This is a genomic window from Pseudomaricurvus alcaniphilus, assembly GCF_011440395.1.
Lineage (GTDB): Bacteria > Pseudomonadota > Gammaproteobacteria > Pseudomonadales > Cellvibrionaceae > Pseudomaricurvus > Pseudomaricurvus alcaniphilus.
Genome location: NZ_JAAOIX010000006.1, coordinates 115,343 through 230,685 on the forward strand (window position 1 = coordinate 115,343; position 115,343 = coordinate 230,685).

Genomic DNA, 115,343 nt, shown 5'->3' on the forward strand with positions numbered 1-115,343 from the left:
TGGTCATCAGGCTCCAGAACAGCAGGCCAACCAGGATCAGGTTGCGGCGGTGGGTGCGGTCTACCATGCGTCCCAGCGGGATGCCGGCCAGGGTGTAGACGATGGCGAAGGCGTAGCCTTGCAAGACGCTGAAGGCGGTGTCGGAAATGCCGAATTCCGCGCGAATCGGGCCCACCAGCAAGGTGGGAAGCTGGCGGTCCATTTGCGACAGTACGGTCACCAGAAAGAGGATGGCAATCACATACCAGGCGTAGGCCTCGCGCGGGTAGGAGTCTGTTGTTGGTGTTTTTATCGACATTAGTTGCACACTTTTAAAAAATATGTTTAATTTAGCGCATCTAATAACAGTTTCGGCACCCTGTCAACCGAATATGCGCTGGCGGCCGGATGTATGCACCGAGGGCCCCAGCCATGCCTGAGCAATCCAATCGCCAACGGGTGGCGCAATTTATTACCGCATTCGAGCGGGGCCAGGTGGAGCTGCAGCGCAGCCTGGTGCATCCCGAAGTGGTGTTTCACTCCCCGGAAAGTTTGCCCTACGGCGGCGAGTGGCACGGTCTTGACGGCTGGCAACGCATGAAACAGGCCATTGCTGTCGTCTGGTCCGAGTTGGACCTGAAGATCCGCCGGGTAGTGGGCGCAGAGGACGACGATTGTTTTGTCATCATCGCCGACCTCAAGGCGCGATCGCGGCAAACCGGGCAGGTATACGCGGCGGAAGTCATGGAGAAGTGGCTGTGGCGGGACGGTTTGTTGGTGCTGGTGCGGCCCTACTACTGGGACACGGCGCGGGTCAACCAGGTGATTGGCGCGGCTTAATCCGGCGGCAATAGGTTCGGCCGCTCTGAATCGGAATACAGAAACAGCTCCGCTTTGTTCACCCTTGAAGCAAGCCGGGCTCTATTAATTACATAACAATATTACATAACAATAACGCGAGGTTTTTATGACGAATACAACTGCGACCACTGATCGCCCCTATCCGGCTCGCCAGGGCCGATTGCCGCGGCAGCTCGAAGAAGTCACCGCCGAGTGGCTCACCACGTTGCTGGGCCATCGCTACCCGGGTATCCAGGTTGAGGGTTTCGAGGTGGTGGAACTGAAGAACAGCCACACCACCAAACTGCGGGTTGCCCTGGACTTGAACCCGGTCGGCGTCGACGCCGGCGTGCCCCGCCACGTGTGCTTGAAATCCAACTGGTCGGAAGGCTTTGAAAGCGGTGAGATCTGCGAGCTGGAGGCGCGCTTTTACTACCTGATGCGCAACGAAGTGGCGGCGCCCCTGCCAAAGGTATACTACGCCGACTGGGACGGCGATGGCGGCGGTCGCGGCATCGTTGTGATGGAAGACCTGGGCCTGGCGAGTGGCAAGTTTGGCAACAGCCAGGATCATCTCGGGGTAGATGGTGTGGCCGCGGGGCTGGAGTCCCTGGCGACGCTGCACGGAGCGCTGTGGAACAGCGAGCGGTTGGCAAAACAGGCCTGGCTGCACCGCTCCATGGACACGCCGGTGGATACCGATCAGCTACTGCGCATGTACAACTACCTGTCGTTGAATGCCAGTAAGAGTGAATACAAGGCCATTCTGCCGGACTGGATCTACGCCACCCCGGAAATCTTTGCCCACGCGTTTGATGAACTGGCGGCCCAGGAGCGCGAGCAGACTGGACCCCTGTGCCTGGTGCACGGTGATGCCCACCAGGGCAACAGTTTCCTGCGCAGCGACGGCGAGCGGGTCTGGCACGACTGGCAGCTGGTGCGCAAGGGGACCCCCTGGCGCGACCTCACCTACTTTATGCTCGGTGCGCTCACCATCAAAGAGCGCCGCTCAGCCGCGCCAGACTTGATCAAACACTACCGCGAAGCGCTGCAGGCGACCGGCGCCGAGGGCGTCCTCAGCCAGCAGCAGGCCTGGGAACAATTTCGCCGCTGGCCGGTGTACGGCATGCAAGCCTGGCTGGCCAACATGGATGTTTGGGGCCAGAGCGGGCTGGGTATGGTGGAGCGATTTTTCAGCGCCGCCGAAGATATGGAGACCATCGAGATTCTGACCAAAGGCAAAAAGCCCCGGCGAAAGGTGGTGTTGGGAGAGGGCGCGCGGCCGATTACCCAGGGTTTGACCTAGTTAGCTGAGGTTAAAATTAAACATATTATTAAAAAGTGTTAAATATAAGGCGGTCGGCTGGCTGTGGCGATAGTATCCGTCGCGCGACTTTAATACTTTTCATAACGATAAAAAGGAGTTGGCTATGGCACAGGAACAGGAAGATTTCATCCGTGAGTTCTGTGATTTATGGGGCGACGGTACTGCCGAGACCCGCCCGCAAGTAGAGCGGATCCTGGGCATGATGGCAGACGACGCGGAGTGGCAATTGTGGGTGCCCGGTGGGCCGGTCTTTAAAGGCAAGGCGGCGCTGCGCGAGGAGATCGAACGGCAGATGAGCTTTGCCAGTCACAACAAGCTCAACATCATCAATATCGTTTCCTCAGATCGAATCGTCATGACCGAGCGCTCGGATTACGCCGTGGTACGCGGTGTGCCCATGCCCCACTCCATGGTGGCGGTTTACGAACTGAATGAAGACGGTTTGATCAGCGCCTGGCGCGAGTACCTGGATACCGCCGACCTGGCGCAGAAGTCCGGGACCTCACCTCAGCAGCGTTTGGAAGAAGCAGGTCAGTAAGTCAGCGCTAAGCGCCGAGTAAAAAAATAGAAAAATTTGCAGCCACACGAAGCTGGAAGGCATGAGTTTGGTGCTTGACTCCGTGGCCGTCTCCAGCATGGATGCTGGAGTCGAGCCTAGTTGGGTGAGGCAAGCGTCTGCAAAGCATGCTTTGCGCGCAGCCGAACGCCCACAATCTGTGATTGTAGGCCGGCCCCGCTTGCGGGTATTTACGGCGTGCCGCGGTGTCGAGTACCAAATTCATGTCTCGGCAACTAGCCTGTCGCCATGCGGCCTTTGGCTTAAGATTTTTACAGTGCACGTATAGTTGTACGTGGGACAGTATCGATATAAACATAATTTACAGGTAATAACCGATGGGACGTTTGCAAGATAAAGTGGCCATTATTACCGGTGCCGGCAGTGGCATCGGCCGTGCTTCGGCGCTGCGGTTTGCACGGGAGGGCGCCAGGGTGGTAGTGGCCGACCTCAACGGCGAAGGCGCGGCTGCAGTAGTTGCAGAAATAGAGCAAGAGGGGGGCGTCGGGCTGGCATTGACGATTGATGTGGCCGTGGAAAGCCAGCTCAAAACCATGGTCGATACCGCCATCGACACCTATGGTGAACTGCATATCCTGTTCAATAACGCCTGCAATACCGACCCGGTAATGTCGAAAAAAGATTCTGATTTCTTCACCTTCGATGCCGAAGTTTTCCATCATCGCATGCAGACCAATGTGCTGGCCGGCGTCCTGGCGGCGCGCTTTGCCATGCCCCATATGCTGGAGCGCGGTTCCGGCTGCATCCTGTTTACCTCCTCCAGCAGTTCGCTCAAGGGCGAGGTGGCGCAGTTCAGTTACGGCGCCACCAAGGCGGCGGTGAACTGGTATGTGCAGACCCTGGCCGCCACCTTTGGCAAGCAGGGCATTCGCTGCAACGGCATAGTGCCGGGAGTGATTCGCACCGCCGGTATGGAGATGTGGGCCACCGACGCAATGAAAGACGCGTTTCTCGATATGCACCAGAGCCCGCGCCTGGGGTTGCCGGAAGATATCGCGGCCATGGCCACGTTCCTGGCCTCGGATGAAGCGGCGTTTACCAACGGTGCCCTCTACTACGTGGACGGCGGCATTAACTGCACCACACCTATGGTGCCGGCGGTAAGGAAATTCCTGCAATGAAGCCCATCAATTTAAACCAGCGACTCGCCGGCAAGGTCGCCATTATTACCGGCGGCGGAGGCGGTATTGGTTCCGCGGTGGCGCGTCGTATCGTGGCGGAAGGCGGTCGTGTCGCCATCGCCGATATCGTACTCGATAGCGCTACAGAGGTGGCCGCCGAGCTGGGTGACGCGGCCCTGGCGGTGCAGTTTGATGCCGGCGACCCGGCCTCTATTGAAGCGCTGATCGAGCGCACGGTAGAGCATTTTGGCGGGCTGGATATTTTGCACAACAACGCCGCCATCACCACCCCTGAAATCCAGAAATACGATACCACCGCAGTGGATATTCCGCTGGAGGTGTGGAAGCGCATTCTCGACGTCAATCTCACCGGCTACCTGGTCGGCTGCAAGTACGCCATTCCGCACATGATCGCCCGCGGCGGCGGCTCGATTATCAATACTGCGTCCAATTCCGGGATTGTCGGCGACCTGGGGCGCATTGGCTACGGCACCTCCAAGGCCGGGATTATTAACCTGAGCAAACACGTTGCCACCCAGTACGGTCGCCAGGGCATTCGCTGCAACGCCATCGCGCCGGGCATTGTGCTGACCGAGGCCACCAAAAAAAGTGTGCCGCACATCGCCGAGAGTTTTGGCAAACACCTGGCTCTCAATCGCATGGGCACCCCGGAGGATATCGCCGCATTGGTGGCTTACCTCAGCGCCGATGAGTCGTCTTACATAACCGGCCAGTGCATCTCCATCGAAGGCGGTTCACTGATCCATCAACCGCATTTTGCCGATTATATGGGTGACCAATAGGGCAGCCCGCAACCTGATCGCAAAATGATTCCAGAGCATGACTTAAAGAGAAACAGATTATGACTGACGTAGATTTTACCGCCTTGGGTATTGAGCCCGCAGAGTTTAAGCAAAAGTACGGGCCCTGGGCGCTGATTGCCGGCGCCTCCCACGGCCTGGGCGCGGTGTTTGCGCGCCAGTTGGCGTCACTGGGGCTGAATTGTGTGCTGTTGTCGCGCCGGCCACCGGTATTGGAGGAATTGCAGCGCGAGCTGGAGTCCGATTACGGCGTTGAAACCCTGGTGGTTGGTGTCGACTTGATGACTGAGGAGGCGGTAGCAACCATTATTGATAAAGTCGGGGAACGTGAAATCGGCTTGCTGGTGTTTAACGCCGGGGCGCCGCCATTTACGGAAAATTTCCTCAAGGCATCCGCCGATGAGTGGGCCGGTTTTGTGCGCATGAATACAGTGACGGTCTACCGCTGCTGCCATCACTTTGGTGGCCAGATGGTTGAGCGCGGTAAAGGCGGGGTGATCCTGGTGGGCTCTCACGCTGGCTTTGGTGGTACCCGCAAGTTGAGCCTGTACACCGGCACCAAAGGCTTTATCCTCAATCTGGGCGAGTCGCTGTGGGCCGAGTGGAAAGACCTGGGGGTGGATGTGCTGAACCTGGTGATCGCCTCCACCGATACACCCACCATGCGCGAGCACATGGCGGCGCACGGCATGGAAGTGCCTGAAGGGATGGCGACCCCGGAGGAGATCGTGCCGCTGGGTCTGGCCAAGCTGGGGGATGGCCCGACCCTGGTGCACCCGGATGATGTGGACGTGCCGGCGGGAGAGAAAACCCGCGGTGACCTGCGCCGCGATCACGTGCTGGAAAGTACGCGTATCTCTGCCCAGTTTATCGGCGACTGAATGTTGTTTGCTGGCTGCCGGCAACGGCAGCCTGATCTCCCCCGGCGGTAGGCGTACGGGTTAAATAAAGACGGTATCGCAATGGAAACTCTGACAAAAGATGTGCTGGTGGTGGGGGCCGGCGGCGCCGGTATGACCGCCGCTGCTGTCGCTGCCCGGCACGGCCTCGATGTCTTATTGGTTGAGAAAACCTCACACTTTGGTGGCACCACCGCCTGGTCAGGCGGGGGTATCTGGGTACCCTGCAATGCGCTGGAGCTGGCTGCGGGTCACGACGACAGCCTCGCCCAGGCCCGCGCCTATATCAAAGAGGTTATCGGCCCCACGCTGCGCGAGGACCTGCTCGACGCGTTTCTCGAGGCGGCACCGGCTATGGTGGATTTTTTGCAGCAAAAAACCGCGGTGCAATTTTCCCTGCATGAAGGTTTCCCCGATTGGTACCAGGAGGCGCCCGGCGCTACCACGTCCGGTCGCCTGTTGGCGCCAATGGAGTTCAACGGCCTCGAGCTGGGGGCGTATTTTCAGCGTCTGCGCGAGCCACTGTCGGAGTTCAACGCGCCAGCGGGCATGATGATCGGTTTTAACGATATGCCGCACATCGCCAACGTGAAAAAGTCGTGGCAATCCTTTCGCTATGTCGCCGGTCTGGTCGCCAGTTTCCTGTGGGACAAGCTGCGTTACCGGCGGGGTACCCGCCTGACCATGGGCAACGCGTTGGCGGCGCGTTTGCTGAAGTCGTGTGTCGATGCGGGGGTTGAGCTCTGGTCGTCCGCAGCACTGCAGGAACTGCAAACCGACGGCGGCCGGGTGGTTGGTGCCATAGTGAATAAGGATGGCCAGCAGGTGCAAGTCCGGGCCCGGCGGGGGGTGATCCTGGCCAGCGGTGGATTTTCCGCCAGCCTGGAGTTTCGACGCCAGTTTATACCCTATCCGGAGCAACACGTGTCACTGGTGTGCGAGGGCAACAACGGTGTGGCGATCAGCAATGCCCTGCAGTTAGGGGCGAGTTTTGATGGCGATAATATCAGCAATGCGGGCTGGATTGTTATCTCGGTGTTGCAGCAGGCGGATGGTAGTGTGCGCAAGTTTCCACACCTGTTTCTCGATCGGGGCAAGCCGGGTTGCATTGCGGTAAACCTGCAGGGCCAGCGCTTTGGCAATGAATCCACCACCAACCTGGTGGAGCCCATGCACGAGAGTGGCTCGGTGCCGGCCTACCTGCTGTGCGATCACCGCTTTATTAAAAAATACGGCCTCGGCCTGGTGCGCCCCGGGGGCATCGGCTTGAAGAAAATGCTGCAGGCGGGCTACGTGCTGAAAGGAGAGAGCCTGGCGGAATTGGCCGCAACCACCGGAATCGATGCCGCGAATCTGGAGGCGACGGTGGCGCGCTTTAATCAATACGCCGCAGCGGGGGAGGATAAGGACTTCGGTCGCGGCGGGAGCAAGGACGACTTCAATATGGGCGATATGAACCATAAGCCCAACCCCTGCCTTGGACCGATTCAGCAAGGTCCTTTTTACGCGGTGAAAATCTTTCCCGGTGATTCCACCACCACCGTGGGCCTGAAAGTCGATACCCAGGCCCGGGTGCTCAACCAGCAGGGCGAGCCAATACCGGGTTTGCAAGCGGTGGGCCTGGACATGAACTCCCTTTGGCGCGGCAAGGCGCCGTCCCACGGCGGTAACAATACCTTGAGCCTGACCTTCGGCTATATCGCGGCTACATCGCTGGTGAGCCAGCAATGAGTGTTTTTCCGGTAACTGTGTTCCAGGTAACGGTGAAAAGCTTACTACCCGGCAACGTTTTACCCGCTAAAAAGGTGTGCAGATCGCGTGAGTAAGACACAGATTAACCTGGCAGAATTCAAGCGTTCCTGGCGCATACTGTTGCTGTCGGTGCTGGGTATTGCCATCAGCATCAACGCGGTATTGCTGTATGGTTTTGGCACTTTGGTCGGGCCGTTTGAAGAAAGCTTCGGCTGGAGTCGCAGCGCCCAGCAGGCAGCTATTACCTTTCTCTACGGCGGGGCAGTTATCGGCTTGCAAGCGGTGGGGTGGCTCAATGTTCGCTTTGGCATCCAGCGCGTCACGGTCATTTCGCTATTGCTGATGGCCACAGGGTATTTGGCGTGTACCCAGTTTATAGGTGGCTCCATCTGGACCTTGTACCTGGCGTTTGCCCTGTTGCCGATTATTGGCATGGGGGCGCTGGCGGTCACCTGGACCCAGTTGATCAACTTGTGGTTTGTGGAAAACCGGGGTTTGGCGCTGGCGATCGGTCTGTCTGGCACCGGCATTACCGCGGCGGTAACGCCCAATATCATGGCCTGGAGTATTGAGACTTTTTCCTGGCAGGCACCGTTCGTGTTATTGGCCGGGGTGAACCTGTTACTGATCCCCCTGTCGCTGCTGTGGTTTCATTTGCCGCAGTCAAAGCCGCTCGTAAGTGGCAAGGCCCGGGGCGATAGCGAGCATCTCCTGCCCGTCGACGGAGTCAGTTTTCGAGAGGGTTTCACCGCCCCCAAATTCTGGATTTGCAACCTCGCACTGTGCCTGGTGGTGTCAGCGGTGGTGGGTCTCGTCACCAATACCATTCCGATTTTGCAGGACGCCGGCTTCGCCTCATCGGAAGCGGCGTTTATCTTCAGTTTCTTTGGCGTGTCCCTCATCGCCGGGCGCATGGTGGTGGGGTATTTGCTGGATCGACTCTGGCCCCCGGGTGTCGCCGCCTGCAGCCTGGTGTTACCGGCGTTGGGGTGCCTGGTCCTGCTGAGCGGGGCGGACAGCTTTGTGCTGCTGGCCATTGCGGTGGCGCTATTTGGTCTCGGCGCTGGCGCCGAATTCGATATCGCTGCATTCCTGATTGCTCGCTACTTCGGCCTGGCCGATTACGGCCGCCTGTTTGGCTTTCACCAGGGCCTGATCACTGTGGCGTCGAGTTTGGCGCCGCTGATGTTTGCCGTCATGTACAGCCAGTCGGGTGGCTATGACCTGATGTTGTTCTACTGCACGGCAGCCACGCTGCTGGGGCCGCTGCTCCTGCTGTGGCTGGGGCGCCCGCCGCAATTCGGCGCCAGACCCGCACTCGCCTGAGTTGTAGGGCGCCGGCAAGCAAAAAAGCCAGGATATAATGTCCTGGCTTTTTTTGCGCTGCGGTTACTTGGCTGTTACTTTTTGCCGTAGATCTCGGGGTAGACATCTTCCGGTTTGCCGACACTGGGGCCAATGATTGAGCCCACCATCTTGTGCCCCCAGGTACTCATTTTCTCCGGGTTGAGCTCAAACGGGTCGCCGTGCCAGGGTTCCAGCTCGTTGATGCATTCAAACGCAAAGCCGGACGGGTTGAAATGGTAAAACGACATGTGCGGGTCCTGGCTGTGCTGGCCCAGGGTCATTAGCAGATCCAGCTCTCGCTCCAGCACAATGTCATAGGTCTCGCCCACGTCACGCACACTGTTGACGAAGACGCCCACATGTTGCACGCCCATGCGCCCGGGCGCCAGGCCGTAGGCGATATCGTGGCTGGTCTGGTCGTTCAGCTTGGCGCGCAGGAACTCGGTTCTGCCTTTACCTGCGCCCCAGCCATACCACTGCATGCCCATCACTTCGATAAGGAAATGCTCCAGCTCAGGGGTAAACTCCGGCGTCATCAGGACGATGTGGCCGACGCCGCGCTCATCGCACTTGAAGCCGCCGTGGGGGCGACCGGGGGTAAAGGAGCGGGGCGTCCATTTCTGGGCGTAGAAGAGCTCGTGCTGGTAGCCGACCGGGTCGCGAAAGCGCACCAGTTCCTTGACCCCACGGGTTTCACACAGGGCGGCATCGCCCACAGTGTACGCCACCTCGTGCTTATCCAGTTGCTTGACTGCGTCAATAAAGTCGAGGCGATTGCGAGTTTCCCAGCCGATATAGGAGACGCGCTCGATAGTGCCGGGATGGAAGGCTATGCGATGGCGCCGGTCATCCATTTTGAAGTAAAGGGAGTCGGGATCCGATTGCGGCGATTTGGCAATCTGGAACCCCATAACTTCCGGGCCGTACTCTCGCCACTGGTCAAGCTTGGCGGTTTCGAACCCCAGGTAGCCGATACTGATGATATTCACGTTGTTCTCCAAATCGTTGTCGTTATCAATTGGATGGTGGTTGAGGATAATACGCCGATTGTTGCCCGGTTGAAGCAGGGCGCCTAAACCTTGAGAGTGCAGCGCCCGAATCAGGTTGCCAACAGACCACCGTCGATGACCAAATCGGTACCCGTTATGTAGGTGGCTTCACCAGAGGCGACAAAGGCGGCCAGCGCGGCTACTTCCTCCGACTCTCCCGGACGATCGAGCAGTACACCTTTGAGCAATTTGGCGCGGGTTTCCGGATTCTCCACAAACGCTGCAGTGCCCGGGGTTTTGATAAACCCGGGGCTGATACTGATGGCTCGAATGCCAACCGGGGCGCCCTCCACCGCCAATTGACGGGTGAATGACACCACCGCGCCCTTGGCCGCGGAGTGGGCGGCCTTGCCAGTCAGGGTCGAGCCACACCAGGCTGCGGTGGAGGCGATGTTGATGATGGTGCCTCCCTGCCGGGCCAGGTACTGCCAGGCGTAGCGAGTGGTGTAAAACACCAGGTCGAGTTCGTTGCGGATGACGTAGTGCCAGTCGTCGACGGAAAATTCGGCCATGGGGCCAAAGCGGGTTGCCGAGGCATTGTTGTAGAGAATATCGATGCGCTCAAACTGGCGCGCCGCATCTTCTACCCAGGCCCTGGCCTGGTCGACGTCACCGAGGTCGACCGACCCGTCGCCATGTAGTTGCAGGCCTTCAGCCTCCAGCAAGCGGCGGGTTTCGAGATGGCTGTCGGCGTGCAGGTCGCAGCCAACCACCGTGGCACCTTCGCGGGCAAAGCGCAGGGCCGCCGCGCGCCCCTGGCCGCCGCCGGTGCCGGTGATCAATGCGACCTTACCCTCGAGTCGCCTGTTGGTTGTCGACGTCATGGGCAGCGGCTCCCCGTTTTATTCGGATACAATTTTCAGCACCTGGGCCGGACAGCAGGCAGCGCCCTCGGTGGCGGACTCCAGCAATTCTTCCGGTACCGTATCGGTAGCCAGCTCGACAATACCGTCTTCGTTGAGGTGGTAGATTTCCGGGCAGATCTGGTTGCAGACACCATAGCCACAGCAGAGATCGATGTCGGCATAGACTTTGTGCGTCTTCGCAGTGTTGTTATCACTCATAGTTACGGCCTGTTTCGTTATACGCGTAAGCGTTGTGTTGATCGTTATTATTCCGTGCGGACAAGTAAATATTACACAGATATAGAAAAACTGTCCATATTGTAGTGACAGGGGAGGCGCCAGAGTAAATTGTCCTAAAGTTTGTAGTAATCTGTTTGATAACCTCTCTTGACGAAATAAAATATATTTAAATCAATAGGTTATACTGTCTTTAAGAGGCAGTATCTGATTTTTCATTGGTCCCTGGCGGGCTTGCTGGTGGCGTTTGCCGGCGCCGAGATGTTTTACCGAGGGACAAACTCTCTTGCGCGCGGCGCATTCTTGCTTAAAGCGCTATTTGTGAGCGAGTTATACGCGTGTAATAGGTCTACAACGGGCTCCAGGAGGCAGGTAACAGAATAAATATCAGTTTTAAGTTCAAAATAGTATTTACACATATTTTAAAAATGTGTCACTATTAAGTCTGATTGGGACGTAAGCCAAATTCTAAATGGCAGCTGTCAGCAGGTTAAAAGCCGTCAGCTACCGGCAACTGACTGTTATTGGCTGGTTGTGGAAAATAATCGTCTGGTCGAGATGCCTGTTTCAAGCTACGCTGACAGGTGTATGCAGTTCCAGACTGTTGTTAGCTGCAACAATTACGTTCCTTATAAAAACCCAATAATAAGCGGGAGAACGAGAGACTATGTTTAATTACAAATTTCATAACAACAAATCAAAACTGTTCTGCACCAACCTGTTAGCGCTCAGCGTTGCAGCGGTTGCTTCAGCCGGAGTCAGCGCAGAAGTTTCCAGTAAAAAGGGAATGCAAGTGCTGGAGGAAGTGATTGTAAACGCCCGGCGTAAGGAAGAGAGCCTGCAGTCTGTCCCGGTCAGTGTGACGGCACTGGACTCTGAAGCCCTACTCGAGGCCAGCATTACCTCCTCTACGGATTTGCAGCAGAATGTTCCGGGTATTTTTCTCGCCGGTAGTGGCGGTTATAACAACCCGGTCTATGTGATTCGCGGCCAGTCCAAAGGTCTGCTGGGAACATCTTCCCCGGCCGTGGTCAGCTATTTTGCCGAGGTGCCACAGCCGTCCTGGGGCAGCGCCGTGCCGCAGTTTGATATGGCCAATATTCAGGTGTTGAAAGGCCCCCAGGGCACATTGTTTGGCCGCAACACCACAGGTGGTGCGATTCTCTACTCGCCCCAGGAACCTCTGCACGAACTGAGCGGTTATGTCAGTGGCACCATGGGGGATGAAAATCATCGCCGTGGCCAGGGTGCGCTGAATATCCCGCTGGTGCAAGACAAGTTGGCCCTGCGAATTGCGGGCGATATCAATCAGCGTGATGGCTATACCAAAAATATTGGAGTCGGCGAAGACCTGGATGCTGTGGACACCAAGGCGATTCGCGTCTCGCTGTTGGCTGAATTTGACAGCTTCCGCAACCTGCTTACGGTTGACCGGTTCGACAGCGATAATGCCGGTTTTAATACGTCCCTGACTGCAGAGGGCTTTACCGCGCCTCTGTCAACGGTGGTGGGCGGCAATGGCACCTTGAACGCGTTTGGATTAACTGCGCAAATGCTGGAGCAGTATGCACTGGCGGAAGAGCGCGGTCCGTTTATCAATGAGCCGTCGTTTGCCAGCTACGAGACCAACGAGCGCCTGACGATTGTCAACCGCACCGACTTTGAAATTAACGACAACCTGCAGATTGTCAACATCTTTGGTTACCAGTCTACCGAATTGGCCTATGCACCCAATATCGATGGCATTCCAGCCTTGCAATTAAATAACGCATTTATCGATGCGGCCGTGTTCCGGGCGCCCGGTTCGGGGCTGACCAACTCCGCCGATATCACCATGGTCAAGGCAACCCTGGTGGATGAGTCGCGCCAGATCAGCAATGAGTTCCAATTGCGTGGCAGCGCCTTTGATGATCGACTGGATTGGCTGGTCGGCGCCTTCTGGGTGAAGATGGAGCCAGACGGTGCCGGTCAACAGAACGGTACCACTATTCTCACGGCAACCATTGATCATAATGTCCCGGCTCCGACACCCAATCCCCTGGTGGTTGGTTTTGGTCCATCCAACGGCCAGTACTTGTTCCTGACGGATGAATCCAAAGCCGTGTTTGCCCGCGGTGAGTACAATCTGACGGATGCCCTGTCGGTTGAGGTCGGCGTGCGTTATACCGAGGACGATTTTGAAGCTTGCGTCGGCACCGGCGCCAGTACCCTGCAGGGCGGTCAGCGGATGGTGACCATCTCGGAGTCCCAGTGCCGTGAGGGCGACCCGGCCAATGTGAAAAGCGCTGGTGTGGTAACGAAAAATTCTGATGAGATTACCTGGTCAGTGGGTTTGAACTGGCAGGCTACCGACGACGTGTTTGCCTATGCGGTTGCACGGCACGGCTACCGTGCGGGCGGTGGTAACGGCCCGGTTTTTTCCGGTACCCTGATGCCTTACCAGTCCTTTGAGCCCGAGACTGTGGACGACTTTGAACTGGGTATTCGCGCAGATTGGAATCTGGGTGGCATGGGTCTGCGTACCAATATCAGCTATTTCTCCGCGGACATCAGTGATGCCCAGGGTGATATCGGCGGCGGCGTACAGACCGGCAGTGCTTGTAATCCTGCTAACCCGGCGACCACCCCCGATGGCAACTGTGACCCGTCCGATGACCCTACCGGTGGTGCCCTGGTGCTGAATGTGGGTGATACCTCCGTGGAGGGTGTGGATATCGAGCTGGTGCTGGCGCCCATTGATAACCTCACCCTGGGTTTCAATGCCACCTTCCAGGATGCGGATGTCGACAGCTATATCGATCAGCCAAACCCGTTTATCAATGCCATAGTGCAGCGTGGCGGGGCCGACCCTTTCCTGTTTTTCGTGAATGACACTATCCAGGCCAATATTCGCTATGCACTGCCGTTGGGTGACGTCGCGGAAGAGTTGGTGCTGAACCTCAACTACTACGAAAGTGGTGATGCGGTAAAAGGCGATGTGAAGATTCCGGGTTACTCCCTGACCAACTTCCGTGCCGATCTGCGCAACGTGATGGATTCCAGCATTGACCTGTCCCTGTTCGTCAATAACGTCAACGACGAGGAGTATCCCATCGCCAGTGGCGCTTCAACTACAGCGTTGGGTGTGGGTGGTTTCATCTACGGCGCACCGCGACTCTGGGGAGTGGAAGCCCGTTACAGCTTCTAAATCTGTTGCAATTTAGTTGCTCGCGAAGCCGCCTTTGGGACCCCCATTGGCGGCTTTTATTTACATGGACGTAATGTATGTCGCGAGCGCATGGATGCGCAGGAGCGACGAAATAAATGGTAGCGATAGCTAACATTTTTTATTCGGAGAATTGTTGTGAACGAAATAAAAATAACCAGCCGGGACGAAGAGAAACTTAAGGCGCGGATCGAGGAGTTGGTCGGCGGTAAGGTGGTTGCCATGTCGCGCCAGCTGCGCTGGCGCCCATCCTGGTTTGTGGATGTGGACAAGGATGGCGAAATCGTCAAAATTTATGTGCGCGGGGATCGCAACAGCGATGTGGTGCCGTTCCCGGAGCTGAAGCGGGAGGCGGATGTGCTCAGGGTAATGGGCGAGCACGGCATTCCGGCGCCCCATATCTACGGTATGTGTGACGATCCGGTCGCCATCGTCATGGAGTGCTCACCCGGCACCCGCGACGTGGTGGAGGCGAAGGACGATGACGAGCGCCGCAGTATCGCGCGCCAATACATCGAATCGCTGGTGAAAATGCACCAGTTGCCACTGCAGCCGTTTGTTGACGTCGGCGTGCGCGAACCCAAAGGCGCCGAAGAGATTGCCCTGGCGGGATTGCACGCCTACTGGCCGCTGTACGAAAAGCACAAGGCGGCACCGGACCCGTTTGTGGAATTTGCCATTCGCTGGCTGCGCAGCAACTATCCGCGGCAGCGTGACAAGGCCAGCTTTATCGCCTTTGATGCCGGGCAGTTTATGTTCGAAAATGGCCAGATCACCTGTTTTTACGACTTCGAATTTTCCATGATCGGTGACCCCATGACCGACCTGGCCACCATGGCCATGCGCCATTCCTATGAGCCAATGGGGGAAGACATAGAGGCACTCTGCAAGTATTACGGCGAATTGAGCGGCACCCCGGTAGATCCGAAAGTGGTGCGCTATCATCACGCGCTGTTCTCGACGGTGGCCTGTATGCAGTTTATCGGCACCCTGGTCAATCCCAACCCCGGCGATCCCCACGACGTCTACCTGGAGTGGGCGCTGGCCCTGCGCCGGACCCTGCTCAACGCCCTGGCCGATGCCATGGGCGTGCAATTGCAGGCGCCCCAGCCGCTGCAGAGTGGTGTCGGTGCCAATCGCAACCTGTATGTGATGCTGGAGGATATGCTCGGCCGGATCGAGGCGGCTGACCCCATGGCCGACTCCATCAAAACCCAGGCCGGGCGGTTGCTGGAGTACGCCCGTGAAGTGGATGGCTTTGGCCTGGAGTTGTCGCAGTTGGCCTTGCAGGATGCAGAGCCTTTGGTGGGCAAGTGTGCGGATATGAACGATATGATGGCCAGGCTGGAGGCGTTTGTGCAAAGCGCGGGGCCAGAGCACAATGCCACCTTGTTGCAGATCTTTGCCAATCATATTGAGCGCCAGGTACTGGCTTATGGCAAAACATCCATCGGCCAGTCGGCTGCCCATATTCGGCTGGAATCCTTCGCCTGAGCGAGCACCCTGCGGTGTCTCCTGTTAAGCAGGCGAGCCGCAGGGTGATTTTCGTCTAACGGCTGTTGCTGCAATAGCGCTATTGGCACCGCCAGCCGCTGATCCACTCCGAACTATTCTTTTACCAGTAACACGCTGCCCGCCAGCGGACCGCCCCCGGCCGCCACCACTGCCACATCGTGGGCCCTGGTCTGGCGGGCGCCTGCCCGTTGCCACAGCTGGCTGCAGGCCTCGTGTACGTAGCCCAGCCCGTGGGTGCGGCCTCCCGATAACTGGCCGCCATTGGTGTTGATGGGCAGCTCGCCGTTGAGGGCAATACGCTGGCCGCCTTCGATAAAGCGTCCGCCTTCACCTTTGGGGCAGAGTCCCAGGGCTTCGAGCCAGAGCAGGGTGAGAATGGAGAAACCGTCGTAAAGTTGCGCCGAGCCCACGTCCGCCGGCTGGTAATCGGTGCGCGCCCACATCATGGCGGCGGCGTCCTGGGCGGCCATGCCGGTGAGGTCGATCTGGTCCCAGGACCAGGGCTGGTGCAGGGCCGAGCCTACCGCTTCAATGCGGATCGGGGTGTTTTTGCAGTCTTTTGCCGCGTCGCGGCGGGAGAGGATGATGGCGGTAGACGCGTCGCAGTGCACATCGCAGTCGAGCAGGCGCAGGGGGGTGGAAATATAGCGTGCCGCCATATAGTCGTCCATGCTCAGGGGTTTGCGAAACACGGCTTTCTCATTCAGCGCGGCGTTGGCGCGACAGGTCAGGGCGATCTGCGCCAGCTGCTCTTCGGTGGTGCCGAATTCGTAAAAGTGGCGCTGGGCGTACATGGCCATCAGGTTGATGCCGGAGAGCACATTGAACGGGGTGTACCACTGCCAGAAAAAGCTGGTATCCCGGCCCACGGTCTTGTTGGTCAGCGCGCTGGCGGTCTTGTCCACCAGGCGGCGACTGGACTCGGTAATGGTGCGAAACACCAAGACGTGGTTGCACAGGCCGGCGGCGATGGCCGCGGCGCCGTTGATGATGCCGGCAATGGGGCCCGGGCCCTCGTAGCCACCGCCAAACCAGTTTACTTTCAGGCCCATAGTGCCGATCAGGGCGTTGGGACCCACCGGCGAGAAAGCATCGCCATTGTTGTTGTCACCGGGCCAGCTGACGATACCGTCGATGTCGTCGCGATGGAGACCGGCGTCGGCAATGGCCTCGCGGCAGGCGTCCACGGTCAGTTGCATGGCCGACTTCGACGATGGCCGGCCGACTTCCGATTGACCGATACCGGTAATGGCGACTTCCTTCTCCCGCAATCTGTCAAAACTCATAGGTCCTCCTCGAACAGTGGCAACCAGACGTCTTCCTGCTGCAGGAAACTGACCTTGACCCGCATGCCGACATAGACCGCTGAAGGCGCGCAGTTGATGATGTTGGTGACAAAGCGCAGGCCGGCCTGCTCGTCCAGTTCCACCATGGCAACCACGAAGGGTACCTCGAGATCCGGCTGCCAGCGCTGGTGATTGATGGTGAAGGTGGCCACCTTGCCCTTGCCGCTGACCGGGCGCGGGGCGATGCGGTCACCGGTGCAGCGTGGGCAAATAGGGCCGGGAGGGTGAAAAAACCGGTCACAATCTTCACAGAAGTGGATCAGCAGCTGGCCCGAGGCGCCGCCTTGCCAGAAGGGGCTGGATTCGGCCGTCAAGGCAGGTAGTTTACGTTTCATACGGTTATGTCTTTTTTACTCGTCGTAAAGCCATTCTAGCATTGATTATAGTGTTGTTTGTAGACAGAAACGTAAAAAGTGTTTAGTATTTTTCACCATAAGCAGGGTTGTTCGGTTGCGCATAGCCGGTTGCCGTTGGTGGAATAGCCGGTTGCCGTAGGTGGAATAGCCGGTTGCCGTTGGTGGATTAGCGTCAGTGAACGCCAGCGTCATTGGCAGTTGTCCTAATCGACGCGGTGCGTCACAGTGGGCCAATATTTACTACGGCTCCTGTCTCCGTAAAGCGCGACCAGACCCAACAGTATAATTAAATCCGGGCTGCGGTTAATGCGCCCATCTGAGGGAAGTCAAGTGCGATTAGTTACCTACTCCAGTTCACCCGGCGTGCAGCGCTCTGGCGCATTTATCGAGAGTGATCAACGTATCGTCGACCTGGTGCAGGCCGCTGAGGCTGTACACGGCAGTGCACGGCCGGAGTACGCCTCGGTGTTGGCACTGGTGGAGGCTGGCGACAGCGCCCTGGCCGCAGCCGCAGAACTGGTGGCGCGGGCGCCCCGCAACGCGGTGATCGAGCGCCAGGAAGTGCAGCTGTTGGCGCCCATTCAGCCGCCACCGCAGATGCGCGACTGCTCCTGCTTCGAGCTGCACCTGGTGCAGTGCTATGAGGCGGCACGGCGCGCCAAGGCGGCGAAGGCGCCAACCCCCGAGGCCGCTTTAAAGGCGATGGACAGCACCGAGGACGACAAGATTCTGGCAACCTTTCGGCGCCAACCCATCTATTACAAGTGTAACCGCTTCAGCGTGATTGGCACCGATCAGGACGTGATCTGGCCCGCCTACAGCAAAGCGCTGGATTTCGAACTGGAGATGGCTTGCTATATCGGCAGGCGGGCGCTGGATGTACCGGTCGAAAGGGCTATGGATTACATAGTCGGCTTTACCATCTACAACGACATGAGCGCGCGCGATGCCCAGGGCTGGGAAATGCCCGGCAAACTGGGGCCAGCCAAAGGTAAGGATTTCGATACCGGCAATGTTATGGGGCCCTGCCTGGTGACACGGGATGAGATCGACGATATCTACGATCTCGACATGATTGCCCGGGTCAACGGTGAAGAGTGGGGCCGCGGCAACAGCCGCGAAATGATGTGGAAGTTTGAGGACGTCATCGCCCATATTTCTCGTTCGGAAACCCTGTACCCCGGCGAAGTGCTGGGCTCGGGCACGGTCGGCAACGGCTGCGGGCTGGAACAGCTGCGCTACCTGAAGCCGAATGACGTGGTGGAATTGGAAATTGAACAGCTTGGCGTGTTGCGAAGCAAGGTAGTAAAACCTTCACCGGGGCAATAATAAAAATATTACCCACAACGGGGTACCTGCGCAGTTCGTAAAGCAGGTGCCTGATCAGTGTTAAACAGGAGATAAAAATGTCAGCCAAAAAGGGTCCGGTACTCCGCGATGGCACCGCGGTCGCAGATCTCGTTGATCTGGATTTGCAGGAAGTTAAACTGCGTGCGTTATCCGATCAGGAAATCTATGAAATCGAGCAGAGAAAAATCTTCGGCAAGGTTTGGTTGCTGCTCGGTCATGAAACCGAAATTCCCAATGCCGGTGACTACGTGCAGCGCCATATGGGCGACGATTCGGTATTGGTGGCCCGTGCCCGCGACGGCCAGGTGCATGTATCGTTAAATGTGTGTCCGCACCGCGGCATGAAAATTACCACCCATGAGAGTGGCAATACCCAGATTCATACCTGTATCTATCACGGTTGGGCGTTCAAACCCGACGGCGAGTTCCTCGGCTCCCCAGTCGCCGACCAGTGCATGCACGGCAAAATGCTGAGCAAGCAGGAGCTCGGCCTGCAAAAGGCTCGCGTCACCCTTTATGGCGGTTTGATCTGGGCGACCTGGAATCACGACGGCCCTTCGTTTGAAGAGTTCCTCGGTGACACCAAGTGGTACTACGATATGCTCTATTGCCGCACCAACAAGGGCATGGAAGTGGCCGGGCCGCCGCAGCGCTTTATCGTGCGCGGCAACTGGAAGACCGCCGGTGAGCAGTCAGCCGCGGATGGCTTCCACACCCTGACCCTGCACCGCTGGCTGGGCGAGGTCGGCAACTATCAGTCCGACTCCGGTAAAAAGCAGGGCAGTGAGTTGACCGAAGAAATGTTTGGCGCCGAGGTGAGCTCGCCGCACGGTCACGCCCTGCGCTGTATTGACCTGGCCAGAAAGATTAAGAAACTGACCGGCAAGGATCCGTCCGAGCTGTCGGTGCAAGAAAAACTCAATGCCCTGCCGCCTCCCGGGATGACGCCGGATATGGTCGAGCAGTTGGCGCAGAACCTGTCGCCCGAACAAATGCAGGTGATGGCCTGGATGCCGCCGCAAGTGGGTGGCATGTTCCCGAATATTATTTTTGAGTTCCTCTATATCCCGCAGCCGGATGGCAATGTGGTGGGCTCCCTGTCCTTGCACACCTACGTGCCCAAGGGGCCGGACAAGCTGGAGTTCACCAACTGGATTTTTGTCGAGAAAGACACGCCGCCGGAACTGAGAGAGAAAATGATCCAGCAAAGCGTTCGTCTGCTGGGCACTTCGGGCATGGTGGAAGCCGACGACTCCGACACCTGGCCGCACATGACCCTGGCAGCGAAGGGGGCACAGGCACGCAACCGGACCATGAAATACCAGGCATTGTACGAGACCGGCGCTCCCGAAGGCTGGCCCGGGCCTGGCATCGTCAACGAAGGTTTTACCAAGGACGATACCCAGTGGCATTGGTGGAAGTACTGGTATGAACTGATGATGGCAGAAGACTGATTCAGCGGCAGCCGTACACACCCCATTGACGAACAAATTGAGGAGTCAGTCATGACTAATACAACCAATCCGACCGCGGAGCTGGGAAATTCCGTGGGTATCGGGTCTGAAATTTACAACCAGGTTTTGCAGCACTACTACAGCGAGGCGCTGCTGCTGGACCATATTCGCCTGAAGGAGTGGGGCGCCACCCTGGCGCAGGATCTGAAATACACCGTACCGGTGCGCCAGACTCGCACCGTGCAGGAAATCGAGGAGTCCTACATTCGTTCGGTGATGCATATGGACGATGACTATGGCTCTATCATGGGGCGGATTATGCGCCTCAGCGGCAAGAGTGCCTGGTCGGAAAACCCGCCCTCGCGGATCCGCCGTTTCGTCTCCAACGTGCAGGTGTTTGAGACGGATAAAGCAGATGAGTTCGCGTCGGTGAATTATTTGTTGATCACTCGCAACCGGTTTGACGACGATTTCTTTGACCTGATTCCGTGCCAGCGCAACGACGTGCTGCGCGTCGCCGGCGACGGTTTCCAGCTGGTGCGGCGGGAAGTGTTGATCGACCAGGCGTTGTTGGGTACACCCAACCTGTCCATATTCCTGTAGGGTCACCCGTCACCTGATCCAGCACTTTGATTATCCAGCGATAACCGGTTTGCCACGGCATCCGGTTATCCGCTGATAAAAGCGTACCAGCAAAGTGAAGTTGCCTTTTGCGGCAGTATTATACCCCGGTGCATTCTCCCTTGCGGCTCAGCAGCAATTTACTGTACCCATAACAGAACGCCAGGTTATGGATATGAACTAGCTGTCGCCAGCGAGCTCATCCAGCCAGTCGCGATCCGTGGCACACAGCTGCTGCTGGCGTGCACTGAAGTCGCGGGTCGAACCAATCACCCGTATTGCCTGCAGGGCGCGATCAGCCTGTTGCACGTAACAGTTGCCACTCGGTCGGGCGTGGGTTTGCGCATCGAGGTCGTGCAGTCGCCCCAGGGAAATCATCGCACAGCGGCGCAGCACCAGTGCCGCTTCGCGCTCATCCTGGTCAAGGTGCTCCGCTGCCCAGCGGGAAAAGCCGCGGCCGATGGCCTGGCCAGTAAAGGGTTGCGGCGCCTCGATGACGCTATCCCGGATGCGCCAGCGCATGACTGGCAAGCCGTCCCGGTCGAGACTCGCCTCGGTTTCGCCGTCGATGTGGCGGGGTACCTCGATGGCATAGCGCCGGCGGCGGATATTGCGGGCGGCGGCGGCTATGCCCAGGCCGGCTTCATCCAGCATATGGCTGCACTGCATGCGCTGGTTGGTGAATACCGTGACCGCGCTGTCATCGGGCGACAGGGGCATGCCCCGTAATTTTGCCAATTGGGCGGTAGCGTTGCCGCATAAATCGTAGGGTGTTCGTAGCGCGGTACCTTCGGCGCTGCTGACTTTGCCGGCGGCAAACGTGAGTTGCACTCTGAAGTGGTGATAGTCGTCTTCGAGGGCAACCCTGGCGGTGCCGCTGTCGCTGTTGCCCACCGTGCGGATTTCGATCACGCGGTGGAAACTGGGTCTGTGCATAACTTTTTATCCGCTCTCTCTGGTTATCCGCTCTCTCTGGAGCGGCTGGATTACCGTACTAAGTGATAGGCATGGGTTTTTGTTTACAGTATCATTAAATCTGTTCAATAAAAATAACTTACAGGAGTCGTTATGGGCCTGCTGGAAAATAAAGTCGCGCTGATTACCGGCGCAGGTGGTGGAATCGGGCGCGGGGTTGCACGTCGCTTCGCCCGTGAGGGCGCGGCCGTACTGGTTGCGGAGATCGACGCAGAGACCGGTCAGCAAGTGGCTGCGGAGCTGCAGGAGCTGGGCGGTAAAGGCTATTTTGTGCACACCGATGTACTGCAAAAGGAGAGTGTTGTCGCCGCCGTCGCCGCGGCGGTGCAGCAGTTCGGTGGCCTCGATATTTTGGTCAACAACGCCTTTGTGCCGTCAGCAAATGTTTTACTCGAAGACAAATCGGACGAGCTGCTGGAGCAGACTTTGACCTCCACCATCAAGGCCACCTGGTGGGCAATGCAGGCTTCGCTGCCGCATTTTCGCGCTCGCGGCGGCGGCAAAATCATTAACTTCACCTCCATTGATGTGGATATAGGTGCCTGGTTGCACGCCGATTACAACACCGGCAAGGCCGGGGTAGTGGGGCTTACTCGCAGTGCTGCGGCGGAATGGGGCCGCTTCAATATCACCGCCAACGCCCTGGCACCTACCGCCATGGGAGCCACGTTTCACAAGCTGGCGGCAGAGAATCCGGGCTTTGCCGAGCGAGCGGCGGCGATGCGACCGCTGGGCCGTTGCGGCGATCCGGAAGAAGATATCGGGCCGGTAGCGGTTTTTTTGGCCTCTGAACTGTCCCGCTATGTTACCGGTGAGACCATTCATGTGGACGGCGGCTTGCACTTGCCCGGTTACAACTCGCGACCGGCGGATGTGCCTGTGCGCGACAAATAACCGGGGTCGGCCCTGGTGTTGGCTGGGCCGACTTTTGTTTGATTTTCCTTAAAATAAACATATTTGCAATTTCTGTTTAAATTGTTCATTATTGACCCACTTTCGCAGTGGCCGTGATACGGCCGTCTTACGGCGATAACAATAACGAATCAGGCGCCTGGTATTCACCCTGCCGGGGCTCTACAGAGGAAACACCTATGCTAATCGATTTACACGCACACGCTCCCCATCCCGACTATTACAACCTGCACCCACACTGGGGTCCGGCCTTCGAGCTGCAACCCGACGGCGATGTGAAATTGCGCGTTGGCGACTGGATCCTGACCCTGGGGGCGCCGGAGCGCAAGGCGGCCCTGCGCAAGGCCCACGCCGAAGGCAAAACCCTGGAAGTGAGCGAGTACATGGAGCGCTGGCGCGACCCCAAGACCCGGTTGGCCGGTATGGACGCCGCGGGCCAGAATGCCCAGGTGGTCAATGTACCGTCCCACTGCTACATGTACTGGACCGAAAAGGACTTTTCCGTGTCCTTTTCGCGCAAGGCCAACGAGGTGCTGGCTGAGTACTGTTCAGCGGATCCGAGCCGCCTGATGTACTGGGCCCAGGCACCGCTGAACGCTCCGGAAGAGGCGGCCAAGGAAATTCGTCGCGCCTGCACCGAGTTTGGCGCCAAGGGCTTGAGTGCTGGTGGCTCCAACTTTGGTGGCCTGGAGTTTGACTCGCCGGAGATGGACCCGGTGTGGCAAGCCTTGTGCGACCTGGACCTGCCCATGTTCGTACACGGTTACAACCAGTCGGTCACCTGGGGTGACAAGGCCAATACCGATCGCTACGAAACCACCGCCATCGTTGGCATGAACTACGACGAGACCAAGGCGTTCTGGTACCTGATCAACGGCGGCGTGTTTGACCGCTTCCCCGACCTCAAGGTCTATATCACCCACGGCGGTGGCTTCGTGCCTTACCAGTTGGGTCGCCTGGCCAATACCAACCCCAACCTCGATACCTTCCACAACAAGAAGCCATTTCTCGACTACCTGAAAAACTTCTACTTTGATGTGGAGTTGCACGAGTTGCCCATGCGCCAGGCCCTGGTGGATGTGATTGGTGCCGATCGTGTGCTGTACGGTTCCAACTTCGGCGGCAGTGACGCCGTGCGTCATGATTTGACCGAAGGCCTGAAATTGTCGGATGAAGACCTGCAGAAAATTCGCTGGAAAAATGCCTGCGAACTGTTGCACATCGACCCGGCAAAAGTTGGGTCACCTGCCAAGAGTGCCTGATTATGAAAATTGCCCGCTGTGAAAAAGCCGGAGAGGTTTTCTGGGCGCTGGTGGATACCCGTGCTGACCAGGTACAGCCAATAGTCGGCGCGTTTGCCGATTGGGGGCCGACACTGACCCGCGCGATCAACGCGGGCCAGGCCGACGCCGCTGCAGCGGCGCTGGCAAAGAGCGGCTCACCCTTGCCCCTTGACCAGGTGCGCCTGTTGCCCCCGGTGGAGCCAATTAATCGGGTGGTGGTTGCCGGCGCCAATTACGCCAAGCACCTGGCCGCAGATTTCGGTCTGGCGGCACCGCCACAACCGGTGGCGTTTCTCAAGGCTTACGGCGCATTGATTGGTGCCAATGACGATATTCGCTATCCGCCCCTGACCGAGGAGCTGGATCACGAGGTGGAGTTGGTGGTGTCCATCGGCTTGACGCCGGTGGATCTCGACGACCCGATCAGCAGCGTTTTAGGTTACACCGTTGGCAACGATGTCAGCGCGCGCGATTTGCAACGCAGCGGTCCCAAAGGCATTGGCATGGACTTGTTCGCCGCCAAAAGCCAGGACCAGACCACCGGTGTCGGCCCCTGGATTGTTACCCGCGATGAGTTTCCGCCCGGCAGCCCGATACTGAGGTTGATGCTGGCGGTGGATGACGACGTGCGCCAGGACGGCACCACCGGCGACATGACTTGGGGTGTGCCGGAACTGGTCAGTTTCGTGCAGCAGCGCTCCAGTTTTGCACCGGGCGACATCCTCTTTACCGGTTCGCCGGACGGCGTAGGGCAGGGCACGGGCAAGTTCCTCAACCCCGGTGAAATGGTCGAGGCCAGCATCGAGGGCATCGGCGCCCTGCACAATCGGGTTGCTGCCAAACAGGTTTAAGAAAAACAGGTTTAAGAAAAACAGGTTTATACAGGAAGACAACGACATGGTTGATAAAAATAACAGCGTGGTGGTGGTCGGATCGGGCCTGATGGGCACCGGCATAGCGCATGCATTTGCCAGCAGTGGCTACGCCACCGTACTGGTGGACACCAACGCCGAAGCGCTGGCCAAAGCACGCAAAAACATCGAAGACATTCTCGACAGCGGGGTAAAACTCGGCAAATTGGAAGCCGCTGATGCCGCTGCTGCCAAGGCGCGTTTGACCACTAGCACAGCGTTGGCAGATGTACCCGCCAGTGCCAGCCTGTTGGTAGAGACGGTGTCGGAAAATCTCGCGGTCAAGCAGGCAGTATTGAAACAGGCGGCTGAACTGTTGGGCGGCGACGCCATTCTCGCCACCAATACCTCGGCCCTGAGTGTGACCGAAATCGCCAGTGTGGTGAGTAACCCGCAGCGGGTGATCGGCATGCACTTCTTTAACCCGGTGCACAAGATGAAGCTGGTGGAACTGGTGTTGGCCATTGCCACTGACGAGCAAACCGTGGCCACGTCCCGCGCCTGGTGTGACGCCATCAATAAAATCTCCATTTTGGTCAACGAATCTCCCGGTCTCACCACCAGCCGCATGTCCGCCATGCTCGGCAACGAAGCCATGTGGATGCTGCAGGAAGGAACTGCCAGTGCTGAGGATATCGATACGGCCTTGCGCATGGGTTTCAATCACCCCATGGGGCCGCTGGAACTGGGCGACCTGACCGGTTGGGATACCCGTCTCGCAGTGCTCAAGTATTTGCACTCCACTCTCGGGGAAAAGTTCCGCCCCTGTCCGCTGATTATAAAAATGGTGGCGGCCGGGCGCCTGGGCCGCAAAGTGGGCCACGGCGTCTACCAGTATGACGACAGCGGCAAGCGGGTGCCGGGTTCCGGGCTCAAGGGCAGCAACCTGTGATCAAGAGCAAGAGTTTATGAGCGACGTCTATATCGTTGATGCCGTGCGAACGCCTGTCGGGCGCTACCGCGGCAGTCTCGCCGGTGTCCGTGCCGACCACCTCGGAGCCCACGTCCTCAACGGGCTGGTGGAGCGCAACGGCCTGGCGGCCGCGGCCATTGATGACGTGATCTTCGGCTGTGTCACCCAGGTGGGTGAACAGTCGGCCAATATCGCACGCACGGCGCTGCTGGGTGCCGGCTGGCCGGAGCAGGTGCCGGGCCTGACCATCGACCGCAAGTGCGGCTCGGGCGAGGTGGCGGTGCATGTCGCTGCCGGTTTGATTGCCGCCGGTTCGGCCTCGCTGGTGGTGGCCGGCGGTGCGGAGAATATGAGCCGGGTGCGTATGGGCGGTAATCGCGATGTGCACGGTGAGGCCTTCGGCTGGCTGGCGGAGTCACGTTATGAATTGACCAGTCAGGGTGAAGCCGCCGAACGGCTGGTGGATAAATGGCAGCTGACCCGCGCGCAACTGGATGAGTTCGCAGTGCGCAGTCACCAGCGTGCGGCCAAGGCAGCAGCCCAGGGCTTTTTCAAAAATGAAATTATTGCAGTGCCGGTGCGGGATCTGCAGGAAAAAGACTGGGCGGAAGAGTCACCCGAACTACTCACTGCCGATGAAACCATTCGCGCCGCCAGTAATGTGGAAAAGCTGGCGGCCTTGAAAACCAGTTTTCGCGAAGACGGTCGCCTGACCGCTGGCAACTCTTCGCAAATCTCCGACGGTGCCGCGGTACTGTTATTGGCATCGAAACAAGCCTGTGAGTTGCACAACCTGAAACCGCGGGCGCGGCTGGTGAGTTTTACCACGGTAGGTTCCGACCCGACCTTGATGCTGACCGGGCCGATTGCTTCCACCCGCAAGGTGCTGCAGCAAGCCGGGCTGAGCGTCGACGACATCGACCTGTTTGAAGTCAATGAAGCCTTTGCACCGGTGCCGTTGGTGTGGCAGCAGGAGTTGGGCGTGAGCAGTGACAAGCTCAATGTCAACGGCGGCGCCATCGCCCTGGGTCATCCACTGGGTGCCAGTGGTGCCCGCATAATGACCTCGATGCTGAACGAATTGGAGCGCCGCGGCGGACGCTACGGGTTGCAGGCCATCTGTTGCGCGGGCGGTATGGGCACAGCCACATTGATCGAGCGGTTGTAGTTTACAAGTAACAGCGCTGGCGAGTGCCTGTATAAAAACGCCAGGCCCTTTAACGCCATGCCCTTTAAGGCCAAGTAAGCAGAACCTGAGCAGATAACAATAAGGAGGCCAACCATGCTGATTGATCTCAGCGACAAGCGAGTGATTGTAACGGGCGCATCCCGCGGTATCGGCAAAGCCATCGCCATGGCGTTTGCGGCGGAAGGCGCGCGGGTTGCGGTGTGCGCTCGCAGCGAAGACGCGATTAACGCGGCTGGTGCCGAAATGGCAGAGCAGGCCGCGGCGGTTATTGTCCGTGCCGTAGACGTTACCGACAGCGAAGGTGTGAAGGCCTTTGTCAACGAGGTGGCTGAGGCCTGGGGCGGGGTGGATGTGCTGGTCAATAACGCCGGCCAGGGCCGCGGTGGCAACCTCGATACCCTGACCCCGGAAGACATTCTCGAGCACGCCAACATCCTGCAAATGGGCCACTTTCGCTTTACCCAGGCGGTTGTGCCGCATATGCGCAAGCAGCGCTGGGGGCGCATCATTGAGATCAACGCCCTCGCCGGTACCATTCCCACGCCGGAGGGCATCCCCTCCGTTATCAACCGCGCCTCCTGTGTGGCCCTGTCCAAATCCCTGGGCATGAACCTGGCCCAGGATGGCATCCTGGTCAACAGTCTCAATATGGGCTGGATTGACACTGGCCAGTGGGATCGTCATTTCAAGGAAATGCCGGCCAATGTTACGCGCGAAGAATTTGAAGAGATGGTGCTGAAAGTGGTGCCGATTGGACGCTTCGGCAAGCCCGAGGACGTCACCGGTATGGCCCTGTTTCTCGCCAGTGACTACGCCAGTTTTATCAGCGCCGCCTCGATTGATATTGCCGGCGGAATGGGCGGGCAGATTACCTATTACCCAACGCTTAAACGCGACTTTATCCAGGCCGCGCGGGAGCGCTTGCAACAGAGCACCGATTGACAGCGATTTGAGCATCACTACCCCAGAATATCTACCCTGAAAGTTTGGAGAAAAACATGTTTGATTTATTGATGAGTGCCGACATGATGCTGGAAGACCCGGATGGCATGGCGGATCTGCTGCACGCCAAGCTCGGTATCCATAAGCACGAGCGCTGGCGCCAGGCGTTTGATAACCACCCCTACATTGCCCACTTCTTGCGCGTGCACAAATCCCTGGCGGTCGCGCCGACCCGAGTCGAGCCGCAATGGCATCTGGACAAGCCCAACCCCGGCGACCCTTTCTTTCACGATTTCCTCGAGAGCCTGAAAGACTATCAGGGGCGCTTTCGCCCGATGCTGACTCACGCGGTAGTAATTACCCTGCGCCAGCCAGCCTTCGGTGCCCTGATCGATAAATTGATGCGCCGCGAGCTGCCGTTCCGGATGGCACAGCGCACCGAGGAGATGCCGTTTGATCGCCTGTGGCTGGGCACCACGCCGGAAAACCTGGCCTACTCGCCCGAAGTGGACGGTGGTCTGTGCATTGAAATCATGGGCACCGAGCCCTTGCAAATGCCGCCGGAGATCTTTAACCCGGAGCCCACCCAGCCGCGGGACTCCAAGCCCGGTGATATGGTGCGGGTTACGGCCAGGGGCTTTCTGGTACGCAACCTGGAAGACGTGCTCTGGCGCCTGTCCACCAACCTGGACTGGGAACCCGCCACTGTGGAGCAACTCAATGGCGAAGGCTACCGCCGTGCGCGCATGGGCTTTAACTGTGTCGGCAGCGCCAGCCTCGATTTGATCCAGCCCACCTACTGGGACTGCGACGCAGGCCACTACCTCAATAACTGGGGGCCCGGTCTCTATTACATTCGCATCGGGGTCAATGACCTGCAGGCCAAGGCAGAAGATCTCAACGCCAAGGGGGTCAAGTTTACCCTGGTCGAGAGTTCCGAGGCGGTCGGCGGCAAGGCTTTGTTGAAGGTCGATCCCACCGAGCTGCGCGGCCAGATGTTTGAGTTCGAGGAGATTTAACATGGCAGACGCGGTAAACCCCTCGGTCAGGGTCGAGAAGTCCGGCGGTATTGGCTGGGTCGTTTTGACGCGGCCGCAGCAGATCAACGCCATCAATGATGAAATTCGTTTTGGTGTTCCCCAGGCGCTGCGCGCCCTGGATGCGGATGTTGAAATCAGTGTTATTGTCATTCGCGGCGAAGGCGAGCGTGGCTTTTGTGCCGGTGCGGATATCAAGGAGCAGCGCGGCCCTGAAACCACCATCGAAGTGCGGCAGCGCATCGAGGGCAGTCGCTGGGTCGAGGCACTGGACCAGATTCAAAAGCCCGTCATCGCGGCCATCCACGGTTACACCATGGGCGGCGGCATGGAGCTGGCGCTGGCCTGTGATATCCGCTTCGCCTCGCCCAACGCGGTGATGAGCTTGCCGGAAACGTCCCTGGGGTTGATCCCCGGGGGCGGCGGCACCCAGCGCTTGCCACGAATCGTGGGCATGGCGCGGGCGCTGGACCTGCTGCTGACCGGTGAGCGACTCAAGGCGGAGGACGCCCTGGCGATTGGCCTGGTAACCCGGGTGGCCAGCGCGGCAGAAACTCACTTGCAGGAAGTGACGGAGTTAGCCGCGCTGATCGCCAAACGGCCGCCGGTGGCGACCCGCTATGTGAAACGTGCCACCCGCGCCAGTGCGGACCTGGACCTGAAAAAAGGGCTGGATCTCGAGCTGGACCTGTTCGCCCTGCTGAAAACTTCAGAGGATGCGAAAGAGGCGGCGGTAGCTTTCAAGGAAAAACGGGCGGCGGTTTTTTCCGGCAAGTAATTTTTATCAGTTTTGAATTTAACAGCACTGAATGTAACCGTACTGAATTTATTACAGCACTGACTTTATAACAGGAATAGCAAAATGACAGAGCGAAAACTGGAAGGCCGGGTTGCCATTGTCACCGGTGCGGCGGGCGGTCTCGGTGGCGAGTCGGCGCGGGTGATGGCCGGTCACGGTGCGCGCCTGGCGATTACCGATATCAACCTGGAGGCGGCGGAATTAACTGCGGCGGGAATCCGTGAGCAGGGGGGCGATGCTATTGCCGTGGGCTGTGATGTGTCGCTGGAAGGTGACGTCAAAGCCATGGTTGCCCAGGTTGTGGAACACTATGGTCGGCTCGATATCCTGCACAACAACGCCGCCATCCTGTCCGACGAACAGCGCTCCAAGGACCTCGATATCGTCAATATGGATGTCGAGGCCTGGGATCGTGCCATGGCGGTCAATTTGCGTGGCGCCATGCTCTGTTGCAAGCACAGTATTCCGCACATGCTCAAGCTGCAGCGCGGCTCTATTATTTGCTCCACTTCCGGTTTCGGTGTGCAGGGCGATATGACGCTGTCGGCCTATGCGGCGTCGAAGGCAGGGCTGATTATTCTGTGCAAGAGTATTGCCGCCCAGTACGGCAAGCAGGGGGTGCGGGCCAATGCGTTGCATATCGGCCTGGCCCCGGCGGAAAACGCCCATGGCACCATGAACCCGGCGGTGATGGATATCATTCGCCAAAACCACCTCACGCCGGACTTGGGCACGCCCCGCCAGATTGCCGATACAGTGGCCTTCCTGGCGTCGGATGAAGCCGGTTTCGTCACCGGCTCGACCCTGGTGGCGGACGGCGGTTTCTCCAGCCATGCACCGAGCCTGGTGCAGGTGCGGGAATTGCTGGCCGCCAGTGGCAGCAACAAAATCTGATTTTCAGGAGTAGCACATGAGTGCAGGCAAGGGCGTAAATCCCTGGGTGGTGGTCGCCTTTGCGGCATTGATGCAAGCGATCATCATCGGGGCCAATATCTATTCTTTCGGTTTCTTCGTGGTGCCCTGGATGACCGAGTTCCAGCTGGAACGGGGTACGCTGATGCTCGCAATAACCGCCTCCTCTCTGGTGGCGGCGTTTATCTCGCCTTTTTGCGGTTACCTGATCGACAAGGTGTCCAGTCGCAAGCTGGTCGTTGGCGGCTCGCTGGTGTTCGCCGGCGGGCTGATGTTGATCAGCTGGTTACCTGCGTACCCAACTGTTTTATCGGTCTACGCGTTGGCTTTTCCAGTGGGAACGACTTTGGCGGGAACCTTGATGGCGTTGAGCCTGGTGGGAAAACTGTTCACTCGCAATCGCGGCCTGGCCATGGGGCTGGTGGTGTTGGGCACCAATATTGGCGGCCTGGTGATGCCCCTGCTGGTCACCCATCTGCTGGCGAGCTATAGCTGGCAGCAGGTGTTCCAGGTGATCGCCGCTATGGTTGTGGTGGTGGTGAGCCTGCCGGCGCTGTTTATTCTGGCCGGTATAGCTGCGCCACCTGGCAGCGCCCACAACAGCGCTGAAAAGGGGGCGGCGCTGCGGGTCATGCGCTCGGCGGCGGTGATCAAGTTGGGGGTTGCCTATCTGGTTCCCTGCCTGCTGTTTGTTGGCTTGCTGCACAACATCGGTGCCATGGCGGCGGACCTGTCCATCGACCAGCAGCGCGCGGCCTGGATTACCGCGGCGGCGTCCGTGGTTATGGGGGTAGGCAAGGTGGCGACAGGCGCCTTGAGTGATCGCCTCAATCATCGCTTGCTCTATACCGTTTGCATGGTGTTGATCGCTGCCGGTCTGGTGACCGTCAGCTTTAGCGCGAGCTTTCTCTCCCTGCTGCTCGGCGTCGGCCTTACCGCCCTGGTGATGGGCGGCATCGCCCCCCTGGTCGCGACCATTGTCGCCGATCGCTGGGGCGGGGCACTGTTTGGTCGGGTGATGGGGGTAGTACAGGCCTTTGCCGGCGCTTCAGCACTGGGCGCACTGTTGGCCGGGTACCTGCGCGATGTGACCGGTAATTACAGCCAGGTTTACTTGCTGATGCTGGTGAGCCTGGTTCCGGCGCTCTACTGCATGTTCACCCTGCCGCGGGAGGCGCAGCTCGCACTGCAACCGGCCGTGGAACCAATAAGTGGGGTCAGATAAGACTTTTGCGCGGCCTTCCAAATAAGTGGGGTCAAATAAGTGGGGTCAGATAAGACTTTTGCGCGGCCTTCCCACTCTGGCTGGTTTAACCCGCCTGCCGTGCAAAAGTGGGGTCATAAAAAGTCTAATCTGACCCCACTTTTACTTTTACAGGTGAGTGTCATAGAAGGCTCCACCATTATTCCAAATTGAATAAGTGGGGTCAGATAAGACTTTTGCGCGGCCTTCCCACTCTGGCTGGTTTAACCCGCCTGCCGTGCAAAAGTGGGGTCATAAAAAGTCTAATCTGACCCCACTTTTGCTTTTGCACTTTTGCAGCCAATTTGCGTACGCAGAAAAATCCTGTTCATTGACAAAACAAATTGAGCGATTATTGCCGCGTTGGATCACGTGCTGTGGTAAACCGGCGGGACTAAATCGAGGTAAACGAGCCATGGTTGCATCCTTGTAACCATTAAATACTGACGGTGAGTTTAACGTAAGAGCTCAGTAATAGCTAAAGTCTAATCTGACCCCACTTTTATTAAAAAGTCTAATCTGACCCCACTTTTACTTTTACAGGTGAGTGTCATAGAAGGCTCCACCATTATTCCAAATTAATTGATATGCAACCTTGCATTTAATTATCCTCGCGCATTAATATGCATGTATGCATTTAAATGTTTAGTTGCATATATATCTATGAAAACAAAAACGAGATGGCTTATCCATCCCGATATTTGTCAGAGACCGTTGTAATGGAGAAGTGTAAGGAGCTACAGACATGCGCATGACTCGCGAACAGCGCCGTGAAGAAACTCGTCGACTTATTCGTGAAGCGGCGGTGACGGAATTTGCCAGTGGCGGCGTTGCGGGTACATCCGCGGAAAAAATAGCCGATGCCGCCGGCTATACCCGCGGCGCATTTTACGCCAATTATCCCAACAAGCAGGCTCTGCTGTTGGATCTGGTGCAGGATCGGATCAACGGTGAAATTGAAGTGTGGCAACAATTGACTGAAAGCTTCGAGGATCTGGATCAATTGTTGGAAGTATTTCGCCAGCGCTCGGAGAAATTTGACCCGGAGGGAGTGTGGTCGATGTTGTTTGCCGAATCTGCCCTGTATGCGCTCAGGGATGCAGAATTTGCAGCGGGTTACAGCGTGGTTCGCCAGCGCATGTGTAAAACCTATGAAAAATTATTCCAGACATTATTCCGCAAGCTGGGGTTGCAGCCGCCAGTGCCACTGGACGAATTCTGCGACGCACTGCTGACACTGTTTCGCAATAATCGCCTCTTGCGAAAGAGAAATGGTGTGCTGGCTTCGGTGCCATTTTCGCCGCAACTGTTGATCCAGTTTATTCGCGGCATGATCGCTATTTCCGAGCCGATCAAGTAGCAATTTCGCGACCATAAATAACGATAACAGGATATTAAATCATGACAGACGACGCCGTTAGAGATCTCATGATGAGCCCCGGGGATGTGCTAGCCGGGTTGCCGGATCACGTGCCGAGTGAACTGGCTTGCGAGTTCGATATCTGGGCCGAAATCAGCGCCGCCGGTATTGGTGCACACCAGCGAGCCGCTCAATTTCACCAGCAATTGCCGCCCATTTTCTATGTGCCTAGGCTGGGTTATTTGCCAGGTGCCTGGGTGCCACAAAAAGCGGAAGACCTGCGCCGGATACTGCAGGATACTGACACCTTCAGCAGTCAGAATACCATGCCCTTCGCGCAAATGCTGGGTGAGCATTGGCGCTTGATCCCGCTGGAAATGGATCCGCCGGAGCACACCAAATACCGGGCTTTGATCAACACCTTGTTGTCGCCCAAAAAAGTCGCAGCCATTGACGACTCAATCAGTCAGCACGCCAGCAACCTGATCAATGCCCTGGTGGCGAATAAACGCTGCAACTTTAACCAGGCGTTTGCCGATCAATTTCCAACACTGATATTTCTGCGATTGATGGGCTGGCCAGAGTCCGAAGCGCCGCGCTTTGTCAAGTGGACCCATACGCTGGTAAAAAGCCAGGATATGCAGGAAGTCGTGGGCGCGGTAGTACAAATCAAGAGCTACCTGCAGCAAAAAATAGAGCAGAGTCGCATTAACCCGGTGGATGATTTTACCGGTTACCTGCTGGCCAGTGAAATCGACGGTCGACCGTTGACGGACGATGAGCTGCTGGGTTTTTGCTTCCTGGTGTTTATTGGCGGGCTGGATACAGTGGCGTCCAGCCTGGGGTTTCATTTTATGCACCTGGCCCTGCACCCTGAGCAGCAGGCAGATTTGCGCGCTAACCCGGACAAAATTCCACTGGCGGTAGAAGAGCTGCTGCGCGCTTACTCCATTGTCAATATGCGCCGCATCGTCACCCGGGATGTGGAAGTCGGCGGAGTCCGGATGAAAGCCGGCGATGTGGTGCTGATCAGTACGGAGCTGGGTAACCTGGACCCGGACGCATTTGCTCGGCCGGCCGAAGTAGACTTTGAGCGCGAGGATATCACCAAGCCGCACATGGCGTTTTCCTACGGGCCACACCGTTGTGTCGGCTCGCACCTGGCTCGTCGTGAACTGCGCATTGCGTTGCAACTGTGGTTAGAGAAAGTACCCATGTTCCGCCTCGCCGATGACTGCCAGCCAATTATGCGAGCGTCGGGAGTGTTCGGCATGGATAACCTGGTGTTTGAGTGGGAGTGAGCCATGAAAATTGTGATTAATCGAACTGCCTGTGCCGGACATGCTCGCTGTCATGCGTTGGCAGCGGAGATGTTTGTGCTGGACGATGATGGCTACATTGCCACGGATTCTTTTTCGGTGCCGCCCGGTAGCGAACAATTGGCCAGGCGCGCTGCCCGAGCGTGTCCTGAGCGGGCGCTTGAAGTGCTCGAAGCTGACAGCGGCCACGAGCGGGAAAACAACGGTTAGTACAGCTTTGAAAGATTCAGCGGCACAACAACAACTCAATAACAGATAAAGGAATGAAAACGATGATGCAACTTCCCGACTATCTTTACATCGATGGCGAAAAAATTCGTCAAACGGATGCGTCCGAGGTGGTGATCAACCCGGCGGATGAAAGTGTGCTTGGGCACGCACCGCTGGCTTCTACAGTGCAAACTGAAGCGGCACTGGAGGCCGCCCGGGTGGCCTTTGATCGCGGACCCTGGCCGCGCATGTCGATCAAGCAACGGGTCGGTGTGATGCAGAAATTCCAGGATTATTTGCGCAGTAAAAAGGCCGAGATCGTGCAGCTGATCGTGGCGGAGGCGGGCTCCACCTTGATGCAGTCGGACTTTATGCAGTATGAATTACCCATGAAACACGTCAGTCATTTACTGGATGACGCCCTGCAGATTCGCCCGGAAATGATTCCGGTGGAGATCACCCCGGCGTTTGACGGCAGCAAAGTGATCGGCACCAGCTCGGTGAACTACGAGCCGGTTGGCGTTGTGGCGGCCATCACCCCCTACAACTTTCCGTTTTTTCTCAATATCGGCAAGGTCTTTCACGCCCTGCTGATGGGCAATACCATGGTTCTCAAACCGTCGCCACTGACCCCCTACCAGGCCCTGATTCTGGCCGACGCGGCGGATGCCGCCGGTATTCCGGCCGGAGTCCTGAATATCATCAACGGCGGTATTGAAACTGGCAACTTGATCACCTCAGACAAGCGGGTCGATATGGTGTCCTTTACCGGCTCCGACAAAGTGGGTGCAGCCATTGCTGCCCAGGCGGCGCCGACGTTGAAGAAGACGCATATGGAGCTGGGCGGCAAGTCGGCGTTTATCGTGCGCCAGGACGCCGACCTCGCCGGCGCGGTGCAGGCCGGCCTGACCGGATTTATTACCCACTGTGGACAGGGCTGTGCGCTCACTACCCGCCACCTGGTGCACAATGCCATCCGGCCACAGTATGTCGCGGCTCTGCAGCAGGCCATTGCCCAGGTCAAGGTGGGTAACCCCGCCGATGCCAGCGTGATGATGGGCCCCTTGATTCGCGAAAATGCCCGCGCGCGGGTAGAGCAGTTTGTCCAGGCCGGTCTCGACTCCGGCGCGAAATTGATGGCGGGTGGCAAGCGGCCGGCGGGCCTGGACAAGGGCTTCTACTTCGAGCCAACCTTTTTTGACGATGTGGATAATGGCTCGATGCTGGCACAGCAGGAAGCCTTTGGTCCCATCGCCGCCGTTATCGGTTTTGATAGCGACGAGGAGGCAATCGAGCTCGCTAACGATTCCGATTTTGGTTTGTCGGGGCATATTTATTCCGCGGACGCCGGCACTGCCTATGAGATGGCGTTACAGCTGCGCACAGGTGGCGTGGGCATTAATAATGGCGCCGGTACCATGCTTTCCAGCGCACCGTTCGGAGGTTATAAGCGCTCCGGCTATGGGCGCGAATTCGGGCGTCACGGCCTGCTGGATTTTTGCCAGATCAAGAGTATTGCTTTCCAGGGGCGCTAACCTGACCGCGATCATTAGCACCAGACACACATAAACTAACTAGAGAAAAACAGGATGAACAATAATATTTTGGGTTACGAAGGTAAGAATGTCGCCATCATCGGTGGCGCTACGGGTATGGGAGCGGCGGCGGCAAAGATAGTCGCTGGCCTGGGAGCGAGTATCTACGTGATGGATGTGGCGGAGGTCACCTATCCGGTTGCGGCGTCCATCAAATTGGATCTGCGCAGCGCGGAGGCCATTGACCGCGCGGTGGCTGAATTACCCCAGCGTATCGACACGGTGTTTTGTTGTGCCGGTGTCGCCGACGGATTCCCGGGTATTATGCTGATCAACTTTATTGGCCAGCGCTACCTGCTCGATCAATTGCTTGCCAGCGGCAAGCTGGGGCGGGGCGGTGCTATTGTGGGAATTTCATCGGTCGCCGGTCTGCCGTGGATGCAGAACCAGCAGCAGGTATTCGAGTTCCTCGACTGCCGCGACTGGGACAGCGCCACAAGCTGGATCAGCGCCCACGAAGGTACCGACAGCTACGGTTTCAGCAAGCAGGCCTGGAACGGTTATGTGGCCCGTGAAGCACTCGGCTACCTGAAGCGGGGAGTGCGCATCAATGCCATTCTGCCGGGGCCCACCGACACCCCGCTGGCGCGGGCCAACGCCGATGTCTGGTTGGGCTTTGGTACCGATTTCCGCGCCGCCGCCGGGGTCGAAGCACACACACCGGAACAGATGGGCAATGCCCTGGCGTTTCTGGGCAGCAGTATGTCCTACGGAATTAATGGCCAAACCCTGCTGGTGGATCACGGCCATGTTATAGCCTCGATGACCGGCGCCTGGGACGACCCGTTGCTGAGCAGCCTGGGGGCCTAGGTTCCGATGTTTATTGTAATGCAAGAAATCGAGAGGTAATCGGGCACAGACGTCTGTTTGCACGTTAGCGGTTCACAGCGCCGGGATTTAGGTCTAGTGTGTCCAGTGTATGCTTGCAAGGCTGGTTTGGCTCCTCGGCCAAGCCGGCACGCCGACGCTAACAGTAGACGCTAACAATAACAGGAGTAAACGCCGATGAGCAGTCGAATTCCACAGCATTACCAGACCATCAAGCAACAACACCCGGACTATATTGACGCTGTCGAAGCGCTGGGCCAGGCACTCAAAGCCAGTGGCCCGCTGGACGAACTGACTGCCCAACTGGTGCAATTGGCGGCGGCGGTGGCGATTCGCTCCGAGGGCGCCGTGCACAGCCACGCCAAACGCGCTCGCCAGAGCGGTGCGAGCGACGAGCAAATCGAGCACACGATCATACTATTGACCAGCACCATCGGCTTTCCGGCGGTGATGGCGGCGTTGAGCTGGGTTAAAGACCAGGGCTAAAGGTGAGGGTTAAAGGTGAGGGTTAAGAACCCTGGGCGCTCACCTTTAGCTCCGCCTTGCGGCCGTAGAACCACTGTTTCAGTTCCCACGCCACCAGGTAGTTTACCGGTACCAGCAGCAGGGTCACCAGGGTGGCAAAGAGAATGCCGAACGCCAGTGACACCGCCATGGGGATCAGGAACTGGGCCTGGGTGCTCTGTTCAAACAGCAGCGGCAGCAAGCCGAAAAAGGTGGTCAGGGAGGTCAGCATCACCGGCCGGAAGCGCACCACGCCGGCGGTCTGGATAGCCTCCAGCACGCTCTTGTGGTGCAGGCGACGCTGCTTGTTAACAAAGTCCACCAGCACCAGGCTGTCGTTGACCACCACGCCCACCAGGGCCAGCATACCCAGCACGCTGAACAGGGTCAGTGGCATGCCCATAATCCAGTGGCCCAGAAATGCGCCGATGGTGCCGAAGGGAATAATCGACATCACGATCAACGGCTGGCTGTAGGATTTAAAAGGAATGGCCAGCAGGCTGTAAATGGCGAACAGGACGAAGATCAAACCGTAGAACAGGCTGCCAAAGGATTCCGCCTGTTCCCGGGCCTCCCCTTCAAGGGTGTAGGACATGCCGGGGTATTGGGCCAGCAAGCTGTCCAGGTATTCACTGATGCTGGCATTGACCACGGTCATATTGACCACTTCCTTGTCGATATCGGCAATGACATTGAGGGTGCGCTTGAGGTCGTTGCGATAGATGGCGGTGGGGCTCTCGCCGGGGATAAGCTCCACCACCTGGGCCACGGGGATGCTGCGACCGTCGCTGGTGCGCAGGTGGAAGTCCTGCAGGTTGGCGATGGCTTCCCGTTCCGCCAACGGGTAGCGCACCATTACGCGCACGTCGTCGCGACCGCGCTGGATGCGCTGGGCTTCGTAGCCGTAGAAAGCCTCCCGTATCTGCCGCACGACAATGGCTTCCGTCAGCCCGAGGGCGTAGGCCTCCGGCTTTAATTTAATGCGCAGCTCTTCTTTGCCGTCGCTCATGCTGTCGGTGATATCAAAGACCCCGGAATGGGTCGCCAGTTGTACTTTCAGTTGGTCTGCCACCTCGCGCAGGGCGTCGCCATTATTGCCGCTCAGCTGGATATCAATCGGGTTGCCCGCGTGCATGATTTCAGCGCGGAAAGATATTTCTTCAGCCCCGGGAATGGTGCCAATCAGGCGCCGCCACTGGCTCACCAGTTCGGCGTTGGTGATCGGCTGGGAGCGCTCGTTGGGGGATGTTATTTGAAAGTTGACCCGGCCGTAATTGCTGCCTCGGCTGCCGCGACCCCCACTGCCGGTGGTGGAGTAAATGTGCTGAATCACCGACGCGCCAGTCTCCGGGTCGGCGTATTGCTGTTGCAATTGCATGGCCTGGCGGGTGATGTGTTCGATATGACGGTCGGTGACATCAAACGGTGTACCCACCGGCATGGTCAGGGTGACGCTGATATTTTCCGCGGGAATCCGCGGGAAAAATACGAAGCGGGTCCAGCCGCTGGTGATCAGTGCCAGTATCACCAGGAAAATACCGAGGAAGGTGGCAATGGTGGCGTGGCGATTGGCCAGGCAAAAATTTAACGCCGGGCGATAATACTTGAGAATAAAGGCCTCGAAACCGTCGGCCACACTGTGCTGCCAGCGGGACAGGCGACCTGGTTTGGTCGCGTCGCGCATCTTGATGTGCTTCAGGTGGGCGGGCAATACCAGTTTCGATTCGATCAGCGAGAACAGCAGGATCGGTATGATGACCACGGCCATATTAGCGAACATGATGCCGCGCTGGCCCTCGATCATAAGCATGGGAATAAACGCCGCCACCGTGGTCAGCACCCCGAAGGTGACTGGCCCTGCCACTTCCTGGGTGCCCTGGATGGCAGCCAGCTCGCTGTTGGGGTTGGTCTGCAAGTGACGGTAGACGTTTTCACCGGTGACAATGGCGTCGTCCACCACGATGCCGAGCACCAGGATAAAACCAAACAGGCTGATCAAATTCAACGACACGCCGAACAGCGGCATTATGGTGAACGCCCCCATAAAGCTCACCGGGATTCCGATAAATACCCACAGCGCTACCGAAGGCCGCAAAAACAGGGTCAATAGCAGGATCACCAGTATGCCGCCCTGGATGGCATTGCTGATCAGGGTGTTGAGGCGCGCTTCCACCACCAGCGACATGTCGCGCCAGGTTTCCAGCGCCATACCCGTCGGCAACAGGGGCTGCTGCTTGGCGATGTAGTTCTTGACCTTGGTGGCGACGTCGATGGCGCTTTGTTGACCGACCCGATAGACCTCGATCATGGCCGCGTTGCGACCGTTAAAGCGGGATTGCACCGGGTCTTCGGTAAAGGCATCCCGCACCTGGGCCAGGTCACCGACCCGCACTATGCTGCCGTCGCGATTGGTGCGCACCACAATGTTTTCAAATTCAGGCCGTTCGTAGGCCTGGCCCTTGAGCCGAATCAGCACTTCGCCGCCGCTGGTTTTTACATTGCCGGCGGAGAGGTCGAGGGAGCTTGCACTGATGGCGTTGGCCACATCGCTGAGGCGCAGGTTGTACTGGCGCAGCTGGTCCTGGGACACTTCGATCGAGATTTCATAGTCGCGCACATCGTCCAGCCCCACCTGGGTAATGCCCTCGATGCTGAGCAGGTCGTCGCGCACCCGCTCGGCCTGCTGGCGTATTTCCTTTTCAGTAAAGTCGCCGGAGATCGATACCGCGATCACTTCGCGGGTGCGCACCGCCAGGCTGATCACCGGCTTTTCCGCCTCCCCGGGGAAGGTGTTGATGGCGTCGACCCGGGCCTTGACGTCGTTGAGCAGCTCCCGCGGGTCGTAGCCGGTGTCCACCTCGATGGTGACATTGCTGCTGCCTTCCGAAGAGCGGCTGCTGATTTTTTTGATGCCCTCCAGGTCCTGCACTGCCTCCTCGATGCGAATCGATACCGATTGCTCCACTTCCTCCGGGGTCGAGCCGCGCAGCGACACCGATACCCGAATGATGTCGGAGCCAAAGGTGGGGAAGACCTCCAGTGGAATGCGGGTTTGCAGGGAGTAGAGTCCGAGAAACAGCAGCAGCGCCATCAGCAAATTGGCGGCGACATCGTTGCGGGCAAACCAGGCAATCACGGTGCCTTTCTCCTGGGCGGCTGGTCGTTGCCGTTGCGGGTATGGGCCGTGTGCTCATTGCTGGCATTGACCCGAGTGCCGCTGGCCACTTGCCCCAGGGGTGAGATCACCACTTCGGTGCCGCTGTCGAGACCGGTGCTGATGATGGTTTCCGTGGGGGTCTGGAAGGCGACGCTAACGTCCCGGCGACGCAGCAGGTTGTCGCTGTCAACGGCGTAGACATAGCTGCCCTGGTAGAGACTCTTGGTGGGAATCACCAGGGCCTGCTGCAGACGCTTGCCCTGGATTTCTGCGGTCACGTACTGACCGATTTTCAGGGGCAGCTTGTCGCTGTGGTGTATGGCGAAGGGGTCCTGGATTTGGGCCACCACGTACAACTGGTGGCTGCTGCTATCCAGTGCCGCTTCGGTGCGTACAATGCGCCCGGACCACTGCTGCGGCGTGCCCAGGTTACTGGTGATGGTCACCGCCGGGTAGTGGCTGGGGTCCACCGGCTTGCCGCGGTAATTTTCCGGCAGGTCGATAAATTCCAGGTCGCTGTTTTTCAGCGGCAGGCGAATCTCGACCACGTCGGTGGCAAACACTTCGGCCAGTGCGTTGTTGCTGTTGACGTACTGGCCGAGATCGACTTTGGTGGCGAGGATGCGGCCGTCGTAGGGCGCGCGAATGTGCGTGCGTTCCAGATCGAGCTCGGCTTTTTCCAGGTTGGCCTGGGCGGACATCAGTTGCGCTTCGGCGGCCGCCAGCTGCGGTTTGCGCAACACCAGTGCCGGCGCCTCGGCGCCGTCACCGAGCCGGATCCAGTCTCGTTCCGCCTGCAGCGCCTTGGCCTTCTCTTCCTCCAGCGCCAGTTGGGCCTGCAAAACGTTGGCCCTGGCCACTTTTACCGCGCTGCGGTAGTCGCGGTCGTCGATGCGGATCAGGACATCGCCGGCACTGAAAAAGCCGCCGTCGCGGAAGGCCGGGTTGACCTCGATGATCTGGCCGCTGACTTGCGCTACCAGCAAGGTCTGGGTGCGCGGTTGCACCGTGCCAAAACTGCTCAGGCGGAACTGGTAGGGGGTGGCACTGATTACCTGGCTCTCCACTTGCAATAACGGCTTGGCAAACTCGCGCTGGCGCTCAGGTTGCGGCCTGTTATTGCTTATCCACCAGGCCAGCAGCAGGAAGACGCCGAGAATGACGGCGGCGGTAATGAGTTTGGGTCTATTGGCGTGCATGAATAGTCATCTTTAATAATCCGCCCCGAGGGCGAGGTACATATTGATCTGGTTTTGCAGCAGCTGGTTGCGCAGGTTGATGACGCTGCTCTGGGCATTGAAGGCCCGGCGCTGTGCCTCCAGCACCGCGGTATAACTGACCAGCCCCTGGCGATATTGTTCAAAGGCCAGGGCCTCGGCCGCCTCGGCGTCGGTTTTGGCGGCGATCAATTGCTGCAGCCGGGCGCCCAGGGCGCCGTCGTTGGTCAGCGCCTGCTCGATTTCTGCAAAAGCGGTCTGCAGGGCTTGCAGGTAGCGCTGTTCGAGCTGTCGCAGCTCGGCCAGGCGCTGGCGCTCCCGGGCCTGTAACTCACCGCCGGCAAACAGGGGTTGGGTGAGGCCGGCGAGCAGATTCCAGGCCAGCGCGCCGCCATCAAACAGTTGGCTAAAGTCGTCGCTGCTGTCGCCGGCGCTGCCCCTGATGGTCAGCGACGGGAAGCGGGCCTTGTGGGCCGCAGCCAGCTCCCGGTCGGCGGCGGCCAGGGCCAGAAAGCTGGCCTGCAGGTCGTAGCGCTGGCGCACACTGTCGGTGACAAAGGTCGCTGTACTGAGGGCCGGCAAACTCGGCAAACTCAAGCTGCCAGGCTCCAGTTGCGGCAATTGGCCGGACGGGTATTCACCCAGCAGCAGTTGCAGCTGGCGAGTGGCTTCACGGGTTTGTTCTTGCTGGGCACTGAGATTGCTCTGCTCGCTGGCCAGGTCGCTGCGCGCCAGGTAGACGTCCAATGCGTTGTTGATCCCCTGGCGATAGCCGCTGCTGATAATATCGAGGTTGGTCTGCAGGTTACTGACCCGCTGTTCGAACAGCGAGCTGAGCTGCTGACTGGCCACCAGCTGGTACCAGGCCTTGGCCACCTGGCCGGCAAGGGAAACCCGCGCGGCTTCGAGAGACGCCTGCTCGGCCTGAAGGCGCAGGTCATCAGCTTTGAAGCCGTCGTACAGCTTGCCCCACAGATCCAGCTCCCAGGCGAGACTGGCACTGGCGCTGTACTCGCTGGTGCGCGCGCTGTCCGCAGTCTTGCGGCGTTCGGCGGTGCTGCCCAGATCGAGGCTCGGCCACAGGCTGGCACCGCTGGCGCGACGCTGCTGGCGGGCCGCTTCGACCCGGTAGCGGGCTTCGGCGAGGCTGAAGTTATCGTTGATGGCTCGGTCGACCCAGTCGCGCAGCAGCGGGTCGTTGAACCGGTTAAGCCACTGCGCCCCGGCCCGTTCAGGTGAGGCAGAGGAGTCGGGATCGAGCAGGCCGAAAGGGGCGGCCGCCTTGACCGGTTCGCTGACCGAGTCGGACAGAGGCACAGATTGACAAGCTGCCAGCAGCAGGGCGCCGGCGCAAATTCCGAATTTTTTCCTTAAAAAGTGTGCTGTCACAAGGTATCCGTTTCGACAGTTGATTGAAGAGGGTTATGTTAAGTGGCGACAAGATTAACGTGTTTTCGTTGCTGTGTCCCTCCAGGGCGCAATCGCTGCCTGATGGATAATTTTACCGGATAAATGTCGCAGAGTTGTGTCAAGGCAGTGCTGTTTCGTCGCTTTTACCAAGTGCTATACGTGTGCCTGGGGCAATCAGACTTCCTGGCCATGTTTTAGGGTGGAGTAGCAGGAAAGCTAATCGGGGTCGCAGGAAAGGCAATAAGGGCCGCAGCAAAGGTAATAGGGGGGCTGGAAAGCAACTTGGTCTGTCATTGGAGATTATCGGCAAGGACAGTGCTACAAAGGACAAGGCTACAAAGGACAGGGCTGCAGCAGGACCCGGGGACTTGCAGGTGCCGCCAGCGGCGGCACCTGCAAGAATCGCCGCTCAGGGCGCCATCTGGCCACCGTTGACGTCGAGAATTTGGCCGGTGATATAACCGCTGGCTGCGTGCGAGGCCAAAAACAGGTAGGAGGGCGCCAGCTCTTCTTCCCGCCCGAAACGCCCCATCGGAATACTGGCGGCAATTTTTTCTTTCAATTCATCGCTCTTGTCATCGTGGAAGGCGGTGTCGATCGTGCCCGGCGAGACAATGTTGAAGCGGATATTGGCGCTGCTGAATTCTTTGACCCAGTTGCGCTGCAGATTGTGCAACCAGGCTTTGGACGCGGCGTAAATCCCGGCGCCCATACCGCCACCCTCGCGCCCGGCAATAGAGCCGGTGCTGATCACAGCTGCGGTCTGGCCGCTGGCCGCGGCAGAATTACGCAGGTGGGGCAGTGCGAAGCGGGTCACCATCAGGGCCGAGCGGGCATTCAGGTCCATGACCCGGTCGTAGAATTCATCGTCAATCTTTTCCAGCCCGGCGCGCCCACCGAGGCCACCGGCATTGTTGATCAATACATCGATGCCACCAAAGCGGCTGACGAATTCGTTGACCAGGCGCTCACATTCAGCTGTTTTGGTCAGGTTGGCCTGGAAAAAGGCCGCCTCAGAACCTGCGGCGGTCACTTCTTTCAGGGCCTTGTCCGCTTTTTCACCACTGGAATTGCCATTGATGCCCACTTTGGCGCCCGCCGCCGCGAAGGCTTTTGCTGCTGCCAGGCCGATGCCCGCGGTGGAGCCGGTAATCAATACACGCTTGTCTTTTAAGTCGTTGAACATAAGAACCCCTGAATTAGCTTGCTGCCGTGTGTTTCAGTTATATGCCATAACATATCATTTAGTTGGCCCGTTGCGGCGGAAAATTTTGTCAGACATGTTGGGGGCTAGTATAGCGCTTTTTTGCAAAATTGGTATTACCAGTCGTTAATAATCAAATGTAATATTGGTAGCCTGTTTTGGTCATATAAAAAGTATTGGCCGGGTGGTTGAAAGAGTGTTACAAATGCGCACCCAATGAGTCCAGAGGGACGCTAAACCCATTAAGGTTTAAAAATTCCATACGGCTTGGCAGGTATAAAACTAATAGCTTTAAAGGCTGCTGGCCCAATAGTTAGCAGTTATAAAAAGTCCAATAACCCCTCTCTCTGGAGAATGCATCATGTTTAAACATTTCAATCCGCGTCACCCCAGCGTTTTATACAGGCGGAGCAAACTGGCGCTGGCCCTGTCTACGGGCTTTTCTTTTGCTCTGTACCCTTGCTTCACGTTGGCCCAATCGCCGGTTGTGGAAGAAGTCACGGTGACGGGGACTCGCGCCACCATTCAGAGCTCCATCGAGGTAAAGCGCGAATCAATGACCATTGTCGATGCCATATCGGCGGACCAGATTGGCGAATTGCCCGCCCTGTCTATCGGTGAAGCCATCGAAACCGTCACCGGCGCGGCGACCCACCGGGAAAAGGGCGGTGCCTCTGAAATCGCCATTCGCGGTTTGGGCCCGTTTTTGGGCGGCGCCACATTTAACGGCCGCGAGGCTTCCAACGGCAGCGGTGACCGCTCGGTGAACTTCAACCAGTTCCCGTCCGAAGTCATCAACACCGTCAAGATCTACAAAACCCAGCAAGCCGACCTGGTAGAGGGCGCGGTGGCCGGCCTGGTGGCCATGGAGACCCTGAAGCCCCTGGATTACGGCAAGAGCCGCCTGCAAGTCGAAGGCAAGCTCAACTACAACCCCTATCAAGAGCGCCTGGAAGACGATAACGGTCCCGGCTGGCGCGGCACGGTCAGCTACGTTGATCAATTTGATTTCGGTGATTTCGGCGAGTTTGGACTCTCTATCGGCGTTCAGCGCAACGACGTCACCAACCCCGAAGAAGTTTATTCCAGCAGTACCACCTGGACCGCGTGTAATGCCACAGCAGCCCCGGTACTGAGCGGCAACTGCCCCTCCATCAGTCGCGCCCAGGGCGTGGCCGGCACCCCCTTTTACCTGGTGCCCAACAGCAGAACCTTCCGCCAAATCAGCGAAAGCGATGAGCGTGAAGCGATTTTTACCGCCTTCCAGTGGCGCCCATCGGACACGGTGGAAGTTAACCTGGATGTCCAATACTCGGATCGAAGCTTCGAGGAAGACCGCAGCGACCTCAACTTTTCCGAGGCCCAGCGCGGCATCACCAACCAGGTCATTGGCGATAACGGCGCCCTGTTAGCCTATGACGGCAGCAGCTCGATTGAATCGACCAATACCTTCCGCATTCGCACCGAAGAATACAAGGGCGGTGGCCTCAATGTGGCCTGGCAGGCTACCGAGCGACTCAAGCTGGCGGTGGATGCCGCCTGGTCGGAAACCTACCGCAGCGAAATCGATCGCCAGACCCGGTTGCGCTCTGACAACCTGGATATCTTCGGCAACCCGACTGCGAACAACAACCAGCGCGTGAGCTACAGCTACGACGCCCGCAACGGCGGTATTCCTTCCTTTACCGTAAACCCGCTGTTTGACCTGAATGATCACGCGCTGTTCAGCGATGACGCCAGGCTGCGGCGCGACGAGCAGGTGCGCGAGAATGAGATCATGGCGCTACGCTTCGATGGCCAGCTCACCTTTGACTCCGGTGCCATCACCAAGCTGTCTTCGGGTATTCGCTATTCCGAACTGACCTACACCGACTATGACGACCGGGTGGAAATCACCCAGAATGATCGCGCCGTGGATGCAGCGGTGAACCTCGCTTGTCGCCGTGACTTCCCGCAGGATGACTTCCTCGATGGTATCTCCGGCAACACCATCAGCTCCTGGGCCACCTTCGACCCCATCTGCCTGTTCCGGGAATACCTGGGCACTGAAGACCCGGGCCCCAACGCTGACGTGCGCAGCCCCGCCAACAATGACGTCGAGGAGCAGACCTGGGCCGCCTACGTCATGGCCGACTTTGAAACCACGCTGGGGGATATCCCTATGTTTGGTAATTTTGGCGTGCGCATTGTCGACCGCGAGGCCCAGTCCCGCGGCTTGCGCAGTGAGCTGCAGGTAATTACCAACCCGGATGCGAGCATCACCCTGGTGCCGACTGGCGAGTACACGGGGGTTAAGTTCGACTCGGACTCCTTCGATATCCTGCCAAGCATCAACGCCATATTTGAGCTGCGAGAAGACCTGCTGCTGCGCGGCGCCATATTCCGCGCGATTTCCAGGCCTGATCCCAGTGCCCTTGGCGCCGGCCGCACTTTCAACCTGGATAACAGCAGTCCTTCCTATGCCACCGTTGAAGACGCGATTGCCGATGTCACCGCTGACGGTAGCCCGGGCTTGACCACGCTGCCGTCGTGGAACTTCGATCTGTCGCTGGAATACTACCTGGACGCCGACACCATGTTGGGTACAGCTTTGTATTACAAGCGCTTCCAGGGCGGGTTTATCCCGGTGACCAATATCGAAACCTTCGTTATCGATGGCGTTTCTGTGTCAACGCCGGTGGCGCAAACCAAAAACTCCGATGAGGCCAGTAACCTGACCGGGTTTGAGTTGACCATGACCCATCGTTTCTCGTACCTGCCGCAACCGTTTGATGGCCTTGGCGCCAAGCTGAGCTACAACTACGCGATGTCAGACTTCGAGTCACACGATGGCAGCTATGGCGATACTATCAACCCAACTACGGGCGCGGTTGAAGCTGGATTCTTGCCGTCGGCGGACATTTTCGGTCTCTCCGAGAACGTCTTTTCCGGGCAGATCTACTACCAGATCGGCGACTTTGATGCAGGTATCATCTATAAGTACCGCGATGATTACTACCAGGCCTTCGTATCCGGCACACCCCAGTTGCGCTATATCAGAGCCAGCGAAACCGTGGACCTGCGCGCCAGCTACGCGATCAACGACAATGTATCGCTGCGCTTCGAAGCCTTGAACATCTTCGATGAGCCGCGTTACTCCGATATGCCGGTGCAGGGCAACGTTCGTGAAGTCAATGATTACGGCGCCAAGTACTGGTTTGGTGTGCGGGTCAAGATCTAGCGTTCGGTGACCTGGCGGGGTTGGCGGCTGGCCAGAAGTGGTTGGTCGCCAGCCCTGTGTTTCAGGAAATAAGGTTTTGCTGTCAGGTCGATAGGGATTCTTCGTATTTGCCTGACAAACTGAAAAATTTGGCTGACATAGTGTATGACCAAAAAAACCGATTATGGTACACTTGCGTGAAACACAGGGTTTTATGTGTGCCAAGGGGTCGATTCTAACCGGGTCACTTAGTTGGGCGAATGGCATGGGAGGCAAAAGCGCCGCTGCAGTAACAGTTTGGGCCGCAATAACTATGGGCCGCAATAACTATGGGCCGCAATAATAAATAGTAGTAACTGGCTCTGCATTCGGTAGTTCTGCAATAAACAGGTGGATTTAATATGGGTGGAGAACGCTTATATCGGCAAGTAGTGGATCAGATGTTGGAGCTTATCGACTCCGGCGAATACCCGGTGGGCAGTCGCTTACCCCCGGAACGGGAGCTGGCCGAGCGTTTTGGTGTCAGTCGCCCGACGATCCGCGAGGCCGTCATTGCGCTGGAGGTCATGGAGCGAATTGGAGTCAAGTCCGGTTCGGGCATGTATATTACGGAAACCAAGGTGCCGCCCATGGTCAGTGGCGGCATTGCTCCCTTTGAGTTAATGGAAACTCGGGTGCTGGTCGAGGGCGAGGCAGCAGCGCTGGCGGCAACCATGATCACTGACGAGCAGTTAGAGGAGCTTGAGCAGGCGCTGGAGGCGATGGAGCAGGAGAATGCCGTGGATGACCTCGGCGATGACGACGCCGATCGCCAATTTCACGCGATCATTGCCAAGGCCACCCAAAACCAGACCCTGCAATCCATCATTGAAAACCTCTGGACGGCCCAGGAGGGTATCCGGCACATCAGGATGGCGCATCAGGCGGTCTGTCTGAAGGACGTTCAGTTGCGTTGCGATGAGCACCGGGCAATCTACAATGCCTTGGCCAAGCGGGATGCTCACGGGGCGCGCGTTGCCATGCGCCGCCATTTTAGCCGCACCCTGGATGCCCTGCACCACGCCACTGAAGAGGAGGCCGTTGCAGAGGTACGACGCAAGCTCTCAGAAGCCCGCGAGCGATTTTCCGTCAACCGGCTGGAAAGTAGCAGTGCGGCCAGAAGTGCAGCCAAGTAGTTTCGAGCGGTTCAACAGGTGATGCGTAGTCAACGCAATTGCCAATACAGCAGACAGTAACCAGATTATAAATAGACAGTACAATGGTCTCACGCCCGTATGGCAGTGAGGCTCTATGTGCCAGTGCCAGGAGCACTTTCTCTTTTCTCTTGCCGGCGTACTTTTCGGTTTCGCTGCAGCACAGGCTAGGCGGCAAGCTCGACTTACTTGTGGGTAATTCCAAATCGCTATTATAAACCGCTGCTAAATATTACAGCGGTGTATTACCAAAACTGCTCTTAATGGTTCGCAAGTCCTGACACTGCTATCGCAAATTGGCTTGACAAATATGTATTACGTACTTAAGATGCGGCTTGGCTTTCGCAGCAAAGCTGTGTTGGGCATCCGCTGATGTCGGCGCTGGTTTATATACAGTAATAAATAGCGCGGCCGGCGCAGGGTTACCCGAAAGCCCAATGACCAGTGAAAAGTCCGAAGAAAAGCCCAACGAAAAGTTCGATTAATTAATAGTACAAATATAAAACAGCCATCTTTGCCCAGCTAATGCAGGTTCCGGTCAGCGGCAGTATCCAGGCACCGGAATAGCGATTGAAAATCTGAGCAGAGGTGTTTTCCAGCATCTGTCGCAGCCCCGAGAGGATAGGATGTCAGCTAATAAAATCATTTCCCTTGTTATCGCCACCGCGGTTTCCCTGTTGTTGGTCAGTACGGTTGCCAGCGCCCGTGAAACCCTGGTATCCAACCAGCAGGAATTCAAGCAAGCGGTAAAAAAACTGCAGCCCGGTGATACCGTGGTAATGGCCAATGGCACCTGGCAGGATTTTGAGATGGTGTTCCAGGGGCAGGGCACGGCCGAGCAGCCTATAACCCTGACGGCACAAGAGCCGGGCAAGGTGCAGATCAGCGGCAAGTCCAACCTGCGTCTCGCCGGTGAGTACCTGGTGGTATCCGGGTTGCTGTTCAAGAACGGCTACACTCCTACCGACTCGGTTATTTCTTTCCGTAAAAGTAAAAGCGAGCTGGCCAACCACTCCCGAGTGACCAATACCGTCATCGACAACTTTAATAACCCGGAGCGGTTTGAGACAGACTACTGGGTTGCCCTCTACGGCAAGCACAACCGCTTTGATCACAATCATCTCGAGGGCAAGCGCAACAAGGGTGTCACCATGGCGGTGCGGCTGGACTCCGAGGACAGCCTGGAAAACCATCACCGTATCGATCACAACTATTTTGGCCCGCGGCCTATGTTGGGCTCCAATGGTGGTGAGACCCTGCGCATTGGTACCAGCCATTATTCCCTGTCGGATTCCTTCACCCTGGTAGAGAACAACTATTTTGATCGCTGTGACGGCGAGGTGGAGATCATTTCCAACAAGTCCGGCAGCAATACCTTCCGCGGCAACGTCTTTTACGAGTCCAGGGGCACCCTGACCCTGCGCCACGGCAACGGTAATGTGGTGGAAAATAACGTCTTCTTTGGTAATAACGTCGATCACACCGGCGGTATTCGGGTCATCAACAAGCGCCAGACCATTCGCAATAACTACCTCGAAGGGCTGACCGGCTATCGCTTTGGTGGTGCCCTGGTGGTGATGAACGGAGTGCCCAATTCGCCCATCAATCGCTACCACCAGGTAGAAGATGCGGTTATCGAGAACAACAGCTGGATCAACAGTGATCATATTCAACTGGCGGCCGGCAGCGATGCTGAGCGCACCGCAACACCGGTTAATAGCCAGTTCAAGCGCAACCTGGTGTATAACGAAACCGGCAAGGATATCTTCACCTTGTACGATGACGTCAGCGGCATCAGCTTTAGCGGCAATGTCTTGAATCAGGTCAAAGGCCCGCAGCTTGCCACCGGCTTTGCCAGTGAGAAAGTCAAGTTGCGCCGGGCGGCCAATGGTTTGCTCTACCCGGTTGACAAAGACCTGGCCGGAGTAGGGGTTAGCGCCGATCTCAGCCCGATCGATAAAAAAGCAACCGGCGCCAGCTGGTATCCGAAGATCGACAAAAGGATCCGCTTTGAAACCGGCAAAACCATCGCCGTCAAGCCCCAAGCCGGCGCCCTGGAACAGGCTGTCAGTGACGCGCAAGCCGGTGACACACTGAAGTTGGCCCCCGGCCAGTACCTGGTAAGCAAAATATTGACCATCGACAAGCCGCTGACGGTCAGTGGTGGTAAAGGAGTGCAGATCAAGTTTGAGCGCTCCACACTGTTTGAGATCGTCGACGGTGGCAGCCTGCATTTGCGCGGCCTGGCCATATCCGGAGCAGACGCGCCAGACAATGTGGGCAACTCTGTCATCCGCACCAGTCGCTACTCCATGCTGGTCAACTACCAGGTCAAGATCGAGAACTGCGATATTACTGATCTGGACGTGAACAAAAGCTTTAATTTCCTGAGTGTGGCCAAGGGCACCATGGCCGACGATATCACTATCGCCAACTCTCGCTTCAGCAACATCAGCGGTGTGGTTCTGCAGCTGGACCGGGAAACCGATGACTTCGGTATCTACAACGCGGAGTACTTGCGTATCTCTGACTCCAGCTTCAGCGATGTGCAGGGCGCACTGGTGGATTATTACCGCGGCGGTACCGATGAAAGTACTTTTGGGCCGCATTTTTACCTCACTGGCTCCACTCTCGACAAGGTGGGTAGCAAGAGCCAGCACAAGGCGTCCATGTACCTGCACGGTGTGCAGGTGGCAAACATCGCCAACAATACCTTTAAGCACAGCGCACCGATCAGGGTGGCGCATACGGTAGGCGAGCCCATCACCAAAATTGTCAAGAATGACTTTGCCGCGACCCCGGCGCCGGTGGTGGCCGAACTCAACAGTAGCCAGGAAAACACAGCCGTTATCCTGGATAACCAAATAACCATGACTCAGCAGTAATGGCCATGAAGTGCCCGACGGTCAACACAAGGGTAGGGGTTGGCGGTCGTGACTAAGCAGTGGATTTATAGGCCGCGTCAGTCCACTTTTGGTCAATGCTTTCTGATACAATTTGTTGGCCCGTTTTTTGTAGCTCTTTGCTGCAGATATGTTTCTCCTGACCACTACTAACGACAATTATTTTCTGACAAAAGGTAACCTCAAATGCCGCAATCAATAGTAACCATCGGTGAGTGTATGTTGGAGCTTACCCGGCAGCCCGGTGAGAAATCCGCCAGCAGCCTACCCATGGCAATGTCTTACGGCGGCGATACGCTCAATTCCGCCGTCTATTTGGCTCGGCAGGGAATTGCGGTCGATTTCGCCACCGCCCTGGGCGATGACCCCATGAGCAGCTGGCTGCTGGACCAATGGCGTAGCGAGGGTGTGGGTTGCGATCTGGTCGATATTTACCCGGGCAGTGTGCCGGGGCTTTACCTGGTCGAGGTTGACGACCAGGGCGAGCGTTCCTTCTATTACTGGCGTGACAGTTCTCCGGCGCGACGCTTGTTTGAGGACGAGGACAGGGCCAATAAATTATTTGCCAGGCTGGCAAATTACGACTGGGTGTTCCTTTCGGGTATCAGCCTTGCCATCTACAATGCTGCCTCGCGCCAGCGTTTGTTCAAGTTGCTGGCGACCTATCGGGCCAGCGGCGGCAAGGTGATTTTTGATGGCAATTACCGCCCCAGGCTGTGGCCCAGTAAAGAGGCCACCCAGCAAGCCTACCAAACCATGTATCAATTAACTGATTTGGCGCTGCCCACCATTGAGGATGAGCAGGCTCTGTTTGGCGATGCCGGCCAGGAACAGGTCATCGAGCGCCTGCAGTCCTGGGGAGTTGGTGAAATCGTGCTGAAAATGGGCGAGCACGGCTGCCGGGTAATCAGCGGCGCCGAGCAGGTGCTGGTGCCTTCCAACAAGGTGCAAGTGGTAGATACCACCTCGGCCGGTGACTCGTTTAACGCCGGCTACCTGGCGGCCCGTTTACGCGGCATTGCCCCGGCGGTAGCGGCTAAAAATGGGCATCGGCTGGCGTCAGTGGTCATTCAGCACCGCGGCGCTATTATCCCCATGGCGGCCATGCCCAAGGATTGATCGGTAGTATCGGTAGTAGAGAGAGAGGGCCGGGTCACGGCAATGAAACCCTATCAGCTCGCCATTGTAATGCTGGTGTTGGCGCTGTGCGCCACTGCTGCGGGTCTGGCCCGGTCTTCGGTCCAGGCAGCGGCTTCCGGCTGGGTCGCGATCGACGATTTTGAAGCGCCCGATCCGCTGGCCCAATGGCACCTGCACGATGCCGGCAACGAGACCGTGCCGCGGCTGGAAAATCCTCAGGTAACCGAGCTGCGCACCGAAGCCGGCAGTGGCAATCACTATCTTATCAAGAAGCCCGCCGCCGAAGGGGTGGTGGGCAATCGCAAGGCCCTCAGTTTTCGCCCTTTACCGGTGCCGGTGGCGGTGGGTGAAACCTACACCTTCTATGCCCGCTTTAACGTCGAATACTTTCCCAACAATCACGTGTTTGGCTTGAGCAATTTGCGTCCGCAGGGTATCGAGCAGAATGATTACAATGCCCTCGAGCCCAGCCTGCGGGTGACCGACAAACTCGAGTCCAACGGCTTGAAAAATGACGGTACGCTGATGGTGAAGCGCGGGCACGGCTATGCCAAAATCGTCAATCCGCAGACCGGCACAGAGGCCCAGCCGCTGCAGGAGGATACTTGGTACGAGGTCTGGTATGTGGTGAATAACGCCAGGCGCAACCAGGGCGGGCAGCGCTACGATGTGTATCTGCGCGGCGGTGATGAATTTCCCGTGCAGCAAAAGGTTTTCACCGGTGCTGACTTCCGCATGCAGCGCGAACTGCCGCTGATCTACTTTATGACCAACTGCAATACCGGCCCTGCCGAGGCCCCCTACGGCAACGGCGGCTTGCGCTACGATGACCTGTATATGGCCAGGGGCCTGCAGTTGACCACGCCGGGTCGGTGACACAGCCCCCGGGCACCTTTCGCTGCGCCTCGCCGCCGATCTTTTACTGTCCACCGGTGCGCTTTTTTGGGATAATAGCCGACTAATTTACTCGGGAAAGCGCCTTCAGGGTGCTTTTTCCGTGCTGACTCGTTATTGATTATTGATCGTTCTGTATTGATAGTCCGCTATTGATCGCTCGTTTTGCAGGCTCTACCTGCCAGGTTATTGTTCGTATGTCTCGCCCACTCGCCAAACCCCTTCCCGCCGCACCCCTGTTCGGTTACCCCAAGTACTGGGCCGAGTGCTACGGCACGGCGCCGTTTTTGCCTATGTCACGCGCGGAGATGGATGAGCTTGGCTGGGACAGCTGCGACATTATTATCGTCTGTGGCGACGCCTATGTGGATCACCCCAGCTTTGGCATGGCGGTGATGGGGCGGTTCCTCGAGTCCCAGGGGTTCCGGGTGGGGATTATCGCCCAGCCCGACTGGCGCTCGGCCGACGCCTTCAAGGCCCTGGGCAAGCCGAACCTGTTCTTCGGTGTCTCCGCCGGCAATATGGATTCCATGATCAACCGCTATACCGCCGACCTGAAGGTGCGCAACGACGACGCCTACACCCCGGCGGGTGAGCCGGGCAAGCGCCCCGACCGCGCGGTCACCGTTTACAGCCAGCGCTGCAAGGAAGCCTACAAGGATGTGCCGGTGGTGCTGGGCGGCATCGAGGCCAGCCTGCGCCGCATTGCCCAGTACGATTACTGGAGTGACGAGGTGCGGCGCTCGGTGCTGGTCGACTCCACCGCCGACATCCTGCTCTACGGCAACGCCGAGCGGGCCATTGCCGAAGTGGCACACCAGCTGGCCCAGGGCCGGCCGATCGGCGACTTGCTGGACATTCGCGGTACCGCCGTGATGCGCAGCGCGGTGCCCGGTGGCTGGACTGAAATTGACTCCAGCCGCATCGACTGGCCGAAACACATCGACGCCCACACCAACCCCTACGAGTTCGATGAAGGCAAGAACGAGGATTGCAGCAAATCCGGAGCGGCGAGTAGTGAACAGGAGGAGCCGCAAGAGCAGGCGGTGCGCATCATTCCCATGCCGCTGCAGGGGCGCAGTGTCTGGGAGATGGACAAGACCTGCATTAGGCTGCCGTCGTTTGAGAAAGTCAGCAAGGACGCGGTGCTCTATTCCCACGCCTCGCGGGTATTGCACCAGGAGTCCAACCCGCACAATGCCCGGGTGCTGGTGCAAAAACACGGCAACCGCGAACTGTGGGTAAACCCGCCGCCGATTCCGCTGGAAACCCCGGAGCTGGACGGGGTGTTTGCCCTGCCGTACCAGCGCCGGCCGCACCCGGCCTACGGCGAGGCCAAGATTCCCGCCTACGAGATGATCAAGACCTCGGTCAATATTATGCGCGGCTGTTTCGGCGGCTGTACCTTCTGCTCGATCACCGAGCACGAGGGCAGGGTGATCCAGAGTCGCTCGGAAGAATCGGTGCTGCGGGAGATCGAAGAGATTCGCGACAAGGTGCCGGGCTTTACCGGGTCCATTTCCGACCTCGGCGGCCCCACCGCCAATATGTACCACCTCAACTGCAAGGACCCGATCATTCACGCCAATTGCCGGCGCCTGTCCTGCGTGTTCCCGACCATCTGTAAAAACCTGGTCACCGATCACAGCCCCACCACCCAGCTGTATCGCAAGGCGCGGCAGATCAAGGGGGTCAAGCGTATCGCCATCGCTTCCGGCCTGCGCTACGACCTGGCGGTGCGCGACCCGGAATACGTCAAGGAGCTGGTCACCCACCACGTGGGCGGCTATTTGAAGATCGCCCCGGAGCACAGCGAAGAGGGTACCCTCAACCGCATGATGAAGCCGGGCATGGATACCTACTACAGCTTCAAGCGCATGTTCGACAAGTTCTCGAAAGAGGCGGGCAAGGAACAGTACCTGATTCCCTACTTTATTGCCGCGCACCCCGGCTGTGAAGACAATGACATGCTGAACCTGTCGCTGTGGCTGAAAAAGAACAAGTTTCGGGTCGACCAGGTGCAAACCTTTTACCCGTCCCCCATGTCGCTGGCGACTGCCATGTACCACTCCGAGCAGGACCCGCTGCACAAGCTCAGCTACAAGGGGCGCAAGTTGTATATTCCGCGCAAGCCGGAACAGCGGCGTTTGCAGAAGGCTTTTTTGCGCTACCACGACCCGAAAAACTGGGCTTTCCTGCGCCAGTCGCTCAAGGATATGCGGCGCGAGGACCTGATCGGCGATGGCCCCAACCAGCTGGTGCCCGCTGACGATCGCGGCCGCGGCGGTTACGGCGGCTTCAGTCCTGCCATCGGCGCCCAGGGGCGCACTGCCGGTGACGCTCGTCGGGCGGCCGCTTCCCGGCGCGGCCGCGGTGGCAATAGTAGTGGAGTTGGCAATAAGAGTGGCGCTGGCAATAAGAATGGCGGCGGTAAAAAGACCCGGCGCGGCAGGTAGATCGGAACTCCCTCTATGAGCAAAACCTTTTCCCTCGACTGGGCCTACGCCCTTGGCCGGCCGCAGACCAGTGCGCTGTTCCGCCGTACGCCGGAAGATTTCGTGGTGCACGAAGACCTGGGCTTCGAGCCCTGTGGCGAGGGCGAGCACGTCTATCTGCACATCCAGAAGCGCGGTGAAAACACCGCCTGGCTGGCGCGCCAGATCGCGCGCCTGGCCGGGGTGGACAACAACGCCGTGGGCTACGCCGGCCTCAAGGATCGGCAGGCGGTTACCCGCCAGTGGTTCAGCGTCTACTTGCCCAAAGGTGATGAGCCGGACTGGCAGCAGCTGGGTTCGGACAGCATCCAGGTCCTGGCCGCCACACGCCACCGGCAAAAGCTGCGTCGCGGTGCCCATCGCGCCAATCATTTTCAGATTCGTTTGCACCAGCTCGAGGGTGAGACTGGCGCCGCCTTGCAGCAGCGCCTGGACACAGTGGCCGAGCAGGGCGTGCCCAACTATTTCGGCCCCCAGCGCTTTGGTCACGACGGCAATAACCTGCACGACGCCGAGCGCCTGCTGGTGGCTGGCGGCCGTATCGCCAATCGGCAAAAGCGGGGTTTGATTTTATCGGCGGCGCGCTCCTGGCTGTTCAACCAAGTGCTCGACCGGCGAGTGGGTGAGGGCAGCTGGCACTCCGCGCTGCCGGGGGAAACCCTGGTCAATGAGTGGCCCAGCGGTCCACTTTGGGGGCGTGGCCGGTTGGCCGGCAGTGAACAAACGGTGGCGCTGGAGCAGGCGGTACTGGCGCCCCTGCAAGACTGGTGCAATGGTCTGGAGCACGTTGGCCTGTCCCAGGAGCGGCGTGCGCTAGTGCTGTTGCCGGCGGATTTCCGCAGCGCGGTCTCCGCCGACAGCCTGGAAGTGAGCTTCAGCCTGTTGCCGGGTGGCTACGCCACCGCGGTTTTGCGGGAAATATGCCTGTTGAAGGAAACGCCAGCGCCCGAGGATATGCTATAGTTTCTGCCAATTAGCGATGGTTGCCCCTGGCAGTTCACGCGTATTCATTCACCAACCCAGGCACTCACCACGACATCAATGTACGCATATAATAGAAAGGCTGCCGCACGCAAGGTGTCGGTGGCGGAACCATTCGGGGGTGGCTGTTGACCAGTTTGCACTTAGAGGGCATCGGGATGACCTCCCGGCGCACCAGGGATCGGTTAGTACAGCGATTGCTGGAGCAGGGCGTCGGCAACCGCCAGGTACTGGACGTTATGGCGGGCACGCCCCGGCATATATTTCTCGATGAAGCACTGGCCCATCGTGCCTATGAAGATACCGCCCTGCCCATAGGTTTTGGCCAGACCCTGTCGCAGCCCTATATTGTTGCCCGCATGACCGCAGCCCTGCTGGATAACAGCCGGAGCCTGGAGCGGGTGCTGGAAGTGGGTACCGGCTCCGGCTACCAGACCAGTATCCTGGCGCAACTGGTATCCCGGGTGTACAGCGTTGAGCGCATCAAGCCCCTGCAGGACAAGGCGCGGACGCGTCTGCGCCAGCTGGGCTTGCGCAACGTCGACCTGAAACACGCCGATGGCGGCTTCGGCTGGCCCGAGCGCGGCCCTTTCAACGCCATTCTCAGCACCGCCGCCCCCCGTGAAGTGCCCGCAGAGCTGCTGGCACAGTTGGCTCCCGATGGCGTGCTGGTGATTCCGGTGGGGGAGGAGCAACAGAATTTATGCCTGATTGTGCGCGAGGGCGAGAGCGCCAATTTCCGCACCGAAGTGCTGGAGCCGGTAAAGTTTGTGCCATTGCTCTCCGGCATTACCCGCTAGTTCGACTGTACACTCTAACGACTGTACGCAGTTTCGAGGTAATAGATGAAAAAGGATGTTAACCGCCATGCAGGCCTCGTGCTTCGGGGTATGGCGATGGGGGCTGCCGATGTTATACCCGGCGTCTCCGGAGGAACCGTTGCCCTGATTACCGGTATCTACGCCGAGCTGATTGATTCCTTGCGCCGCTGTGATCATCGCGCGGTGCAGTGCCTGTTTGAGCACGGCGTGCTGGCCACCTGGCGCCACATCAATGGCTCCTTCCTGTTGGCGGTGCTGAGTGGCATTCTCATCAGTATCTTCTCTCTCGCAAACCTGGTTAGCCGGGTGCTGGAGCAGTCCCCAATTTTGGTGTGGTCCCTGTTTTTCGGCCTGATCGTGGCCTCGTGCCTGCACCTGTTGCGCCAGGTCAACGGCTGGAATTGGCGCCGCTTCGGGCTGCTGTTGCTGGGGGTGCTGCTGGCGCTGCTGGTGTCGGTGCTCAAGCCGACGCAGCTGTCAGACGACTGGTGGGTGGTTATGCTGGCGGGCATGGTGGCGATCTGTGCAATGATCCTGCCGGGTATTTCCGGCGGCTTTTTATTGCTGATGATGGGGCTCTACGCCACGGTGGTGGAGTCCATTTCGAGCCTGAACCTGGCCGTTCTGGTGCCTTTCGCGTTCGGTTGCCTGGTGGGTTTGCTGCTGTTTTCCCACGTGTTGAGTTGGCTGTTGCGCGGCTTTGAGTCCGCTACCATGGCATTTTTAACCGGCGTTTTGGCCGGCTCCCTGAACATTATCTGGCCCTGGAAGCAGACCCTGGAGCTAATCCAGGACCGCCATGGGGAGTGGGTACCGCTGGTGCAGCAGAACGTGAGTCCGTTTCTTTATTCCAAAATGACAGGGAATCCGTCGCAAATATACCTCGCTATAACCTTATGTACTGCCGGCTTTTTAGCCGTGTTGCTGCTTGAGATTGTCGCCAATCGCCACAGGGCCGCGACTTAAAGTGCTTTGTTAAGAAGGTGCCAAAACGTTTTCAATAGGGGATTAACCGGGCTAAACTTTTCCAAAGACCCCGAAAAGTGGAAGTTAGCTCTTAATTTTGGAGAAATACTAGGAAATTTTTTATACAAATTTCGCATAATTTTTCATTCTTAAGTCCCAAAATTCATAATCAATGAGCAGAAAAGCAGCGGTGGAAAGGTATTCCGAATGAGCGTCGATACCGATCGAGGAGGAAATAGCCGCTGCAGAGTGTTCGGTATTTTGAACAGAATCGTCATTATCGGCCTGACCGGCATTATTTTGACGTCTTGCATGGGGTCGCCGAACCGGGCGCCGGTCCATGATCGCTTCACCCAATCTGCGAAGAAACCTTCGTATCATATTGTTTCTAAAGGGGAAACCCTGTTCTCAATAGCCTGGCGATATGGCGTCGACTACAAGCAGTTGGCAAAACAGAATGGTATTTCCTCAAGTTATATAATTTACCCGGGTCAAAAAATTTACTTATATAAAACGGTGGCTAAGAGCCCTGCTGCGAGCGTCAAAAAGCCGCCGCAGAAAGCGGTAGATCCGGCTCCGGTCAAGCCCCCGGTTACACCATCCTCGCGTTCAAAAACCACGACAGCGTCAAAAAATCCGCCCCCCGCCAAGTCGACGCCATCCGCTGAGTTGCAGTGGCGCTGGCCGGCGCAAGGAAAGGTGATTGCAACGTTTTCTTCACAAAACACTTTAAATAAGGGTATTGATATTGAGGGCCGTTTGGGAGAGCCTGTACTGGCTGCGGCATCCGGAGTAGTGGTTTACGCCGGTAACGGAATTCGCGGTTATGGCAATTTGCTCATCATCAAGCACAACGAGACTTATCTGAGCGCCTATGCCCACAACAGCAAGTTGCTGGTTAAAGAGCAAACAGTTGTTAAAGTTGGAGAGAAGATTGCCGAGATAGGTCAGAGTGGAGCGGATAAACCAAAACTCCATTTTGAAATTCGGCGGGCAGGAAAGCCGATAGATCCTCGAAACTATCTGCCGCGGCGCTAATTGGCCGCATCCGATGCGGTTGATTCGAATGATCCTGTACTTGTACTGACAGATGTAACGCTGAAGCTTGTAAACACAAAAAAATTACGGGACCGACGACATGGCTCTACAGGAAGCAAAATACCACGACATCGATAAGGCGCCGCTGGATGCAAACTTGGCAGATGCCGATGAAGCCGCAGCAGATGAAACTGTTTCGCTCAAGTCTACTCTTGCCGATGAGCAGGACCGTTACGACAAGAGCCTCGACACCACCCAGCTGTACCTGAATGAGATCGGCTTTTCACCGCTGCTCTCGGCCGAGGAAGAAGTGTATTTCTCCCGCAAGGCATTGCGCGGCTGTGAAGCATCGCGCAAGCGCATGATCGAGAGCAATTTGCGGCTGGTGGTAAAAATTTCCCGGCGTTATGTCAATCGCGGCCTGGCCCTGCTCGACCTGATCGAAGAGGGTAACCTCGGTTTGATCCGGGCAGTGGAAAAATTTGATCCGGAGCGCGGCTTCCGTTTTTCAACCTACGCCACCTGGTGGATTCGCCAGACCATTGAGCGCGCCATCATGAACCAGACGCGCACCATTCGTCTGCCGATTCATGTGGTCAAGGAGCTCAATGTCTACCTGCGAGCGGCCCGCGAGCTGTCCCAGAAGCTGGACCACGAACCCACTCCGGAAGATATCGCTAACCTGCTGGACAAGCCGGTGGCGGACGTACAGCGTATGTTGGCGTTGAACGAGCGGGTGGCGTCCATGGATGTGCCGATTGGCCAGTCGTCCGACAAGACCCTGGTGGATACCATTGCTGACCAAAATGCCTCTGATCCATCGGAGCTGCTGCAGGACAGCGACCTGAACAACAGTATCGATAACTGGCTTGGTGACCTGAGTGAAAAGCAGCGCGAAGTACTGGTGCGTCGCTTTGGTCTGCGCGGCCATGAAATCAGCACCCTGGAAGAGGTGGGCCGGGAAATCGGATTGACCCGCGAGCGGGTGCGGCAGATCCAGGTAGAGGCACTGAAGCGCCTGCGCGATATTATGGAGGCTCAGGGCCTGAACGCCGAAGCGCTGTTTGCCAGCATGTGATGCACGTGAGCGGGCTGCGCCAACCGGTGCGGCTCGCAGCTGTTGCAAAAGCCCTGGTCAAAACCGGGACGAAAAAAAACCGCAGCCAGTGCGGTTTTTTTTCGGCGGTTGGAAAGCGGTGTTAGCGCTCCAGGTACTGCAGCTTGTTTTCAACCCCGTCCCACTCTTCGGCATCGGCCGGAGCTTCTTTCTTCTCGGTGATATTGGGCCAGATCTCCGCCAGCTCGGCATTGAGCTCCAGGTAGACCTCCTGGCCAGCGGGGATTTCATCCTCGGCAAAAATGGCTTCCACCGGACACTCTGGCTCACACAGGGCGCAATCGATGCACTCGTCGGGGTGAATGACCAGAAAGTTTGGGCCCTCGTAAAAGCAGTCTACTGGGCACACTTCGACGCAGTCGGTGTGCTTGCATTTGATACAGTTGTCGCCAACCACAAACGTCATGGTGAAAACTCCATTGTTGCTGTTTGATATTTGAATGTGATCCGGTTGTCCGGGCGTCGCAGTAACCCGCAATTGTAGCAGCCCGGTCGTGCAGGCGGGAGAGTTTATCAGATTAGCCTTATTGGTTTTAGCTCTAATACGCCCTTTTTATCCCATTCCCGGGCCGCGGCCTATTGCATCAGCTTCTTCAGGGCGTAGAGCTGTTCCAGGGCCTGGCGGGGGCTGAGATTGTCGGGGTCGATCTCGTCCAGCAGTTCCAGCGCCGGGCTGGGTGGCGCCCCGAACATGTCGACCTGCATCGGGCCCGGTGCCGGGCCGGCGTTGGCCGTGGTCATGGCGACCTGGCCATCGCGCTGGTTTTCCAGCAGTTGCAATTGCTGGCGGGCGAGCTGGATAACCTCGCTGGGGATGCCCGCAAGTTTCGCCACCTGCAGGCCATAGCTTTTGCTGGCGGGCCCCTCGTGGATATTGTGCAGGAAGACGATGGAGTCGTTGTGCTCGCTGGCATCCAGGTGCACGTTGGCCACGTTGCTGTGGGTCTTGGGCAATTCCGTCAATTCAAAGTAGTGGGTGGCAAACAGGGTGAAGGCCTTGACCTTCTCCGCCAGGCGCACCGCACTGGCCCAGGCCAGGGCGAGGCCGTCGAAGGTGCTGGTGCCGCGGCCAATTTCGTCCATCAGCACCAGGCTGCGGGCGCTGGCGTTATTGAGGATGTTGGCGGTCTCGGTCATCTCCACCATAAAGGTCGAGCGGCCACCGGCGAGATCGTCGGAGGAGCCGATACGGGTAAAGATACGGTCCACCAGGCCGATGCAGGCACTTTCCGCCGGGATATAGCTGCCGATATGGGCCAGCAGGGTGATCAGCGCGGTCTGGCGCATATAGGTCGACTTACCGCCCATATTGGGGCCGGTGACGATCAGCATGCGGCGCTCGTCGCCCAGCTGCAGGTCGTTGGGCACGAACGGGTGATCGGCGACTTTCTCCACCACCGGGTGGCGCCCCGCGGTGTAGCTGAGGCCCGGTTCGAGGCGCAGCTGCGGGCGGTTAAAATTGAGGTTTTCGGCGCGCTCGGCCAGGGTGGCCAACACGTCCAGCTCCGCCACGGCAGCGGCTGCCTGTTGCAGTGGCAGCAACACTTCATTGAGGGTTTCGACAATCTCCTCGTACAGGGCCTTCTCCCGGGTCAGGGCGCGGCTCTTGGCCGACAGCGCCTTGTCTTCAAATTCTTTCAGTTCCGGGGTGATAAAGCGCTCGGCGTTTTTCAGGGTCTGGCGGCGGATATAGTCCGCCGGCGCCTGCTCGGACTGGGCTCGGCTGATCTCGATGTAGTAGCCGTGCACGCGGTTGTAGCCCACCTTCAGGGTGCTGATGCCGGTGCGCTCCTTTTCCCGGGTCTCCAGGTCGATCAGGAACTGGCCGGCGTTGCTGCTCAGGTTGCGCAGCTCGTCCAGCTCGCTGTCATAACCCTCGGCGATCACGCCGCCATCGCGAATCACCACCGGCGGGTTCTCGATAATGGCACGGCCGAGCAAATCCTCCAGCTCCGGGAAGGTGCCGATGGCGGTGGCCAGCGTCTGCAGGTGGCTGGCGCTGCACTCAGACAACAGGGTTTGCAGCTCGGGGTAGGTGGCCAGCGACATGGACAGGCGCGACAGATCCCGGGGCCGGGCCGAGCGCAGGGCCACGCGGCCGAGAATGCGCTCCAGGTCGCCGATGCGCTTGAGGCAGGCGTGCAGCGGTTCAAACTTGTAGCCGTCGAGCAGGTCGGCAATGGCGTCCTGGCGGGCATTGAGTATACCCAGGTCGCGCAGCGGACGATTCAGCCAGCGCCGCAGCAGACGGCTGCCCATGGCGGTGGCGGAGGTGTTGAGCACATCGAACAGGGTGTGCTCATCGCCGCCGTTGAGGTTGATATCCAGCTCCAGGTTGCGCCGCGTGGCGGCATCCATCACCACCGCCTCGTCGCGGTTTTCACTGTTGATGGTGTTGATGTGGGGCAGGGCAGTGCGCTGGGTCTCTTGGGCATAGGCTAGCAGGCAGCCGGCGGCGGTAAGAGCCACCTCGAGATGGTCACAGCCGAAGCCTGCCAAATCCTGGGTGCCAAACTGCTGGGCCAGCAGTCGGCGTGCGGTTTCCAGTTCGAACTCCCACGGCGCCCGGCGGCGCACACCGCGGCGGCGCTCGGTGATCGGCTCGCAGAGCAGCACTTCCGACACCAGCAGCTCCGCCGGATTCAGTCGCTGCAATTCCCCCAGCACTGCGTCGATGCCCTCGACCTCAAGCACCTGGAAGCGACCGGAACCGATATCCAGCGTCGCCAGGCCAAAGGTCTCCCCGTCCACGTGCAGGGCCACCAGCAGGTTGTCGCGGCTCTCATCCAGCAGCGATTCATCGCTGACCGTGCCCGGCGTGACGATGCGCACCACCTTGCGCTCCACCGGCCCCTTGCTGGTGGCCGGGTCGCCGATCTGCTCGCAGATCGCCACCGACACGCCCTTGCGCACCAGCTTGGCCAGGTAGCCGTCGGCAGCGTGGAACGGCACCCCGGCCATGGGAATCGGCTCACCCCCGGATTTGCCTCGGGCGGTGAGGGTTACATCCAGTAACTGCGAGGCGCGCTTGGCATCCTCATAGAACAGCTCGTAGAAGTCCCCCATGCGGTAGAACACCAGCTCGTCGGGATGCTGGGCCTTGATCTTGAGGTACTGCTGCATCATGGGGGTGTGGTTGGCACTGTCACTCATAGCGGAACTGTCGATTACCTGGTTTGGAGAGAGGAATTTCAAGGAGCGCTATGATAAGGGATTGCGGGGCTCAGGCATATGGGGGTCTGGTAGTGAATTGATTATTACGGCGCAGTGTTGCCTGTCGTCGCGTATTGCTGGTCTGTATTGGATTTACCGAAAGCGGGCTGAGCGGTGCCAGCTGGAGGGGGGTAACGGGGGCTGGTGTTCTCAAAAACAACGCAACTGCTTCAAGCTGGATTGGGTTCTTTACTTCAGTCCTTTACTTCAGGACACCCACTCAGTTACTTCAGAGTTACTTCAGGAGTTACTTCAGGACACCCACTTACCGGGATGGAGTTACTTCAGCAATTATTCGGGGACATCCACATTTATTATGGGGCATCCGCTTTCATACTTTTTGTTGATTGCGGTACAGCTAAAATTTTGTTGCAATCAATGCCGACAAAGGAGTTACTTCAGGACACCCACTTACCGGGATGGAGTTACTTCAAGACACCCACTTACAGCAATTATTAGGGGACATCCACATTTATTCTGGAACATCCGCTTTCATACTTTTTGTTGATTGCGGTACAGCTAAAATTTTGTTGCAATCAATGCCGACAAAGGAAAGTCTCTGGCTAGCAAAGGATTGCCACCATGACCTTACCCCGAGCCCAGCAAATTTCTCTGGATGCCACACCCTATTACCATTGCGTATCCCGCTGTGTAAGGCGTGCTTTTCTCTGTGGCATCGATCCTACGAGTGGTAGCAGTCATTTATTCGGGGACATCCGCTTTCATACTTTTTGTTGATTGCGGTACAGCCAAAATTTTGTTGCAATCAATGTCGACAAAGGAAAGTCCCAGGCTAGCAATGGATTGCCACCATGACCTTACCTCGAGCCCAGCAAATTTCTCTGGATGCCACACCCTATTACCATTGCGTATCCCGCTGTGTAAGGCGTGCTTTTCTCTGTGGCATCGATCGTACGAGTGGTAGCAGTTACGAGCACCGGCGCCAGTGGGTTGAGGACAAGATCTTGCACCTGGCTGAAATATTTGCCCTCGATATTTGCGCTTTTGCGGTTATGTCAAACCATTACCACATTGTTTTTCATATCAATAAGGACAAAGCCGATCGCTGGTCCAATGAAGAAGTGATATCGCGTTGGCACCGACTGTACCGCGGCAATCTGCTCAGCCAGAAATATATCGCCGAAAAAACCTTAAGCAAGGCCGAGAACTGCTTGCTTGAAGAAATTGTCGCTAACTGGCGTGTGCGGCTGCACAGCATCAGCCAGTTTATGCAAGTCCTGAATGAATCCATTGCCAGGGAGGCAAACCGGGAGGACGGTTGCAGTGGCCGCTTTTGGGAAGGCAGGTACAAATCCCAGGCACTGCTGGATGATGCGGCACTGGCGGCTTGTATGGCCTACGTGGATTTGAATCCTATTCGCGCTCAATTGGCAGTTACCCCGGAGCAATCAGAGCATACCAGCGTCAAGCGCAGGATTGAGAGAGCCGGGCGGGCGAGGTTACCAAATCACACAAGGCAACAGCCGCTGCAATTGATGCCATTCGCAGGTCATCCCCGCCAGGATGCTCCATTTGGCCTGCCGTTTCGGCTGACCGACTATCTACAATTGATCGATTGGACAGGTCGTGTTATTCGTGACGAAAAGCGAGGGGTAATCCCCTCCGATACTCCGGCCATAGTGGAGCGTTTACGAATCGAGCCGAAACACTGGCTTTATTGCAGTACCCAGTTCGAAAGTCGATTTAAAAACCTGGTGGGCCGCCTACGAGCATTGCAGCGGGCCTGTATTCCGTTGCAGCGAGAACGCATTAGTGGTAGTAGTGCCTGTCAAATGCTATTCGGCTGAGTGAATCGAAGTTGATATTGTGATGGTTTAGTCGTCAGGAGTCGGCTTGTCAGCCTCCGCTTTATAAATTCCCGCATCTATTCTTTTTATCAATCGACACTAGTGTCCGGTTAATTGTTGAATAAATTCAATTGGTTAGAAAACATGTCATCCTCCGGAGTGTACTTGGAATCGAAAAAGTCCTTGTTTAATGGGGTTTTCTCGAAAAGAGTGACTGAAAATATCTGTAACAAAGTGTAGAGGGAGGCGTCCAGGCCGAGTCGCTTCTTGATGATGGCAACGAGGACGTAAACTGACACAGCGGTCCAGATCTGCACCTTTACTGCGTTCTCGGATGTACCGTAAAACTTCTTGATTCGGAGATTTTGCTTGATCCATTTGAAAAATAATTCGACTTGCCAGCGAGCCTTGTACAGCTTGCAGATAGTTTGCGGTGGAGGGCCGAACAGGTTGGTCAGGAACACCAACCTCTTTCCGGTTTCGGGATCTTTGAAGCGAATCCTTCGAAGATGAACAGGAAAATTTCTTTGGCTGTAATACCCCGAAAGAGCCACCGTTTGGTCGCAAATAATTCCTTCCTCCCGATCGCTCGGCGCCGAGTAGACTCGCCGAAAATCGGCATTCGATTTGGCGCGAGTGATGAAGTAGGCTCCCGACTGGTGAAGTGCGAAAAGTCGTTCGAAATCGACGTACGCGCGGTCCATGACGTAAATGGCAGAAGGTTCTGGAATAATCAGGTCGAGCACGTTGACATCGTGCAGCTTGCCGTCGGAAACATGTATAAAACTCGGAATATTTCCTCTCAGGTCCAACAACGTATGCATCTTGACGGCAGCCTTGGTGCTTCGAAACGGAGCCCAGGGAAACATCGACAGACAGAGATCGATCGTGGTGGAGTCGAGTGCGTAAATCGTGTTCGACAAATCCAGCCCAAGATCCTCTTCTGCATAAAGCTTTCGAGCTTGCGAGATCAGTCGCTGTGCAAATTCGGCATAGATTCGCCAGTCTCTTCGCTCGTTGGCATCGGCCAGAGTAGAGCGTTTGATTGGCGACCGGATGCCCATGTGGTAAAGCTTGGCCGATTGAGTCGCCAGACAGGCTTCGATATCGCGCAGGCTTTCTCTGTAGGTCAACTGTGCGAACGCCAAAATACGAAAGTGCTCGGCGCAAGGAAACGTACGGATTCTGTAATCCCCATCGTAACGGTTTACAATTCGATGAAATGTTTTCCATGGGAGAAAGTCCATGATCTGCGCGAATAGTGTCTTTCCTGTATTCATCCTGTCCCCTCGCCATCGAAGGTCGAAAAGGAGGATATAATGCCTTATCTGCGTTCAAATCGGGGACACCACTTCTTGTACGTAACCCATTGTAAAATATCAATATTTTCAGTTTTTAAAGATTCTTAACCGGACACTAGTGATCAATCGATAGACCTTAACACTTGCAAGTAGATGTATTGCTAGCAGGAAGCCTATGATCGCAGCTACCGCTGTATGTGTTATCGGATTGAAGTGGATGTCCCGCTTTAGCTCTTTAGTTGCCGTTAGCTTAGGTCTTTAGGTCGAAGTGGATGTCCTGCTTTAGGTACTGCTTTAGGTAGTCGGGTTGAAGTGGATGTCCTGCTTTAGGTGGATGTCCTGCTTTAGGTGCCGGCTCAGTCCTGCGATTTTGCAGAAGTTGCCAAAGTTTCCCTGAGAGTTGACGGTATCACTATCGGGCCTCCGATCCGGAAAGCTTTTAACCACAGGGTGGTTGGCGCGCATCAGGATGTAGCAGTGGGCGACCTCAAAGCGACTACGACCGAAACTCCCCGGTACCAATCCCATACTTCTTCAGCATCTTCCCCAGCGCCCGGCGCTCCTTGCCGGAGATCCGCGCCGCTTCCGAAATATTGCCCCCGGCTTGCTGCAGCAACTGGCGCAAATAGTGACGCTCAAACTGGTGGATGGCGTCAGACTTGGCTTGCTGAAAACTGCAACTGGTATCGATCTTCAGGGGTGACGTTGAGGGCGGCGCGGACGCAGGTGTACTTGGAGAAATGCCCGGTATCGTGTTGTGAGGTGTGTCGGATGCGTTAACTGGTGGCGGCGGAACCTGCGGCGTTTCGCTGCCGTGGCCAATCGTCAGCGTAGCCTGGTCTGATAACAGAAATTGGCGCAGCAGTATATTTTCCAGTTCCCGCACATTGCCCGGCCAGGGCTGGTGCATCAACCAGATCAGGGTTGACTGGGCTACCGGCTTAATGACGCCGCCGTACTGGCCGGCAAATTTTTGCAGCAGGCTGTCCACCAGCAGGGGAATGTCTTCGGCGCGCTGGCGCAGGGGCGGCATGGTAACCAGCAGAACGTTGAGGCGGTAGAGCAAGTCCTCGCGGAAGCGGCCCTCACTGACCAGTTGGTTCAGGTCGGCGTTGGTGGCGGCGATAATACGCACATTGGCCTGGTAGCTGCGGCTGCTGCCGATGGGGCGGTATTCCTGGGTCTGCAAAAATCGCAGCAGGGCTGCCTGGGCTTTACTGGAAAGGCAGTCCACTTCGTCCAGGAACAGGGTGCCGCCCTCGGTGATTTTCACCAGGCCGGGCTGAAAGCTCTTGGCATCGGTAAAGGCGCCTTTTTCGTGGCCGAATAATTCACTTTCCAGCAAGTCGTCGGGCAGGGCGCCGCAATTGATGGGCACAAAGGCGTGGTTGGCGCGGGGGCTTAAATAATGGATGGCGCGGGCGGCGTTTTCTTTGCCGGTACCGGTCTCCCCCTGGATCAATACCGGGGCGTGACACTGGGCGGTTTTTTTGATCAGTTGCAGGGCGCCGACAAATCGCTGCGAGCGGCCGACCAGGTGCATGTTGGCAAACTGATTGAGCAGGTGTTCATCCACTGCCGGGCTGTCGTTGGCACTGGTGTAAGTGTTGAAGCGGTTCAGGCGCGCCGACAGTTCTTCCACGCTGCAGGGCCATAACAGGAAGTCGTGAAAAACGCTGAACAGGTTTTTTTCCGCCGGTGCGTGCACGCTGTCGAGCAGGCAGAGGCTGATCAGTGGGTGGTGGGTCCGGGTGTGGGTGGCGATGGCCTGTTGAATGCGTTGGTTGACCAGTTGCGCTTCGTCCAGCACAAACAAGTGCGAGGTGTCTGCCGCTGCAGGCAGGGGTTTGCGCAGGCGTTCTTCACTGAAAAAGCGGGCACTGTTCATGATCTCAATAGGCCTGTTTAGTCGGCCCAATAGCGATTGAAATGCACTGCTGTCGCACAGGTCCTGATTTAAGGAAATAATTGCAAGTCTGTCCCTGCTCGCAAGTTTGTCCATGCCGGATACCTCTCTGGCAGATACTCGCTTATTCTTCGTTATTTTTCCCAGCGTGTTAACGTAAAAAAACGCCGTTGCTTCAGGCTGTCGTTGAGTCAGGTAAGTGCCTAAATCGGGGGAGGGTAACAGCTGCTTGCAATGCTATTGTGCTGGCAATGCCCTGGCTACTTGGTCTGGCTTCTTGGTCTGGTTTTGGCTGCCTGGGACAGCCACACGGGGAACGTCGCTTCACTGGGACCCTTCTGACGCTACCGGCTTATATTTTTAAAATCAAGTTGAATTTCTGTTTCCAAAAACACCTGTCGCTTAATTCATTACTGTAGACAAGGTATTGTTTTTAGAGTGTTGAATCATGCCGAATCTGAATAACAAACACATTCTTTAATAAACGGTTCTATTGTCCTGCCGTCACCCGGGCGAAATGTTGATGTTAATCAATAATACGCCGAATACCTTCCGGTTGATTTCTTGTGGGTTTAAAAGTCAGTGAAAATCCGGGTAAAAAAATACCCAGGCAGGGTGGTTTGTACCCACCACGCTTGGCGCAGCATTCTTTAAGTAGTCGCCTGGTACCTTACTGTGCGGGTAAAAATATACCCGCGTCTTTTTCCGGGTAATTTAAAAACATAATAAATACAACAGCTTATATTTTGCTCTCGATGGTGGCACAGCAGTTGCTCCTAACCGGACGGTGCGAAGAAAAAGCGGTTCGGCAGTTTGGGCTGGGTTCAATTCAGCCAAGTGGCGCACGGCAACCAGCTAACAGCACCAGGTGATGCAGCGAATAACCGGGCTGCGGGTCGATATCTTCAGGCCTGATGTTCACTTAAAAAGGGAGTTGCTGTGCTGGATATGTCCCCCCCTGAATCCCGTGCCGAACTGCCCGGTGAGATAAAAGCCCTGGCAGAAGAGATCGCCGGCTACCTGCAAACGAGAGGTTTTGTGGCGGATACCCTCGAAGGTATTTGCAGCTGGTGGTTAGTGCGGAAGCGGTTGCATGCAGAGCAGTTGCGAGTGCAGTTGGCGGTGCAGTATTTGTGCGAGCAAGGTTTGGTGGAGAGGCGCCAGCTGGCGGATGGCTCCACCATTTATCTTTCCGCAGCGGGGAACTCCGACGGGGAAAATATCCCACCAGAGGAGGGCGTTTCCGGTCCGGAACTTTCTGCAGATGCAAGCCGCAAAGGTAAAAGCAGGTGCAACAAGCTGAAAAAGTAAAAAAGAGAAAGTGTAGATAGAGAGAAGCTGTAGTTAGAGAAAAAATGTAGTAAGAGAAAGCCAGGCTAAGGAAAGACGAAACTAAAAAGCAACGCTAAAGAAAGCAACGCTAAAGAAAGTAACGCTAAAGAAAGCAACGCAAGCGGAGATTAAATGGCGGACCATTCAAGTATAGCGGCAGTGAGCAGCAGCCTCGTGCGCTACTTTGACTACTGCTTCCGGGAGCGGCAGCCCATCAACAGCCGTACCACTGCGGTGCGGTTGGCGCGCACCGAAGACCTGGATACCGAAGTTTCACAACTGATTCAGGCGCCTTGCCTGGCGGTATTTTTGTATCGGGTGGACTTCAACAAGACCATGCGCGCAGCCTGGTCGGCGCTGGCGTCAAATCGCGGTGAATCGCACCTGCCACTGGACCTGCATTACCTGATTATCGCTTTTGGTGAAAACGCCGATCACGAACACCGCATTATTGGCCGCGCCATGCAGTGTATGGAAAACCGGCCGATTTTATCGGGCCCCATGCTCGACCCGATTACCAACTGGGCCAGTAACGAATCCATCCAGGTGTGTTTGGAAGACCTGTCCACGGAAGACGTGATGCGCACCTTCGACTCACTGCCGCTGGATTACAAGCTGAGCATTCCCTACGTCGCCCGCATCGCCGTAATCAGCGATCGCCTGCAACAGGAGCCGCCGGTGACTCACACTTCCGTCGGCGCGCGCCCAACCACGGTGGGCGCCTAAGCTATGAACGGCAGCGCCGAGTCCTACAGCTTTCAAAGCCAGCGCCTGGCGCTGGGGGTGAGCTTTGTCGACCTCCTGCGCAACGCTGAACCGCGCCATCCCCTGCGGGTCGAGATCGAACGCCAGCTGCCCCATATCACGCCGCTGCCGCGCAACCAGTACCGCTTCCTGCAAGAGGCCAACCAGTTGCCGGTGGCCCTGAGCCGGCACGACTCCGGTCGCTATTCACTGCTCTACCACGCCGGTATCCGGCCCACGGTAACCCTGCGTATTTACGATCCCGCCCTGACCTTTGTACCGCGCCGGATCCAGGTGCCGCTGCTAAGCCTGGCCCAGGTGTTGGCCATCGAAGCGGCGGAAGCGGTGGATTACTTTGCCTCCCGCAGTCGCCAGATCACGCTCTTTCCCAATGCCAATTACCATTTGAGCGGTGGTGAAACCGGCTTGCGCGGCCGGGTGCTGCGCAACGGCGCCGTTATGCGTTGGGCCTATGTGGAGGCGCGCTCGCTGGCAACCAACGCGGTGATCACCCGCGCCCGCGCCAACCAGCACGGCGAATTCCTGCTGCTGTTACCGCCTCACGCCGCTCCCGCCAGTGACCTCAGTAGCACGGTGGCGGTGCGGGTCAATATCGTCGGGCCCGCGGCAGTGCCGGTACCAGCTGCCCCGGCGCTGGCGGAACAGGACCCGCTCTGGGATCTACCGCTGGAGATCCTGCCGCCGCCGGCGGCGCTGGATACCGTGGCCACGGGTGAAACCCCGCCGCTGGGGTTCCTGACCGCGCTGAGTGCGGTGCGCACGGTCAATTTCGTCATTAGCCGTATCCTCACCGGTCGTGAGGTAAATGATTTTGAGTTTGTTTTTCCGTGATCGCGGGTGCGTTAGGCCGCAACTCGGATTTGTTCAGGGCACAGCCAGCTGCTGTGTCGCCGGCCCTGGTGTGCCAAGGCCATGACTGTTAACCGAAGGAGATAGGTCATCATGCCAGAATATCTAGCACCCGGCGTATTCGTCGAAGAAGTCAGTTTTCGCTCCAAATCCATTGAAGGCGTGGCCACCAGCACCACCGGCTTTGCCGGCATGGCATCCTGGGGGCCCGTCTGCTATCGCGATGTGGCGATCCAGGGGCCGATCAATTGCGAGCCGCGGCTGATCACCAGCTTTACCGAGTTCGAGCGGGTCTACGGCGGCCTCAATGACCTCGCCGTCGGCGCCGCTGCGCCGGGCACGCCCCGTATTCCCTACCTGGCCCACGCCGCCCGAGCTTTCTTTGAGAACGGCGGCAAGCGCCTCTACGTGTCACGGGTGTTTACCCCGCGGGTGGGCACTGGCGCCGCCGCCTGGGGGATCGCCAGCCGCAGTATCGTGGTCAGCGACATCAGCGCCACCTGGACCGCGCGCTGGCCCGGTGCCATGGGCAATATGTACGTCCAGACCGAAGTGGTGCGCAGCAAAAACCTGGCCTACAGCCATCCCACCTTTGGGGTGCAGGCCCAGCGCGCCAGGGTGGGGGCGGTCGTGGAAGTGATCGCCGGCGCCGCCACCGACTCGACTATCTCTGTGCCCGATGGCAACGATGCGCTGGTGGACACCAACCTGCGGGTAGTGCAAGTGGACAGCGAGGGCCGGCAGAGCTTTGTCGACTCCCTCGGCGGCACCCCGGCCATATCCACCGACGATGTGATTCAACTGGTGGAGATGCGGGTGCGGGTCAGTGTCGGCAGCGAGCGCCTCGAAGAATATGTCGACCTGGCCGCCTCCGACCTGCAAAAGCGCTACATCGGCCGCATCCTGCAGCAGGATGATCCCGAAGACCAGGACGCTCCCCTGTACCTGGACTACGACCCGACCACCTCCGCCGATCCGGTACCGGCATTCCTGCCGGCGCGCCTGACCATTGCCCTGCAGGCCAACAGCAACGGTCGCCTCGCCGGCGGCCACGACGGCCTGCTGCCAAGCCCCACCGAGTTTGCCGGCAGCGCCTCCAGCCCCGATGACCCGCTGGTCAAAGCCACCGGCCTCGAAGCCCTGGGCGAGATCGACGACATCGCCATAGTCGCCCTGCCCGACAGCGGTGACCTCGGCGACACCCTGGTCTCCCGGGTCGCCGCCCAGGCACTGGTCACCCACGCCGAAAACCTGCGCTACCGCATCGCCGTAGTGGACTGCCCCATCGGCAGCTCCCTCAATGAAGTGCGGGATTTTCGCGGCCAGTTCGACAGCAAATACGCCGCCACCTACTACCCCTGGATCAAGATCTTCGACCCCAACGAACGCTTTTCCCAGGGCACGCCGCCGCGCCAAATCGCGCTGCCGCCCTCCGGCTTCGTCGCCGGCATCTACGCCCGCAACGACATCGAACGGGGCGTGCACAAAGCGCCGGCCAACGAAATCGTCCGCGGCCTGACCCAATTCGAAGTCAACATCAACAAAGCCCGCAACGAAGTCATCAACCCCGAAGGCATCAACGCCCTGCGCTTCTTCGAAGGCCGCGGCTACCGAGTCTGGGGCGCGCGCACCATGAGCTCCGACCCGGAGTGGAAATACGTCAACGTGCGTCGGCTGTTCAACTTTATCGAACACTCCATCGACAAAGGCACCCAGTGGGCCGTGTTCGAACCCAACAACCAGCGCCTCTGGGACAACATCCGCCGCACCATAGAAGACTTCCTGCTGGTGCTCTGGCGCGACGGCGCACTGCTGGGCGCCAAACCCGACCAGGCCTACTTCGTACGCTGCGACCGCAGCACCATGACCCAGAACGACCTGGACAACGGCCGCCTGATTTGCCTGATCGGTATCGCCCCGGTCAAGCCGGCCGAGTTCGTCATCTTCCGCATCGGCCAATGGACCGGCGACGCGAAAGTTTAAGGGCGGCTGGAGATGAAGGTAAAAACAGTATTCGCAATGAATCCATGTTTTTTCCTTCCTGCGGCTGGCAGGGGCTTGAAGCCAAGGGTGTGGCACTCAACTCGGCGGCCGTCTCCAGCATGGATGCTGGAGTCGAGCCTACATGGATGTATTCACGGCGTGCCGCTGAGTTGAGTGCCGCACCCATGGCCTGCGACAAACGACCGACACTAGCGATTTGATAACGGAGCGAAAAAAGCGATGGCAACCTACAGAGATAATCCCTACGGCGCGTTCAACTTTCTCGTTAACCTCGGCGACAGCACCGAATCGGAAACCGTCGGCGGCTTTTCCGACGTCAGCGGCCTCGGGGTGGACTTGTCCTACTCCGAATACCGCAACGGCAACGAAAAATTCAACACCGTGCGCAAAGTCGCCAACACCTACAAAAACGACGACATCACACTTAAACGCGGCCTCGTCGGCAGCCTGACCCTGTTTGAATGGCTGAAAAACGTCGCCGATGGCGCCCACGAACCACGCCTGGTCACCATCACCATGCTCGACGAAGCGCGCAACCCGGTGGCCTCCTGGGAACTGCGCAACGCCCAGCCGAAAAAGTGGACCGGGCCCACCCTCGCCGCCAAAGGCGGTGGCGAAGTGGCGATGGAAGAACTGAGCCTGGTCTGCGAAGACTGCACCTACAAGTAGGCCGGGAACAAGGGTTAAATCATGGCCTACGGTGGTATTACCGGCATTGCCCTGGGCGCGCCCAATGTCTATCGCGCGCCGGACCTGCGCCAGCGCTTGCTCAATCCGGCGCGCATGGACGTCTGTGCCTTCGTTGGGGTGGCACCCCGCGGCCCTTGCCGGGTGCCAATTGAGCCGGACGCCTGCGTCCCCGGTCGGGTCTACCTGGAAGCCAGCCGCCCGCGGCAGCGCTCGGTGGCGGTAGCGGTGGAAAGCTGGACCGACTACCAGCGCCTCTACGGCGGCTTTGAAGGCCCCGGCCGCTTGCCCTACGCCGTGGCCAGCTTCTTCGAGCAGGGCGGGCGCCGGGCCTACATCGCCCGCATTGTCCACCACTACGGCAACAGCGACGACCTCGCCGCTTGTGCCCGGGCGATACTGCCCGACTTTATCTCCTCCGCCGCAATACCGGCACTGGAGGCCAAGAGCGAGGGCAGTTGGGGCAACGGCCTGCGTGCGGCCGTGGGTTACAGCAGCACGCCGCTGGCCATCAGCAGCGCCTCCTCCAGCAGCGAATTGATCGTCGATATCGAGGCCGATGTGCCGCTGGGCAGCCTGTTGCGCCTCACCGTGATGATCGCTGGCAGCCCCCAGTACGAATTGCGTTTTGTGGTGCAGCAGGGCCGCCGCGGCAACGCCACCGGGAGCCAGACCGAACGCTACCTGCGCTTTGACAGCGCGCTCACAGCAGCGCCGGTGCTGGCGGAAATCATCGAGGCGGACATCCTGCTGGAAGACGGCCGCGGCCTGCGCGAGCGCTTCAATCGGCTCGGCTTGAGCAGTGAACACCCGCGCTGGTTGGCGGCGGTGTTGTACCGCGAATCGGAGCTGGTCAACCCGGTGGACGGCTGGCTCGAAAGCACCTTGTGGCCGACCGACAGCCACGCCATGCCCCGCGACCCGGTCAAGCGCCTGGTCGACATCCCCATCCAGTTTGAAGGTGGGGTCGATCGCTACCAGGACATCCACGTAGACGACTTTTTCGATTCCGGCTGGGTACTGGGCGATCCGCGACCGGGCGCCGGCATTCACGCCCTGACCCATCTGCGCGACCTGTCGCAATTGGTGGTGCCGGATTTGTACGTGCCGGAAGCGCTGCCGGAAAACCTGCCGGACTTCACCCCGGTATCGGTGGCCGGGGCCGAGTTTGCCACCTGTGTGGACATCGATACCCCGGCGCAAACTTTTACCCAATTGGCGGCAAGCCTGCCCGGTCTGGCGCTGGATCCGAGCCTGCCCGCGGATTTGAAAATCATCATCGAGCTGCAACAAAAAGTGGTGCGGCTGGCGGAAATATTGCGCGAGTTTATCGTCCTGCTGGACGTGCCCCCGGGCCTGAGCCAGGCCGCCATCGCCAATTGGCGCATGCAATTCAACAGCGCCTTTGCCGCCGCTTACTATCCCTGGCTGCTGCAGAACAACCTGCAGGACCAGCGTGCCGGCCTGATCCTGTTGAACCCGTCCGCGGCGGCGGCGGGCATCATTGCCCGGCAAGAGCTGAAGTTCGGCGTGCCCCACGGCCCGGCCAATGTGGTGGCCAACAACATCGTCAAGGTGGACGAAACCATCTCACCGGCTCGGCACGACCAGCTGCACCCGCTGGGCATCAATATCTACCTGCAGCAACCGCTGGGGGTCTGGCTCAGCGCCGCGCGCACCCTCAGCCTCGACCCCGCCTACAGGCAACTGTCAGTGCGGCGCCTGATGACCATGCTGCGCCGCACCCTCGAACAGCAAATGCAATGGCTGGTGTTCGAACCCAACCACCCAGACCTGTGGGCGGAAGTGCGGCATATGCTCAACAACTTATTACGCGGCTTGTTCCGCCAGGGTGCCTTTAAAGGCCGCAGCGCCGAGGAGGCTTATTTTGTGCGCTGCGACGCCAGCCTCAATACCCAACAGGTATTGGATGCCGGCCAACTGATCGTCGAGATCGGCGTCGCCCCCACCGAACCGCTGGAGTTTATCGTCGTGCGTTTGACCCGCGGCAGCGATGGCACACTGGGTCTAGAGGAATAGGGTTTAGAGGAATAGTTTGTGAAAAAAAGGTTTTTTAGTGGGCTAGTGGCGAAGATGCTCGAGAGAGTGAGTTTGGTACTTGAATCGGCGGCCGTCTGCGGCATGGATGCCGCAGTCGAGCCTACATGGACGTATTCACGGCGTGCCGCGGAGGCAAGTACCAAACTCACGCTCATACGGCGGCCTGACTGTTATTGATTTTGTCGTTGAAAGTGTTTGTTAAATCTTATTTGGAGAAATAACTCAATGGCTGAAACCGATCGTCTCCTGAGCACCTTTCAATTTAGCGTCAAGTTGCGTAAGTCGGCGCAGATTGCCGCGGGTGGCAACCTGGACGATATCGCCGTCAGTGACAGCGGCCAGGAGGCATTGGGTGATGGCGGTTTCCAGGAGTGTTCGGGGCTGGAAGTGAGCATGGACGTACAGGACTACAACGAGGGCGGCCGTAACGACGGCGTCATTCGCCGGGTGGGGCGAGCCAAATACAGCAACATAGTTTTAAAGCGCGGCATGTTTTTCAGCGTCGGCAGCGGTGTGCAACGAGAGCTGTGGGAGTGGTTGCAAAACATCGTCGCCGGCCGTCGCCCGGTGGCGCGCTATGACGGCATTATCGAAGTCAAAAGCCGCAGCCGCGACACCGTCGCCACCTGGGTATTTGAACGGGGCCTGCCACTAAAAATCAGCGGCCCGCAACTGAACGCCAAGACCGGCGATATCGCCATTGAAGAAATACATATCGCCCCGGAAACCCTGCGACTGGTGACAAACTGATGGCCGAACTGCAGAAAGCGCTATTACAGGAAGTGGAAGCCAACGAGAACCAGAACCCCATTGGCGCTCCGGTACCGGTGCAATTCAACCCCACCTCCCTGCAACTGAAACTCAGCAACCAGTCCGACGGTGGCCGCTCCCGCGGGCGCCAGCGCCGGCAAAATAACGGCCAGAGTTCCACCGTCCTGTCCATGGAACTGATCTTCGACACCGCCGACGAAGGCACCGATACCGCTCCGGTGTCGGTACGCACCAAAACCCGGGACGTGGAGCGGTTTGTGTTGCCCAAGGAAGACGGCGGCGAGACACCGCCGCGGCTGCAATTCCAGTGGGACAAATTGATTATCGCCGGCATTGTCGAAAACCTGAATATTGATTTCGATCACTTCGCCGAAAACGGTGCCCCCCTGCGGGCCAAAGTCCGCCTCTCCATCAAAGAGCAGGAACCCAAATACACCGCCAGCAAGGAAGACAAGGGCTCCGCCGCGGCCACGGCACCGGGGGCGAATAATACCGCCACCAACCCCGGCGGTGGCACCAACCAGCCCGGTGGCAGCAAGAAATCCAGCGACCGCTCGGCGGCGGCCCTGGACGGTGAAACTGCGCCGGATTTTCTCGCTCGCCAGGGGCTGGACCCCGCCGCCTGGCGCGGCCTCGATATCGACCTCAGCGCCGGCCTGAGTCTGCAAGCCGGGATTGAAGTGGGCTTTAGCGCCGGCCTCAATGTCAGTGCCGGGGTGGGTGTGGCGCTGGGGGTGCAGGCCAGTGCCGGTGTCTCGCTGGAGGCTTCGCTGGGATTGACCGCCGCGGCCAGTCTCGGCGCTCATTCTGCTACCGGCGTTAGCAGCGGAGTGAGCACAGGGGCCGGCAGCGGGGCCAGTGCACTCACCAGCGCCAGTAAAAAAGTGAACGGCGACAGTGCCGGCCAGGCTCTGTCTGCCACCGGCGGGGTGCAGGCCGCCATCACTACAGTGAAGATGCAGCAGGTGGGCAATGCCGCGGCCGCCAGCCAAAGCGCCTTTGGTTTGGCCGCCAGCAGCAGCGCGACCGGGGCCGGCGGCGGGGCCAAAAAAACATCCTCCGCGGCGTCCTCCGGCAGCAGCAAGTCTGGCAGCAACAGGGGCGGCAGTAGCGGCAGTGCCGGGGCCAGTGGCGGTTCAGTGACTGCTGGCGGGGCGCCGTCGTCCGGTTTGCAATTACCGGCCCTGGACCAGCGCGCCACCAGTTACGGTTTTGGGGTGCCGCTGCGCCCCACCTACGCCAGTGCACTTACCCAGAGCAGCATCAGCCTCTGCACCCGGGAGAGCAGCCAAACCCGGCGCGCCGACGGCGGCCCCAGGTTTGCGCAGCAAAAGACCACGCCGCCCTGGATCGCCTTGCCGCAGCGCCACTCTGGCCGCCAGTTAGCGGACAGCAGCGAACGCAACAAGAACCGCCATCCCTGTGATTACCGTTATCACCCGTGCGACTGTAAAGGGGATTAAGCACTAAAAATGGAGATTGAGCGTGCCCGTACACATTGAACACATCGTCACTGATGTTACCACCCAGGCGGAAGAGAGTGAGGACGGCTCACCCGCCGATCCGCGCTTTCGCGAGCAGCTGAATATCGAAGCGGCGCTGAAACGGGTCGAGCGTTTGCGCCGGCGTTTGAGTGCGGAGTCACTGGATGAATGAGCCGCTGTTTGTCAGTAGCAGTCCGGTTTTCAGCGTCGACGGCGAGGACCGCGGCGAACTGGCCCGCGACCTGGTGTTCCTGCAGGTGGAGGAATCAGTGAGCGGTTTGAAAAATCTGCAGGCGCGTTTTGTCGCCATCGGCGCGCGGGGCAGGGGTGAGAGAGAAGAGTTGTTGTATATGGACGGTGAGATCCTGGATTTTGGCAAGGCCTTGCAAGTGGCCATCGGTCCGCTCAGTAACCAGCGCACCATTTTTGACGGCCACATCACCGCCCTGGAAATCCATTTTGAAGAGGCCCAGGAACCGGAGCTGTGTGTCTACGCCGAGGACCGGCTGATGGATTTACGCATGACCCGTCGCATTCGCACCTACGAAGAGATGAGTGACGCCGACATCGCCAGCGCCATCGCCAGTGAGCACGGCATGACCCCGGAGGTCGATGTCAGCGGTCCCACTCACGACCGTATCCAGCAGCTCAATATGAGCGACCTGGCGTTTTTGCGCGAGCGCGCGCGGCTGCTGCAGGCGGAAGTCTGGGCCGACGGTGACACCCTCCATTTCAAGACCCGGGACCGGCGCCAGGCCGCGGCGCAAACCCTGGTGCGCGGCAACGAGATTATCACCCTCAGCGCCTGTGCCGACCTCGCCCACCAGCGCACCCAAGTGCACGTCAGCGGCTACGACGCCAATCGCCGCGAGGTGATCGACGAGTCCGTGGGGGAGGAGGCCATCCAGGCCGAGATCACCTCCGGGCGCAGTGGCCCGGCGGTATTGCAACAGGCGTTTGGCGAGCGCATCGAGCGCCGACTGCGGGAGACACCGCTGGAGTCGAGCGAAGCCAGCGAGTGGGCGCGGGCGGAGATGCTGCGCCGCGCCCGCCAGTTCGTGGTGATCAATGGCATCACCAGTGGCAGCCCGGATATGACCGTGGGCAGTGCGCTGACCCTGGAGCGGGTAGGGCCGGTGTTTGAGGGCGAGGGTTATTACGTCACCCACCTCAAGCACACCTTCGATTTGGCCCAGGGGCACCGCACCCATTTCGAGGCGGAGCGCGCCACAGTAGGAGATTAATGGCGATGGAATTCAGGTGGCAAGAAGGTGGTTATGGATTCGGTGGTTTGGTGGGAGACCTTCGCCAGCAGGGATGCTGGCGTAGAGCCTACACGGACGTATTCACGGCGTGTCTCCCACCAAACTACCGGATCCAATGCGCGACGGCGACACTTCGCACTTGCGCCTGCCTGTAAATGCTAAACACGTTTAAACACTGGAATAAAAATGGCAATAAACGATTTCACCCAAGACGGCGGCCAGCAAACCTACTACGGGGTCTATCCGGCCATAGTGACTGACCTGGTTGATCCGGACAGTATCGGCCGTATCGAAGTGAAGTTTCCCTGGCTCGGCAGTGACGGGGAGCGGGACGTGCGCGCCTGGGCCACGTTGTTGTCACCCTACGCGGATAACGACCAGGGCTTCCAGGCACTGCCGGAAGTGGACAGCCAGGTGGTGGTGGCATTTGAAGCGGGCAACCTGCGCCGCCCCTATATTGTCGGCGCCTGCTGGAATGGCCAGGAGTCGCTGCCGAAAAGCGCCGAGGCGGCCAACAATATTCGCACCATCAAAACCCGCTCCCAGAGCGAACTGGAATTCGACGATACCCAGGGCGCGGCCAAGGTCACTTTGAAGATGGCCAGCGGTCATGAACTGGTGCTCGACGACAGCGCCCAGACCGTTACCCTGACTCACGCCGGTGGCCATGTGATTACCTTTACCGCCTCCGGCGCCATCGAGTTGCAGGCCAATTCCACGGTGGAACTCACCGCCGCGGCCTTCAATGTGCATGCGCCCATCGCCGCCTTTGACGGCATCATTACCTGCACCACGCTGATCACCAGTGCCTCGGTGGTCTCGCCCATGTATACCCCGGGGGTGGGCAACCTATGGTAGGGCGCGGCGTGTTGAGCACAGCTATTGCCGGGAGGGTGTGTTTATGAAACAGCACCCCTGGGCACTGGTCGGCCCCTGGTATCGCACCGAATCCAGCGGTGGTGGCCCGGCCAACAAAACCACCGCGCCGATTTTCCAGAAGTACGCCGGCACCGATTTTATCGATCGCCTGTTGCGCGAGCCGCAGGAGTCACTCAAGTTTGTTTGTGAGGACTTTGTCGACCGGCTCTGTGTCGATCCCAACCTGGTGGTGTCGCCGGCCACCCGCAGCAAGTTCGATGACAGTTTGAAACTGTTTCTCGATGTGCACAGTCGTTTTTACCTGGTGGTGTGTGAGCTGCACTGTGTGGCGCCGGGCTTTCCCAGTGTCAGCCGCGACCAGGTGTGTGAAACCGGCTTTGTGATTCGCCGGCGGGTGCCGCAAATTGCCTCGGCCCTGCAAACCGATTTGGGCAAATTGTTGCAGCAGCGCAATCACCTCAAGCAGCAACTGGTAAAAATGTCAGCCGCGACCGAGGTGGGCGGTGCCGGGATTGTGGCCCAGGCGCAAAAGCAGGCCGCGGCACTGACCCTCGATGGCATTAAAGCGAAAAAAAACCAACAACTGGAACTGCAACTAAACGAAAAGCAGCAACAGCTGGATAAATTTGTCCAGCAACACAAACTCAAGTTAAGCCTGCAGGGCTGGCAGCCATCCAGCGATGTGGAGGGGGCCTGGCAGTGGCGCGAGACGGAGCAGCAACCGCAAGTCATCGAAGAACAGGTGTTGCCACTCTACCCATTGATTGCCGATCCCACCGCCAGCGGGCACAGCGCCAGTAAACGCACCCTCTGGTACGGGCTGGTACCCACCGCCTCCAGTGATGTGGATGTAGACGGCAACCTGCGCTTCGACGACAGTGATCTGTACGAGGTGCAGTGTTTTGTGCGGCGCAAGAAAGCCTGTTGTGCAGGCAAGGGGCGCAACTGTTGCCACGGCGAAGTGGTGTGGAGCAAGCCTACCACCTCCTATCGCCTGGCCAGTTATTTCGATCTGGACGGCGGCAGCCATCGCCCCATCAATATTAAATTGCCGGATTTGGCAGCGCTGAAAAACCAGGCCGCGCTGAGCCCGCCGGGGCGCGGCGTCAACGGCAAGGTGATCGCGCCGGCGGGCTCCGGTTTGAATTTCAAAACCAGCAAGATGGACATGCCCACCAAGGGCAGCCCGCCAGTGCGGCCGGACCAGCAAATTTGTTTCTTTGCCATCCTGCTGTTTTTCTTCGTCGCCTTTTTCCTGTTCCGGCTGTTTTTGCCCATCGTGCTGTTTATTTTCCAGCTCTGGTTTTTATTGACCCTGCGCTTTTGCATTCCCCCCACCATCGGTCTCGATGCCGGCATCGCCGCCGACATCAAGCTGCAGGGGCCGGATATCGATCTCGCCTTTGGCGCCGATGTCACCGCCAAGCTGGAGTTCGGTGGGCAGTTATTTACTAAAGCCCAGTTGCAAGCGGAACTCACTAAAAGCATCGGCGAGGGGGTGGGCTCGGACAGCGGCGGTTTCGCCGCCGACATCAGCAACGACCTGGCCAGCTCCCTGAGTTTGAATGAGCTGGCGGATTTGTACCTGCGCATGGCCACGGATTTCTCCGCCACACCGGCCAACCCGCAGGTGGCCGGCAAGATCCCCTTGCCCCAGGACGGGCTGGTCTACTTCGAGAAGGTGATGGCGGCAAAAGCGAGTGCACTATGAGCAACGGTAACCGCGCGAGCACGTTGAAAAAGCATCTGGGCAAGGGCTGGAATTTCCCCGTCTACCCGGCGCCGCGGGTCAACGCCCTGGTGCATGTGGACGGCCCGGACAAGGTGCGCCAGGCGATCTGGCTGATCCTGGAAACCGAGCCCGGCGAGCGCCTGATGCGGCCCAACTTTGGCTGTGGCCTGCGCCGCTATTTGATGAAACCCAACAGCTCTGCCACCCGCGCCCTGATGCAGCGGGATATCGAACGGGCGCTGGCCACCTGGGAGCCGCGCATCAAGACCGAGGAGATCAGTGTCGAGCCGGGCAGCGATCCAGCGCTGGTGCTGATCCAGATTCACTACACCCACATTCGCGACGGTAGCCCTGGCAATTTGGTCTACCCGTTTTACCTGGAGTAAGTACGGATGCCACTGAATAAACCGATACTGGATACGCGCTCCTTTCAGCAAATTCGCGACGAACTGGTCGCCCGGATTCCGGTGTACGCGCCGGAGTGGACCGATCACAACGCCAGTGACCCGGGCATCACCCTGCTGGAACTCTACTCATTCCTGGCGGAAAACCTGCTCTACCGCTTTAACCAGATCCCTGAGGCGACCTTTCTCGAATTCCTGAAACTGCTGCAAATACCGCTGTTACCCGCCGAGCCGGCCCGCAGCCTGGTGGCCTTTAGCACCGAGGATATGCAGGGCGTGCGGGTGGCGAAAGGGTCGGTAGTGAAGGCCGGCGAGGTGGGCTTTAGCAGCCAGAACGAAGTGCGGGTGCTGCCAGTGAGTGCCTTTGCCGTGGCCAAGATTGCCGAGCAATTGCCGGAGCCTGGCAGCGAGGAGGAACAGTTTTTCGAGCAGGCCTACCGCACCCTGGCGCTGGACAATGCCAGTGACACGGCGCCCTATGTGAGCCGCCTGTTGTGGCAGCAGGAGCCGGGCACGGCGGTGAACTTTGACGAGGCGGTGGACGGTATCCTCTGGTTGCCGGTGCTGGCGGCCGATGCCGGCAGTGTGGCGGCGGTGCGGGCGGCGCTGGCCGGGCACAAGGATGCGCCGCTGCTGCTGAACCTGGGGGTGGTGCCGGACGTGCGCATCGATCGCGACGAAGATGTGCACTCGCCGGAGTTTGCCGAGCGCTTTCGCTGCCCGGGCAACAACAGCAGTGCCAGTGGCCCGGCGGTGGAGTGGCAAATCTGGTCCGACCTGTCGGCGGATTTTATTCCCCGCTATCGCTCCCTCAGCGTCGAGGGCGACACCAGCGCCGGACTCACCCGGGAAGGGGTGGTGCGCCTGCGCCTGCCCCGCGATCTCGACCAGCTGGGGCTGTTCGCCATCGATGACCCCGACGCGGTGGGCGCCGGTGACCTGCCGCCGCCGCTGGACGACGAATTGAACGAGCGGGTGGTGTTCTGGCTGCGCGCCTTTCGTCACGACGGCAGCCGCTTTGGCCAGTTGCTGTACGTGGGCGCCAACTGCGTGCAGGTGGAGCAGACGGTGCTGGCCAAGGGTGAATTTCTCGGTACTGGCACCGCCCAGCCCAATCAGGTGCTGGCGCTGGTCAACGCCCAGGTGGTGGCCGGCTCGGCGGTGCTGCAGGTAGAGGAGGCCGACGGCTGGCAGACCTGGCAGGAGGTGGACGGCTTTTTCGCCAGCGGCGAGGAGGATCGTCACTACAGCCTCGATGCCGCCGCCGGCACGGTAAAATTTGGCAACGGCCTGCAGGGGCTGGTGCCGCAAATTGGCCAGCGCATCCGCGTTACCGAATACCGCTACGGCGGTGGTGTGGCTGGCAACGTGGCGGCCAAGGCCATTGCCAAACTGCAGCCCAGCCAACCGGTGAAGCTGGCCAATCCGCTGCCGGCTTACGGTGGCGCCGAGGCGGAAACGGTGGAGCAGGCACTGGAGCGCATACCCGGTGAGTTGCGGCGCCGCGATCGGGCCGTCACCGAAGGGGACTTTAAAGAGCTGGCGCGGCTGACCCCCGGCGCCAATATCAGCCGGGCCGAGTGCCTGCCGCGCTATCACCCGCAGCGCCCCGAGGCCGAATCCGCCGGGGTGGTGAGCGTGGTGGCCTTTCCCATGCAGGACGCCCAGCACCCGGCGGCGCCCATGCCGGACAAGAACCAGCTGCGGCGGGTCTGTCAGTACCTCGACGCCCGCCGCCTGGTCACCACCGAACTCTATGTGTTGCCCCCCAAATACCGGCCAGTGGCGGTGGCGGTGGGGGTCAAGGTCAAACCCGGCTACGGCATCGACGCGGTGCGCCACTGGGTGGAGCTGGTGATTCGCCAGTTCCTGGCGCCGCTGCCGCCCTTTGGCCCCAGCGGCGAAGGCTGGCCCCTGGGGCGGCGGGTGCACGCCCCGGAACTGGAGGCTGCCGCCCACCAGGTGGAAGGGGTGGAGTATATCGAAGGCCTGCAAATCGCCGGCTGGGATGACAACAATGATCTGATCCTGCTGGCCGACGGCAGCGTCAATCGGACCACCATTACCCTGGCCAAAAATGAAGTACCGGAACTGACCAGCATCAGCGTGGAAAACGGCCCCATTACCCTCGACCCGGCGGCGCCGGGCCCGCTCTCGCCGGAGCAACCGGACAAACCACCGGTACCCATTCCGGTTATCAAAGAGGTGTGCTGATGGCCACGCTCTCACCCTTCGCCATGATTCACACCCTCGACCAGTGGCGCCGTGTCGGGCACGACAATACCGCCCTGGCCCAGGATGGCCCGCACCACGGTATCGTGCAGTTGGCCTGGACCCTGGATGAGCGGCTGGATAGTGACGGCGCAGGGGAGGCAGAAGAATTGCCCGCCGGCATGGCCTTCGACCCCTGGTGCCGGCTCTATCGCGCGGTCCCGGAGCGGGGCCAGGTGGAGAAGCTGCTGTGGGCGGCGAAAACCGCCAACTACCGGCCCGAGCCAGTGGCCTTGTTTGCGCCCCGGGCGAGCACCGATTTCGGCGACTTTGACGCCAGTAATGGCGACTCGCAGTTGGGCCCCCTGCAGACCCCCACAGCGCTGGCGGTGGACCGGCAGGGGCGCCTGTTTATCGCCGAGCGCGCCAGTCAGACGGTGCTGGTGTACGACCTGGTGGAAAATACCTTGCTCGGCCGCATCCGCTTTGAGCGCGAACCGCTGGCCCTGAGCAGCGATGGTGAACAGGTGTGGGTGTTGTTCGCCGACGAAACCGAATTCTACGCCCGCCTGCGGGGCCGAGCCGAGCCGGTGTACCTGCCCTTGCCTGAGGGCCTGCGCCAACCCATTGCCCTGGCCGTCACCGGCAACGGTATCTATGTGATCGATCGGGGTAATGACGCTGCTACTGACCCTGCGGACAGCACCCGAATCGTGCCCCTGGACAGTATCGAGGACGCCTTTAGCGTGCCTTACGCCAGGGCGCTGTTGTTTGTGCAGCCCGATGTGCTGGTGGTAGCGCGCCGCGCCAGCGAGGACCTGCTGCGCTTTCAAATACAGGCCGGTGCCCACTCCGAGCTGCCCCACTTGAAAGCCCGTCACTACGACGGTCGTGGCCTGGTACTGACCCCGGATGGCCACGTCGCCTACTGGTCGACCAGCAGTGGCCTGCTGCGCGCCACCCTGGCGCGAGTGCGCTACGAAACCAGCGGCAGCGTGGTCAGTTACCAGCTCGACAGCGGCGAGTTCCAGACCCAGTGGGGACGGCTGTTTATCGACGCCTGCCTGCCGCGGGGTACCATGGTCAGCGCCCGCTGCGTAGTCAGCGATGAGCTGCCGGAAACCGCCAGCAGCCTGCCGCGCACGCCGCCGGCCAATGCCATCGGCCTCACCATTGTGCGCCCGGACCTGTCGCCGCCCATGCCGCCGCAAAACCTGGTGGACCAGGTGACCACTGGCCAGGCGTTTTATCGCCGCGGCCACGGCAACGAATTGCCCTGGCAGGACTGCCCCGACGAGCAGCACTTCCAGACCTACGAAGCCCCCATTATTGCACCGCCGGGGCGCTACCTTTGGGTGGTGCTGGAGCTGACGGGCAGCGCCCGCAGCACCCCGAAAATTCGCAGTTTGCGGGCCGAGTACCCCTCCCATAACCTGCTGCGGCGGCTGCCGCAAGTCTATTCCCGGGAGCTGCCGGTGGCGGATTTCCTGCGCCGCTACCTCGCCATCAGCGAGGGCAATTTGCGCGATATCGATGTGCGCGCCAGCCTGCGCCATGTGCTGCTCGACCCCTACGCAACCCCGGCGGTACTGCTGCCCTGGCTGGGTAACTTCCTCGGCCTGACGGTGGACAGCCGCTGGCCGGAGCGGGCCAAGCGGGAATTATTGGCCAACGCCACCTGGCTGTTTCGCTATCGCGGTACGGTAATGGGCCTGAAGCGCTTCCTGGAAATCTACCTCGACAGCCAGGTGACCCTGATCGAGCATTTTAAAGTGCGCGGCCTCGGCGGTGCCCTGTTGGGTAGCGAAGACGCCCTTACCAGCAACTCGGTGTTGGGAGCCGGCTTTCGCATCGGCGGTCAACTGGGCACAGAGGAAACCATTTCCATCAATGAGGTGGATATCGATACCGCCATCCGCAGTCACGCCCATAAATTCAGCGTGATCGTGCCCCTGTCCCTGAGTGCGGAACAGCGCGCGGTGGTGGAGCATATTCTGCAAGTGCACCGCCCGGCGCACACGGTATTCGACCTGTGCAGCGTCGATGCCGGTATGCGCGTGGGTCTCGGCCTGCACACCGGCCTGACCACCATTGTCGGCAGCACTTCCGGCTTTGGTCGCCTGCAAGTGGGCGCCTCGGTGCTCGGTCACAGCGACACCCTGGGCTACGCCAGGCCCGGCACCAGTGTTGGCAGCAGCCGCCTGGGCGGCGATTCGAGGGTAGGGTGATGCACGCACTGCGCATTGAACAGCTGTCCAAACGCTACCGCATCCAGCAGCAACAGCGGCAGTTGCTGCCGGTTATGGACCGGCTGTTACAGGAGGTGCTGGAAGACTATCTGCCGGATGCCCTTGGCAGCCTCGGTATCGGGGAGGGAGAAGAACTGTGCGTTCGCCAGTTACAGGTGCCGCTGTCTTTTCAGCCGGGCAAAACCGGCACCGATAACGGCCTGCACTGGTGTCGCCAACTTGTGCTGGCCATCGAGCAGCAGTTGCACAGCGGCAACAATGTGCTGCGTTTTGCCAACCGCCGCAGCGCGCTGCTGGATTTTGCCCAGCAGGTGGCCCGCCACAACCTGGACCACGCCTGGGCCTGGAACCAGCTGCAACTGAGCCTGTTGTCCGACACCGCATCGGTGCCCCAGGCGCGGCAGCAATTGTTGCGCGCGTTACTGCGGGAACCGGAATTGATTCTCGCCACGCTCTTGCATTTGAGCCAGCAGCAACTGCTGCTGCCGCTGCTGCTCGGTTACGACGCGGTCGAAGTGGATGACCTGTGGTGGGGGTGGCTGGATTACTGCGGTATCGAGCGGCACTGGCTGCGCCATGAGGCCGCCGACGCACCGCAAGCTGGCGGCCGGCCAGCGCAACAATCTCGGCAACAACAATATCGACAAGATCGGCAACAACATCCACAACAACAGCACCGACAGCTGTCACTGCAGCTGCAGTTGGCGGCCCAGCGCTCCGTTATTTTGCGCGAATTGCGAGCCCAGGCTGGGGCGTTCCGGGCCGCAGCGTTGAGTCCGCGCCACTGGTCGCTGTTGCTAGCCATGGAGCTGGCGCCGGCCTGCTTGCTGGCAACCGCTGATGAAGTCGCCGCCGCTCTTGGGCAGTTGCAACAACTGCTGCCGGCAATCGGGGGCGGGCCAGTCGAGATAAAACAAGTTAAGGGTGGACAGGCCCAACACGCGGATGATCACCAGGGCGACCGCAAGGCGGCGATAAAACCTCAAGCGGGCGAGCAGGGTGGGCGAGCAGGGCGCGGGGCAGAACCGCCCTTTGGGAGCGACGCCGACGCAGTTCATCCACAAGACCAGCGCCAACAAGCGCCACCCGCAGCCGAGCAACAGGCCGCCAATGACCCCCTCGATTCGTCTGCGCCACCGCTGGATTTGGCCGTGGACGATCACAGCCCCGAATTTTCCGAGCTGCGGGAATGGCAGGAGCAAACGCTCAACTCGGACTGCGCCGGTTTGTTCCTGTTGCTGCCGCTGCTGCGCCACTGCGATTTAGTTCCGGCGCTGCTGGGGGATGAACATTTACGCGAGCGGCCCCTGAGCTGGAGCCTCTACCAATTGTGTCAATGCTGGTTGCCGGTTGCGGCTGACGATCCAGCGTTAAAACTGTTTTGTACCCTGTCCGTCACTGACGACTGGCCCTTTGATCCCGAGCGCACGCCGGCCAACCCGCAGCAACAGCAGTGCTTGCAAGACTATGCCGCAAGGGTGCGCGATGCGCTGGCGCAGTGTCTCCGCTGGGAACTGCCGGCAGAGAAAATTGTGGCCAGGTTGTGCCAGCGCCCGGGCCGGCTGCTGGTGCAGGGCGGCTGGTTGGAAGTCGTTTTTGCCTTGCCGCAAGTGGATACAGATATTCGCCGTGCAGGGCTCGACCTCGACCCGGACTTCGTACCCTGGCTCGGCAAAGTCGTGAAGATTCGTTATGAATAGCCAATCGCCCAACAGCAGCAGTCCCCAGGCCACGGTAGTGCCGTTGGCGACCGCTGCGCTGGAGCAGGAAGTCGCCATTATGGCAGGACGGCTGGCGCACCTGTTGCGGCAGCGATTTGCGGAAAACATGGCAGCCGTGGAAATGGCGCTGGGATTTCTCGACGCTCGCTACCGGGAGTATTGCGGCGAGCACGCGCTGGCGCACTGGCAGGGCGGCATGGCGGCTCGGCTGCGGCAGCAGCCGCAAGCGCCGCTGCAGCGCCTGGCAACGGCACTGGCTTTGCCGCAGGAATTGCTGGAGCTGATTGTGTTTGCCGGCCTGGCGGAGGAGCACGAGGGCTTTGCCGATATTTTCAGCAGTTTGCACCCCAGTGGCCAGCCGTTGCCCAGCATCGGTTTGGCGGCGCAATTGCTGGCGCCCACGGCGCAACAGCGGCTGCACTTGCGCGGCTTGCTGGAGGCCAACGACGCCCGCGAACTGGGGCTGTTTGTAATCGACGAAGAGGTGCCGTTTTACAACCGCTCACTGCGGTTGGCGGAACACTTGTGGTCCGTGTTCAAGGGCATCGATGCCTGGCCGCGCAATATCCAGCAGTCGGCGGCGCCGGCGGTGGCCGCCGGCCTCCATTCCTGGTTGCAGCAGGAGGAATGCCAGCAAGCGCTGCAGCTGCTGCGCAGTGGCCAGCCCCTGAGCCTGGTGCTGAGTGCCCACACCGCCCGCCTGGCCACTGAGCGGGCGCTGCTGCTGCTGGACAGCGCCGGGTTGCGGGGTGTCACCCTGCACAATATCGCCGAACTGGACCAGCGCGGCCAGAGCCTGGCGCAGTTGCACTGCCTGGCGCGCAGTGTCATTCCGCTGCTGCCGCTGGCGGGCAAGGGCGGAGCCCGGGCCGGCGACCTGAGCCAGCAGCGGCCGCTGTATTTCCAGCGCTACCCGGGGCCGATCGTGGTGTGCGCTGAATACGGCAGTGGCCGGGCGCCGGACAATCGAGCGCTGCTGAGTCTGCGGATCGAAGCCCTGCAAGCGCCGGATTTGCGCGGCATGTGGCGCGAACTGTTACCGGAACTGGCGGCCGACGCCGATCTGCTGGCCGCCCGCTATCCGCTGGAGCCGACCCTGGCGCGCACCATCGCCATGGATCTGCAGCAGCGCTTTGCCGGGTCCGGCGCGCCCATCGAGCTGCACAGCGTGGCCAATGCCATTCGCGCCCGCTCCAGTTCCAATCTCGGCGGCGCCGTGCAGTTGATTCGGCCCCAGGCCGATTGGTCGCAGCTGGTGTTGCCGTCAGTGCAACTGAAGCAATTGCAGGACGCCTGCAACCGCCTGCTGTTGCAATCCACGGTGCTGGATGACTGGCAGTTCCTGCGCGGTCGCCGCGGCGCCCGGGGGGTGCGCATGTTGTTCGTGGGGCCGTCCGGCACCGGCAAGACCCTGTCGGCGGAAGTGCTCGCCAACGCCCTCGATGTGGACCTGCTGCAGGTGGATTTGTCCCAGGTGGTCTCCAAGTGGATCGGTGAAACCGAAAAGAACCTGGCCGAGGTGTTCAACACCGCCGAAAGCGGTCGCGCGGTGCTGTTTTTCGACGAGGCCGACTCGCTGTTCGGCAAGCGTACCGAAGTGTCGGATGCCAACGATCGCTACGCCAATCTGGAAACCGCCTATTTGCTGTCGCGGCTGGAACGCTACGAGGGCCTCGCCATCCTCGCCACCAATTTTCGCCAGAACATCGATACCGCTTTCACCCGGCGGCTGGAGTTTATCGTCGAATATACCGAGCCGGGTTTTGCCGAGCGGCTGCGCTTGTGGCAGTGCCACATTCCCGCCGCTGCGCCTTTGGCTGACGATGTAGTCAAGGAAGAGTTGGCCGAATTATTCCCTATTGTCGGCGGTCACATTCGCAACGCCGCCGTCGCGGCAGCGTTTCTCGCTGCCAGGGACAAGACCCCGATAGCCCGGCAACATTTTATCGAGGCTATTCGCCGGGAGTACGAAAAATCCGGCAAGGCCTATCGGGAAATAACACCTCACTGAGTATGCATTAGCATCGGGAGATACGCATTATGGCCACCGCACTGACCAACTACTATCAGCAGAGACACACGGCGCTGGTCGCGCAAAAGCAAATCACCCACACGGACTTGCAAACGGCAAGTGGCGAGCTGGCCAGCGCGCGCAGTCAACACGCGGGGCTGGTCACCAGCGCCACCAACCTGAGCAAGGCAATTGCCGGCAAGCGCGCGCAGATGTCCAGCCCCGCCCTGATGCCCGCCGGCATCGAAGCACTGGCGCTGGAGTTGCGCGACCTGCTGACCCAGCGCCGCCACAACAGTGCCGCGCTGCTGGCGGCGGAGCAGGCGATCGCCACCGCCGCGGCCGAAGTGGAACAACTGACCGCGCAGCTGGCGGCCCAGTCTCGCGCTGTCAGCGCGGCGGCAAGCGCACTGGCAACCGCGCAAGCCGCGGCCACCCGCCACGCCAACTGGGTGAGTACCGAAGTCAACGATGTGATTGCGGCGCTGAAGGTTGAAGCCGAGGCGCTGCTGGATGTGGACGCCGGAGCCGGCACGGTGGACCCGGAGGACAACACCGGCTTGCTCAGCAACGCCAGAATCCGGGTCAACAGCGATATCCCCGAGGTGCTGCGCAATCGCGCTCGGGCCCGCAGTGCGGTGGTGGCGGCCAATATTAGCCAGCAACGGGCGCTGGTCAACAGCCTGCTGCTGCAGCAGCGCGACCAGGCGCAGGCCGTGGCAGCCGATCCGGGTTTGCTTGCCCGGCGCCAGGCCGAGTACCAGGTCGCCGAAGTCGCCCTCAAGAAACACGCCCTGGGGCTGGACGATGAGCTGAATCGGGCCGTAAACCTGCTCGCGGCAATTGTCGTCAGCGCGCCCTTAAGCGCCGCTGAAAGCGCTCGTATCAGTGCCGTGGCGCTGGCCGTGGACAGCGATGCGATTACTACCGAGACCGAGCTGATCGACGCCCAGTCGGCGGTGGCGGCCAAACAACTGGATGTGCAAATGGCGATCACCCTGGCCCTGGTGAACGATGTCAGCGCCGACCCCATGAGTGATGCCACCGTGCAGGATGAACAGAATCAGCTGAGCACCCTGCAGGCCGACCTGGCTGCCGCTGAGGCAGCGCATACGCCGGCCTTTGCCGCCGAGCTGGACGCCTGGGAGGGAGCCATACCGGACGCCATCTGGGTCAATCTGCACAACTACGACCAGGCCATCGCCGCGCTCAATACGATTGTCAGCAGTGATGGTGTCGCCCTGGCGAGCGCGTTTACCAGCGCCGAGAACAGCCTCGTCACCGCCCTTGGCGAAGTGGACAACCACAATCTGCTCACCGATTTACTGGCCAGCAATACCGCTCTGGCCCAGGCCCAGCTCGCCTATTTGAGCGGTGCCGCCAGCAGCCGGCAACTGAGTGCCGCGCGGGGGGATTTCTAAATGTATAGCCCCCAGTTATCAACAAGATATGACTCCCGGGAGAACAACCGTGACTAATACAGCGTCAGCCACCAATGGCAGCAGCAACGTAACCGCGCTGGGGGAAATGGTGCCCGTCGATCCCTTTCGCTCCCTCTACGTCCACTTCGGCATGTTGCTGGGGGTGGAAGACTTTCGCACCATGGATGCCTACCACCGCGGCAAAATGTGGTTCCACTCCGCCTGGTTGCATCGCGACGGCGTTATTTGGGGCCTGCGAGTCAGCATCGACCAGGCCCGCAATGAGATCCGGGTCGAGCCCGGCGCCGCCCTCGATGCCCTCGGCCGTGAACTCTACCTGGCGCAGCCGGCCTGCCTCAATCTGAGCGCCTGGTACGAGGAGCATAAAGATGACCCGGAGTTGGCGGAGCTGGTCACCACCGACGAAGAAAGCGGAGCCGTGAGCTTCGACGCCCACGTGGTGATCCAGTTCAAGGCTTGCCTCAACCGCCAGGTGCCGGCGCTGACCGAGCCCTGTGACGGCAGCAATGCCACCACCGCCTATTCGCGCGTCGCGGAAACCGTCGAGCTGCGCCTGCTGCCGGGCAGTGCACCGGCCTGGCGCAGTGAACCCGGCCAGTTGCCTTACCACCGGGTGCGGCTGTTGTTTGGCCTCGAGGGCCCGCTGGTTGACGAAGAGGGGGTGACCCTGGACGCCGACCAGGATGTGATCGAGACCCGCGACGACATTCTCGCCCTTGGCGCCAGCGCCCAGCCGGCTGCCTACCTGGCGGCGCTGCGTGAATTCAGCGCTCTCGATCAAATGGATTTAACCCCGGCCGCCACCGAGCAGGGCGACCTGTTGGCACTGTTCCCGGAGGTCGATCCGGCGCCGCTGCCACTGGCGGATCTCAACAACCTGATTCTGGTTGCCGGCGACAACGGCTGGGAGATCGATGGCGGTGGTGCAGAAAACACCATTCGCCCGGTCCACATTCCCACCTCCACCATCCAGGAGCTGGTCTGTGGCCCGGTTATGACCGCCGCGGATGCGCCGGCGTCTTCACCAGTCTCGGCAGAGAGTCCGGCCGATGCCGGCGGGCCGCGGGTGGACCCGGAATCCGTAACCATCCAGGGCGAATTCATTCGTTTTACCGTGGTTGGTCCGCCGTTGATGAAGGCCTCGGTGGATGCCCGCGGCATCGGCCTGACCGCCTTTGATGTGCGCGACGGCTGGGTGGATACCACCATTAAAAAAGTCACTTACGACCAGGACCTGGCCCAGGTGGAGATCGAATTGCGCGACGATCCCGGCGGTAACCTGGTGCGCCTGATCGTCAAGGGCACCGGGTCTTACCCGTTTTTGGGGCGCAACCGCATTCCCCTGGCCGGTGGTGTGAGTGACGGACCGGGAAGCAAAAATAACGGCAACGATTTTGTTGTCATGCTGAGAGTCAGGAGTTGATCATGGCCGAGTTAACCGATAAATCCGCAACCCTTATTGGTCTGGGTTCCAGCAAAGGCCACGCCGTGGTGAACAAACACAGCCCCCTGCGGCGGCTCAATTATTTCGATGGCAAGTTTATTCGCGCCCCCGACCTGATTCTCGAACAACAGGCGCTGCTCAACCAGATCCGTCTCGGCAATCGCGCCGGTGGCGCCGGGGTAGTGTACGGCTACGACTGCACCCTCAGTGGCAACGACGGGCTGAACATCAGTGCCGGTTACGCCATCGACCCCCAGGGCAAGGCACTGCTGCTGGGGGATGGCATCAGCGTCGGCATCGGCGAGCTGATTGAAAAATCCACGGCCGCGGCCTTTGGCCCCACCGCCAGCAGCGCGGGCCTGGGCAGGGCCACGGCAACGGCCGGCTTTAGCGCCAGCAGCGCAGTCACCAGTTCCATGGCCGCTGCGGCGGTGCAGAAGAACATCAGCGCGGCGCAGAAAAGCAGCGCGGTAAAAAAAGCCGGCTTTGACGATTGCGTGATTCACAACAGCGCCGCCACAATCAGCGCCGGCACCAGCGACCAGTTGTATTTGATTACCCTCAATCACACCGAGGCCTACTGCGGTGAAGAGGATGTCTACGGCAAACTCTGCTCGGAAGCCTGCAGCACCAGCACCAATCGCTCCTATATTATCGAGGGTGTCGAGGTGCGGGCGGTGCCGATCAATCTGTCCCAGCTGTACAAAAACTCCGCGGCGGTGGACTTGAGCGCAGTGCACCTGCGCTCCCGGGTCGCCAGCGCCTACTTCGAACAGGAGCGGCAACTGATCGCCTCCCACATCTCTGCCAGTGGCCTCAGCTCCAGTATCTGGTGCCTGGGGGCGGAGGCCAGCGGCGGCAACGGGGTGCCCATTGCCATCATTGGTCGCAACGGTAGCACCACCCTGTTTCTCGATGCCTGGACCGCCCGCCGTGAACGCATGGAGGCGCCGCCGCGGCACTACTGGGCCGGGCGCATGGCGATGCGACCCTGGCAGCAGTTCCTGGCGCAGATCCTGCAGTTCCAGTGCCAGTTGCGCGCCTGCCTGACCTCCACCGATCCCAATGCGCCCTGCAAGACCCTGCGCGAGTTCGACCCCTGCGCCAGCACCCGCAAAATTGCCGGCGAGGCCGCGGCCGGCATGCGCTATCTGCTCGACTCGCTGGGGCGTATGGCCGGCCAGTTAAGCGACTTGCAGGCGTTAAATATCAACAATGCCACGCTGGCGGAATTGCAGGGCGGCAGCGCCGGCCTGGAGGCCCAGTATCAAAAACTCATCGACGTGGCGCGGGTGGTCTTGCCGGAACAGCTGCTGATCAATTGCGGCATTGTCGAGGTGCCCAGTGCCGGGTACCTGCCGGTCAACGCCAGCAGCACCATTACTGTTAACGAACAGGTGCGGCGCTTCTTCGGTGACGGAGTCGATTTGCGTTTCTGCGTGACCCGGGCCGACTACATTCCCCACGCGCTGGAAGAAGCCCAGCATATGGAGCGCATCTGCCTGCTCTCCGGGCTCGACAATGCCGCCAACAAACCCAAGGTGGATGTGTTGGTGCCGGAAGGGGAAATCCAGCAACTGGAGGCCCAGGTCGTGGGCACCGGCTATCAATCCACCACTTCGATCAGCACTAACCTGCTGGCCATTGGCTGGCCGCGCAAGCTTAGCGTGGCCGCCGATGTGGCCGGCAATAGTGCGATTATCGGCAGCGCCTCCAACCTCAATGTCAGCGCCGCCAGATTGAGCACCAACCTGGAAGCCTTCCGGCTTGCCGAGGGCTTGCGGGTAAATATCGCCCGCAGCCTGCCGCCCCTGAGTGGCGCGGCCCGGGGCGAGCAATTGGACAACGGTGGTACGGCGTTTTACCTGGCGGCGCGCTCTACCGCCAGCGTCATTGGCAGTGGTTCCCTGTCCCTGGCGAATGCGGCATCCAACAGTGTTCTGTCCCTGCTCAACCAGGGCAGAAGTGATGCCGCCGCCAGCGGCGCCCGCGCGGCCATCAATGTCAGCACCAATATTGAAGCGCTCACCGGGGTCGGCCGCGTGCCCACCCTGGCACCCTCGACCGCGGTCTGGGCCAGCCTGAAAACCAACCGCGACCCCTTCACCCTGGCCAGTGGTGACAGTTGCGATGTGCAGGCTCATTTCCTGTTGGTGAGCAGCCGCCGGTTGGGTGACAGCAACCAGACGACAGTCAGCGAGCGCTCCATCAATGGCCAGTTGCAGATTCAAAAAGGGGCTCCCCAGGCAGCACAGACCAAACTCACGGCGCGGCTGGTGGCCAATGGCATCTGGAGTGATACCACTGTCACCGACGGCCAGTCACAAGAGCGTACCGAAGCGGTGAAACTGAACGAGACCATTGTCATCAGTCGCCGGCCGGTGGTGGGCTTGCCGCCGACCATTAACATGACCATCAGCAACCCGTCGTTCTTCGCCGGCCTCGGCAATATCCAGCTGGTGGCCGAGCGCATCTGGACCAGCCCCACCGCCTCCACGTTTCGGTTGTTGTTGCGGCGCCAGGACATCAAGGCCGCCACTGCAGGTCTGACCCTGGCGCGAGCCGATGGGCTGGTTGCGGAGGAGGCCAATCTGCTGGTGAATCGCGCGGCGGAATTGCAGGCCCTTAATCCGGCCAGTAATGACGATATTTTGCTGGAGTGTAATTTAACGGAAGACAGCAATGTGCTCAGCGCGGGCAATAGCTGGCACACCAATTCGCTGCAGGCCCTCAGTACCCTGGAGAAAGCCAGCGGTGAGAAAGGCTTTAGCGATTCCGCCCAGCAGCGCTTGTTCCCGCCGCCGCAACCGGTGGCCGACGAACTGAGTATTCTGGCGCGCCTGCCCTGGGTGCTGTTCCACCGCCGCAGGGATAAAATTTGCCAGTCGGCGGTGGCGGCCGAAGTGCTGCAGGTGGCGCGCCATTATCGCGTCTACCACGTGCACCTGGACGCTGACACCAATGTCGAACAGCTGCTGGCGTTACTGCAGAGGGATGTGGGCGGAACCCTCGCCAGTCTCAAACCGCGCCCGGTCAGCACCATTGAGTTTGCCCCGGGCATAGCCCTGGTTGCCACTGCCCACGGCGATGTGCGTGCCGACTGGCAGGCGCGGGTGCAAGTGACCGCCGATATCCAACTGGCGTTGATTGCCAGCGAAGGGGAGGTGATTAACGAGGGCGAGGCCCTGGCCGAGAGCCGTTTGCAGAGCCTGACCAATGTGCTGGACCCGGTTAGTGAGCTGGCAGAGGGCTTTCAAACCCTCAGCGTCAACGAGGTGCCGGATACCCTCGCCAGCGCCGAAGTGGACGGCATCATCGTCTACTTTACCCGCTCGGTGGCAACCATTTGCCATACCGTCTACCGGGTACTGAGCAACAATGCCGATGCCTTTATCGAGGAGCTGGGCGGTTACCTGGGCAATTCCGGCGGCGAGTCCCTGCCCAGCTATGTGCAGCGCCGCGGCGGCCAGCCACTGTCGGCCAGTCCGCGCTTCTTCACCGATGGCGACACCTTTTTCGGCGCCAGCGAGGCGGCCCAGCTGGATGCCAGCTGGGATGTGCTCAACGACGGCCCGGTCAGCCATGTGCTGACCCTGGCTGCGGATGAAAGTGCAGAGCAGCAAGTGGTGAGCCGGCAGCAGGCCAGCCGCATCAGCCAGACTGTAGGCACCGACATCAGCGCTGATTCGGTGCAGTACCTTGCGGCCAGCGCCAACCTGCTTAAACCTTGTCCCAAGGCGACCCTGCTGATCGCTGCGACCCAGTGCAATGACCTGTACTTTTACACGCCACCGGTTGCCGAACTGCCGCCGCTGGTCAAGCAGTTGCAGGAGTTTATCCAGGGCAGTGGTTTAACCAGTGAGATTCTTGGCAGCGGAGTGAACACAGGGGCGACCCGGACCAATCTCTTCACCCATTTTCGAACGGTAGATTTTTACGCCGCCAGCAGTCAGTTCGAAACCGGTTCCCGTGACAATTTCAGTGTCGCCTGGCAATCGGAGCTGGGTGGCAATTCGCCGGCCTCGCTCAACGCCGTGTTGATGTGTGTGGCCCGCACCGGCGCCACTGACGCGGACACTGAAATGAATCTGAAGCTGGCGCAAGAACAGGGGCTCAAATTGCGCAGCCTGATGGGGCTCGGCCAGGTGCAGGTAGTGGGGGCAGTGAACAACCCTGAGGTGGCGTTCCCGGTTGCTTGCGAGGTACTGACTTTATTGGTGGTCGCGAGGGCCGCGAATTTCGGGCTTATGGACACCACCCATTTTGCCGCGGTGACCACCAGCAGCAACCGCCAGCCCGGCGCAGACAGCGATAGTGGCGGCACTGACGATGCCACCGCTGCGCAACCGGAACTGACCGTGGAGTTGGCCAACGGGGTGCGCTTTAACGAGAACAATGAAGTGATTCGGGACGCGGCTTTCAACGCCGCGGTGGAGCGGGCCCGGGAGCGGGAAACACCGATCGATACCATCGAAGTGATCAGTGTCGATGCCGCGCCCGACCCGGCGGCTGAGGCCCGGGCCAACGCCTTGCTGGGCGCCTTGCGCGAATCCGGCGCCGCCAGCGACAGCGCCAGCGTCACCGTGCGCTCCGCCAATGAGCGGGAGCGGGCGGAGATAGTACGCAGCGGCTTTGTGCTCAACCGGGGTATTGTGTTGCGTTAGCCAGTAGCTGGTTCAGTCTCGCCAGCGAGATTTGAGGAGGAGCAATGAGTAGCGGTAAACGCATTGGCGCGAGCGCTAAAAAACCGGCTTCAGTGACAGCCAAAATTGCACTGGGACCCAAGCCTGCAAAGCACAAGCAACCTGCCCCTGCTGGCGATCTTGCTGGCTATAGGCTCAGCAAGCCCGCTACCGGCCTGGAGCAACGGGCGGATCGCACGGCGGCCAGAGTGATGGCAATGGGAGATGGGTGCGCCTCTGTCTCCGGCTCTGCCAAAGCGAGCCCGACAATCGGCAGGGCGGCTGTGGGCAGTTCATCGAAGCCAGCCCATGCCGCCGCGGGTAAGCCCCTGCCGGCGGCAGCACTGGATTATTTCCAACCGCGCTTCGCTGATCTGGATCTGGGTAGCGTCCGTTACCGGGATGACAACCGGGCCAACCTGAATGCCGCAGCCCTGAACGCGCGAGCCTACACTTTGGGGCAAACTATTTCATTTGCCCAAGGGCAATTTGACAGCAACAGTCACGATGGCAAGCGCTTGCTGGCCCACGAATTGGCGCACATCGAGCACAACCAAGGTGCGGCGGGGCAGTATGACAACGCCATCTTCCGCGAAACCTGGAATATCGATGATGTAAACCAAATTGCTGAGCGGGGCATTCTGGTGCAACTGATTTTCAACGATACTTATGTGGATCATTTGCTCGGGCGGGGTTGGACTGCAGCCCGTAAAACCACATTCCGCACCGATTTTGAAAGCTCCATTGAGAATACCTTCAACAACAGCAGTACCGCCTTGTACCCCCCGGCAAGTGCCAGTGATGTGTTGCCACAGCGCATTATCGATCGCGGTTACAAGCCCCAGGTGGATATTTCCCTGGTTCCCGATGGGGATTTCTCTGTGTCTGAGGATTGGGAGGTGGACGTATCTTCCAATCCGACCAGTGAGTTCCGGACTTCCAGCAGTAATCGCAGCCATGGCACCCTCGATGAAGCGGATAATGCTGCCATCGGTAAATCGTCGAGCGCACCAGGGGTGACCCAGATACCGTCGGTGCATGAATTCGGTCATTTTATTGGTCTCGACCACCCCGGACACGGCTTGAGCGCCGCTGAGCGCAGTGCGGGTAGTTCAGAGTACAGCCATACGGGAGCGGACGAACACGGTCATCCGGTGGATGGCCCCAATGATTTGATGGGCGGCGGGATGGGGCTGCGTCACTTCTATTTTGATGAGTGGGCCCAGGCGGTCGATCGACATATTATTGCGCTGCGCGAGCAGCGGGAGTCAGATGAGTTTTGGCGTTCTGTGGATGAGTTTTTCAACGGGGTGCCGGAGGTGGGTGATTTCCCACTGCCCACAGGGGATACGCGCATGGGCTAGTCGTGGCCAGTTACGATGATTGCGGCCAGTCATACATTGGAGTTCATGGTGCGAGAACAGGCGGGGTTTGCAATTGTCATTGGACGTGCCGGATCACTCCTCGGCGCAATAACTATCCCCGGGCTCGCAACAATCGATCACTGATTGGCCTTCGCAGCTTGTACATTCGCCCGGGTGGATCAGTACCCAGCCGATGCGGTTGAAGAAAAAGTCGCGTTTGGTTTCATAGACGCCGGCAAAGCTGCTGCGGTAGCAACCTGTGTCGAACAGGGCCTGTACTGAAGGGCTGTCACTGTGTCCTTGCTTGACGTTGTCAGGGCTGCTGTCACTAAAACCGGTGCCACTAGTGCTGGAATTATCGGATTCCCTCGCACCAGCACGGGAGGCCAGGCTGACACCCCCCTGTTGCACTGTGTGGGTTAATTCATGGGCCATCAGGCTGACGTCGCGGTCACTTTGTTCGGCGCCGAGAAAAATGTGGTTCTGGTGGGTGAAAGCGCGGGCGTTGATCGCGGCCGTGGCAGTGTGGGCCGCGACGTTGTTATGTACTGTCACGCCGGATAAGTCGGCGCCGAGCACAGGTTCCACCCGATTGCGCACCTCCGCTGCCAGCGGTGTTCCGGCACCGGGTGCGGCGACAATGTTCTGCACACTGGCAATTCCGGGCCTGCTTGCCGGACTAGAGTCGCGGCTACTGGCCCCGGGTGATTGCGCCGCGGCAGATTTGGGCAATGTTGCCGGCTTGCGCTGCGCCGCAGCAGGTGCTGACCCCGCCACCTGGGTGGCCACCGCATCGGCTTCCTGTTCGTAGCGGTCGTTGACGGTGCCAACGTTGAGTTTGGGCTGCACCCCAGCGTTCTGTGCCGCTTGCTCTTCCTCGCACCCGGCACACAGCCGCTGGACCAGGTTGCCGGGTGCTTTAGAGAGGCTGGCTGGAGCAAGACGGGCGGGTAGTACCCCAGTGGCGATGTTATGCCAGAGGGAGCCAGCGTGGGGCTGGCGCGCGGTACTGGCCGCTTTTTTGCTGATTGATGACCCGCGAAAAGACCCCTGGGCACCGGCTTGTGACCTGAAAGCGTGCATGGGCTGCCTCTTAATCTCAACTTGACGTGACCCTTAAAGGCTATCACTTTCCACAAATTCAGAACCAACACCATTTGGTACTATCAGTTTCCGTCTTTATATCGACTAAGTGCTTTATAAAGGGTCTGCACAACTCGTAAAATGAATTATGGGCAGGCTTATCTGGCAGTGTGGCACCGGGCAATCGACCCGCGAACGGGTTGCCGCTGCGGCCATTTCAGTTGAGGACGATTATGTTTGCATCACAGCGCCATCACAGTACTGCTACCCAGGGCCGCAGCCCGGCGCCGAAAGCTCCCGCGCCGGGCAAGTCGCCTGCTGGCAATCACTGGAGTCACCTCGCGGCGGGGGAGCGCTACCAACCGGTCTCGATCTCCCGCACTGATGGTGACCTGATCCAGCGCCAGGAGGACGAAGAAGAGCAGGGCTTCGACTATAACTTGCTACCGCCACGCCTGGGCTATCGCAGCGGCCCGTTCTCCGCCTCTGCCGACACCTCGCAAGCAGCGCTCGGCTACCGCACCGGGTTCGGCGCGCTGGGCCTGGGTTACAGCTACGGCAATGACATCTATGGCAGTGCCAGTTTTGGGCCAGGTTTCCGGGCCCGGCTGGGGTTTAACCCGGGCAGCGGCGTCGGCAGTTTGCAGCTGGGTGGTAAACCGGGGCCCTTCAGTTATGGCCTCGGAGCCAATACCACGGGTGCGCTCAATGCCAGTTTTGGCTATGGTGCGCCGCTGTTGCCCATGCCCAACGTCTTCTCGTCCCAGGCCCAGGCCGCCGGTGGCGCCTTGCCCGGGCTGGTCGGGGCGGCGCCGCAGTTCCTCAATGATCCGCTGGCGGCATACTCGGCCAACAGCGAAGCCATCGGCAGTGTCGGCAAATTCGCCGGCACCGCGGGTAAACTCTACGGCCAACAGCAACAGGGCGGTGGCGCACTGCCGTTTGGGGCGGGCCTGCAGTTGGGTTACGACCCGCAGTTGGGTATGAGCATCTTTCTCGGCGCCCAGGGCAGTTTTTAAGCGCCAGCCTTTTCCACATTGTTGCCAGGCGCTAGTCAGCACTTTTGGGTGCCTGGCAGGGGGCCTGTGTATGCACTCACCCGGCGCATATTGGCGGGGGCAGTACAGTTTGGCGCGGTAATTGCTGTCTGGTAGTTGCTGGATGGTAATCGCTGGATGGTAATTAGCGGTTGATCGTTACCTCGCTTGAACTGCACCAGCAACGATTGTGTCGTTTACATACGATTGGATTTAGCGATAGCGGCGATTTGATGGTTTAATGCCGGGGGGCGAACTGTCGCCTTTAATTTTGTAAAAAGGATCCAGAATGTTTGCAGGAAAGTTAATTGGCGGCTTGCTCGGCTTTTTCGGCGGCGGTTTTCTCGGTGCCATTATCGGTGTGTTGATCGGCAGCCTGTTTGACCGCGCCATGAACCGTTTGCAGGACGATGAGTCGCCGGCCCAGTTGCAGGCGATCCAGGCGGTATTTTTCCGCAGTGCCTTTACCCTGATCGGTTATCTGGCCAAGGCCGACGGGCGCGTGTCGGAAGATGAAGTGCAGCAAACCCAGCGGCTGATGGAGGAGATGGGGCTTACGCCTGAGCACAAGCGCGATGCGATCAAATACTTCAAGGCCGGCTCGGCGGCAGGCTTTGACCCGGAGGAAACCCTGCACAATTTTCGCGAGGTGTGTGGCCGACGACCGCAACTGGCGCGCATGATTTTGCTGTACCTGTTCAATACTGCCATATCCGACGGTAACTTTGACGAGGCCGAGGTGGCGATACTGCGCCAGATCGCCGACGGATTGGGCTTTTCCAGCTTCGCTTTTGAGCAATTATTGCGCATGGTGCGCGCCCAGGGGGCATTTCGCGGTGGTCAATACCAGGGCGGGGCCGGGGCACGCAGCCAGGTTGACGAACTGTCGGCGGCCTATGCGGCGCTGGATGTCAGCAAGGCCGACAGCGATGCCGAAATCAAGCAAGCCTACCGGCGCCTGATGAGTGAGAATCACCCGGACAAATTGATTGGCCAGGGGGTGCCTGCGGATATGGTGAAAGCCGCCACCGAGCGCTCCCAGGAAATCCAGGCCGCCTACGATGTGATCAAGCGGGCCCGCAAGGTTGAGGCTCCGGCTACGTCTGTTTAAGAGCTAAAATTTTAAGAAACTGCTCGGGGTACCAGCTTAGGAGCCCCGGTAATCAATCAAACCTCAGTACATTGATGGGCGGCAGGTGGTTGGAGAGACACTGCCAATGGTCGCCCTGGTCTTCACTCACCCAAAGATTACCGGTTGTTGAACCGAACGCCAGCAGCTTGCCACTGCTGTCCACATCCAGTGCGTGGCGGTACACCAGGTCATAGGCCGGCGGGTTGGGCAAACCCGCACTTAATACCTCGAAGCTGGCGCCGCCGTCCCGTGTGCGGGTGACCACTAGTCGGTCGTCCACCGGCACCCGTCGTTCATCTTTGATCGCCGGTACAAACCAGGCAGTGGCGGGATCCTTGGGGTGAACGGCTACCGCAAAGCCAAATGTCGATGGCCCGGCACTGTTGATCTCCTGCCAGTTGTGGCCGCCGTCGGTGGAGCGAAAAATACCGTTGTGATGTTGAATCCACAGATGTTGTGGCGCGGCCGCGCAGCAGACCATGCGGTGGGGGTCCTGGGAGACGGGGTCGTAGGCCTGTTCCGGCGGCAGAAAGGCAGCGCGCAGGCCCTGGCCGGTCTGGGTCCAGTTGTCGCCACCGTCTGTGGTCTCCCAAACACCGCCGCAGGATACCGCCAGGCGCAGGGTGTTGCTGGCCTGGGGGTGTACGCAGATAGAGTGAATGCCCGGTTGATCGTAACCGCCGCCAAACCAGTTCTGCCGCTCCGGCCGCTGCCACAGTGACTCAACCAGGGTCCAGCTGGCGCCACTGTCGGTGGACTTGAACAGGCCGCCGGGAATGGTGCCGGCCCAGAGCAGCCCGGGCTGGTCGGCGCCACCGGGAACCAGCTCCCACAGCTGTTGCAGTGACGGGCCGTCGGCGCCCTCTGCCTGGGGAAATTGCGGTGCCGCGATTTCAGTCCACTGGCTCGCAGCGGCAGCCCGGCGGTGCAACTTGACGCCAAAATGGCCGAGATTGAGGGCGGCGTATTGATCCCCGCTGCGCCAATCTTGCAGCAGCATGGTGACCGGATCCCCTAAAAATTCCGCCTCGCCGGCCTGCTGCCATTGGCCGTCCGCCTGGCGTTGGAATGCGAACAAGCCTTTGCGTGTACCCACTCTCAGTGTTGCGCCCATTGCTGCTTCTCCCTGTTATAGCCTGGATGTCCAACTGTGAAAGATTGCCCTTAGCCGCCCGATAAAGCCTGCAAAACGTAGACATCGGAGTCCGGCCGCAGTGGATCGCTGAGCTGCTCGCGGTCCTGCAGCAGGCGGCCATCGATAAATACAGCGATGTTCTTGCGCAGTTGCTGTTGGTCGTCGAAGATGTATCCGGCCAGGCGCTGGTTGTGGGCAAAGACGGACTGCAGGGCAGTGCCCAGGGTGCTCGCCTCAACCTCCCGGGTGGGACAATCGACGTAGCGTTGCAGGTGACTGGTGAAATGAATGCGGGCCATAGTCGGCGACCTCGCTGCTGGGCAACTGCGGTCAGGATACTACTCTGCGGCTACTGTTGTCTCGCTGTCTTTGTCCGCAAGCATTGGTGTTAGCCATAACCTGGATAATGGGCTGGATATTGGGGCTGCGTCAGTGCCTAACTGGGGTTAGACTAGGGCCAAGGCAGGTTGGACGTCGGGCCGCGGGCCGGGCGCGCAAAACCATGCCGTAGGGAGCAGGAAACTCAACCATGAAAAAACTGGAAAACGAAAAAGAGTTGGTAAAAAAGGCGCTGACCGTCGGTATGAACTACGCCGAAAAGCGCGGCGCTGCCAAGTTTGAAGCCACCGATTCGGCCAATGACCGGCTGCTCTATATCTATCGCTTGCTGGTGCACGACAAGCTGCTGCACCCGCTGCCGGAAGATCAGGTGTCACAAAAATCCATCCGCCACAAGCTGGCGATCTGGGCATCGAAGCTGGAGTCCTGAGGGGCTAGCGTTCGGCCAGATAGCGCTCGTAGTCCGGCGCCATCCTGCTGCTGGACCCGGCAAACAGTGATGAGGTGACGATCAGGTCGGCGGTGCTCTGGTTGCAGGCCACCGGGATGTTCCAGACCGCGGCCAGGCGCAGCAGGGCCTTGACGTCGGGGTCGTGAGGCTGGGCGGCGAGCGGGTCCCAAAAGAAAATCAGGATGTCGATTTTGCCCTCGGTAATCAGTGCGCCGATCTGCTGGTCACCACCCAGCGGACCGCTGATCAGCTTGTTGATTGGCAGGCCGGTCTCCGCTTCGATGAGTTTGCCGGTGGTGCCGGTGGCGTAAAACTTGTGTGGTTGCAACTGCTGCAAGTGTTGCTTGCACCAGCCGAGCAAGTCCGCTTTCTTGTGGTCGTGGGCGACCAGGGCCAGGGTTTTGGTGGCGGGTACAGTGATCGATTTGTAATGCATAAGAATGGCTGCAATGGTTTCCAGGTTATTGTGGTTCGGAGGCGGTCTGGTAGCGACGCACCAGCAGGCCAAGGCGCTTGAATTCGGCCAGTGCCTGTTGCTTGTCTTGCTGGTTGAGGAAATAGCCTAGCACGATATGGTGGTGGTGGTCATAAATGCTCAATTCGGCGGCGTCCAGCGGGTTTTCGGGCTCCGCCAGGGAGAGCCGGGTCTGGTCCCGTTGTAACTGCCAGCTCTGGTCGGGGCAGCGGCAGCCGCACTGCACTAGAATAATCTCCGCGGAACAGATCACCACCTGGCGCTGATAGGTGGCCTGGCAGACACGGTAGATAAAGTAAGCCGCCAGCCCGGCTTCGAGACCGGCAAACGGCAGGATTACCCAGGCCCCGACAAAGGCCCAGAAAACCCCGATCGCCAGGGTGGTACCGCACAGCAAAAACAGGAACAGTCGCGTCTCGGCCCAGCTGGCGGAGCGGTTGGGCAGCAGCGTGATAATGGTATTGTTATTCTGCCGGGCGGTGACAACCATAGTGAAACCCCTTGCACATATAGCCAGTATACGCCGCAATGGGAGATTTGGTAGACGTTCGGATGCCCTGTCACCGGGCTGCAGCAGATCATGGTTTGCGCGGGAGAACTGATACCGGTGCGGCGGCTGAAGACTTTTCCGGGGCGAAGAAACGGGTATGATGCATCTGGATTTTTAACTGAAGCGGGTGTGGGCTATTTATGTCGTCTGACACGTATTCACTGGCGCAGCGCGTGGGGCAGGAATTGCTGCAGCGAGGCTGGCGCATTGGCACTGCCGAGTCCTGCACTGGCGGCCTGTTGGCCGCGGCAATTACCGATGTGCCGGGCAGTTCCAACTGGTTTGATGAAGGGCTGGTTACCTACGCCAACAGCAGCAAGCAGCGTCTGCTGGGGGTGTCGGCCGCGGACCTGGAACAGTATGGGGCCGTCAGCCAGTCGGTGGTGGAGGCAATGGTAGCCGGGGTGCTGGCCCGCGGAGCCGATGTGGCCGTCGCCACAAGTGGCGTCGCCGGCCCCGATGGCGGCACGGCCGATAAACCGGTGGGCACGGTCTGGTTTGCCTGGGCACTGCCGGGCAAGGTGCTGACCGTCCGGCAACAGTTGCCCGGTGATCGCCAGGCGGTGCGCCAGCAGGCCACGGTGGTGGCACTGGAGAAGCTACTGGCGTTGCTGCAGGAAGGTGGCCCTGACGCACCGGGACAAAAGTATTAATCTGCCTGCAGTAACCAACCTGCCTGCGGTTTTAGCCGTTATCCGGGCTTGATCGTCACTGCAAGGGTTTGAAATACTGGCGTGGCAAGCAGTTGCAGAGTGGCAGTAAAATCACTGTATAAAAAAATAGTACTGGTTGCTTGTACAGTAAAAAGAATTATGCTTCAATGCAGCCAAGTTTTCCTGAATGTGTCTGCCTGGATCGTCGCTTCGAAACGGAGTTAATGGATTTGCTCTGAAGTTGGTTTAATAGAGCTGGTTTAATAACTGCTTTAATAGCTGGTTTAATAGAGCTGATTTAATAGATTTATAGCGTGCGTTATGCGCGAGATCGAAGGCCGAACTGCAAGACTGAACGTTCAGCGAGTCATCAATTGATACAAGGGGTTAGTCATGGATCAAAACAAAGAAAAGGCCTTGCAGGCAGCACTGAGTCAAATCGAGCGCCAGTTCGGCAAGGGCACGGTGATGCGCATGGGCGACAAAGAGCGTGAGCGCATCCCCTCAATTTCTACCGGCTCGCTGGGCCTGGATATAGCCCTCGGTATCGGCGGTTTGCCCCGCGGCCGTATTGTTGAGATCTATGGTCCGGAATCTTCCGGTAAAACAACCCTGACCCTGCAGGTCATTGCCGAGGCCCAGAAAAAGGGCGGCACCTGTGCCTTTATCGATGCAGAACACGCGCTGGACCCTATCTACGCCGAGAAACTGGGAGTGAATGTGGATGACCTGATCGTCTCCCAGCCCGACACCGGTGAGCAGGCCCTGGAAGTGACCGATATGCTGGTGCGTTCCGGCGCGGTAGACGTGCTGGTGGTGGACTCCGTGGCAGCGCTGACCCCAAAGGCGGAAATTGAAGGCGAGATGGGCGATCATCACGTGGGCCTGCAGGCGCGTTTGATGTCCCAGGCGCTGCGCAAGATCACCGGCAATATCAAGAACGCCAACTGCCTGGTCATCTTTATTAACCAGATTCGTATGAAGATCGGCGTTATGTTCGGCAGCCCTGAAACCACCACCGGTGGTAATGCCCTGAAATTCTACGCTTCGGTACGCATGGATATCCGGCGCATCGGCTCGGTAAAAGAAGGCGACGAAGTGGTGGGCTCTGAGACCCGGGTCAAGGTGGTTAAAAACAAGGTGGCACCGCCATTTACCCAGGCCGAGTTCCAGATTCTCTACGGCGGTGGTACCAATCGCCTGGGCGAAGTCATTGATTTCGGTGTCAAGCTGGGCTTGATCGACAAGGCCGGTGCCTGGTACAGCTACCAGGGTGACAAGATCGGCCAGGGCAAGGCTAACGTGACCAAGTACCTGCTGGAAAACCCGGAGATTGCGGAAACCATAGAAGGCAAGATTCGGGCGGAGTTGCTGCCGGAACCGGTCAAGGTTGACAAGAAGGCTGCAGCGCTCGAAGTGGTGGAGTAAGCCACCGGGCCGCCAGCGTCAGGGAGTAGACAGCTAATGGAGCCGTATGAACCAGCAGGCGCAAGCCTGCAACAAGTATCGTCCCAACTTTCGGATAGACAGCTCTCAAAAAGACATCTATCAGATAGCCAGCTGTCGGATGAGCAGCCTTTGAATAGCAAGCAGCTGCGCTGTTACGCCATGGACCTGCTGGCCCGCCGCGAACACTCGCGGCGGGAGTTGCAAACCAAACTGACACGGCGCTATCCCGACGCCTTCGATCTTATTGAGGAGGTTCTGCAAGGCCTCTGCAGTGACAATTTGCAATCGGATCAGCGCTTTACCGAAGCCTATATCGCCATGCGCAAGCGCAAGGGTTACGGACCCGGGCGCATACGCAAGGAGTTACAGGATAAGGGCGTAGAGCGGGATCTTATCGCCACCGAGCTGGGGCGGCCGGAGCACGACTGGTACGCCCAGGCCTATGACGTCTGGCGGAAAAAATTCCAGGGTGCGCGTGGGGCTGCGGTTCACAGGGCTGAATCACTCAGGGCTGGGGCCGAAAGCAGTTCTGCCGGGCCGCCGATGGACGACTTTGGCGCCGCCGAGCATGACAGCTTCAAGGCTGCCATCAAACTGAAAGCCAAGCAAGTGCGCTTCCTGCAGTACCGCGGGTTTTCCCAGGATCAAATCCAGGCGGCGCTGGACGACGGCTAGCGCGATCGCGCAGCGTTCTTCTATCTCGCAAGGCTCTAATCCCGCTGCAGGGCGTTCTTCTTATCTGGCGCTGCGGCTACCTTCTTATCTGGCGCTGCCCATCTTCTTATCTAACGCCTATCCGTGTTACCCTTTTCTCCTTTCTAACCAATTCTCAATCCTATTGCGGAGCAAAAGCCAGCTGTGTGTAATCCGTTGCGCCTGCGACTGATCGTCGCGTTTCTTTTTTTGTTTGGTTCGCCGCTGCTTTGGGCTGAAGTGTCCGCGCCGGTTATTCAAGGGCAGTGGCAGCAGGGGGCCATTCTGCTGGGGCAGGTGCCGCCCGGTTATCAGCTAGGTTTTCTCGGCAAAAAAGTCACTGTTAGCGCCGACGGGGCCTTCGTAATCGGCCTCGATCGAGACTTTCCCACTAATGCCCGCTTGCGCGTAACGGCGCCGGGCGGCGAGGTGGCGGAATTCAATTACCCGGTGGCGCAGCGCGAATACAAAATTCAGCGGGTCAACGGAGTGCCGGCGCAAACGGTCAATCCGGCCCCTGAGCATCTGGCTCGCATTCGCAAGGAGGCGGCTCTGGTGCGTGAGGCGCGAGCACCCATCAGCGATCGCCAGGATTTCCGGTTGGCGTTCCAGTGGCCATTATTGGGTCCCATCAGCGGTGTGTACGGTAGCCAGCGCTATTACAATGGCGAGCCGCGCCGGCCACACTACGGTGTCGATGTGGCCGCGCCTGTGGGTACCCGTATTGTGGCTCCGGTCAGCGGCAAGGTGGTGCTGGCCCACGACGACATGTTTTTCTCCGGCGGCACCCTGATTGTCGATCACGGTCACGGTCTGTCGTCGACGTTTATGCACCTGAGTAAGATCCTGGTGACCAAGGGCGAGCTGATCGAGCAGGGGCAGGAGATCGCCGAAGTCGGGGCGACCGGCAGGGTGACCGGCCCGCACCTGGATTGGCGCATGAACTGGCTCGACCAGCGGGTTGATCCGCAACTGATTGTGCCGCCCATGGCCGATCTGCTTTCCGAGCGGGCCGAGTAGGGGGATAATTCACCGGGCCAGAATGCCATTGCGGTTGGTTTGGCCCGGTGATCTCAATAATTTACCATTCAGGTTTAAAATTCAGGTTAATGCTATGTTGGATAAGAAGTTGCTCAGTATTTTGGTTTGTCCGGTCAGCAAGGGTCCGCTGGAATACAATCGTGAAAACAAGGAATTGATCTGCTGGGAGAGTGGGTTGGCGTACCCTATTCGGGACGATATTCCGGTCATGCTGGAGAGCGAGGCACGCCCGTTAACGGAAGATGAAAAGGATGCCCACCGGGCCAAGGTTCGGGCGCAGGGTTAGGGCAGGATTAGGAGTCAGGTTATGTCTGCAGAAACACTATTCACCCGGATCATCAACGGCGAAATACCCGCCGAGAAGATCTACGAAGATGATAACTGCATCTGTATCAAGGATATCGCCCCCAAGGCCCCGATACATGTGTTGCTGATTCCGCGCAAGGCGATTCCGCGCCTGGCCGATGCCACAGCGGAGGACAAGGCACTGCTCGGCCAGCTTATGTTGACGGCGGGGGATATCGCCCGTCAGTTGGGTGTGGACGACGCCTTTCGCCTGATTGTGAATAATGGCGAGGCTGCCGGGCAGACCGTATTCCATTTACACCTGCATATCCTTGCCGGCAAAGGCTATTCGGAAGCGAACCTGGGCTTTTAAACGGGGTTGGCTGCCCCCTGTGGCAAATATTGCGCCGCAGTACTCGGTGTTTTGCTTTTCTTCTTATATACTTGTGCGCTTTTCGGTGAGCGGCATGGCTGCTTGCCACTTGCCCAGTTTTCGGATCGAGACCTATGAAAAGCGCAGAAATTCGCGACGCATTTTTAAATTTTTTTCAGAGTAAGGGCCACCAGGTGGTCGCCAGCAGCTCGCTGGTGCCTGGCAATGACCCGACCCTGCTGTTTACCAATGCCGGCATGGTGCAGTTCAAGGATGTTTTTCTCGGCGACGATGTCCGCAGCTACAAGCGCGCCACCAGCTCCCAGCGCTGTGTGCGTGCCGGCGGCAAGCACAACGACCTGGAGAACGTGGGCTACACCGCGCGCCATCACACCTTTTTTGAAATGCTGGGCAATTTCAGCTTTGGCGACTACTTCAAGCAGGATGCCATCCTGTTTGCGTGGGAATTCCTCACCTCCCCTGAGTGGCTCAATATCCCCGCCGAAAAGCTCACCGTTACTGTCTACCAGGAAGATGATGAGGCCTACTCCATCTGGCACGACCAGGTTGGGGTGCCCGCCGAGCGCATTATCCGCATCGGCGACCAGGGCGAGCGCTACAAGTCAGACAACTTCTGGGCGATGGGGGATACCGGTCCCTGCGGTCCCTGCACCGAAATATTTTACGACCACGGCGCGGATATCTGGGGCGGGCCGCCCGGCTCGCCGGAGGAGGACGGCGACCGCTTTATTGAAATCTGGAACGTGGTCTTTATGCAGTTCAATCGCAGCGCCGATGGCCAAATGGCGCCGCTGCCCAAGCCCTCGGTAGATACCGGCATGGGACTGGAGCGGATCGCGGCAGTGATGCAGAACGTGCATTCCAATTACGAGATCGACCTGTTCCAGGCGCTGTTAAAGGATGCCGCTGCCAAAACCGGCACGGCGGACCTGGAAAACAAATCCCTGCGGGTCATCGCCGACCATATTCGCTCCTGCACCTTCCTGGTGGTAGACGGGGTGTTGCCCTCCAATGAGGGGCGGGGCTATGTCCTGCGCCGTATTATTCGACGCGCCATTCGTCACGGTCACAAGCTGGGCCAGAAGCAGGCGTTTTTTCACCAATTGGTGGCCGGCCTGGTGGAGCAAATGGGCGCGGCGTACCCGGAGCTGGTGAAGCAGCAAGCCCAGGTGGAAAAGGTGCTGCTGGCCGAAGAGCAGCAATTTGAAAAGACCCTCGACAAGGGTATGTCGGTGCTCGAGGCAGCACTGGATGAGATGCAGGGCGACGTGGTGCCGGGGGAAGTGGTTTTTACCCTCTATGACACCTACGGTTTTCCCCTCGACCTGACCGCGGATATTGCCCGCGAGCGCAATCTGGGGGTCGATGAGGCCGGTTATGAAAAAGCCATGGAGCAGCAGCGGGCCAGGGCTCGCGCCGCCGGCTCCTTCAAGATGGATTATTCCGCCGGGCTCAAGCTGGACGGCAAGACCGACTTTACCGGCTACAGCCAGTTGGCGGGCGAGGGTAAGGTAGTGGCGCTGCTCAAGGACGGCGCCGAGGTGGATCAATTGAACGAGGGCGAAGAGGGTGTCGTGATCCTCGACCAGACCCCGTTTTACGCCGAGTCCGGTGGCCAGGTGGGGGATTGCGGTTACCTGAGTGGGCCGTCGGCGCGGTTTGAAGTACGCGATTGCAGCAAGGAGAGTGACAATCACCTGCACCAGGGTGTGGTGCTGAGCGGCGTGGTGCGCAAGTCCGATAAGCTGCAGGCAGAAGTCGATAGCCAGGTGCGCAAGGCTACCGCGCTCAACCACTCGGCCACCCACCTGTTGCACGCCGTGCTCAGGAATACCCTGGGTGAACACGTTACCCAGAAAGGTTCGCTGGTGGATTCCGAGCGGTTGCGTTTTGACTTCTCCCATTTCGAGGCGCTGCAGCCGGAGCAGATCAAGGCCATAGAGTTGCAAGTCAACCGGCTGATCCTCGGTAACAGCGAAGTTAAGACAGAATTGTGTGATATGGACGCGGCCAAGGCCAAGGGTGCCATGGCGCTGTTTGGCGAAAAATACGGTGCCGAAGTGCGGGTTCTGTCCATGGGTGAAAGCTACTCGGTGGAGTTGTGCGGCGGTACTCACGTCGCCCGCACTGGCGATATTGGCCTGTTCCGGATTGTGTCTGAATCCGGTGTGGCTGCCGGTGTGCGCCGGATCGAGGCGGTGACGGGTGAAAATGCCCTGCGCCTGGTGGATCGCAACGACGCCGTTCTGCAAAACGTGGCCCAGTTGGTGAAAGGGCGTCCGGATACCCTGGTGGATAAAGTTGGCCAGTTGGTGGGCCAGGCGCGACAGCTGGAGAAAGAAGTGTTGCAGCTGAAAGCCAGATTGGCCGCCGCCGCCAGCGGCGATTTGCTGTCCTCTGCAATTGAGGTTAAAGGTATCAAGGTGCTGGCCGTTGAACTGGAGGGTGCCGACCCGAAATCCCTGCGCGACAGCGTCGACCAGCTGAAAAACAAGTTGGGTACCTGCGCGGTCCTGTTGGCCGCGGTGGAAGGGGATAAAATATCGCTGGTGGCGGGAGTTTCCAAAGACGCCACCGATCGCCTCAAGGCCGGTGCGCTGATGCAATTCGTGGCGCCGAAGCTGGGCGGCAAAGGGGGTGGCCGGCCGGATATGGCCCAGGGTGGTGGCACCGATGTCGCTAGTTTGGCGGCGGTTTTGGAGTCGGTGCCGGGCTGGGTCGAAGCGCAGCTGGGCTAGTGGGCTATAATTCCGCCATTGTGGTGAAAAAAATCACGTAAATGTGTCGATAATGTTAACTTTTGTGCCAGTTTGGTGTTTAATGTCGGCCCAAAATCGCACATGCATCTGTTAGGGCTTACAGGTTACCAATGAGCTTATTTGTACAGAAATACGGTGGTACCTCGGTCGGTAGCATCGAGAGAATCGAAGCGGTGGCCGCCAAGGTTGCCGCCTTCCGCGAAGCCGGCCACGACATCGTTGTCGCGGTCTCGGCCATGAGTGGTGAGACCAACCGTTTGATCGCCCTGGCCCAGGAGATTCAGGACAATCCGGATCCCCGTGAGATGGATGTGCTGGTATCTACCGGTGAGCAGGTCACTATTGCCCTGCTGAGCATGGCATTAAAAAAGCGCGGTCATGAAGCGCGCTCCTATACCGGGTCACAGGTGCGCATCCTGACTGACCAGTCACATACCAAGGCCCGTATCCTGGATATTGATGTCGCCCGGATGCGTGCCGATCTCGATGCAGGTCGAGTGGTGGTAGTAGCCGGTTTCCAGGGTGTTGACGAAGAGGGTAATATCACTACTCTTGGTCGGGGTGGCTCGGATACTACCGGTGTGGCACTGGCCGCTGCACTGAAGGCCGATGAGTGCCAGATATATACCGATGTGGACGGCGTCTATACCACCGATCCGCGTATCTGCTCGGGCGCGCGCCGGCTGGAGAAGATTACTTTTGAGGAAATGCTGGAAATGGCCAGCCAGGGCTCGAAAGTGTTGCAGATTCGCTCGGTGGAATTTGCCGGCAAATACAACGTGCCGTTAAGAGTGTTGCACAGTTTCCAGGACGGCCCCGGGACATTGATTACCCTCGATGAGGATTACACTGATATGGAACAACCCCTAATATCTGGTATCGCCTTTAACCGGGATGAAGCCAAAGTCACCGTAGCCGGCGTTCCGGACACCCCCGGTGTTGCCGCGAAAATTCTGGCGCCTATTGGTGCGGCC

93 protein-coding genes (2 of these 93 running past the window's edge) are annotated in these 115,343 nt (G+C 59.0%); 73 read left to right on the forward strand and 20 right to left on the reverse strand.

Going from position 1 to position 115,343, the window contains the following annotated elements:
- Positions 1–298, reverse strand: partial view of a spinster family MFS transporter gene (locus G8764_RS13215; RefSeq protein WP_166165127.1) — the 5' portion only. Its footprint begins 1,040 nt before the window's first position; 298 of the gene's 1,338 nt are visible here — the first part of the coding sequence; the start codon lies at positions 296–298; its stop codon lies beyond the left edge, outside the window.
- Positions 299–411: 113 nt separating this feature from the next.
- Between G8764_RS13215 and G8764_RS13220 the strand changes: the two genes are divergently transcribed.
- The 8 genes from G8764_RS13220 (at position 412) to G8764_RS13255 (ending at position 8,642) form a co-directional block, all read left to right on the forward strand.
- Positions 412–819: a nuclear transport factor 2 family protein gene (locus tag G8764_RS13220; protein ID WP_166165128.1), complete on the forward strand. Its 408-nt coding sequence runs from the start codon at positions 412–414 to the stop codon at positions 817–819.
- Positions 820–946: 127 nt separating this feature from the next.
- Complete coding sequence (locus G8764_RS13225) at positions 947–2,125, forward strand: phosphotransferase (protein WP_166165129.1); 1,179 nt, start codon at positions 947–949, stop codon at positions 2,123–2,125.
- A gap of 124 nt (positions 2,126–2,249) precedes the next feature.
- The gene (locus G8764_RS13230; RefSeq protein WP_166165130.1) at positions 2,250–2,684 is read left to right on the forward strand and encodes a nuclear transport factor 2 family protein; all 435 of its coding nucleotides are present in this window, start codon (positions 2,250–2,252) and stop codon (positions 2,682–2,684) included.
- A gap of 356 nt (positions 2,685–3,040) precedes the next feature.
- A complete protein-coding gene (locus tag G8764_RS13235; RefSeq protein WP_166165131.1) occupies positions 3,041–3,844 on the forward strand; it encodes an SDR family NAD(P)-dependent oxidoreductase in 804 nt (267 codons plus the stop codon).
- Positions 3,841–4,647 carry an SDR family NAD(P)-dependent oxidoreductase gene (locus G8764_RS13240; protein WP_166165132.1) on the forward strand — a complete coding sequence of 269 codons (807 nt, stop codon included), beginning with the start codon at positions 3,841–3,843 and terminating at the stop codon, positions 4,645–4,647. Before G8764_RS13235 ends, G8764_RS13240 begins: the two co-directional genes overlap by 4 nt.
- A gap of 59 nt (positions 4,648–4,706) precedes the next feature.
- Positions 4,707–5,546 (forward strand): SDR family NAD(P)-dependent oxidoreductase, encoded by an 840-nt coding sequence (locus tag G8764_RS13245; RefSeq protein WP_166165133.1) that lies wholly within the window; start codon positions 4,707–4,709, stop codon positions 5,544–5,546.
- 81 nt (positions 5,547–5,627) lie between these two features.
- Positions 5,628–7,295: an FAD-dependent oxidoreductase gene (locus G8764_RS13250; protein ID WP_166165134.1), complete on the forward strand. Its 1,668-nt coding sequence runs from the start codon at positions 5,628–5,630 to the stop codon at positions 7,293–7,295.
- An 87-nt stretch (positions 7,296–7,382) separates the two neighbouring features.
- Positions 7,383–8,642 (forward strand): MFS transporter, encoded by a 1,260-nt coding sequence (locus tag G8764_RS13255; RefSeq protein ID WP_166165135.1) that lies wholly within the window; start codon positions 7,383–7,385, stop codon positions 8,640–8,642.
- 74 nt (positions 8,643–8,716) lie between these two features.
- Here the strand turns inward: G8764_RS13255 and G8764_RS22975 are convergent, their stop codons facing one another.
- The 3 genes from G8764_RS22975 to G8764_RS13270 form a co-directional block, all read right to left on the reverse strand.
- A complete protein-coding gene (locus tag G8764_RS22975) occupies positions 8,717–9,652 on the reverse strand; it encodes a VOC family protein (RefSeq protein ID WP_166165136.1) in 936 nt (311 codons plus the stop codon).
- A 110-nt stretch (positions 9,653–9,762) separates the two neighbouring features.
- The gene (locus tag G8764_RS13265) at positions 9,763–10,536 is read right to left on the reverse strand and encodes an SDR family NAD(P)-dependent oxidoreductase (protein WP_166165137.1); all 774 of its coding nucleotides are present in this window, start codon (positions 10,534–10,536) and stop codon (positions 9,763–9,765) included.
- A gap of 18 nt (positions 10,537–10,554) precedes the next feature.
- Complete coding sequence (locus G8764_RS13270) at positions 10,555–10,776, reverse strand: ferredoxin (RefSeq protein ID WP_166165138.1); 222 nt, start codon at positions 10,774–10,776, stop codon at positions 10,555–10,557.
- Positions 10,777–11,461: 685 nt separating this feature from the next.
- Here G8764_RS13270 and G8764_RS13275 point away from each other — a divergent pair.
- Positions 11,462–13,981, forward strand: coding sequence for a TonB-dependent receptor (locus G8764_RS13275; RefSeq protein ID WP_166165139.1), 2,520 nt, complete (start codon positions 11,462–11,464; stop codon positions 13,979–13,981).
- Positions 13,982–14,137: 156 nt separating this feature from the next.
- On the forward strand, positions 14,138–15,493 hold the full coding sequence (locus G8764_RS13280; RefSeq protein ID WP_207951878.1) for a phosphotransferase: 1,356 nt from the start codon (positions 14,138–14,140) through the stop codon (positions 15,491–15,493).
- A gap of 113 nt (positions 15,494–15,606) precedes the next feature.
- Here the strand turns inward: G8764_RS13280 and G8764_RS13285 are convergent, their stop codons facing one another.
- The gene (locus tag G8764_RS13285; RefSeq protein WP_166165140.1) at positions 15,607–16,800 is read right to left on the reverse strand and encodes a thiolase family protein; all 1,194 of its coding nucleotides are present in this window, start codon (positions 16,798–16,800) and stop codon (positions 15,607–15,609) included.
- The gene (locus tag G8764_RS13290; protein ID WP_166165141.1) at positions 16,797–17,195 is read right to left on the reverse strand and encodes a Zn-ribbon domain-containing OB-fold protein; all 399 of its coding nucleotides are present in this window, start codon (positions 17,193–17,195) and stop codon (positions 16,797–16,799) included. Before G8764_RS13290 ends, G8764_RS13285 begins: the two co-directional genes overlap by 4 nt.
- A 351-nt stretch (positions 17,196–17,546) precedes the next feature.
- Here G8764_RS13290 and G8764_RS22980 point away from each other — a divergent pair, with 351 nt between their 5' ends.
- From G8764_RS22980 to G8764_RS13305, 3 genes are all read left to right on the forward strand, one after another.
- Entirely contained in the window at positions 17,547–18,545 is a 999-nt protein-coding gene (locus G8764_RS22980; protein WP_166165142.1) for a fumarylacetoacetate hydrolase family protein, read from the forward strand.
- A 77-nt stretch (positions 18,546–18,622) separates the two neighbouring features.
- The gene (locus G8764_RS13300; protein ID WP_166165143.1) at positions 18,623–20,020 is read left to right on the forward strand and encodes an aromatic ring-hydroxylating dioxygenase subunit alpha; all 1,398 of its coding nucleotides are present in this window, start codon (positions 18,623–18,625) and stop codon (positions 20,018–20,020) included.
- A gap of 51 nt (positions 20,021–20,071) precedes the next feature.
- Entirely contained in the window at positions 20,072–20,623 is a 552-nt protein-coding gene (locus G8764_RS13305) for a 3-phenylpropionate/cinnamic acid dioxygenase subunit beta (protein WP_166165144.1), read from the forward strand.
- A 198-nt stretch (positions 20,624–20,821) separates the two neighbouring features.
- Here the strand turns inward: G8764_RS13305 and G8764_RS13310 are convergent, their stop codons facing one another.
- A complete protein-coding gene (locus G8764_RS13310) occupies positions 20,822–21,577 on the reverse strand; it encodes a DUF2889 domain-containing protein (RefSeq protein WP_166165145.1) in 756 nt (251 codons plus the stop codon).
- A 132-nt stretch (positions 21,578–21,709) separates the two neighbouring features.
- Here G8764_RS13310 and G8764_RS13315 point away from each other — a divergent pair, with 132 nt between their 5' ends.
- The 16 genes from G8764_RS13315 (at position 21,710) to G8764_RS13390 (ending at position 37,555) form a co-directional block, all read left to right on the forward strand.
- Positions 21,710–22,510 carry an SDR family NAD(P)-dependent oxidoreductase gene (locus tag G8764_RS13315; protein WP_166165146.1) on the forward strand — a complete coding sequence of 267 codons (801 nt, stop codon included), beginning with the start codon at positions 21,710–21,712 and terminating at the stop codon, positions 22,508–22,510.
- 197 nt (positions 22,511–22,707) lie between these two features.
- Positions 22,708–23,790, forward strand: a complete 1,083-nt coding sequence (locus G8764_RS13320) for an amidohydrolase family protein (RefSeq protein ID WP_166165147.1) — start codon at positions 22,708–22,710, stop codon at positions 23,788–23,790.
- Between the two features lie 2 nt (positions 23,791–23,792).
- Positions 23,793–24,662 (forward strand): fumarylacetoacetate hydrolase family protein, encoded by an 870-nt coding sequence (locus G8764_RS13325; RefSeq protein WP_166165148.1) that lies wholly within the window; start codon positions 23,793–23,795, stop codon positions 24,660–24,662.
- 46 nt (positions 24,663–24,708) lie between these two features.
- Positions 24,709–25,614: a 3-hydroxyacyl-CoA dehydrogenase gene (locus tag G8764_RS13330; RefSeq protein WP_166165149.1), complete on the forward strand. Its 906-nt coding sequence runs from the start codon at positions 24,709–24,711 to the stop codon at positions 25,612–25,614.
- A gap of 16 nt (positions 25,615–25,630) precedes the next feature.
- Positions 25,631–26,803, forward strand: a complete 1,173-nt coding sequence (locus tag G8764_RS13335) for a thiolase family protein (RefSeq protein ID WP_166165150.1) — start codon at positions 25,631–25,633, stop codon at positions 26,801–26,803.
- A gap of 114 nt (positions 26,804–26,917) precedes the next feature.
- Positions 26,918–27,766 (forward strand): SDR family oxidoreductase, encoded by an 849-nt coding sequence (locus G8764_RS13340; protein WP_166165151.1) that lies wholly within the window; start codon positions 26,918–26,920, stop codon positions 27,764–27,766.
- A gap of 56 nt (positions 27,767–27,822) precedes the next feature.
- On the forward strand, positions 27,823–28,785 hold the full coding sequence (locus G8764_RS13345) for a VOC family protein (RefSeq protein WP_166165152.1): 963 nt from the start codon (positions 27,823–27,825) through the stop codon (positions 28,783–28,785).
- Position 28,786: 1 nt separating this feature from the next.
- On the forward strand, positions 28,787–29,581 hold the full coding sequence (locus G8764_RS13350; protein WP_166165153.1) for an enoyl-CoA hydratase/isomerase family protein: 795 nt from the start codon (positions 28,787–28,789) through the stop codon (positions 29,579–29,581).
- An 84-nt stretch (positions 29,582–29,665) separates the two neighbouring features.
- Positions 29,666–30,496, forward strand: coding sequence for an SDR family NAD(P)-dependent oxidoreductase (locus G8764_RS13355; protein WP_166165154.1), 831 nt, complete (start codon positions 29,666–29,668; stop codon positions 30,494–30,496).
- A gap of 16 nt (positions 30,497–30,512) precedes the next feature.
- Positions 30,513–31,739, forward strand: coding sequence for an MFS transporter (locus tag G8764_RS13360; RefSeq protein ID WP_166165155.1), 1,227 nt, complete (start codon positions 30,513–30,515; stop codon positions 31,737–31,739).
- 763 nt (positions 31,740–32,502) lie between these two features.
- Entirely contained in the window at positions 32,503–33,117 is a 615-nt protein-coding gene (locus tag G8764_RS13365) for a TetR/AcrR family transcriptional regulator (RefSeq protein WP_166165156.1), read from the forward strand.
- A gap of 41 nt (positions 33,118–33,158) precedes the next feature.
- Entirely contained in the window at positions 33,159–34,418 is a 1,260-nt protein-coding gene (locus tag G8764_RS13370) for a cytochrome P450 (protein WP_207951879.1), read from the forward strand.
- A gap of 3 nt (positions 34,419–34,421) precedes the next feature.
- The gene (locus G8764_RS13375) at positions 34,422–34,646 is read left to right on the forward strand and encodes a ferredoxin (RefSeq protein WP_166165157.1); all 225 of its coding nucleotides are present in this window, start codon (positions 34,422–34,424) and stop codon (positions 34,644–34,646) included.
- Positions 34,647–34,708: 62 nt separating this feature from the next.
- Positions 34,709–36,181: an aldehyde dehydrogenase family protein gene (locus G8764_RS13380; protein ID WP_207951880.1), complete on the forward strand. Its 1,473-nt coding sequence runs from the start codon at positions 34,709–34,711 to the stop codon at positions 36,179–36,181.
- 54 nt (positions 36,182–36,235) lie between these two features.
- Positions 36,236–37,051 carry an SDR family oxidoreductase gene (locus tag G8764_RS13385; protein ID WP_166165158.1) on the forward strand — a complete coding sequence of 272 codons (816 nt, stop codon included), beginning with the start codon at positions 36,236–36,238 and terminating at the stop codon, positions 37,049–37,051.
- 195 nt (positions 37,052–37,246) lie between these two features.
- A complete protein-coding gene (locus G8764_RS13390) occupies positions 37,247–37,555 on the forward strand; it encodes a carboxymuconolactone decarboxylase family protein (protein WP_166165159.1) in 309 nt (102 codons plus the stop codon).
- A gap of 22 nt (positions 37,556–37,577) precedes the next feature.
- On the opposite strand, the gene G8764_RS13395 is transcribed toward G8764_RS13390, so the two are convergent.
- From G8764_RS13395 to G8764_RS13410, 4 genes are all read right to left on the reverse strand, one after another.
- Complete coding sequence (locus G8764_RS13395) at positions 37,578–40,709, reverse strand: efflux RND transporter permease subunit (RefSeq protein ID WP_166165160.1); 3,132 nt, start codon at positions 40,707–40,709, stop codon at positions 37,578–37,580.
- Positions 40,706–41,929, reverse strand: a complete 1,224-nt coding sequence (locus G8764_RS13400; protein ID WP_166165161.1) for an efflux RND transporter periplasmic adaptor subunit — start codon at positions 41,927–41,929, stop codon at positions 40,706–40,708. Before G8764_RS13400 ends, G8764_RS13395 begins: the two co-directional genes overlap by 4 nt.
- Before the next feature lie 12 nt (positions 41,930–41,941).
- Positions 41,942–43,336 (reverse strand): efflux transporter outer membrane subunit, encoded by a 1,395-nt coding sequence (locus G8764_RS13405; protein WP_341806392.1) that lies wholly within the window; start codon positions 43,334–43,336, stop codon positions 41,942–41,944.
- A 430-nt stretch (positions 43,337–43,766) separates the two neighbouring features.
- Positions 43,767–44,543: an SDR family NAD(P)-dependent oxidoreductase gene (locus G8764_RS13410; protein ID WP_166165163.1), complete on the reverse strand. Its 777-nt coding sequence runs from the start codon at positions 44,541–44,543 to the stop codon at positions 43,767–43,769.
- Between the two features lie 379 nt (positions 44,544–44,922).
- Here G8764_RS13410 and G8764_RS13415 point away from each other — a divergent pair, with 379 nt between their 5' ends.
- The 11 genes from G8764_RS13415 to rpoS all read left to right on the forward strand — a co-directional run bounded on the left by G8764_RS13415 (position 44,923) and on the right by rpoS (position 61,269).
- Positions 44,923–47,781: a TonB-dependent receptor gene (locus tag G8764_RS13415; RefSeq protein ID WP_243748796.1), complete on the forward strand. Its 2,859-nt coding sequence runs from the start codon at positions 44,923–44,925 to the stop codon at positions 47,779–47,781.
- A gap of 380 nt (positions 47,782–48,161) precedes the next feature.
- Positions 48,162–48,935, forward strand: a complete 774-nt coding sequence (locus G8764_RS13420; RefSeq protein WP_166165165.1) for a FadR/GntR family transcriptional regulator — start codon at positions 48,162–48,164, stop codon at positions 48,933–48,935.
- Between the two features lie 644 nt (positions 48,936–49,579).
- Positions 49,580–51,838, forward strand: a complete 2,259-nt coding sequence (locus G8764_RS13425) for a polysaccharide lyase 6 family protein (RefSeq protein WP_166165166.1) — start codon at positions 49,580–49,582, stop codon at positions 51,836–51,838.
- Between the two features lie 204 nt (positions 51,839–52,042).
- Positions 52,043–52,975 carry a sugar kinase gene (locus G8764_RS13430; RefSeq protein WP_166165167.1) on the forward strand — a complete coding sequence of 311 codons (933 nt, stop codon included), beginning with the start codon at positions 52,043–52,045 and terminating at the stop codon, positions 52,973–52,975.
- Positions 52,976–53,017: 42 nt separating this feature from the next.
- Complete coding sequence (locus tag G8764_RS13435; protein ID WP_207951881.1) at positions 53,018–53,872, forward strand: hypothetical protein; 855 nt, start codon at positions 53,018–53,020, stop codon at positions 53,870–53,872.
- A 215-nt stretch (positions 53,873–54,087) separates the two neighbouring features.
- On the forward strand, positions 54,088–56,346 hold the full coding sequence (locus tag G8764_RS13440; RefSeq protein ID WP_243748797.1) for a YgiQ family radical SAM protein: 2,259 nt from the start codon (positions 54,088–54,090) through the stop codon (positions 56,344–56,346).
- A gap of 15 nt (positions 56,347–56,361) precedes the next feature.
- Positions 56,362–57,348: a tRNA pseudouridine(13) synthase TruD gene (truD, locus tag G8764_RS13445; protein ID WP_166165168.1), complete on the forward strand. Its 987-nt coding sequence runs from the start codon at positions 56,362–56,364 to the stop codon at positions 57,346–57,348.
- A 176-nt stretch (positions 57,349–57,524) separates the two neighbouring features.
- Positions 57,525–58,166 (forward strand): protein-L-isoaspartate(D-aspartate) O-methyltransferase, encoded by a 642-nt coding sequence (locus tag G8764_RS13450; RefSeq protein WP_166165258.1) that lies wholly within the window; start codon positions 57,525–57,527, stop codon positions 58,164–58,166.
- A 45-nt stretch (positions 58,167–58,211) separates the two neighbouring features.
- Positions 58,212–59,153 (forward strand): DUF368 domain-containing protein, encoded by a 942-nt coding sequence (locus G8764_RS13455; RefSeq protein WP_166165169.1) that lies wholly within the window; start codon positions 58,212–58,214, stop codon positions 59,151–59,153.
- A 207-nt stretch (positions 59,154–59,360) separates the two neighbouring features.
- Positions 59,361–60,191, forward strand: a complete 831-nt coding sequence (locus G8764_RS13460; RefSeq protein WP_207951882.1) for a peptidoglycan DD-metalloendopeptidase family protein — start codon at positions 59,361–59,363, stop codon at positions 60,189–60,191.
- Positions 60,192–60,291: 100 nt separating this feature from the next.
- The gene (rpoS, locus tag G8764_RS13465) at positions 60,292–61,269 is read left to right on the forward strand and encodes an RNA polymerase sigma factor RpoS (RefSeq protein WP_166165170.1); all 978 of its coding nucleotides are present in this window, start codon (positions 60,292–60,294) and stop codon (positions 61,267–61,269) included.
- Positions 61,270–61,390: 121 nt separating this feature from the next.
- Here rpoS and fdxA read toward each other — a convergent pair whose 3' ends face one another.
- Both fdxA and mutS read right to left on the reverse strand, forming a co-directional pair.
- Complete coding sequence (fdxA, locus tag G8764_RS13470; RefSeq protein WP_166165171.1) at positions 61,391–61,714, reverse strand: ferredoxin FdxA; 324 nt, start codon at positions 61,712–61,714, stop codon at positions 61,391–61,393.
- 170 nt (positions 61,715–61,884) lie between these two features.
- The gene (gene mutS / locus G8764_RS13475; RefSeq protein ID WP_243748798.1) at positions 61,885–64,461 is read right to left on the reverse strand and encodes a DNA mismatch repair protein MutS; all 2,577 of its coding nucleotides are present in this window, start codon (positions 64,459–64,461) and stop codon (positions 61,885–61,887) included.
- 872 nt (positions 64,462–65,333) lie between these two features.
- Here mutS and G8764_RS13480 point away from each other — a divergent pair.
- Positions 65,334–66,329, forward strand: a complete 996-nt coding sequence (locus tag G8764_RS13480) for a transposase (RefSeq protein WP_166165172.1) — start codon at positions 65,334–65,336, stop codon at positions 66,327–66,329.
- A gap of 110 nt (positions 66,330–66,439) precedes the next feature.
- Here G8764_RS13480 and G8764_RS13485 read toward each other — a convergent pair whose 3' ends face one another.
- Both G8764_RS13485 and G8764_RS13490 read right to left on the reverse strand, forming a co-directional pair.
- The gene (locus G8764_RS13485) at positions 66,440–67,609 is read right to left on the reverse strand and encodes an IS4 family transposase (protein ID WP_166165173.1); all 1,170 of its coding nucleotides are present in this window, start codon (positions 67,607–67,609) and stop codon (positions 66,440–66,442) included.
- Positions 67,610–68,126: 517 nt separating this feature from the next.
- The gene (locus tag G8764_RS13490) at positions 68,127–69,518 is read right to left on the reverse strand and encodes a sigma-54 interaction domain-containing protein (protein ID WP_207951883.1); all 1,392 of its coding nucleotides are present in this window, start codon (positions 69,516–69,518) and stop codon (positions 68,127–68,129) included.
- A gap of 966 nt (positions 69,519–70,484) precedes the next feature.
- On the opposite strand from G8764_RS13490, the gene G8764_RS13495 reads away from it, so the two are divergent.
- The 21 genes from G8764_RS13495 (at position 70,485) to G8764_RS13595 (ending at position 100,893) form a co-directional block, all read left to right on the forward strand.
- On the forward strand, positions 70,485–70,847 hold the full coding sequence (locus G8764_RS13495; protein WP_166165174.1) for a hypothetical protein: 363 nt from the start codon (positions 70,485–70,487) through the stop codon (positions 70,845–70,847).
- Between the two features lie 153 nt (positions 70,848–71,000).
- Positions 71,001–71,594, forward strand: a complete 594-nt coding sequence (locus G8764_RS13500) for a Pvc16 family protein (protein WP_166165175.1) — start codon at positions 71,001–71,003, stop codon at positions 71,592–71,594.
- Between the two features lie 3 nt (positions 71,595–71,597).
- Positions 71,598–72,464: a hypothetical protein gene (locus G8764_RS13505; protein ID WP_166165176.1), complete on the forward strand. Its 867-nt coding sequence runs from the start codon at positions 71,598–71,600 to the stop codon at positions 72,462–72,464.
- Positions 72,465–72,575: 111 nt separating this feature from the next.
- Entirely contained in the window at positions 72,576–74,465 is a 1,890-nt protein-coding gene (locus G8764_RS13510) for a phage tail sheath family protein (protein WP_166165177.1), read from the forward strand.
- Positions 74,466–74,705: 240 nt separating this feature from the next.
- Positions 74,706–75,155 (forward strand): phage tail protein, encoded by a 450-nt coding sequence (locus tag G8764_RS13515; protein WP_166165178.1) that lies wholly within the window; start codon positions 74,706–74,708, stop codon positions 75,153–75,155.
- A gap of 21 nt (positions 75,156–75,176) precedes the next feature.
- A complete protein-coding gene (locus G8764_RS13520; RefSeq protein WP_166165179.1) occupies positions 75,177–77,213 on the forward strand; it encodes a phage tail sheath family protein in 2,037 nt (678 codons plus the stop codon).
- Positions 77,214–77,459: 246 nt separating this feature from the next.
- On the forward strand, positions 77,460–77,984 hold the full coding sequence (locus G8764_RS13525) for a phage tail protein (protein ID WP_166165180.1): 525 nt from the start codon (positions 77,460–77,462) through the stop codon (positions 77,982–77,984).
- The gene (locus G8764_RS13530) at positions 77,984–79,468 is read left to right on the forward strand and encodes a CIS tube protein (RefSeq protein ID WP_166165181.1); all 1,485 of its coding nucleotides are present in this window, start codon (positions 77,984–77,986) and stop codon (positions 79,466–79,468) included. The genes G8764_RS13525 and G8764_RS13530 overlap by 1 nt, the downstream gene beginning before the upstream one ends.
- Positions 79,469–79,490: 22 nt before the next feature.
- Positions 79,491–79,661 (forward strand): hypothetical protein, encoded by a 171-nt coding sequence (locus G8764_RS13535; RefSeq protein ID WP_166165182.1) that lies wholly within the window; start codon positions 79,491–79,493, stop codon positions 79,659–79,661.
- Positions 79,654–80,733, forward strand: coding sequence for a phage late control D family protein (locus G8764_RS13540; protein ID WP_166165183.1), 1,080 nt, complete (start codon positions 79,654–79,656; stop codon positions 80,731–80,733). The genes G8764_RS13535 and G8764_RS13540 overlap by 8 nt, the downstream gene beginning before the upstream one ends.
- 207 nt (positions 80,734–80,940) lie before the next feature.
- Entirely contained in the window at positions 80,941–81,612 is a 672-nt protein-coding gene (locus tag G8764_RS13545) for a phage baseplate assembly protein V (protein WP_166165184.1), read from the forward strand.
- Between the two features lie 43 nt (positions 81,613–81,655).
- The gene (locus G8764_RS13550) at positions 81,656–83,344 is read left to right on the forward strand and encodes a hypothetical protein (RefSeq protein ID WP_166165185.1); all 1,689 of its coding nucleotides are present in this window, start codon (positions 81,656–81,658) and stop codon (positions 83,342–83,344) included.
- On the forward strand, positions 83,341–83,751 hold the full coding sequence (locus G8764_RS13555) for a GPW/gp25 family protein (RefSeq protein ID WP_166165186.1): 411 nt from the start codon (positions 83,341–83,343) through the stop codon (positions 83,749–83,751). Before G8764_RS13550 ends, G8764_RS13555 begins: the two co-directional genes overlap by 4 nt.
- A 6-nt stretch (positions 83,752–83,757) precedes the next feature.
- Positions 83,758–85,983, forward strand: a complete 2,226-nt coding sequence (locus G8764_RS13560; protein WP_166165187.1) for a putative baseplate assembly protein — start codon at positions 83,758–83,760, stop codon at positions 85,981–85,983.
- Positions 85,983–88,208, forward strand: a complete 2,226-nt coding sequence (locus G8764_RS13565) for a phage tail protein (protein WP_166165188.1) — start codon at positions 85,983–85,985, stop codon at positions 88,206–88,208. The genes G8764_RS13560 and G8764_RS13565 overlap by 1 nt, the downstream gene beginning before the upstream one ends.
- The gene (locus G8764_RS13570; protein ID WP_166165189.1) at positions 88,208–89,929 is read left to right on the forward strand and encodes a hypothetical protein; all 1,722 of its coding nucleotides are present in this window, start codon (positions 88,208–88,210) and stop codon (positions 89,927–89,929) included. Before G8764_RS13565 ends, G8764_RS13570 begins: the two co-directional genes overlap by 1 nt.
- Entirely contained in the window at positions 89,922–91,961 is a 2,040-nt protein-coding gene (locus G8764_RS13575) for an ATP-binding protein (RefSeq protein ID WP_166165190.1), read from the forward strand. The genes G8764_RS13570 and G8764_RS13575 overlap by 8 nt, the downstream gene beginning before the upstream one ends.
- Before the next feature lie 29 nt (positions 91,962–91,990).
- Positions 91,991–93,382, forward strand: a complete 1,392-nt coding sequence (locus G8764_RS13580; RefSeq protein WP_166165191.1) for a hypothetical protein — start codon at positions 91,991–91,993, stop codon at positions 93,380–93,382.
- 49 nt (positions 93,383–93,431) lie between these two features.
- Positions 93,432–94,826 (forward strand): hypothetical protein, encoded by a 1,395-nt coding sequence (locus G8764_RS13585; protein ID WP_166165192.1) that lies wholly within the window; start codon positions 93,432–93,434, stop codon positions 94,824–94,826.
- Between the two features lie 2 nt (positions 94,827–94,828).
- Positions 94,829–99,511 (forward strand): hypothetical protein, encoded by a 4,683-nt coding sequence (locus G8764_RS13590; protein ID WP_166165193.1) that lies wholly within the window; start codon positions 94,829–94,831, stop codon positions 99,509–99,511.
- Between the two features lie 302 nt (positions 99,512–99,813).
- Complete coding sequence (locus G8764_RS13595) at positions 99,814–100,893, forward strand: eCIS core domain-containing protein (RefSeq protein WP_166165194.1); 1,080 nt, start codon at positions 99,814–99,816, stop codon at positions 100,891–100,893.
- A gap of 93 nt (positions 100,894–100,986) precedes the next feature.
- Here the strand turns inward: G8764_RS13595 and G8764_RS13600 are convergent, their stop codons facing one another.
- Entirely contained in the window at positions 100,987–101,976 is a 990-nt protein-coding gene (locus G8764_RS13600; protein ID WP_166165195.1) for an eCIS core domain-containing protein, read from the reverse strand.
- Positions 101,977–102,209: 233 nt separating this feature from the next.
- Here G8764_RS13600 and G8764_RS13605 point away from each other — a divergent pair, with 233 nt between their 5' ends.
- Positions 102,210–102,995 carry a hypothetical protein gene (locus G8764_RS13605; protein WP_166165196.1) on the forward strand — a complete coding sequence of 262 codons (786 nt, stop codon included), beginning with the start codon at positions 102,210–102,212 and terminating at the stop codon, positions 102,993–102,995.
- Positions 102,996–103,302: 307 nt separating this feature from the next.
- Positions 103,303–104,124: a co-chaperone DjlA gene (gene djlA, locus G8764_RS13610; protein ID WP_166165197.1), complete on the forward strand. Its 822-nt coding sequence runs from the start codon at positions 103,303–103,305 to the stop codon at positions 104,122–104,124.
- Positions 104,125–104,176: 52 nt separating this feature from the next.
- Here the strand turns inward: djlA and G8764_RS13615 are convergent, their stop codons facing one another.
- Together G8764_RS13615 and G8764_RS13620 are read right to left on the reverse strand one after the other, a co-directional pair.
- Positions 104,177–105,259: a WD40/YVTN/BNR-like repeat-containing protein gene (locus tag G8764_RS13615; RefSeq protein ID WP_166165198.1), complete on the reverse strand. Its 1,083-nt coding sequence runs from the start codon at positions 105,257–105,259 to the stop codon at positions 104,177–104,179.
- A gap of 50 nt (positions 105,260–105,309) precedes the next feature.
- Positions 105,310–105,579, reverse strand: coding sequence for a MoaD/ThiS family protein (locus tag G8764_RS13620; protein WP_166165199.1), 270 nt, complete (start codon positions 105,577–105,579; stop codon positions 105,310–105,312).
- 230 nt (positions 105,580–105,809) lie between these two features.
- On the opposite strand from G8764_RS13620, the gene G8764_RS13625 reads away from it, so the two are divergent.
- Entirely contained in the window at positions 105,810–106,049 is a 240-nt protein-coding gene (locus G8764_RS13625; protein WP_166165200.1) for a DUF5062 family protein, read from the forward strand.
- A gap of 4 nt (positions 106,050–106,053) precedes the next feature.
- Here G8764_RS13625 and G8764_RS13630 read toward each other — a convergent pair whose 3' ends face one another.
- Together G8764_RS13630 and G8764_RS13635 are read right to left on the reverse strand one after the other, a co-directional pair.
- A complete protein-coding gene (locus tag G8764_RS13630) occupies positions 106,054–106,506 on the reverse strand; it encodes a methylglyoxal synthase (protein ID WP_166165201.1) in 453 nt (150 codons plus the stop codon).
- Positions 106,507–106,531: 25 nt separating this feature from the next.
- Positions 106,532–107,035 (reverse strand): DUF2244 domain-containing protein, encoded by a 504-nt coding sequence (locus G8764_RS13635; protein ID WP_166165202.1) that lies wholly within the window; start codon positions 107,033–107,035, stop codon positions 106,532–106,534.
- A 200-nt stretch (positions 107,036–107,235) separates the two neighbouring features.
- Here G8764_RS13635 and G8764_RS13640 point away from each other — a divergent pair, with 200 nt between their 5' ends.
- The 8 genes from G8764_RS13640 to G8764_RS13675 form a co-directional block, all read left to right on the forward strand.
- Positions 107,236–107,748, forward strand: coding sequence for a CinA family protein (locus tag G8764_RS13640; protein WP_166165203.1), 513 nt, complete (start codon positions 107,236–107,238; stop codon positions 107,746–107,748).
- 393 nt (positions 107,749–108,141) lie between these two features.
- Positions 108,142–109,176, forward strand: coding sequence for a recombinase RecA (gene recA / locus G8764_RS13645; RefSeq protein ID WP_166165204.1), 1,035 nt, complete (start codon positions 108,142–108,144; stop codon positions 109,174–109,176).
- Positions 109,177–109,326: 150 nt separating this feature from the next.
- Entirely contained in the window at positions 109,327–109,872 is a 546-nt protein-coding gene (locus G8764_RS13650) for a regulatory protein RecX (protein ID WP_207951884.1), read from the forward strand.
- Positions 109,873–110,055: 183 nt separating this feature from the next.
- Positions 110,056–110,910, forward strand: coding sequence for a M23 family metallopeptidase (locus tag G8764_RS13655; RefSeq protein WP_341806394.1), 855 nt, complete (start codon positions 110,056–110,058; stop codon positions 110,908–110,910).
- A 94-nt stretch (positions 110,911–111,004) separates the two neighbouring features.
- Positions 111,005–111,217: a Trm112 family protein gene (locus tag G8764_RS13660; protein ID WP_207951885.1), complete on the forward strand. Its 213-nt coding sequence runs from the start codon at positions 111,005–111,007 to the stop codon at positions 111,215–111,217.
- 21 nt (positions 111,218–111,238) lie between these two features.
- Positions 111,239–111,589: a histidine triad nucleotide-binding protein gene (locus G8764_RS13665; protein WP_166165206.1), complete on the forward strand. Its 351-nt coding sequence runs from the start codon at positions 111,239–111,241 to the stop codon at positions 111,587–111,589.
- Between the two features lie 134 nt (positions 111,590–111,723).
- Positions 111,724–114,348 carry an alanine--tRNA ligase gene (gene alaS / locus G8764_RS13670; RefSeq protein WP_166165207.1) on the forward strand — a complete coding sequence of 875 codons (2,625 nt, stop codon included), beginning with the start codon at positions 111,724–111,726 and terminating at the stop codon, positions 114,346–114,348.
- A gap of 131 nt (positions 114,349–114,479) precedes the next feature.
- Positions 114,480–115,343, forward strand: the 5' portion of a protein-coding gene (locus G8764_RS13675; protein WP_166165208.1) for an aspartate kinase. Its footprint extends 360 nt past the window's final position; only the first 864 of its 1,224 coding nucleotides appear in the window; its start codon is at positions 114,480–114,482; its stop codon lies beyond the right edge, outside the window.

Excerpts from the sequence above, each read along its gene's own strand:
- G8764_RS13515 (WP_166165178.1), top strand. The coding sequence starts at position 74,706 with ATGGCAACCTACAGAGATAATCCCTACGGCGCGTTCAACTTTCTCGTT.
- G8764_RS13450 (WP_166165258.1), top strand. The coding sequence starts at position 57,525 with ATGACCTCCCGGCGCACCAGGGATCGGTTAGTACAGCGATTGCTGGAG.
- G8764_RS13425 (WP_166165166.1), top strand. The coding sequence starts at position 49,580 with ATGTCAGCTAATAAAATCATTTCCCTTGTTATCGCCACCGCGGTTTCC.
- G8764_RS13660 (WP_207951885.1), top strand. The coding sequence starts at position 111,005 with ATGTTGGATAAGAAGTTGCTCAGTATTTTGGTTTGTCCGGTCAGCAAG.
- rpoS (WP_166165170.1), top strand. The coding sequence starts at position 60,292 with ATGGCTCTACAGGAAGCAAAATACCACGACATCGATAAGGCGCCGCTG.
- G8764_RS13265 (WP_166165137.1), bottom strand. The coding sequence starts at position 10,536 with ATGACGTCGACAACCAACAGGCGACTCGAGGGTAAGGTCGCATTGATC.
- G8764_RS13620 (WP_166165199.1), bottom strand. The coding sequence starts at position 105,579 with ATGGCCCGCATTCATTTCACCAGTCACCTGCAACGCTACGTCGATTGT.
- G8764_RS13490 (WP_207951883.1), bottom strand. The coding sequence starts at position 69,518 with ATGAACAGTGCCCGCTTTTTCAGTGAAGAACGCCTGCGCAAACCCCTG.
- G8764_RS13245 (WP_166165133.1), top strand. The coding sequence starts at position 4,707 with ATGACTGACGTAGATTTTACCGCCTTGGGTATTGAGCCCGCAGAGTTT.
- G8764_RS13335 (WP_166165150.1), top strand. The coding sequence starts at position 25,631 with ATGAGCGACGTCTATATCGTTGATGCCGTGCGAACGCCTGTCGGGCGC.
- fdxA (WP_166165171.1), bottom strand. The coding sequence starts at position 61,714 with ATGACGTTTGTGGTTGGCGACAACTGTATCAAATGCAAGCACACCGAC.
- G8764_RS13435 (WP_207951881.1), top strand. The coding sequence starts at position 53,018 with ATGAAACCCTATCAGCTCGCCATTGTAATGCTGGTGTTGGCGCTGTGC.
- G8764_RS13555 (WP_166165186.1), top strand. The coding sequence starts at position 83,341 with ATGAGCAACGGTAACCGCGCGAGCACGTTGAAAAAGCATCTGGGCAAG.
- G8764_RS13455 (WP_166165169.1), top strand. The coding sequence starts at position 58,212 with ATGAAAAAGGATGTTAACCGCCATGCAGGCCTCGTGCTTCGGGGTATG.
- G8764_RS13580 (WP_166165191.1), top strand. The coding sequence starts at position 91,991 with ATGGCCACCGCACTGACCAACTACTATCAGCAGAGACACACGGCGCTG.
- G8764_RS13575 (WP_166165190.1), top strand. The coding sequence starts at position 89,922 with ATGAATAGCCAATCGCCCAACAGCAGCAGTCCCCAGGCCACGGTAGTG.
- G8764_RS13635 (WP_166165202.1), bottom strand. The coding sequence starts at position 107,035 with ATGGTTGTCACCGCCCGGCAGAATAACAATACCATTATCACGCTGCTG.
- G8764_RS13275 (WP_166165139.1), top strand. The coding sequence starts at position 11,462 with ATGTTTAATTACAAATTTCATAACAACAAATCAAAACTGTTCTGCACC.
- G8764_RS13615 (WP_166165198.1), bottom strand. The coding sequence starts at position 105,259 with ATGGGCGCAACACTGAGAGTGGGTACACGCAAAGGCTTGTTCGCATTC.
- G8764_RS13285 (WP_166165140.1), bottom strand. The coding sequence starts at position 16,800 with ATGAGTTTTGACAGATTGCGGGAGAAGGAAGTCGCCATTACCGGTATC.
- G8764_RS13625 (WP_166165200.1), top strand. The coding sequence starts at position 105,810 with ATGAAAAAACTGGAAAACGAAAAAGAGTTGGTAAAAAAGGCGCTGACC.
- G8764_RS13390 (WP_166165159.1), top strand. The coding sequence starts at position 37,247 with ATGAGCAGTCGAATTCCACAGCATTACCAGACCATCAAGCAACAACAC.
- G8764_RS13415 (WP_243748796.1), top strand. The coding sequence starts at position 44,923 with ATGTTTAAACATTTCAATCCGCGTCACCCCAGCGTTTTATACAGGCGG.
- G8764_RS13385 (WP_166165158.1), top strand. The coding sequence starts at position 36,236 with ATGAACAATAATATTTTGGGTTACGAAGGTAAGAATGTCGCCATCATC.
- G8764_RS13495 (WP_166165174.1), top strand. The coding sequence starts at position 70,485 with ATGTCCCCCCCTGAATCCCGTGCCGAACTGCCCGGTGAGATAAAAGCC.
- G8764_RS13380 (WP_207951880.1), top strand. The coding sequence starts at position 34,709 with ATGATGCAACTTCCCGACTATCTTTACATCGATGGCGAAAAAATTCGT.
- G8764_RS13355 (WP_166165154.1), top strand. The coding sequence starts at position 29,666 with ATGACAGAGCGAAAACTGGAAGGCCGGGTTGCCATTGTCACCGGTGCG.
- G8764_RS13630 (WP_166165201.1), bottom strand. The coding sequence starts at position 106,506 with ATGCATTACAAATCGATCACTGTACCCGCCACCAAAACCCTGGCCCTG.
- G8764_RS13270 (WP_166165138.1), bottom strand. The coding sequence starts at position 10,776 with ATGAGTGATAACAACACTGCGAAGACGCACAAAGTCTATGCCGACATC.
- G8764_RS13505 (WP_166165176.1), top strand. The coding sequence starts at position 71,598 with ATGAACGGCAGCGCCGAGTCCTACAGCTTTCAAAGCCAGCGCCTGGCG.
- G8764_RS13370 (WP_207951879.1), top strand. The coding sequence starts at position 33,159 with ATGACAGACGACGCCGTTAGAGATCTCATGATGAGCCCCGGGGATGTG.
- G8764_RS13480 (WP_166165172.1), top strand. The coding sequence starts at position 65,334 with ATGACCTTACCTCGAGCCCAGCAAATTTCTCTGGATGCCACACCCTAT.
- djlA (WP_166165197.1), top strand. The coding sequence starts at position 103,303 with ATGTTTGCAGGAAAGTTAATTGGCGGCTTGCTCGGCTTTTTCGGCGGC.
- G8764_RS13430 (WP_166165167.1), top strand. The coding sequence starts at position 52,043 with ATGCCGCAATCAATAGTAACCATCGGTGAGTGTATGTTGGAGCTTACC.
- G8764_RS13220 (WP_166165128.1), top strand. The coding sequence starts at position 412 with ATGCCTGAGCAATCCAATCGCCAACGGGTGGCGCAATTTATTACCGCA.
- mutS (WP_243748798.1), bottom strand. The coding sequence starts at position 64,461 with ATGAGTGACAGTGCCAACCACACCCCCATGATGCAGCAGTACCTCAAG.
- G8764_RS13540 (WP_166165183.1), top strand. The coding sequence starts at position 79,654 with ATGAATGAGCCGCTGTTTGTCAGTAGCAGTCCGGTTTTCAGCGTCGAC.
- G8764_RS13230 (WP_166165130.1), top strand. The coding sequence starts at position 2,250 with ATGGCACAGGAACAGGAAGATTTCATCCGTGAGTTCTGTGATTTATGG.
- G8764_RS13365 (WP_166165156.1), top strand. The coding sequence starts at position 32,503 with ATGCGCATGACTCGCGAACAGCGCCGTGAAGAAACTCGTCGACTTATT.
- G8764_RS13420 (WP_166165165.1), top strand. The coding sequence starts at position 48,162 with ATGGGTGGAGAACGCTTATATCGGCAAGTAGTGGATCAGATGTTGGAG.
- G8764_RS13330 (WP_166165149.1), top strand. The coding sequence starts at position 24,709 with ATGGTTGATAAAAATAACAGCGTGGTGGTGGTCGGATCGGGCCTGATG.
- G8764_RS13400 (WP_166165161.1), bottom strand. The coding sequence starts at position 41,929 with ATGCACGCCAATAGACCCAAACTCATTACCGCCGCCGTCATTCTCGGC.
- G8764_RS13665 (WP_166165206.1), top strand. The coding sequence starts at position 111,239 with ATGTCTGCAGAAACACTATTCACCCGGATCATCAACGGCGAAATACCC.
- G8764_RS13320 (WP_166165147.1), top strand. The coding sequence starts at position 22,708 with ATGCTAATCGATTTACACGCACACGCTCCCCATCCCGACTATTACAAC.
- G8764_RS13345 (WP_166165152.1), top strand. The coding sequence starts at position 27,823 with ATGTTTGATTTATTGATGAGTGCCGACATGATGCTGGAAGACCCGGAT.
- G8764_RS13570 (WP_166165189.1), top strand. The coding sequence starts at position 88,208 with ATGCACGCACTGCGCATTGAACAGCTGTCCAAACGCTACCGCATCCAG.
- G8764_RS13545 (WP_166165184.1), top strand. The coding sequence starts at position 80,941 with ATGGCAATAAACGATTTCACCCAAGACGGCGGCCAGCAAACCTACTAC.
- G8764_RS13305 (WP_166165144.1), top strand. The coding sequence starts at position 20,072 with ATGACTAATACAACCAATCCGACCGCGGAGCTGGGAAATTCCGTGGGT.
- G8764_RS13640 (WP_166165203.1), top strand. The coding sequence starts at position 107,236 with ATGTCGTCTGACACGTATTCACTGGCGCAGCGCGTGGGGCAGGAATTG.
- G8764_RS13375 (WP_166165157.1), top strand. The coding sequence starts at position 34,422 with ATGAAAATTGTGATTAATCGAACTGCCTGTGCCGGACATGCTCGCTGT.
- G8764_RS13600 (WP_166165195.1), bottom strand. The coding sequence starts at position 101,976 with ATGCACGCTTTCAGGTCACAAGCCGGTGCCCAGGGGTCTTTTCGCGGG.
- G8764_RS13410 (WP_166165163.1), bottom strand. The coding sequence starts at position 44,543 with ATGTTCAACGACTTAAAAGACAAGCGTGTATTGATTACCGGCTCCACC.
- G8764_RS13250 (WP_166165134.1), top strand. The coding sequence starts at position 5,628 with ATGGAAACTCTGACAAAAGATGTGCTGGTGGTGGGGGCCGGCGGCGCC.
- G8764_RS13485 (WP_166165173.1), bottom strand. The coding sequence starts at position 67,609 with ATGAATACAGGAAAGACACTATTCGCGCAGATCATGGACTTTCTCCCA.
- G8764_RS13440 (WP_243748797.1), top strand. The coding sequence starts at position 54,088 with ATGTCTCGCCCACTCGCCAAACCCCTTCCCGCCGCACCCCTGTTCGGT.
- truD (WP_166165168.1), top strand. The coding sequence starts at position 56,362 with ATGAGCAAAACCTTTTCCCTCGACTGGGCCTACGCCCTTGGCCGGCCG.
- G8764_RS13300 (WP_166165143.1), top strand. The coding sequence starts at position 18,623 with ATGTCAGCCAAAAAGGGTCCGGTACTCCGCGATGGCACCGCGGTCGCA.
- G8764_RS13325 (WP_166165148.1), top strand. The coding sequence starts at position 23,793 with ATGAAAATTGCCCGCTGTGAAAAAGCCGGAGAGGTTTTCTGGGCGCTG.
- G8764_RS13590 (WP_166165193.1), top strand. The coding sequence starts at position 94,829 with ATGGCCGAGTTAACCGATAAATCCGCAACCCTTATTGGTCTGGGTTCC.
- G8764_RS13525 (WP_166165180.1), top strand. The coding sequence starts at position 77,460 with ATGGCTGAAACCGATCGTCTCCTGAGCACCTTTCAATTTAGCGTCAAG.
- G8764_RS13460 (WP_207951882.1), top strand. The coding sequence starts at position 59,361 with ATGAGCGTCGATACCGATCGAGGAGGAAATAGCCGCTGCAGAGTGTTC.
- recA (WP_166165204.1), top strand. The coding sequence starts at position 108,142 with ATGGATCAAAACAAAGAAAAGGCCTTGCAGGCAGCACTGAGTCAAATC.
- G8764_RS13290 (WP_166165141.1), bottom strand. The coding sequence starts at position 17,195 with ATGAAACGTAAACTACCTGCCTTGACGGCCGAATCCAGCCCCTTCTGG.
- G8764_RS13520 (WP_166165179.1), top strand. The coding sequence starts at position 75,177 with ATGGCCTACGGTGGTATTACCGGCATTGCCCTGGGCGCGCCCAATGTC.
- G8764_RS13510 (WP_166165177.1), top strand. The coding sequence starts at position 72,576 with ATGCCAGAATATCTAGCACCCGGCGTATTCGTCGAAGAAGTCAGTTTT.
- G8764_RS13350 (WP_166165153.1), top strand. The coding sequence starts at position 28,787 with ATGGCAGACGCGGTAAACCCCTCGGTCAGGGTCGAGAAGTCCGGCGGT.
- G8764_RS13500 (WP_166165175.1), top strand. The coding sequence starts at position 71,001 with ATGGCGGACCATTCAAGTATAGCGGCAGTGAGCAGCAGCCTCGTGCGC.
- G8764_RS13550 (WP_166165185.1), top strand. The coding sequence starts at position 81,656 with ATGAAACAGCACCCCTGGGCACTGGTCGGCCCCTGGTATCGCACCGAA.
- G8764_RS13360 (WP_166165155.1), top strand. The coding sequence starts at position 30,513 with ATGAGTGCAGGCAAGGGCGTAAATCCCTGGGTGGTGGTCGCCTTTGCG.
- G8764_RS13565 (WP_166165188.1), top strand. The coding sequence starts at position 85,983 with ATGGCCACGCTCTCACCCTTCGCCATGATTCACACCCTCGACCAGTGG.
- G8764_RS13235 (WP_166165131.1), top strand. The coding sequence starts at position 3,041 with ATGGGACGTTTGCAAGATAAAGTGGCCATTATTACCGGTGCCGGCAGT.
- alaS (WP_166165207.1), top strand. The coding sequence starts at position 111,724 with ATGAAAAGCGCAGAAATTCGCGACGCATTTTTAAATTTTTTTCAGAGT.
- G8764_RS13605 (WP_166165196.1), top strand. The coding sequence starts at position 102,210 with ATGTTTGCATCACAGCGCCATCACAGTACTGCTACCCAGGGCCGCAGC.
- G8764_RS13560 (WP_166165187.1), top strand. The coding sequence starts at position 83,758 with ATGCCACTGAATAAACCGATACTGGATACGCGCTCCTTTCAGCAAATT.
- G8764_RS13225 (WP_166165129.1), top strand. The coding sequence starts at position 947 with ATGACGAATACAACTGCGACCACTGATCGCCCCTATCCGGCTCGCCAG.
- G8764_RS13315 (WP_166165146.1), top strand. The coding sequence starts at position 21,710 with ATGGGCCTGCTGGAAAATAAAGTCGCGCTGATTACCGGCGCAGGTGGT.
- G8764_RS13530 (WP_166165181.1), top strand. The coding sequence starts at position 77,984 with ATGGCCGAACTGCAGAAAGCGCTATTACAGGAAGTGGAAGCCAACGAG.
- G8764_RS13240 (WP_166165132.1), top strand. The coding sequence starts at position 3,841 with ATGAAGCCCATCAATTTAAACCAGCGACTCGCCGGCAAGGTCGCCATT.
- G8764_RS13310 (WP_166165145.1), bottom strand. The coding sequence starts at position 21,577 with ATGCACAGACCCAGTTTCCACCGCGTGATCGAAATCCGCACGGTGGGC.
- G8764_RS13340 (WP_166165151.1), top strand. The coding sequence starts at position 26,918 with ATGCTGATTGATCTCAGCGACAAGCGAGTGATTGTAACGGGCGCATCC.